This window comes from Limibacillus sp. MBR-115, assembly GCF_040549425.1.
In the GTDB taxonomy this organism is placed as follows: Bacteria; Pseudomonadota; Alphaproteobacteria; order Kiloniellales; family CECT-8803; genus Limibacillus; species Limibacillus halophilus.
In genome coordinates this window covers 57,111-171,594 of the sequence record NZ_JBEPTJ010000002.1, presented here as the reverse complement: position 1 = coordinate 171,594, position 114,484 = coordinate 57,111, and the positions used below count along the sequence as shown (strand labels likewise).

Sequence of the window (114,484 nt, the reverse complement as noted above, 5' to 3'; positions counted from 1 at the left end):
CGATGCCGGCGTGTCCTACACGACCGGTCCTTGGGGTGCGTCCTTCACCTACTTCCACGGCGAAGCAGAAGGGACTGTCGGTCTTGCCGGTGACGAAGAACAGGATGCATTCCAGTTCGCCGTCTCCTATGCGATGGGCCCGGGCGTGACGCTCGAAGGCAACATCACCCACGTCGAGTTCGACGACGATGACGGTGGCGCCGGCTTCGATGACCACGCGACTTACGGCATTCTCGGTGTGAAGCTGAGCTTCTAAGCTCAAGGCATCACGGCGTTTGCCGATATGAGAAGGGGGCGGTTTACCGCCCCCTTTTTGTCGCGAGGTCGGCTACCCCTTCAATCGGCTCGGCAAACAGGCTATTCATGCCTGCCATGAAGAAGAACCTCGTTTGGCTGGCCTCCTACATAAAATCCGGGAATACCTGGATGCGCTTCCTGCTGGTGAACTATCTGCTGGATAGGGAAGAGCCGCTGCCGATCAGCGAGATCGGCCGTTATACCTATGGCGATATGGCCGCGCGCGCGTTTCAGCGGGTTGCCGGGCGTCCCTTGACTGACCTCAGCTTGCGGGAGATCCATGACCTCCGCCCCGCGGTGCAGCGACTTTATGCTGAAGCCCGCGATGATATCGTGCTGGTGAAAACCCATTCGTTGGCGGGAACGATCTATGGAACGGCGACGGTGCAACCGGCGCTTACGCGCTGTTCCCTCTACATCGTCCGCAATCCTCTCGACGTCGCCGTGTCGCGGACTCACCATCTGGGTCAGGATACCGAGGAATCCGTCGCAGCCATGGGCGACCCCTCCAACATGTTCATGGGCGACAACAAGGCAACCGTGTTTCAACCGGCGGGCACCTGGAGCCAGCACGTGCTGAGTTGGATCGACTCCAAACCTTTGAAAACATTGATGGTGCGGTACGAGGACTTGTTGGAGGATGCAGAACGCGAGCTCACGCGCGCGTTGCAGCATATGGGCATGCCTGTGGATTCCGGGCGTGTGCGTAAGGCCGTGGCCTTCAGCAGTTTTGATGAGTTATCCCGGCAGGAAAAGGAAAGTGGATTTCAAGAGGCCTCGCCCAAGAGCGCAGCGTTTTTCCGACGCGGCAGCAGCGGCGAAGGCGGGACGCGCTTGACGCAAGAGTCCCTCGAGCGTCTATATCGGGACCACAAGGCTGTCATAGAGCGGTTGGGCTATGCTAAGAGCTTTCATGACCTTGGCCTGCGTTAGTAGGACCGGCCCAAAAGGCGGTAAAGCAGAAGAGGAATGAAATGACGACCGGATTGAGCTTTCGCGCACTTCTTGCGTCGGAGACCCCCGAGGAGTTCCTCGCCAAAACCTACACACGCAAGCCGCTCTTCATTAAGGGTGATGCGGCAAAGGCCGAAGCCGTGTTCTCCTGGGAACAGCTCAACGAGATGCTTCAGGTCGCCAACCTTTGGAGCGAGGCCTCGATGGACCTTGCACTGAACGGCAAGCTGATACCGCCGCAGAAGTTTTGCTATGCCTCGGTAGACCGGGAAGGCCGACCCTGCCAGCGACCTGACCCGCGCAGCGTGCAGCAGGCTTTGAAGCAGGGTGCCACCTTGGCGCTGGCTTTTGCGGACACACTCTCTCCAGGGGTCAGGGCGACCTCTTTGGCAGTTGGGGCCAACGTTTCGGCGCCGGTGAACACCTCGATTTTCGCCTCCCACAAAGGCATTCAGGGTTACAACGAGCACTTCGATACGCAGAATGTCTTCGCGCTCCAGATTTCCGGCGAGAAAACCTGGCGCGTCTATGAGAACAGGATACCCTCGGTTGCTGCAATACCGGGATTTGATAGCGAAAGCCTGACGCCCGACCAGGTGAAGGAACGGATGGGCAAGGTCCTGTTGGAAGTGACGGCCAAACCGGGCGACTTGCTCTACATTCCGCATGGTTTCGTCCATGCCGCGACAGCCTCTAGCGAGGATTGCCTGCACGTATCGTTCGGCGCCTGTCACTTTGTCCTGCAGGATTACATGAACCTGCTGATGCGCGAGTTGCCGCAGGAAGTGCTGTTCCGGCAGTATCTGCCGCACTTTGAGGACAAGAAGAGCTACGAGACACTGCTTCAAGAGGCGGCGGCAAAGCTCACGGAGATCATGAAGCGTCCGAACCAGGCGCAGGCGATGGCGGACTACGTGCGGCAGAAGACTTTTGAGATTTATGCTTCCTACAATCTGCCGCTCCGCGAATCCATGGACCTGTTCCGGGTTCGCAATCTAGGCGTGAAGCTGGTGCGGCGCGGTAGCGGCTTTCAGGTCAAGCGGGGTGACCAGAAGCTTGATTTGGATGAGACGCAGAGCCGCATTGCCGAATGGCTCCTGGATCGGGACTTCGCCGCACGCCACGAGATCGAAAGAGCGTTTCAGGATATCGAGAAGCCGAGAATGCACGGCGTATTGCAAGGATTGTTGGCCGCTGGCGTCCTGGAAGCACTCTAGGCGAGGAGGGACCGGTGCGCAGGAATCTCGTCTGGCTCGCGTCCTTCCCAAAATCGGGAAACACCTGGCTGCGATTTCTTTTGGTCAACTACCTGCTGAACCGTGACAAGCCGGTAGGGCTGGACGAAATCAGCCGCTACAGCTTTTCCGATACTGGCGTGCGCGCTTTCACCAAGGTCGCGGGACGGCCTGTCGGCACTCTAAGCGATGCCGAGATCATGGCTTTGAGGCCATCGGTTCAGCGCTTTTACGCGCAGAATCCGGCCGACGTCGTCTTCGTCAAGACCCATAGCATGGTGGCCGACGTCGAGGGCACGCCCACCATTGATTCTGCGGTTACCAGAAACACCTTGCATGTCGTGCGCAATCCGATGGATGTCGCGGTGTCCTTCGCCAATCATTACGGCTGTTCATTGGACAAGGCCGTCGAGTCACTCTGCCGCGATACGCTTGTGCTGCGCGGCAATCCCAAGCGAAACCTGCTCAGCGTGGTGGGAAGCTGGAGCGCGAACAATGCAAGCTGGATCAACAGCAAGGCGCTAAAGGTGCTGACTTTGCGATATGAGGATATGCAGGCCGACACGACAGCCGCACTGGACAAGGCCTTGGTTCATATCGGTCTCGAACCGGATGCGAGCCGTATCGCGGCTGCTGTAGGATTCTCCAGTTTTGAGCGGCTCTCCCGACAGGAGGCTGAGACAGGGTTCTCCGAGGCCGCGCGTGACGGCGGCCGTTTCTTTCGAGCAGGCAAAAGTGGCGAAGGCGCGCGCAAGCTGGGGCCGGACCTGATAGCCCGCCTGTGGGATAAACATGAAGCGATGATCACCCACTTTGGTTACAAACCAGATTTTGAGCGGGCCCTGAAAGCGGGCGTGAGAAGCGACCCCGAAGCGTCTGGAGTGCAACGTGGGTAAGAATCTGTTCTGGCTGGCCTCTTATCCTAAGTCCGGAAACACCTGGGTGCGGCTTTTCCTTGCCAACTATCTGGCCCGGACAGAGCAACCCTTTCCGATCAATCAGCTGGGAAAGATGGGATACGGCGACGTGATCGGCGAGGCTTATGGCAAGATCGCAGGAAGACCGCACACGACCTTGACCGAAGCCGCTGTGAATCGTTTGCGACCGGCGTTGCAACGCGCTCTGGCGCGCAATCCCTCCGATGTTCTGTTTGTTAAAACCCATAACGCCAACATCCGACGTGACGGCGAGAGGCTGATTTCGCCCGAAGTAACCCGCGGCGCGCTCTATATTGTGCGCAACCCTTTGGACATGGTTCCTTCCTATGCGGATCACTACGGAATTACGCCGGAAGCCGCTTCAATTGCCATCGGTCAAAAGACCAACCAGATTCTCGCCAATCAAACCAATGTCGCCCAGTACATCGGGAGCTGGAGCGACCACGTGCTCTCGTGGGCCGATGACCGCAAGCTCGGTGTGCTGGTTCTGCGCTATGAAGACCTGCAGGCCGACCCGCGGACGGCTTTTGTCAAACTGTTGCGGCACATCGGCCTGGAACCGGAGGACGGGCGGCTGAAGAAGGCCATAGAATTCTCCAGCTTCAAGGAAGCCCGCCGACAGGAAGACGAGCACACCTTTGTAGAGCGCTCGCGCAACTCGAAATCCTTCTTTCGTTCCGGCAAGGTCGGCGCGGGCCGCGCAGAGCTATCGCCGCTTATTCAGCAACGGATTACGGCCGACCATGGAGATGTCATGCGCCGCTTTGGTTATCTGGAGGACTGAAGCATGGGACGCATCATATGGCTGGCCTCTTATCCGAAGTCGGGGAACACTTGGCTCCGGGCTTTTCTGGCCAATCTGGTGCTTGATCGAAAGGAGCCCTTGCCGATCAACGATCTAAAAGCCTTCACCCTTTCAGATACGCGGCCGCGCTTTTATGCAGCGGCCTCGGGGCAGGCCCTTGAGGCCTTGGACCTCAACGATGCCGAGGTCGTTGCGTTGCGACCGAAGGTTCAGGAGATGATCGCCGCCGAACGTCCGCACGATCATTTCGTCAAAACCCATAGCATTTATGGAAAGGTCGGCGGCCATCCGCTTTTTGCACCGACGCTTTCCGCTGGCGTGGTTTACGTCGCACGCAATCCGCTGGATGTCATTCCTTCCTATGCGGCACATTTCAATCTGAGCTTGGACCAGGCGATCCTGGCGCTTGAAAGCCGTGAAAACTGCAGCCCGACAGCGGGAGCTTCGATCGGCTACGTCATGGGGCGCTGGTGTGACCACGTGGAAAGCTGGATGTCGAACAAGCAGATTCCCTGCATTGTCTTGCGTTACGAAGATCTGGCGACAAGGCCTTTGCAGGTTTTCGGGCATCTGGCCAAGACACTCGGCATTGCAGGCGATCCAGAGCGATTGCAGCGCGCGATCGATTTTTCTTCTTTCAAGGAGCTGTCGCGCCAGGAACGGGAATCGGATTTCAGCGAACGGCCGCCCCATGCGGATCGCTTTTTCCGATCCGGCAAGGTTGGCGCTGGAGCCGATCTCTTGAGCGCGGCCCAACGTGACCGGGTGATAAAAGTACAGGGACCAATGATGCGGCGATTGGGGTATCTCGACGACGCAGGAAAGTTGACCAAACAGGTGACGGCATGAGCAGAGAAGACAGTGTTGCCAAAACGGCATCCGAGCGTTTGCAGATGGTTCGGGACGCTATTGGTGTCGCGGCGCGGGAGGCCGGGCGGTCGCCGGATGCGGTGACGCTCGTGGCGGTCAGCAAGACCCATGACGCCGCTGCAGTGGTCGAACTTTTGGGCTGTGGTCATCGCGTGTTTGGAGAGAATCGGGTCCAGGAGGCTCAGGGAAAGTTTCCCGATCTGAAAGTTTCTTACGCCGACCTCGAACTGCATCTCATCGGGCCGCTGCAGACCAACAAGGCGGGTGACGCGGTCGCGCTGTTCGATGTCATCCAGACTGTGGATCGCCCCAAGCTGGCGCGCAGCCTTGCAAAGGAGATGGATAAGCAGGGTCGACGACCCCGCTGCTTCATACAGGTCAATACCGGTGAGGAGGCGCAAAAGGGAGGCGTGTTGCCGGCGGATCTCGAGGCGCTGGTGACGCTTGCCCGCGACCTCGACCTGCCGCTCGAGGGATTGATGTGCATACCGCCGGTCGAGGAAGATCCGGCGATTCACTTCGCCTTTCTACGGGAGTTGGCGCGCCGTCACGGTTTGTCGGAGCTCTCTATGGGAATGAGCGGGGACTTCGACGTGGCCGTCACGTTCGGAGCGACCTTCGTTCGCGTCGGCACCGCACTCTTTGGGGCACGCGACTACAGCCAACAGGGTTAAGCTGCGGGCCCGGGTGCCAGCACCTCGATAACGTCGCCCTGCCCGATCAGTGGCAGGAGCGCCAGAAGATCGGTCTTACTCAACGCGACACAGCCCTCGGTGGGGGCATAGTTTTCGCGCGCGACATGAAAGAAGATGGCGCTGCCTTTCCCGGCAACCGGAGGTGCGTCATTGTAGCCCATGGGGATGATGAGGTCATAAACGCCGTCGTCACGCCAAAGCGTTTCATGCCCGGCGGCGTAGGGCAGAAGCACCAGCTTGTTATAGGCTGAATCGGTTGGATCGTCGCACCACCCGTCATTCGACCGCAAGGCTCTGGCGGGAAGACCGCAGGCCGGCAAAGTCAGACGATCCGGTCGATAGAGCAGTTCTCGAAGGGGCCAAAGCCCGATGGGTGTGGCGCCGTCACCTTCCAGTTTGTCGTGCTTTAGACCGCCTCTGCCGACGGCGCAGCGCCAACGGCGACCGCCCAACCGCAACCAGAACTGCGGTCCGTCCTGTTCCACCAGGAAGCGTTTGCCGGTCATGGCATTCCTTTCCGGTCAGTTGCTTGCCCTTCCGGCCTCGTCGGGCTATAGCCGAGTCTGCAAGGTATTATGCAGTGAGTCGCGAAGGAAAGGTAAGTCGATGGCCGTCATTCTGTATCACAACCCGCGTTGTAGTAAATCCCGCCAGACGCTGGCGCTTTTGCAGGATAGGGGCGTTAAGCCCCAGGTCATCGAGTATTTGAAGACGCCGCCGGATGCAGCCACTCTGTCGGACATTCTGGATAAGTTGAGCATGGCGCCGCGCGATCTCATGCGCCGCAAAGAGGCCGTGTACGGCGAGTTGGGGTTGGATAATCCGGAACTCGATCGAGACGCCTTGATACAAGCAATGGTCGAGAACCCAATTCTCATCGAGCGTCCGATTCTCGTAGTAGATGGCCGAAAAGCCGCCCTTGGCCGTCCGCCGGAGCAAGTCCTCGGTATCCTTTGAACCGACGGACCGAATTCACTCGGTCCGTTTAGAAGAGGTGTCCGAACTTGCGGACCTTGGTATCAAGATAGGCTTCGTTGTGGCGGTTCGAGGGAAAGGCATGCGGCACACGGGAGATGACTTCGATCCCGCAACGCTCCAAGGCTTCGACTTTTTCCGGATTGTTTGTCAGCAGGTTGACCTGATGAAACCCGAGATCGCGTAACATCGCCGCCGCCGGCAAATAAACGCGCTCGTCGGCGTCAAACCCGAGCTGTTCGTTGGCTTCAAGAGTGTCGGCGCCGCGGTCCTGCAGGCTGTAAGCACGCAGCTTGTTGACCAAGCCAATGCCACGGCCTTCTTGCGCCAGATACAGCAGGACACCGGCGCCGAGCGCGCCGATCGCTTGGATGGCGCCCCGAAGCTGATCGCCGCAATCGCACCGCAAAGACCCTAGCAGGTCGCCGGTGAAGCACTCTGAATGTAAGCGGGCAAGGAGCGGGCTGTCGGCCTTTGGCTCGCCAATCACAATGGCTAGGTGCTCAACGCCACCATCGGGAGGGCGGTAAGCGATGACGCGCGCGTTTTCCGCGCCCTCCAAAGGCACCTTCGCTTCGCCGACCCGCGACAAGGTGCGCGATGCCGCAAGCCTGTAGGCCGTCACCTCCTCGGTTTCCAGAAGCAGCAAATCATCATTTTCAAGGAGCTTGGCACTTTCTCCATCGACCATCGCCAACAGTGCCGCTGGCAGCAACCGCGCCAGCTTCATCAAGTCGACGGACGCCGGAGCCAGATCGGCCGGCGCATCGGCGACAAGCGGGCGCTCCACACTGCGCGCACGTGGCAGGCTTGGGTCGGTCAGTTCAAGCACCCGCGTCGCGGAGCGGTCAAGCAGCCGGAGCGCCACGGGGTCGGCACCCTTGCGGGCGCTCTTGCCTTCTTCCAAGCCAAGCGCCATGGCCCGCCTGGCGGTGATGATCAGAAGGGGTTCTGCTTTGGCCTTCTTGCGCAGAATTGCCAAGCAGGGATCATCCACCGTCTCGGCACTGAGCACCAACGCGACACGTCCGTCCGGCGCCCGCAGGAGCACGGGCGTACCGCGCCGCAACTCACCGAGTACACGGTCAACGTGGCGCAGAGCGGGTTCCGCTTTCATTTCAACAGAGGCGAGTTTCTCGTGCATTCCAGTTCCCAGGCCGGGCCTTTCTTCTTGAGCGACCGTTCTTATGTAGGTTGGGGTGTCGTCGTTTTCATCTTCAAGGTCCCGACGCATGCCCTGCCAGCGGCAATAAAGCACGGGCTGCGGTCTCTTTCCAGTCTGCAGGTCTGCGGCTAATCTTGCAGCGTTGAAAGTAGAGGAGAATTCATGAGCGCCATCGTTCACCGTAGCTATACACGCGAGCAACTGGATGCCCAGCTAAACAACCGGCTGTTGGTTCCCGACCATCCGGAATACTTCCGACGCTGGTCGGAAGACAGCCAGGCCGCAGTGAAGACGTACGCATGTCGCCAAAATTTGGCCTATGGTTCGTCCCAGGGCGAGCGGTTGGACCTTTTTCCCATTTCTCATGGAGCCGCAGAGCGCGCGCCGCTTCTCGCGTTCATACATGGCGGTTGGTGGCAGTCACTCGACAAGTCTGACTTCAACTACCTAGCCCCACCGTATCTGGAGGCAGGCGTGGCTTTTGCCTCGATCAACTATGATCTTGCGCCCAAAGCCACGATCCCGCAGATCACGGATCAGGTGCGCCGGGCCATCGCCTGGTTGCATGACAACGCGCAACGCTACGGAATTGACGAACGCCAGATCTACGTTGCCGGGCATTCGGCAGGCGGGCATCTTGCCGCAATGTGTTTTGGGACCGATTGGTCAGCCTATGGAGTTGAGCAGAATCCCATCGCGGGTGGTGTTTCTGTTTCCGGTGTCTATGACTTGTCACCGCTGATACACAGCTATCAGCAGCCGGTCTTGCGCTTAACCGAGCAGGCAATCCAAAGCTACAGCCCTTTGGCACTACGGCCATTGAGCCAGCAACCGCTCATATGCGCGGTCGGTGCGGAAGAAAGTCAGGAATTCCTTGATCAGCAGGAGGATTTTCTGGCGGCCTGGATACCGCAAGGAGCAAACCTTAAGACGATTGATCTGCCGGGTTGCAACCATTTCTCGGCTGTAGATTGCCTTGGCAAGCCGGGTCATCCTCTTTTGCGGGCGACGCTTGATCTCATCAAGGCTGCGTGAACAGGAGCGCGAGGGGCTACTGTTGAGCGGATTAGTTATATATCTAGGCAGTGACGATCGTATAGGCTCTAGGGATAAGACCCACGGCTTTTGGGTAAGAGAGCGCGATCAGGGTGAAGTATTTCGGGAGAGGTCGCTTTCAGATCATGAATAAAAACGCCACGGGTAAGAAAGTATTGCTCGTCGACGACGACGAGGCTCTGCGCACATCCTTGAGCGAACAGCTTCAATTGCATGAGGAGTTTCTCACAGTCGAAGCCGGGAGCGCGAAGGAAGCGCTGGAGCTCGCCAAAGGCGAGTATTATGACGCCATACTGCTAGATGTCGGGCTTCCCGACGGCGATGGGCGTGACCTCTGCAGGGTCATGCGACGCAATGGCGTTAAGGCACCGATCATCATGCTGACGGCGCATGAATCCGACGCAGATCAGATTCTGGGCCTGGATGCAGGGGCAAATGACTATGTGGCCAAACCCTTCAAGCTCGGCGTGCTGCTGGCGCGCCTGCGGGCGCAGCTGCGTACTCACGAACAGAGTGAAGATGCAGTTTTTACCATTGGGCCCTACACCTTCCGTCCCAGTGCGAAGATGCTGATTCACAACGACAGTCAGCAAAAGGTCCGACTGACCGAGAAGGAGACTGCGATCCTGAAGTACCTCTACCGCAGCGGCGAAAAAACCATTGGCCGGGAAACGCTGTTGGGCGAGGTATGGGGCTATAACGCGGGGGTCACGACCCACACGCTGGAAACGCATGTTTACCGTCTGCGGCAGAAGATCGAACCCGACCCTGCCAACGTGCAAATTCTTGTCACGGAGCCGGGCGGTTACAAACTGGTCCCGTAGGATCAGCGAGCCGCACGCTCGCGGTTGCGCCGCATCAGCATTACGACAAGGAGGCCGAGCCCGAAGGCAACGATAACGATTGTGCCAAAGGCCGGCGCCGCCCCTTGCCAGTCCCCGGAGCGCGCCAGCAGCCAGGGCAGGAGCATCGGTCCGACGAGAACGCCGACATTACGGCCCGTCATGATGATTCCGAAAGCGTTGCCCGAAGCGCGCATCTGCCCGACCAGCAAGGCCGGCAGCGCCCACAGAACGGTGGGCACGACGCCGGCGGTGGCACCGTAGATGATCAGGGAAAGGACTCCTGTCCAGTCGGCCCCGATCCACGGCAGAGTCCACCAGCACAATGCCTGCAGCAGCAACCCCCCCAGAAACAGCGGCGGCAAGGGCACGCCTGCCTTGAGCAGGCTTCCCGTTACGGCATTGAAAACGATGAGCGTGACGACCGGGAGGGCATAACCGAGCATGGCATTGTCAAAAGATAGCCCCATTGCCTCTACCAGAAACTGCGGCAGCCAGGTCATGTAGGCGAAGTACTGGCCCGACCAAAGCAGAAAAATGGCGCTCACCAGCACGAGCGATGCTATCTCCATTTGGGCCAAAGGCGCGCCTTCGTCCACATGGCTGGAATGTCTTGGGCCCGGCAACAATCCCGGCCGTCTGCGCTCAAGTGTGAGCATCCAGATATACAGCACGACGGTCAGTGCGAGCGCCATGTACCAGAGCCAATGCCAGTCGCCATAACGAAGCGCCGGTTGCGCCGTGACGATGGCGACCAACTGCCCGATGGGCACCCAAGAGGCCATGGCGCCCGCGATCAGGGGCATGTGGCGCGCGCTTGCGTAACGGGTAGCGAGCATCTGACCGACAAGGGCGCAAGCGGCGAAGGCAATTCCCTCCAGGCCGCGACCGATCAGCACGACCAGACCGTCAGAGGGCCAAGCGAGAATCAATAGATTGCCCGCCAGAGAGACGAGAAGCGCCAAAGTCAGGGCACGGCGCACGCCCTGTCCATCCACCAACCGGCCGATTGCGAACGAGAGAAGCAAGCCGACGAAGGCGTAAACCGACATGAAACCGCCAGCCAACAGCTTCTCGTACGCGTACAAATCGAGCAACCGCGGCATGACCGGTGGCAGTTTAAACTGTTGATAAGCCGCGTAGGAAGAAAGACTGAGGCCGAATAGAACCGCAGCCCAGATGGTTTTTTCCCGCGCCGTCATGTGGCCAGTCTCTTTCTCATTGTCTATGTTCTGCCGTGAGGTGGTTATCACCACCGTTCGAGAAACAGCGGCGCAGCATGACGGGCAAGCGCGCCTGCGGCAACCTGAAACAAGTGCTAGATTTCTTTTGCTCCCGCGACCGCTGGCGTCCAACATAGGGCAAGAGCAATTCCTTGCCGGGGAGAAGTGCGCGTGGCGCAAGGTAAGCTGACGGTGAAGTTCTGGGGCGTGCGAGGCTCTATCGCCTGCTCGGGCCCACAGTACGTCAAGTATGGCGGTAACACCTCCTGTCTGGAGATTGAGTACGGCCAGGGCGGTTTGGCGATTCTGGACGCGGGCACCGGGCTTCGCGAGCTTGGCGCGCGGTTGTGTGAGCAGGGTTTACAAGATGCCGATATCTTTTTGACCCACACACATATGGATCACATAGCCGGCATCCCTTTCTTCCAGCCTTTCTTTCGTAAGGGCAGCACCTTTCGCCTGCATGCCGGGCACCTCTTGCCGGACCAAACCCTGGAAGCAGTCATCTGCCATTTCATGAAGGCCCCGTTGTTTCCCATACCGCCCGCCATTTTCAACGCCGATCTCGCCTTCGTCGATTTCAAGGCCGGGGAAACACTGAGGACGAAAGATGGACTTACGCTGAAGACCGCGCCATTGAACCATCCCAATGGGGCGACCGGTTACAGGATCGAGTATGCCGGAAAATCCATCTGCTACGTTACCGACACGGAACACACCCCGGGTAGGCGCGATCAAACGATCATCGATTTGGTTCGGGGTGCCGACATCATGATCTACGATTGCAGTTATACCGACGACGAGTATCCGCGGTTCAGTTCATGGGGGCATTCGACTTGGCAGGAAGGCGTGCGTCTTTGTGAGGCCGCTGATGTGGGGCAACTCGCGATCTTCCACCATGACCCCAGCCACGATGATGCCTTCATGGACAGGATCGCCAAGGAGGCGGAGGCCCTGCGCCCGGGGACGATCGTCGCTCGAGAAGGCATGGTGCTTACGCCGTGAGTGCCACGAGGGCGCGGTTGCGCCGCCTGGCCTTCGGTTTGCGGACACTCCTGGGCTTAGGTCGGCGTGGTTACTTCATTCCCTATCGGTATGCCGAAACGGTGCCGCAGTCTGGTGACTTGCCGACTTATGGCGCACTGGAGAAGCTTTTCGATCAGGCGCGCCCGGAGATGCTGGATGTACTGGCGCGCATTGCGGCACGGCTGCCCGCTTTGCAGGCGATTGACGTGGACGGCTTGCCACCGCAACCGCGCTGGAATCAAAGTTGGTACCCAGGCCTTGATGCCGCCGCCGCTTATACTCTGGTTTGCGAGACCAAACCGGCTCGTATTCTGGAAGTAGGGTCCGGCCATTCTACGCGTTTCCTGGCGCGCGCGGTTGCCGACAGCGGGTTGAATTGTCAGGTGACAGCCATTGATCCGGCGCCGCGCGCGGATTTGGGCAATCTTCCCGTGGAATTGCTCCGAATGACACTGCAAGAAGCAGGCACGGCACCCTTCGCTGCACTTCGAGGCGGCGATATCCTGCTAATCGACTCCAGCCACATTTTGATGCCCGGAAGCGACGTCGATTTTCTCCTTGGGCGCGTCTTGCCAGACCTGCCGATAGGAACCAGGGTCGCATTCCATGATATCTTTCTACCTGACGACTACCCGGCGTCATGGTCATGGCGCGGTTACAACGAGCAGCAGGGTCTCATGGGCCTGTTGCAGGGCGGCGGCTGGCGTATTCTGTTTTCCAGCCATTTTGCCAGAACCAGGTTAGCGGATAAGGTTTCCAAGAGCGCGGTGGATTCACTTATGTGTCCTGGCGAGGCTCACGAAACCGTGCTCTGGATACAACGCGTTTCACGGGAATATGACGTGGGGTGATTGGTTCTTCGCCTAATATGTGCGGGGACTTTTGCGGGCCACTCCGGGCTGCGCTTTAAGGAAGCGACGCGATGGAAAAGAAGCCGTTCCTACCTGATCTAAAGCAATGGATTGCCAAAGGCCCTTCGGAGGCGGAGCTGCCCCAGCGCGTTAGAAGCGCCATAAGCAAGCAGCAGGACCAGGCGGAAATGATGGTCGGTTGGATCCAGCTTTCCGTGGTGCTGATATTTGGCACGCTTTATCTAATATCCCCCAAGACCTTCAACGAGGATGCCAGCTTCGAGCCGGTTCCCTGGGCCTTGTCGATCTACTTCGTGCTTACGGTGATACGCTTGATCTGGGGGCATCTGCGACGGTTGCCGGACTGGTCGCTAGTCATATCGATTTGTTTCGATATGGGCTTGCTGATGGTGCTGATCTGGTCTTTCCATATTCAGTATGGGCAACCGCCTTCCTTCTACCTCAAGGCGCCCACTCTACTTTATGTGTTCATTTTCATCGCCATGCGGGCCTTGCGGTTTGAGTCCTGGTTGGTCATGGCGGCAGGAGGGATTGCTGCCGCGGGTTGGGGAACAATGATCCTCTACGTGATCACCGCCGATCCGTTGAACACCATGATCACCCGGGATTACGTGACCTACATGACCTCCAACGCCATTCTCCTCGGCGCGGAGTTCGACAAGATCATATCGATCCTGTTGGTAACGGGAATCATGGCCTTGGCATTGCGGCGCGGGCGCGCACTTTTGGTGCGCTCGGTTATCGAGCAACAGGCCGCCCAGCGGCTGTCTCGATTTTTTGATAAAGGGGTCGCGAGGCAGATCGCGGGCGGTGAGGAGCACCTCGTCGCCGGTCAGGGCCAATCGCGCGAAGCCGCGATACTCAATCTCGACATGCGGGGCTTCACGCGGTTGGCCGAACAGCGCGACCCCGACGAAGTGATGGAACTGCTTGCGGAATACCAGCAGCGGATGGTTCCAGTGCTGCAGCGCCACGGCGGTTCGATCGACAAATTCATGGGTGATGGAATTATGGCCACGTTCGGCGCGGCGCAACCTTCGCAAAGCTATGCTGCCGATGCTCTGGCGGCCTTGTGCGAAGCGTTAGGCGAAGCGGACGTCTGGAGCCGGGAACGGCAAGAGCGCGGTCTGGATACACCGCAGGTGAATGGCGCGGTTACCCATGGGCGCATTGTCTTCGGTGCTGTCGGCGATGAAAACCGCCTGGAGATCACCGTGATCGGCGATGCCGTCAATCTCTCGGCGAAGTTGGAGAAACACAACAAGAATGAAGGCGCCAGAGGCTTGGCGCTGGCTTCTACCTACGAGATAGCCTGTCAACAGGGCTTTGCACCCGAGGCCGAGATCGTCAAGTTGCAAAACCGACAGGTGGCAGGCGTCGCCGGAACGACCGACCTTGTAAAACTCGCCTGAAGAGTAGTCCTACTTGTAAGGGTCGGCGGCGTCGCGGAGCCCATCGCCCAGGAAGTTGAAGGCCAGCACCACCAGAATCACAGGAATGACTGGGACCATGAGCCAGGGATAAAGCTCTACCGCGTTGATGTTCTGCGCTTCCGATAGAAGTACGCCCCACGAGGTGATCGGGGGCCTGAGACCGAGTCCCAGGAAGGATAATGCCGTTTCTCCGAGGATCATCGTTGGGACGGCCAGCGTGATGGAGGCGATCAAGTGGCTTGCGAAGCTCGGCAAGAGGTGGCGGAAAATGATGCGCGGCGGAGACGCGCCCATCAACTGCGCCGCCACCGTGAAATCTTCCTCACGTAGGCTCAAGAGTTTCGAACGAACTGCACGGGCGAGGCCGGGCCAGTCTAGCAGCCCCAAGATGATCGTTATTCCGAAATAGACCCACAAGGGGCTCCAGGTAACCGGCAGGATCGCGGCCAGTGCCATCCACAAGGGCAATTCGGGGAAGGAGCGGAAGATCTCGATCAGACGCTGTACGGCGGCATCGACCCATCCGCCGTAGTATCCAGCAACGCCGCCGATCGAGACGCCGAGAAGAAACGATATCGCAATACCGATCAAACCGATGGTCAGGGAAATACGAGCGCCGTAGATCACGCGGCTGAATATGTCGCGCCCCAGGCGGTCGGTTCCAAGCAGAAAAAAGGTTCCGGACTCGGCTGGACAAACCAGATGCGCCCGCGCTTCAAAAGCACCCCAAAACCTGTACTTATCACCTTGGCAAAAGAACCGCAGTTTCTCGATCTTGGCCGGGTTGGGCGTGTACTCTCGCTTGAGGTTTTCCATGTTTAGCTTGTAGTCGTACCCATAGACGAAGGGCCCGACATAGCTGCCCTTGTCAAAGAAGTGCACGCTTTGCGGCGGCGCATAGATGTAGTCGGTATGCCGGGCATGCAGATCGTAGGGCGCGATAAGCTCGCTGACGAGGATCGAAAGGTAGAGCAGCAGCAGGAACAGGCCCGATATGACGGCAACCCGGTGGCGCCTGAATTTCATCCAGATGAGCTTCCACTGCGGCGCGCGATAGTAGGCTTCTTGCTCCGGCGTGAGTTGCTCGATCGAATAAGGATCGAAGGGTTCTTGATCGACGTAATGCTGGGTCATTTCGTGACCCCTCCACCGAGCCGTATCCGTGGGTCAAGCGCAGCCAACGCCAGATCGGACAGGAACATGCCGACGACAGTCAACATGGATAGGAACATGAGAAACGACCCGGCGAGATACATGTCCTGGGCCTGTAGAGCACGAATTAACATCGGTCCGGTGGTTGGCAATCCCAATACTATAGAAACGATCGCCGCGCCCGATACGATCTGGGGCAAAGTACTCCCAATATCGGCGATGAAGGGATTGAGGGCTATGCGCAAGGGGTACTTGACCAGCGCGCGCCCCGAGGACAATCCCTTCGCGCGGGCGGTGACCAGATACTGCTTTTGCAGCTCGTCGAGCAGGTTGGCCCGAAGACGGCGAATCATCCCGGCGGTGCCCGACGTGCCAATCACGACGACGGGGACCCAGAGATGTTCCAAGACATTGACGAACTTACCCAATGTCCAGGGCGCATCGATATAGTCGTCGTCCATCAAACCGCCGATCTGGGTGCCGAAGTAATTGTTCGCCAGATAGAGCAGAATCAAGGCCAGGAGAAAGTTCGGGGTCGCAAGGCCCAGAAAGCCGATGAAACTGGCGATGTAGTCTCCCGCACTATACTGCCGGACCGCGGAATACACGCCGATCGGAAAAGATACGATCCAAGTGAAGATGATAGTCGAAAACGAGACCAGCATTGTCAGGTAGAGCCGATCGCCCACCACGTCGCGCACGGGGAGCTGATACTCGAACGAGTAACCGTAGTCACCCTGTAACAAGCCCGCCGCCCAGACCACGTACTGTTCCATGAAGGGCCTGTCCAAGCCGTACTGCTGTCGCAGAAACTCTATTTTCTGCGGATCGATGGCTTCGCCCTGGGCTTGTAGTTCCGCGATGTAGGTCTCCAGGTAATCACCCGGTGGTAGCTGGATGATCACGAAGATTATGAAGGATATGACCGCGAGCGTGGGAACCATGATCATGATGCGGCGGGCAATATAGATCAGCATCGTTTCAAACCTCCGCCATCATACGCGTCGTCGACAGCAGTTGGGACGCGCTGGTCCGGTTTGGGTTTGCGCGTACCATATGGCCGTCCCCGAGATCGATCAGACTGGATGTTTCCCCCTCGGCAAGCTGAAATGCGTCCGGCCAGTCCTCGGGTCCGCTCGATTTGTTGGCGTGCAGATGTTCGAAGTCGAGGAGCCTGGAGAGGTCGGGCTCCGGTACGGCTTTTAGGAGCGTTTGCGTGTAAGGGTGCACCGGCCCCTCAAACAACCGGCGATTCGGGGCAAGCTCGACGATGCGACCGCGATACATGACCGCAATGCGATCGGCCACATAGTTGACCACCGCCAGATTATGACTGATGAACAAGTAGGTGAGACCCAATGCGGCGCGCAAATCGCGCAATAAGTTGAGCACCTGCGCCTGAATTGAGACATCGAGAGCGGACACCGGCTCGTCCAGGATCAACAATTCCGGGTCCAGCGCTAACGCACGCGCTATGCCGATACGCTGCCGTTGGCCGCCGGAAAAACTATGGGGATAACGCTGTAGGTGTCGCCGCCCCAACCCTACGAGCTCCAGCAGTTCTTCGACACGGGCGTTCCGCTCTTCCGGCTTGCCGATACGGTGAATGTCCAGGGGCTCGCAAAGAATCTCGCCGACGCGCATACGCGGATTCAAGGACGAAAAGGGATCTTGGAACACATACTGTACACGTCGCCGGAAGGCGTTGAGTTCGACCCCTTTGAGCCCAAGAATGTCGATGTTGCCGCCTTTGGCATGGTAATTGATTTGGCCGCTATCCGGTGTCACCGCGCGCATGATGACTTTAGACAGGGTAGATTTGCCACAGCCGCTTTCACCGACCAGGCCCAGGCATTCGCCGTGCCTGATTGACAGGGTGATACCGTCTAGCGCACGAACCTTGTCGCTTTTGGATCCGATCCAACCCGACTTGCGAATACGGAAGCTTTTTGAAACATCCATCATGGACAGTAGATGCTCGCCCGAGGCGGCATCGCCCTTGTGGCCCATTTTCTGGCTCAGGGCTTCGGCCTTTTCCTTGGCGCCGATCTCGCGCAAGGGTTCCAGGCGCTCTCCGGCATCCATGTTGAACCGGGGGACGGCGTGCAGAAGTGCTTTCAGGTATGGGTGCTGGGGATTATGGAATATTTCCTCCAGGTTCCCGCTTTCCATGATTTGGCCGTGGTACATGACGACGACGTCCTCGGCCACATTGGCGACGACACCGAGATCGTGTGTGATCATCAGGACGGCCATGCCCAACTCGGCCTGTAGGTCCTTGATAAGCTTTAAGATTTGGGCCTGAATTGTGACATCCAAGGCCGTCGTTGGTTCATCGGCAATCAAGAGGGCTGGTCGGCAAACCAGCGCCATGGCGATCATGGCGCGTTGACGCAGTCCGCCCGAAAGTTCGAAGGGATAGGTCTTTAGCGCTCGGGCAGGGTCCGGAAAACCCGTTAGCCGAAGCATTTCCTCGACCAAGCGAAGCCCCTCAGCCTTGCTTACCGGGCTGTGCAGCGCAAGCGCCTCGCCGACTTGATCTCCGACGGTATGCACGGGCGACAACGAGGTCATGGGTTCCTGGAAAATGATCGACATACGGCCGCCGCGCAGATCCCGGTAACGGCTGCTCTCGGGATTCAGTTGGGCCAGATTGATTGCCTGATCGGAATTCTTGGGGTCGCGGAACAGAATCTCTCCGCCACTGATCCGAGCGACACGGGGGAGAATTCCCATGATCGCCTGACTGATGACCGATTTTCCGGAGCCGCTCTCACCGACCAGCGCCACCGTGCCGCCCCGCGCAATCGAAAAGGAAGCGCCTCGGACCGCTTCAAGCACGCCCTCCGGAAGTTGGAAGGAAACCCGGAGATCCTTAATCTCCAGAAGTGGGTTGACGAGCGTACTCTGTTGCTGCGCTACCGTCATGATTCCTAATGTTCCTCTGCTTGAACGGCTGCGATTGGCTGGGCGGCCTCTATACCCAGATCAAGCAGGTACTCTTGCGAGGCGGCATCGATTTCAAGGTGCTTCGCCTGGGCGGCCGCAGCGGCACGTTCGACAATATCGCTGAACCCCTCGAGGCTGGATTCAAGGGCGATCTTACTTCCAGGGCCGGCCAGAGTGAGGACCATGAAACCGCCTTGTTTGTTGCGGTGCTCGCGGCGCGTTCCATAAAAGCGCAGCTTGAGCGATGCCAAATCGTCCCAGGAGATTCGCTTTTCGGTAATGTCCCTGCAGGCGATGCCATCCGATATCAACGCGATTTCCGTACGGCTGCGTCGAATGGTGCGCCAGAGGAACCAGCCGAACAAAACAATGAAAAACAGGCTGATCACAACAACGACGCTGGAAGACGGCGCCAGGACGAGTCCAGCCAACCCGGCGGCCAGCCCCCCGCCTGAGCGCAAAAAATCACCAATGAGGCTGTTTCGCGGATAGCGAAAAATCGGCATGTTTACGGCTCGTCTCCCCTTTTGGTTTCGCAGAATAGCGGTATTGCCCCCTTCCAGGAAACAACCTCGTGCTGTTTCAGGTGCGAAAAGAGAGATTTTAGGAACCGCCAACTCTCGGGATCATGCGCTTGATGATGCGTCAAGATGCCGCAAGGTTCTTCAGAGCCCGGTGTATCTTCCAGGCGTCGTGTCCTCAGGGCGGTCGTAAGTTGGGTGAGCAAGGCCGCCTCCCCAAGAAAGTGGACGGTCGGTTTCCATTGCAGGATGTCCAGATGACTGTTGACCACGGTCAGCCCCATGAAGGCGTCGCGTCTGCGCCCGTGGATCGAAAGCCCCTGAAATCCCAAAGCCGTTAAATGCGGAACGATCCGATCTTCGATTCGGTTCCACGGGGGCACTAGGACGGGAAGCCAACCTCGTCCGAACACGGCCTTTCCAATACTCTTGCCGGCCTCCAGAGCCGCTAGGATTTCTTCCGTGGAACGGGTGCCGCCCAATTCGATCTTCTTCATCCCGGGCGTTGCGTGGTTTTCATGCCGATACCCATGCTGCAACAGTGAAAGGCCTTGGCGATCGCCTAGGGCCTTTTCCAGGCTGTCTTCCACCAGGCCGGGTACCACAGCCAAGGAAAGCGGCAGATCCGATGCCGCGCGCAGTTCCAACAAAAGTGAGAGACCATCGCTTGCCCGCGCGGCATCGTCGTCGCGCCACCAGAGTACCGGCTGTCGGCCCGCTTCCTGCCAGGCTGCTAGTTCCTCGTCCAAATTACGCCAAGTTGTCATCGGTCGGGTTGCTGCCTTTTTGCGTCCAAAGCCTGCCGGATCACGCTGGCGCTATGGGCGGCGCCTTCCAAATCAAGATCGAAGGCTGTTTCGATTCGCGGGCGCCTTAACTCCATCTCGATACCGGCAGCCAGCGTGGTCCCGCTCAAGCCGCTCTCCTCCACGACTGTGAGCAGGCCCTGTTTCGCCAATAACGCGGCGCGCAGGCTCTGTTCACCCTCCTCCCCTGCCGCATAGGGGACAAGCACTGCCCGGGGCCCCGCGGCGAGAACCTCGAGCGTGGTGTTATAACCGGCCTGACTGATGGAGAGCAGACAGTTGGCCAGCAGTTGTTGAAAATCGGGTCTGGCGCGCTCCAGGATCACGCCGCCTGCGGTTTCCAACGCCTGCTTACGCAGTCTTTGAAATGATTCCTCTGGAAAATTGCGGCCCGCCAACAGCCGCCATGGCGCCGTGGCAAGGGAGGTCAGCGGTCGCGCCGCCAACGCGGCTTCTAGCAGCGGCCCGGCGACCGCGCCGCCGCCGGTCGAAACCAACACCTCGCCCCGCCCGGCTCCGGTTGCCGAGCCAGCCGCCGTCGTTGTTGTCACGTAGCCGGTATAGTGAAGCTTCGATTCCAGAAGGTGGGTTGCCGGGAAGGTCGCGTCGAAGGGAATAAAAGAGCGGTCGCCGTGCACGAGGACGCCGTCAAAGCACTTGCCGAGGACATCCACAATCCAGGCCTGCCGCTCAGGGCTGGGTATCTTCGAGAGGATGTCGCGGACCGAACAGAACACAAGGGGGGATGGGTCTTGTTCCCGGGCCGCTTCCAGCAGCGGCAACAGTTCAAAGCGCATCTGTCGGCGCCCAAAGGGGAAAAGCTCCACCAACAAGACGTCGGGCCGGGCTTCTTGCAGAATCGAAAGCAAATGATCGCGGCGGCGCTGCTGCCAGTCGGCGCTGACCGGCGTACCGGTTTCGTCGAGCAATTGGAAACTCTCGTCGCGCACATGACAGGGCGCAAGCTGTATTGGTTCCGCGGCTCCGAGATCCAGACCGCTGTGGGGCTCGCCACCAGAGACGAAGACAACGTGGAATCCCGCATCCGTCATGCCGCGGGCCAGCAGAGCGGCGCGCTTTAGGTGGCCGATGCCCAAAAGGTGCTGTACGTAAAGAAGGACCTTTGGTTTCATATTCTGGCCTCCCCGCCGCGCAGACTCTCATTCATGCGGACGACCGTTGGGATGCCTTCTTTGGAAATGGCAAAGCGATGCAAGCAGGCCTCTTTCAGCCGATCCGGCGGTTTGCCGGTCATGTCCCATCCGCTCGCTAAGGCGTAAAGGGCGCGGATCACGCCGCGATGGCAGACCGCCGCCGTGGGCCTGCGCTCTTGGCCGATCTCTTCTAACAGCGGCTTCAAGCGCTCTTGCAGATCACGCGGGCTCTCGCCGTCGGGGGGTCGAAAATCCAGACCCTTCGCTTCGTTCCGGGTCATAGCCGTTCCCAAGGCCAGCCTGAGGTCGGCGATGCGCTGCCCTTCCCACTCGCCCCAATTCATCTCGATCAGCCGCGGTTCGATCCGGGCCTGCTCCAACCCGAGTATCCTGGCCGTTTCTCGCGCGCGTTCCAGGGGGCTGACCAACCAATTGTAGTCTTGTAGGTCCGGCGGCAAGTGCCAGTTTGCAACCTCGGCGCGGCCCTTGCGCGACAGAGGGATATCGCTTCGTCCTTGTAAGCGGCGATCCCGGTTCCACTCCGTGGGACCGTGGCGCAGCAACACGAAGGGCGTCGCATATGATCCCGTTTCGGTCATGGCGTTCTGCACCGCTCCAGAAAGGTGGTGATCTTACGTGCCGAGACATCCAGATTCTGGGTTCGAGAAACCCGCTCGGCGGCTTTTCGGCCCATCTCCCCACGCAGATCGGGATCCGCAATAAGTCGCGACACCGCCGCGGCAAAGGCACGACAGTCGCCCGGCGGGGTCAGGAGGCCACTTGATTGGTCGTCGACCACGGCTGGGACACCTCCTTCGCGGCCGGCCACCACAGCAAGCCCGGCAGCTTGGGCTTCGAGCAAGGCCATACCATACGCTTCGCGAATGGCGGGCCAGACAAAAAGGTCGGCCGCGGCATAGATTGTCGGCAGCATTTCGCCCGGCAGCGCCCGGGCCCAGCGCAATGGCATTTGATCGTTCGCAAACCCCTGGAAAGCCTCACGCACTTCGCCTGACGCGGCACCGTCGCCGACCACCAATATTTCCCAATCTGTCGTGGCCAATGTTTTCAGGGCCTCTGCAAGCAGGCGATAGCTCGCCAGTTTGTCGCCCGGCCGCATCATGGCGACGGTAAGCAGCCAGGTTTTTTCGGGGTTCATGCCGAACCGTTCGGCCACGGTCTTGCGATGGGCCGATCGCATGCCGCGGGCGGCCTCGTAGGGCTGCGGATCTAGGAACGGCGGCAGCAACAATTGCGGCAAAGCAGGGTCGAGACAGCCAGCATCCGCCGGGTTGAGCGTGATTGCGCCCTTCGCTGCGCCTAGAGCGCTCAATACGGCTCTGTGCCCCAGGTCCCAAGGACCGCCAGCGCGCTTTGGGGCCACTGAGGCCTCGGCCACCATATAAGGAATACCCAAAGCCTTGGATACCTTGGGGCCAAGGTGGTCGGGCGCCTTATAGTAGAGATGATAGGTCAGCCAGAGTTCGGGCAGCTGGTCTCGCGGCGCCCGGGCATAGCGCCGCAAAAGGCGCTCTGCCAGTTCGCTTCCCAGTCGCTGCAGGCGCGCTTGCCGAAGGGCGTCTCCTCGACCGTCGCGACTAACCAGACGGCTTGCCAGGGTTACGTCGTGACCGCTTCGTTCGAGAGCGGAAATCAATAGGCGAGCCATATGGCGGTCGCCGGAAGGCACTGGGTGGTCAGGTGGCTTCATCGGTGCGTAGAAGGCGACCTTCATTACGCCGCCTCCCTCGCCTTCACACCCAGCAGGCCCAAGAGCGTTCCGATATTCTGCTCCAATCCAAACTCTGCCCGCAGTCGCGCTTCGCCAGCTTTGCCAAGCCGCAGCCGCTGCTGCGGATCACGGATCAGCCTTTCCAGTGCCTCTGTCAGGGCCGGGACGTCATCAGGGGGCACCAACAAGCCGGTTACCCCCGGCAAAATGAGCTCCGGTATGGCCGAAATTTCGGTTGAAATGCAGGCCAGTCTCTGACTTTGGGCCTCCATCAGTACGTTTGGCAAACCGTCTCGATCGCCGTTCTTGGTAATGCGGCTGGGCAATACGAAGATATCGGACTCCTTCAATGCCTTCAGTACCCGTTCTTGAGGCTCCGCACCGCGCCAATCGATGCGGTTCGCCAGACCCAAATCCCGCGCTTTTCCTGCCAAGGTATTCCTTGAATCGCCGCCGCCGATATGCGTGAACCGCCAATGGAGATCCGGTGGGAGTGCGGCAAGCGCGGCGATCAGAAGATCATACCCTTTCTTCTCGACGAGTCTGCCGACAGACAAAATTTCCACCGCGGCGGAGGCGCTGCGCCCATCGCCGGAAATCTGCCGGTCAGGCGGTGCGGGAAAACGCCGAAAGTCCAACCCATGGTAAACCAGATGCACGCGGGAAGGGTCCCCTGCCAGGGATCTCAGGTGATCGCGTCCGCTGCCGGTACAGGTGACCAACCAGTCGAGGTCCGCCAGTTTCTCGCGCTTTTCCCAATCCGGCGTCGTCCAGATGTCCTTGGCGTGCGCGGAGCAACTCCACGGCAGTGCGCGGATCAGGGCGGCATAGCGGGCAACGGATGCCGGGGTGTGAAGGAAATGGGCGTAAATGCGGGTGGTTTCCGGTGCCATCTCCGCCGCCAGGATGCAAGCCTGGCCAAAGCGCCTAATTCGATTGCGGGTTAGATCCCGCCGGAAGTCCCGCAGGAACGCAGCGAAGGCCGCTTTGTACCCCGGTAGCTGTCGGGCCCACCACCAAGCCTTGATAACTCTGGCTGGCTGATCGTGCAGATACTCAGGCAGGTAATTGACCGGTGCCGTAATCTCGCGGTGGATCGGGTGAATTTCACGGTCCGTGGGATGCCTGAGGGATTGCAAGGTGATGTTCATGCCACGCTGCTGCAGTGCCAGCAGTTCCTGGGCAATAAAAGTCTCCGAGAGGCGCGGGTAACCTTTCAGGACAATGGCCAGATGTTCGATTCCGGCGTCACTTGTGAGGGGTTCCTTCATGCTTGACCTTGACGCCTCAACCCAAGATTTCGCGGAACTTCTTTACCACGTTGCCGCATCGCGCGTCGCCGCCGCCAGTTTCACTGTTGTTGCTGGGAGGCGAGGGAAAGCTGCGGGCGGCCGGTTCTGGCAAACCACTGCCGGGCCAGCTTCGTGACGTTCTCCGGCCCATCGAGCAGGCCGGGGATGACGCTCTCTGACGGAAGCGGCTGCTGGGGCAAGTTTCGAATGGCCGTCGCCATATCTGCGGCATCGCGCGCGCCGTCGTCGAGCAGCATGCGTGACAAACCCAAATCCTGCGCTCGCTTGGCGCGGATGTACTGCTCAAGCCGTGGTTCTGTGCGTGGTACGATGACGGCGCGTTTATCAAAGGAAAGTAGTTCGCAAAAGGTATTGTAGCCGCCCATGCAAATTACGCCGGCAGCTTCGGCCATTAGACTTTCCATGTGCGCATCGAAGGTGATCACTTCGACCTTGTCCAAACGTCCCGCGCGCTGCTGAAACTCATTCTGGTGTTCGCCGCCCATGAAGGGCCCCAGCACCAGCAGCGAGGGGTAGGGGATCGTTGCATCCTGCTCGTAGGCGCGCAGCACCCAGTCGATGATCGCTTCGCCATCACCGCCGCCACCGACCGTCACCAGAATGTATGGAGAGGGTATCGCCTCGGGCAATGCACTGCTGGCGACCTGGGGCAAGGTCCGGCGGAGGTATCCGGTAAAGGTGATTCTCTTGACCACGGAATCCGGTAGATCAATTCCTTCCAGCGGGTTGCAGATCTGCGGCAGGCCGTAGACCCAAATTTGATCGTAGTAAGATTCGAGAGCAGGGACGGCTTGCTTTCGCAACCATTCCGCCGCAAGCAGTTCAGGGCCATCCATGACATCGCGCAGGCCCAGAATGCAAGGCACGCCCTTCTCGCTCAGATAACGCAAGGTACCTTCCACCTCGCCACGCAGCCCAAGCGGCTCCTTGTCGACCAGAAAGATGTCGGGTTCAAAAATCTCCGCAGTGTGCTCAATGATCGAGGCGCGGAGCGCTACCGTCTGCTCGACGGCGATCGGCAGGTTGAGTGACGTGTACTCACCATTGCGCAGCTTGATCACACCTGGAATGCGGATGAAATCCACGCGGCTCCGAAAATCGAAGGACCCTATAATAGGCGAGCCGGAGATTATAAGAACCGAAAGGTCGCTCTCCCCCTGCACCAAATGGTGCGCAATCTCTCGGCATCGACGTAAGTGACCCAGGCCAAAACTGTCATGGCTATAGATCAGAACGCGGGTGTCCCGCTGTCGTGCACCGGCCATCCTTTAGAGACTCCCCTGGCCGGCTCCCGTCTCTACCCTGCGGTCGAGCGGCCTCTTCCTGCAAGAACAGGGGGAACTGTGCCACAGCAATCAATCAACGGAAAGGCTTGAATAACCAACACGGTGACCAGTAGCCAAAGCAACCATGTTGAATTAAACACTTGGTCACTACAGAAAAATATACAGGCATGCAGCCTTTGTGCGACGTGATTGATGACGGCAGTCGCGGCGATGGTTACTCTGCAGCACTGGAAAGCCTTCCTGGGGGATGTGGCACAGCCGATGGATCAAAACCTGTTTCGCTATATCTGGCGGCACAGCAAGCACTATCAGATTAGGGTGCTTTGCCTCGTGCTGTTGTCGATGCCCTTCTATTACGTCTCGCTTGATCTTCCCAAGCAGATCGTGAACCAGGGCATCGAGGGTCAAGGCTTCACCGGCCCGGATGATACGCAGCCCTATTTCAGTATTCACATTCCATACAGCCAGGAGATCTTCGGCCAGACCGTCACGATGTTCGACGGGCTGGAACTGGGGCAGATGGACGCGCTGCTTGTGCTTTCGTTTGTTTTTCTGGGCCTTGTGATCGTCAACGGCTACTTCAAGTATGTCATCAACACCCGGAAGGGGCAGATGGGCGAGCGCATGCTGCGCCGTCTGCGTTACCAGTTAAGCGACCGCTTGTTGCGCTTCCCTTTGCCCTACATGCGCAAGGTCAAGCAGGCCGAAGTCGCCACCATGATCAAGGACGAGGTTGAGCCGCTCGGCGGCTTCATTGGCGAAGCCTTCGTGAACCCGGTGTTCCTGGGCGGACAGGCCTTGACAGCGATGGCCTTCATTTTGGCCCAAAGCTGGATTCTGGGCAGTGTCGCGGCGGGCGTTGTAATTTTCCAGGCGGCGCTGATTCCGAAGCTGCGTATTCCGATCCTCAGGCTCGGTCGTCAGCGTCAACTGACAGCTCGAGAGCTAGCGGGACGCCTGGGAGAGACCATTGCCGGTGCTACCGAGGTGCATGCTCATGATACCTCGAACTACGAGCGGGCCGAACTGGTTAGCCGTTTGGCGCGCATATACGATATCCGATACGAGATTTATCGCCGGAAGTTTTTTGTCAAATTTCTCAACAACTTCCTGGCTCAGGTCACACCTTTTATTTTCTATGTTGTGGGCGGCGTACTAGCGATAGCCGGTGAGCTCGACATCGGCGCGCTGGTGGCGGTAATCGCCGCCTACAAAGATTTGCCTTCGCCGATCAAGGAACTAATTGACTGGGATCAGCGCCGCCAGGATGTCCAGATCAAGTACGAGCAGGTGATCGAGCAGTTTGCACCGCCGGTGTTGATCGACCCGCAGCGCCAGGACCCCGACGCCGAGGGGCCGGCGAAACTGGAGGGCCAGATCGAGCTGCGTGGGGTGGCGGTGGTCGACGACAGCGACCGCAGGCTGCTCGATGCGATTTCCTTTACCGCTGCCCTTACCGAGCACGTGGCAGTCGTCGGTCCGGGTGGCGGCGGGAAGGAATATCTGCCGCTTGTTGTGGCAGGTTTGGAGCCGATCAGTACGGGCCATGCCTCGATTGGCGGCCACGAACTTGGTGCGTTACCGCAGGCGGTAACCGGGAGACGTTTGGGCTACGTGGCCGCCGATGCGCATTTCTTTGCAGGCTCGCTGCGCAAAAATCTGCTGTACGGCCTGTTGCACAAGCCCTTGCGCCCGCCTGAGCGTGAACCGGCCGCTCAGCGAGCCGCAGAGGCAGATCGTCTTGAAGCCCAACGCGCGGGTAATCCCTATTTTGACTTTGAGGCCGACTGGGTGGACTACGAGGCGGCGGGCGCGCGCGACGCACAAGAGCTCGATCACCGGCTGCTCGAGGCGATCCAGACGGTGGAATTGGAAGAAGACCTGTACCGTTTCGGTTTGTTGGCCAGGTTCAACCCCGAGGAGCATACCGACCTTGCCGATCAAATCCTCTCCGCACGGCAGGCGCTGGCCGAGAGTCTCCACGCGGATGGGCATGATGATTTGATTGTGCGTTTCGACCCCGGTTCCTTCAATCCGAACGCGTCGCTAGCCGAAAACCTGTTGTTCGGCTCGCCGCTCGATGCGCGCTTTGAACCGGATCAACTGCTCGCCCAAACGAGCATGAAAGAAGCGGTCGAGGCCGAGGCCTTGGAGGGTGATCTAGAGGCGGTTGGGTTGGAAATTGCCCGGACTATGGTGGAAATCTTCGCCGATTTGCCGCCGGGCCACCCGTTCTTCGAACAGTTCAGTTTCATTGATGCCGAGGAGTTGCCGGAGTTCCGCAGCTTGGTCGGGCGCCAGGAGAAAGGCGGCATGGGAGGCCTCACCCCTGAGGATCGTGGGCGATTGATGCGCATTGCTCTCGATTACGTAGAGGCGCGGCATCGCCTGGGGTTGATATCGCCGGAGCGGGCGGAACGAATCGTGCGCACGCGCAAGCGGTTTGCCGATTTGCTTGCGAAGGACAACGGCCTGGGCGTCGCATTCTATGACCCCAACACCTATAACCCGGCGGCAACGTTGCAGGACAATGTCCTGTTTGGACGCCTAGCCTTCGGACAGGCACAAGGCGAAGAGACTGTTCAGGATGCGATCATCAAAGTCCTTGATGATCAGGGTTTGCGCGAGCGCGTCATCGAACTGGGAATGACCTATGACGTCGGCGTCGCGGGCAAGCGCCTGAACAATGGGCAAAAACAGAAGGCCGCCTTGGCGCGTTCACTTGTCAAGCGCCCGGACTTGCTGGTTCTCAACGAGGCCCTGGCAGCCCTGGACAGCGCCTCGCAACGCCGAATTCTTGAACGCGTCTTGGAAACCCGGAAGGGCCAGGGTGTTTTCTGGAGCCTCTATCGACCGGATTTTGCTGATGCCTTTGATAAAATCCTGGTTCTGGAAGAGGGACGATTGGTTGAACAGGGGTCGTTCGCAGACTTGAACAAGGACGGACAAAAATTGCGCCTGCTCCTTGAAACATCGGGCGCAGCATAAGAAATCTAAGAGCAAGGAGAATGTCATGAGCCTGGATCAGGAAGTGGAGGCCCTTCGCAAGGTTCCCTTCTTTGCAAACATCGATCCCGCCCGGTTGAAGTTGATGGCTTTCGCGAGCGAGCGATTGACCTTTAAGCCCGGTCAAATGCTTTGCAAGCAAGGTGATGTCGGTGATTCCGCCTACATTATTCTCGAAGGTGATGCCGAGGTTTTCTTCAACGGCGGCGAGAAACGGGTCATAGCCAGACTTGGCGTCAATGACATCGTCGGTGAGATCGCCATCCTTTGCGACGTGCCGCGGACCGCCAATGTCGAGGCCGGTGCGAAAGGTGCCGTTGCCTTGAAGCTGACCAAGGAGTTGTTCTTACGCATGGCTCACGAATTCCCGGATATGGCGCTGGAGGTGATGCGTGTTCTGGCTCACCGCATGGAAGGAATGATTAAAGCCATGCGCGATGTCCAGGGCGCCAAGCAGTGAGCCGGCTTGATAGCGCGATTCGTCGACTTGAGGCCCAGCGGTCCTGTCTTGACGCAGCCGTCACTCTGATAGAGACCGAGTCCGTGGCCGGGCCGGTCATGGAACTCGGCCTGGGAAATGGCCGAACCTACGACCATATCCGTGAGGCTTTGCCGGAACGGGAGATTTTTGTGTTCGAGCGCAAGGTTGCGGCGCACCCGGATTGCATACCCGATCAAGAGCATCTTTTCTTGGGCGATGTGTTCGAGACGCTACCTCTGGCGTTGGCCAGATTCGACGGCATGGCCGCGCTTATTCACGCGGATATCGGTAGCGGTGATGAGGCCGCCAACGCCAAGCTCGCGGCCGGCTTGGCCCCTTACCTTGGACGGTTGCTGGCCCCCGGTGGAATTTTGGTATCAGACCAGAACATTCCAATAGCAGGCGCTATTGACCTTGCTTTGCCGGAATCCGTTCGCCCTGGTCGTTATCACATGCGGCGCCGTCCCCTTCTGTAGGAAGGCGCCGCACGTCATGGGTCAATCGGGCTTTCGGGCCACACCAACACGCGCGGGCCGCAGCAGACGGTCACCCAGCCGATAACCGACTTCTACGACCTGAACCACGGTCCCGACCTCTTGCGTTGGATCAGGAACCTCGAAGAGAGCTTCGTGCCAATGAGGATCAAGCTTCTGTCCCATCGGCTCAATAGCTTCTATGCCGTTTTTCCCAAAGGCCTGCATTAGCTCCTTTGCGGTCAGATCCAATCCCGAAATCAAACCTTCGGCGCGGGCGTCGCTGCGTAGGTCATCGGGAATGGCCTCCAGCGCGCGCCGCAGATTGTCCGCCACCGGCAATAGCGCCTTGGCCAGAGGTGCAGGGGCATAACGCACGGCATCTTCCTTCTCGCGCTGAGCGCGGCGGCGCAGGTTCTCGGTCTCAGCCACCGCACGGAGTAGCTGGTCCTTCAACTGTGCGACCTCGGCTTCGAGCACTGCGGCCGCATCAACGGCGGGCTCGGCAGCGTCAGCTTCAGCCTGCTCGGCGGCGTCTGTTGCAGCGGGCTCGGCTGCATCAGCTTCAGCGGGATTGGCTTCCTCGGGCGTTTCAGCCCTCTCGACGTCCTCAACCGCTATCTGCGGTTCGTCGATTGAGTCCTCAGCCTTCTTGGCTTTTTTGCGCTCCTCGGTGTTCATCACTGGGATGCTTCCTTCTGTATTTCGATTCAAGGGATCAAGCGCACTTTATGGGGAGGCGTGGGGCGGAATTCAACCGATCAAACGACCGATCACCTTTGCAGTGTAGTCCACCAAAGGGATGATGCGCCCATAGTCCATCCGCGATGGACCTATCACACCGATTGCGCCGACGATCTGTTGCTGACTGTTCTGATAGGGGGCCACAACCATCGAGCAACCAGCCACGCCGAAGAGTTCGTTCTCCGCACCGATAAAGATCTGTACGCCTTCGGCCATCTCCGTGAGATCGAGCAGCTTGAGCAGAGTTTCACGGGCCTCGAGAGCAGCAAAAAGCTGTCGAACCCGCTCCAGATCTTCGATCGCGGTGATCTCGTCGAGAAGCTGTGCCTGCCCGCGGACGATCAGGGCGCCACCACGCGCGTTAGGGCTCCAGGTGGCCAATCCCGCTTCAACCAAGCGCGTTGTGATTTCGTCCAGTTGTGCCTGTTGCTCTTCCAGTTCCTGCTTCACAGTTTTCTGCGCTTCGCCGAGCGTGCGGCCGACAAGTCGCGCAGTCAGGAAGTTTGAGGCCTGGACCAGCGACGACGGTGGCAGACCTATCGGCACGTCGATCACACGATTCTCGACCTTGCCGGAATTAGTGACCATGACCACCAAGGCTCGCCCCGGTCCCAAGGACACGAATTCGATATGTTTAAGCGCCTCATCGACTTTCGGTGCGACCACGAGACCCGCACAGCGTGATAGCTGCGATAGGGTGGCGCCCGCCTCCTCCAGCGCCTCGCTGTAGCTGCGCCCCTGCGCGTGGCATTGGGCCTCTATTCGCTGGCGTTCTTCGATCCCAATATTGCCGTGCTCAAGCAGCCCGTGGACGAACATACTCAGGCCAAGGTCGGTCGGCAGGCGCCCGGCCGACGTGTGAGGTGCAAACAGCAAGCCTAACTCTTCCAGGTCGGCCATTACGTTGCGGATGGTGGCTGGCGACAGGTCCAGTCCCAGGCGCCGGGACAAGGTGCGTGAACCGATCGGTGCGCCGGTTTCCACGTAAGCCTCGACGATATGACGGAATATCTCGCGTGATCGCTCGTTGAGATCATCGAGCAACGGGCGTTTCAATCCCTTGAATGAAAGTGGCTGCGCCATCCTTGTTTAGAATCCGCTCCTCTATGGGACCTTGAATCTAGTGAGGCCTGCCCTGCTGGTCAACGCCGGGCACTATTTCGTACCGGTCCTACTGACCAGCGGGGTCCGCCAAGAATCCGTGCTGTGGCTGGACCTGATTGCTGGCTTGCGTTAGCGTGCGCGCCGCGTCTGCGCCGTCGTTTGTCTTAAAGGCTTGCGATGCCGGGCGGAAGAACAAGCTTTGAACCGAGAAAAAGAAGGAAACCTCATGCGCCACTCAGGCCGTGCCGCCAATGAACTGCGCCCCATCACACTGGAAACCGACGTAAACCGTTACGCCGAGGGATCATGCCTTGCCAAGTTCGGGAACACCCACGTTCTCTGCACGGCGACCATCGAGGAGTCGGTGCCCGGTTGGATGAAGGGCAGCGGTCGCGGTTGGATCACGGCGGAGTATGGCATGTTGCCGCGGTCGACCCAAAGCCGGATCGGACGGGAAGCAGCCCGTGGAAAGCAATCGGGCAGGACTCAGGAAATTCAGCGTTTGATTGGCCGTTCGCTTCGCGCGGTGATCGACCTGCAAGGATTCGGCGAACGGCAGATACGCATAGACTGCGACGTTTTGCAGGCTGATGGGGGAACCCGCACAGCAGCTATTACGGGGTCCTATGTTGCGCTCTATCAGGCGTTTCAGTTGATGCAGGAAATGAAAGCCATCGAAACCATACCTTTTGTTCGGCAGGTGGCGGCCATATCCTGTGGTATTCATAAGGGGCAGGCGATCATTGATCTGGACTATGAAGAGGACTCGGCGGCTGAAACCGACGCCAACTTCGTTCTGACTGATGATGGCCAAGTGGTGGAAGTGCAGGCTACGGCCGAGGAAAAGCCCTTCTCCCGAGTTGAATTCGACGCGCTCATGGACCTTGCAATACAGGGTGTCAGCGAATTGGCGATTGCTCAGCGCAATGCACTGGGTTTGGAGGATTAGGACGAGGTATGTCACTGCCGCCTTTGGGGGACAAGATCGTTATCGCCAGCCACAATAATGGCAAGGTTGGTGAAATCGGGGCGTTGTTGGCGCCCTGGGGAATTATGGTCCGCTCCGCAGCTCAGCTAGGGCTTGTGGAACCCGAAGAAACCGCATCGACCTTTGCCGGGAACGCTGAATTGAAGGCGCGCGCGGCGGCGCGCGCGACCGGTTTGCCGGCACTGGCCGACGATTCAGGCTTGGCGGTGACGGCGCTGGGCGGCAATCCCGGAATTTACTCGGCGCGTTGGGCAGGACCCGAGAAAGACTTTGGCTTGGCGATGGAAAAGGTGAACGCCGCGCTGGGCAAGTCATCGGATCGGTCGGCGGTATTTATCTGCGTGCTGTGTCTTGCCTGGCCCGACGGCAACACCGCCTGTTTCGAGGGTCTCGTGGCGGGTAATCTTGTGTGGCCGCCACGTGGGAAACGAGGTTTCGGCTACGACCCCATGTTCGTGCCGAAAGGCCATGAGTTGAGCTTTGGGGAGATGGAACCCGCGCGTAAGCACGCGATGAGTCACCGGGCCCAAGCGTTCTCTAAATTGGTCGCCGCGATTGCGCCGAACGGGGGGAAGGCGAAGAGAGAGGAAACGGATGATGCTATCCGCCGCACCCATCCCGAGCGATGATTCCGCGGCGCTGACGCAGGATCCGGGATTTGGTCTCTATGTTCACTGGCCCTTTTGTCTGGCTAAGTGTCCTTACTGCGATTTCAACAGCCATGTCCGCGAAGCGGTTGACCAGAATCGCTGGCGCAAGGCCCTGCTTGCCGAGATGGAGCACTATGCGGCGCAAACTGCAGGGCGGCATCTGACCTCCATATTTTTGGGCGGCGGAACGCCTTCTCTCATGGCGCCGGAGACTGTCTCAGCGGTTGTTGGGCAGGCCAAGCGCCTATGGCTGACTGATTCTGATCTTGAGGTGACGTTGGAGGCCAACCCAACCTCGTCTGAAGGCGCAAAGTTCGAAGCTTTCGCCGCGGCGGGCGTCAACCGCTTGTCGATCGGTGTGCAGTCACTGGACGACACGGCGCTGGCATTCCTGGGGCGCAAGCACAGTGCGGCGGAAGCCTTGACGGCGATCGATCTTGCGCGACGTTGCCTGCCGCGCTTTTCGTTCGATCTTATCTATGCGCGACCGGACCAGAAGCTCTCCGATTGGGAGCGTGAATTGGCGCAGGCACTGGGTGAAGGACCTGAACACATCTCGCTCTATCAGCTGACGATCGAGGAAAACACGGTCTTCCACGGTGCCTGGCGGCGGGGTGAGTTGCGTGTTCCGGACGAGAATACGGCAGGGCGGTTCTACGAGCGAACCCAGGAAATCCTCACGGAGAACGGCCTCCCGGCGTATGAGATATCAAACCACGCTCGGCCTGGATCGGCTTGCCGGCACAACCTCACCTACTGGCGTTACGGCGATTACATCGGCATCGGTCCGGGCGCGCATGGTCGCCTGACCCTGGGGGGCACCAAGTTAGCGACCCGCCAGCACCGGGCGCCGGAAGCCTGGTTGGCTGCGGTCGAGAGTGCGGGGCACGCAACGCGAACCCGCACGGAGTTGAGCGGGCAAGAGCGCCTGGAAGAGATGCTCATGATGGGTTTGCGCCTGACGGAAGGGATAACCCGCGCCGCCTTTAGGCGCGAATTGGGGGCCGAGCCGGAAAGCTTGCTCTCGCTGGCACGGCTTGAGGCGGCCGGCCGTGAAGGCTTGGTGATTCTAAACGGCGAACGCATCTGCGCCACCGACGAAGGCCGTCAGCGGTTGAATGCTTTACTCGGCTATCTCCTTACCTGAAATCAGCGATCTCAGAAGGTTGCAATCTGGAAGGATTGCGGCGCGGCCTCGATTATCTGGAACCCTTCCGGCGAAACCTCAATAATCGCAAGGCCGCGTTCGACGCTGCCATCCTCTCGCAAACGGAAGATACCGTTCACGCCAAAGAAACCCTGAGCCTGCGTCAGAGCTGCAGGGCCGAATGCCTCCGCCTGTTGAAACGCTTGCGGTTGCAGATCGCGGGCCAGGACCGTTGCGACGGCTGCCGCGTCATATCCAAGCGACGCAACGCGCGGGGGTTGCTTGCCGAAGAGCCCGGTGTAGCGTTTGTTGAAGTCCTCCCAGATCGCTGGGTCCGGCGCTGCGAACCAGCCGCCCTTGAGGGTGTCTTCTCGCAACAGGCTGGCATCGGCCCAAAGTGCGGTGCCCAGGAACCGAACATCGGGCAGTGCAATGTCGTAATAGGGTAAATAGGGCGCCACGCCCAGCAGCCGCTGGCCGCCGTCCGGCAACAACACGGCATCGATCGAATCGGGGCCGATTGATGCGAAGGCCTTTGCAGACTCGTTCAAAGAGCGCGCCGTTTGATCGTAGTAAGCCACACGTTCCACGCTGAGCGGCCCGCGCGTTGCGGCTTGTTGGAGAGCAACCACTGCGACGCGGCCGTAGGGTGTATCCGGCGCAAAAGCCGCGAAGCGAAGCAGCCCCTGGCGCGACGAGAATTCGACGATACGGTCAACTTCGCTGGCAGGGTCAAATCCCAGTGTATAAACACCTTGGCCCGCGATCGAGCGGTCATTCGAGAAGGTCAGCAGTGGGACGCCCGCCGCGGCCAAAACAGGGGCGGCGGCCCGTGCAGAAGCCGAAAAGAGTGGGCCAACAACGATCCCGGCGCCCTGATCCAGCAAGCGTTGCGCGGCTGCCGCCGCCCCTTGCGGATTGCCGCCAGTATCCTCCACCAACAGGGCCAGATCGGCCCCGGCATTGTCGAGGAAAGCAATCTGCGCGGCCTGCAACAAGGCTTGACCGACCGCGGCCTCCGATCCGGTAAGCGGCGCCAGGAACCCGATGCCGATCTTGCCGTCGTCAGTTAACCCTACGGGCCTAAGGGCCGTCGTATCGGGCGCTTCCACAGTTGGTTGTATCGGTTGTATAGTTGTTCTTGTATCATCGGTACGCGGGCTGCCACAGGCAGCCAGCAGCAGGATGAACAACATTGACGCCAGACGAAAAGCGGTTCGCTTGAAGGCCCTTGAAGGCTGTTGAGCCGCTCCCGATTCAATGGAACGGCGTTCTTGACGTGCAGTCATCTGCTTCTCCCTCGCTAGGGGTGTGTCGCCCGACCCCTAATCCGGTCAAGATAGCGGGGCCGGCGAATGCCGTAAACCGGGCTGAATCACGATGGGAGGAATGCATGCCCGGCAAGACAAAGAAGCGGGGTCCCGGCACCGCTCCGATAGCGCAAAGCGCCCGCCGCCGGGCTTGGCGTTCAGGGCGTCGTGCCGAATGGTGGGCGCTGCTCTGGCTGCGTTTGCGCGGGTATCGCCTCTTGCGACACGGTTACCGTTGCGCCCAGGGCGAGGTGGATCTGATCTTGCGTCGCGGTGGGTTGCTCGCTTTTGTCGAGGTAAAGCGCCGTGCGACCTTAAGCGCTGCAGCGGAGGCTATTCGTCCTGCACAGCAACGCCGTATTGCTGCCGCCGCAGCGCATTTCCTGCAGCGTCACGAGCGTTACGCGTCCTTTGCGTTGCGCTATGACGCTTTGTTGCTGGCGCCCGGCCGCTTGCCTTGCCACATAACTGGGGCTTGGCGTGACTCCAAGTAAAACGTTATGAGAATCATAGGATCGACACGGGAGAGATGGCTTCCCGGGGGTCGCCCCATCATCTGACTGGGAACCTGAAAGGTAAGGATGCAGAAGTACAGTCAACTCCTTTCGATGGAATGGACAGGGTTTCGCGGCGGCATTTCAGGCGCGTTGCTGGCTTTGCTATTGGTTATGACCGCTTGTTCTCCTGCGGGAACTGCGGTCGGTGTCGGCGCCGGCGTCGGCGTCATGGCGTCCCAGGAACGTGGCCTGGGTCAAGGGGTCGAGGATCAGAGAATACGCCTCGAGATCAATAGCAAGTGGTTACAGCATGATGAAAAGATGTACCGGCTTTTGTCGCTACAGGTGCAAGAAGCGCGTGTGTTGCTGACGGGTGCGCTGCCGAGCCAGGAAATGCGGCTCGCCGCGGTGCGCCTGGCTTGGGAAGTCGATGGCGTCAAGGAGGTCATCAACGAGATCACGATTACGGACGAAGGCGGGTTGGGGACCTATGCGCGCGATACCTGGATATCCACGCAGATCAAAACCAAGCTGATCTTCGATGTGGAGGTTTCCTCGATCAACTACTCCATCGAAACCGTGCATGGCGTGGTCTATTTGATGGGTATTGCCAAGGACGATATCGAGCTGTCCAGAGTGATCAACCACGCGCGCAATGTATCCTATGTCGAGCGCGTTGTGAGTTATGTGCGACGGCTTGATGATCAGGGGCCCGGCAAACCGCAGGTACAGGGATAAGCTGGATTGAGTGATCGCTGGCAGAGTGCCCTGGCCGTTCCCGCGCGAAGTGAACTTGAAGCGCGTTTGAGACAGCTGACGTCAGGTCAAATGCCGATTGATCGCATTGCCGAGGCGGCGCTGCTAATGGCGGGCCTCGATAGGCCTGGCAAGGCGATGGTGCACTACCTGGATCATTTGGAGGAGTTGGCACGCGACACGGCCGCTGCCGCCGCCGACTTGGGGGCCAATCGGACCGACATTTGGACTCCCGACCTGCGCTTGGAAGCGTTACGCGGCGTATTTGCGGTGCGGCATGGCTATTGCGGTGATCATGAATCTTACGACGATCCGCAGAATGCCAATCTTATGTCGGTAATCGAACGTCGTCGGGGTTTGCCGGTCTCGCTGGGCATTCTGACCTTGCAGGTTGCGCGCGCTCAGGGCTGGCATATGAACGGTGTCAGTTTTCCGGGCCATTTTCTCATCAGCATGGATACCGGCGGTGCGAGAGTCATCATCGACCCCTTCAACGGTTGGCGCCAACTTGCAGCTAGCGACATTCGCGAACTGCTTAAAGCCATCACGGGATTGGGCGCGGAGCTATCGCCTGCCCATTACGCGGCGGTTGATGACCGTCACGTGCTTTTGCGGTTGCAGAACAACGTCAAGCTGCGGGCGGTTCAGGCGGGCCGCCTGAGTGACGGATTGGCTAGCCTGGAAATTATGCTGATGATTGCGCCCGACAGCGCTGAGCTCTGGCGCGAGGCGGCGCTTCTTCATATCAACACCGACAACCTGCGTGCTGCGATACCGGCGCTTGAGCGGTTTATCAAATTAGCCCCGAGTGATCCGCGAGCCGATGAGGCCTTTGCGCTGATACGCGATCTACGGCATCGATTGAACTGAGATACACGGAACCGCGCCCGCTTGCAGGCGGCGATCCTGTCGTTATAGTGCCGTTTTGAGTAGCAACGGCACTGTCCGGGTACCCCCGGGCACCATCGCCTGTGCAGTAACCCGGCTGGAGAAGAAACAAGATGAGCCTGGCTGTAGCCATCCAGATGGACCCGATCGATGTGGTAGACATCGACGCCGATAGCTCTTTCGCCTTGGCGTTGGAGGCCCAGAATCGCGGCCACAGGTTGTTTCATTACCTGCCGCGGGACCTGACCTTTCGCCACCATCGTGTGATGGCGCGCGCGCGGTCTTTGTCTGTGCGACGCAAGGCCGGCGACCATTTCACACTTGGCGATCCTGAAATAGTTGACTTGCAGATCATGGACGTTGTCTTGATGCGTCAAGATCCGCCCTTTGATATGTCTTACATCACCGCGACCCATCTTCTGGAACACATCCACCCGCGTACATTGGTGGTGAATGACCCCGCCGCCGTGCGCAATGCGCCGGAGAAGCTGTTCGTAACGCACTTTCCGGACCTGATGCCGCCGACCTTGATTTCCTCGAACAAGGAGGAGATCAAGGCTTTCCGCAAGGAGCATGGAGATATTATCGTCAAGCCGCTGTTTGGGAACGGCGGGGCCGACGTTTTCCATATCCGGCCCGAGGACGACAATCTAAATGCGCTGCTTGAGATGTTCACCCGTATTTACCGTGAGCCAATCATGGTGCAGCGCTACATTCCCGAGGTACGCAAGGGCGACAAACGGATTATTCTGGTGGATGGCGAGCCGTTGGGCGCACTCAATCGGGTGCCGCCAGAAGGTGAGTCGCGCGCCAACCTGCACGTGGGCGGCAGGGCGGAAAAGGTTGGACTTACCGACCGGGAGCGCGAAATCTGTGCGGCCATAGGGCCGACGTTGCGCGATCAAGGGCTGATCTTCGTCGGCATCGACGTGATCGGTGACTACCTGACCGAGATCAACGTGACCTCACCGACCGGGTTGCAGGAGATTGGCCGCTTCGACGGCATTAATCTTGAAGGCCGCATCTGGGACGTGATCGAAGCGCGGGTCGCCCGGCGCCGGGACGCCTGAGGCGAATGACCTGGGGCGCAGCCTTGCTACTGGCTTTGGTTGTGGCCGGTATAAGCTGGGCAGCCGTCGGGATGCTGCAAAAGGGTTTGCACCGGGCAGGCTTGCTCGATCATCCAAACGCGCGTTCCAGCCATCTTGTGCCGACGCCGCGCGGTGCGGGCATTGTTCTGATCCCAATCGTTCTCCTGGCCTGGGCTTTTGCGGGCCAACTCGGGCCCGCCACTCTGCCGGTTGCTGTGGTGCTGGGTGCGCTTTTGCTTGCCGCAGTATCCTGGGTCGACGACCTGCGCGGGCTTGGCGCCTTGCCGCGCCTGCTGGCGCAGTTTCTTGCCATCGGCCTGGGCCTATACGCGCTTGGTCCCGAGGGCAGCGTTTCCGGAGGTTTTCTGCCATTCTGGCTTGATCGCTTGCTTCTGGGTTTGGCCTGGCTCTGGTTCGTCAACCTATTCAACTTCATGGACGGTATCGACGGCATATCTGCCGTTGAGGGACTTTGCCTGTGCGCCGGTCTTCTGCTCTTGTCTTTTGTTTCGAGCCTGCCTTTTTCACCGGAGCCCCTGTTACTTGCCGCGGCTCTGCTGGGTTTTGCTTACTGGAATCGCCCACCGGCGAGGATTTTTCTGGGTGACGTGGGGAGCGTGCCTCTCGGATTCCTTTTCGGCTTTCTTCTCGCGGAGGCGGCTTTGGCCGGGTATGCCTACGCGGCCATAATCATTCCGGCATATTATTGGGCGGATTCGACACTGACATTGCTACGCCGGCTCTATCGGCGGCAGGTGATCTGGCAAGGCCACAGAGAACACTGGTATCAGCGCGCCGCCGCGCGGCTGGGGCATGGTCCGGTCGTTCTGCGCATTCTATGTTTCAATATCTTTCTGCTTCTGCTGCTGGTTCCAGTCGCCCTTGCTGAACCCTGGCTCGATCCCTGGGTTGCAGTGTCGCTGGCAGGTTTTACGACGCTGGTCTTCCTGACCGTCATTGGGCGCCCATTTGATGCCTGACGCGGCGCTGTCGATCTGCAACCGCTTGTGGTAAGTCTTTGACCTGAAAGGGGCTGTCGAAGATGCGCTATTTGCGGTTTTTCCTGCGGGCGGGCATGGCGTTCGTGCACGACACGGGCATGGCGGCCCTGTCGTTCGTCCTGTCGCTTTATCTGCGCCTTGGAGAAAGCTTCGCCGCACGCTTCGATGATGCCCTTTTGCTGGCTACCGGCGTCTTTACGTTGGTCGCCGCCGCCAGTTTCTATGCGGTCGGTCTTTATCGCGGCATCTGGCGGTATGCGTCACTCAGCGATCTAACGGCCATTACCAGAGCCGTGACACTGGCCTTGCTCGTGTTTCTGGCCGTGACCTTCTTCCTGACCCGCCTTGAGGCTGTACCGCGCGGCGCCTTGATCATCAACTGGTTTGTGCTGATCGCGCTGCTTGGCGCTCCGAGGATGATTTACCGCGTACTCAAGGACAAGGGCTTCGAGCACCTGCTTGAGCGCCGTAGGCCCGGCATCCCGGTACTTTTGGTCGGCGCGAACGATGCGGCGGAACTGTTCTTGCGCGAATACAAGCGAAACCCGAACTTCGCCTATGAACCCCTGTCCATGGTCGGCATTACCGGCAAACGCACCGGGCGAATGATCCACGGTTTGAAGGTCGAGGGTGCGGTTGACGACATCCCGCGCATAATCGAGCGCTTGTCGGATAACGGGAGACCGCCGCAGCGGCTTATATTGACGCGTGACGTGGACCGGCCCGTGCTGGAGAAATTGCTGGAGATCGCCGACAGCAATGGAATCAGTCTAGCGCGCTTGCCCAAGCTATCGCAGTTACGGGCGGGCAGCACGCCGGATGGCTCCGGTTCGGGCGTGGAGATCCAGCCAATCCCCCTTGAGGATTTGTTGGGCCGTAAGGCAGTGCGCTTGGATCGTGGAGCTATGGACCGCCTCGTCCGTGCTAAACGTGTCCTTGTGACCGGCGCGGGCGGTTCCATCGGGGCAGAGTTAGTGCGCCAACTTCTTGCCTTCGAGCCCAGCGAGTTGTTGCTGTTCGATATCAGCGAATACAACCTCTATAGCCTGACCCAAGAGCTTTCCGGCAGCCAGGTGAAGACGCCCTGGCGCTCTTTCCTGGGCGATGTGCGTAATCATGAAAAACTCAACCGGCTGCTGGGCGAACTGCGTCCGGAAATTGTTTTCCATGCGGCCGCGTTGAAGCACGTGCCTCTGGCGGAAGACAATGTCGGCGAGGCGATCCTGACCAACGTCGTGGGGACCAAGAACCTGGCGGATGCGGCGCGCGCCGCCGGGGCCGCCGCGGTCGTTATGGTGTCGACGGACAAGGCCGTCCACCCAGTCAACGTCATGGGTGCCACTAAGCGCTTGGCTGAGAGCTATTGCCAGGCGCTTGACCTTGAGAGTGACGGAACCCGGTTCATAACGGTCCGTTTCGGCAACGTCCTGGGTTCTACGGGGTCCGTGGTCCCGTTGTTCCAGCGCCAACTTTCCGAAGGGGGACCGTTGACCGTTACCGATCCTCACATGGTGCGTTACTTCATGTCCGTGGAAGAAGCCGTCCAGTTGATCCTCCAGGCCGCAGCCATGGAATTGGGTTCGGAAGAACACGAGAACAGCGGCCGGATTTACGTGTTGGAAATGGGAGAGCCCATCGCCATCGTCGATCTTGCGCGCCAGATGATCCGTCTTGCCGGTCTGCGTCCCGACAAGGACGTTCAGATTGTCTTCACGGGCCCACGGCCTGGCGAGAAGCTTCGCGAACGTTTGTTTCATGAAGCCGAAGAGATGTTGCCTACCGATCATCCCTCCTTGCACCTCGCTTCTCCACGAACGACCGATCTTCGCTTGCTGATGCGTGGCATAGATGACCTAGAGGCCCTGAGTCGCCGAGGCGAGGACGTTGACGCCCAAACATTGCTGGGCCGGTTGGTTCCAGAGTATGGCCAAACCGCAATGACGGAATCCGCCGCCAAGGCCTAGGTTTGTTTTCTCACCGCTACTCGGCGCGCTGCCGCTTGACCCTTGTCGCCTCGGCCTCTATTCAAAGGCGAGCGCCTTCCCGCCCCCGGAATTGAGACGGAGTGAGCCCCATGACCGACGACCGCAGGACGCCGATACGGCGTGCTTTGCTTTCCGTTTCCGACAAGAGCGGCCTTGTCGAACTGGGTCATGCCTTGATCGCCGCAGGTGCGGAGATTCTGTCGACTGGCGGTTCAGCGCGGGCGCTGGCCGATGCCGGCATTGCGGTTACCGAAGTCTCGTCACATACCGGATTCCCGGAAATCATGGATGGCCGCGTCAAAACACTGCACCCCAAAGTTCACGGGGGCATTTTGGCGCGCCGGGATTTGGAAGACCACACGGCGGCCATGACCGAGCACGGCATCGCTCCTATCGATTTGGTGGCGGTCAACCTCTATCCCTTCCGGGAAACGGTCTTGAGCGGCGCGGATGCCGAGACCTGCGTGGAGAACATCGACATTGGTGGCCCTGCCATGGTCCGTGCGGCGGCCAAGAACCACGCCGACGTCACGATTCTCACCGATCCTGGCGACTATGAACTCGTTATTGCTTCTCTGACGTTGGGTGGACCCGACTTGGCATTGCGGCGGCGTCTTGCTGCCAAGGCCTATGCCCATACCGGAGCCTATGACGCAGCGATTGCCGGGTGGATGAGCGAACAACAGGGCGATGCGTTTCCGGTTGAAGGCAGCCTGCCCGGCCGCTTGAAGCAAGTTCTACGCTACGGCGAGAACCCCCATCAAATCGCGGCTCTCTACCTGGATAGTTCTGCGCGACCGACGCGTCCGGGTATTGCCTCGGCTCAGCAGCTGCAGGGCAAGGAACTGAGCTACAACAACCTTAACGATACCGACGCGGCATTTGAGTTGGTGGCGGAGTTCGATGAAACCCCGGCGGTCGCCATCATCAAGCATGCCAATCCTTGCGGCGTTGCTCAGGGGACGGATCTACGGACCGCCTATCTACAGGCACAAGCGTGCGATCCCACCAGCGCATTTGGTGGTATCGTCGCCTTCAACCGCCCCCTGAACGCTGCTGTGGCGGAGGAGCTGGTGAAGACTTTCCTGGAGGTTATCATCGCTCCGGAGGTTGATGCCGAGGCTAGGGAAGTTCTCTCGAAAAAACAGAACCTGCGAGTCTTGGTTACGGGCGGGCTCCCCGATCCGTTGGAAGCCGGTATGACCTTTAAGTCTATTGCCGGAGGGTTCTTGCTACAGAGTCGTGACGCCGGAAGGATCGGGCGGGCTGACCTGAAGCTCGTCACTCGTCGTGCGCCCAGCGAAGCGGAGTTGGCCGATCTCCTGTTTGCCTTCAGGGTCGGCAAGCACGTCAAATCCAACACTATCGTTTATGCCAAGGAAGGCCGGACGGTTGGCATTGGCGCTGGTCAAATGAGTCGCGTCGATGCCGCCAGAATCGCGGCAGTCAAGGCGCGTGAGGCGGGCGAGGCGGAAGGAGAGAAGACCTTACGGACGGCGGGTTGCGTCGTTGCCTCTGACGCCTTTTTCCCTTTTGCTGATGGATTGATGACAGCGGTCGAGGCTGGGGCGACAGCGGTTATTCAACCGGGCGGGTCGATGCGCGATGACGAAGTCATCAAGGCCGCCGACGCCGCCGGGATCGCCATGGTGTTTACGGGAATGCGGCACTTCCGCCACTAGACCTCGGCCACGGACCACCATTCCTGACCATGGGCGAAGCGGTCAACCAGAAGATCAAGGAATGTTCTTACCTTTGGCGAGAGATGCCTAGAGTGGGGGTAAAGCGCAAAAATCTCACCTTCCGGCGCGTGCAGATGCGGTAGGAGTTGTTCCAGCCTGCCGGCTTCCAACTCCGATGCGACGAGCCAGACCGGTAGCTGCGCAACACCGAGGCCCGATCGAGCCGCGGCCATGACCGCCTCCACGTCATTAACCTCGAACCGCCCCGAGACGGTGACGGCGGTTTCGTTCTCGTTTTCATCCAGAAAGCGCCAGTAGTAGCGATCACTGCGTACGGTATGGACGATGCAGTCGTGGTCAACCAATTCCTCGGGTCTCGTTGGACGGCCATATTTCTCAAGGTAGGCGGGGCTCGCAACGACCAACCTGCGATTGGTTGAAAGCCGCCTGGCCACCAGCGAGGAATCACGCATCGTGCCGGTGCGGACGACAAGGTCGACGCCCTCCGCCACAAGGTCGACAATGCGGTCGTTGAGCCGCAAGTCGAGAGTCACGTCCGGATTCTGCTTCAGGAACTTCTCGCACAGCGGCACGATCCAGCGCCGCCCGAATATCACAGGGACTTCGACGGTCAAGCGACCGCTCGGGCGCTTTCTAAGGTCGCGAACGGCGTCCTCGGCTTCGGCGAGATCGGCCACCAACTGCCGGGCGCGCTGATGAAAAGCGCGCCCCTCATCGGTCAAGGACAATCGCCGTGTCGTACGATGGAACAGGCGTGCGCCCAAACGATCCTCAAGATGTGCGATCTGCTTGCTGACCGCAGAGGGGGTGACGTTCAGCTTCCGCGCGGCGGCAGAGAGCGAACCCGCGTCGGCGACTTCAACAAACAATGCAAGCTGCGCGAAGGAATCCATTTATGCCTACAAGGAATAAATCATGTTCTTAAAAGCGATATTATAATTCATATGGAAAGTCTACATCTTTACCTGCAAGGCGTGACGGCTGTCGCCGACACCGTGATTTGCAAGTGAGAGGAAAGATGATGGACTGGCATGTAGAAAGGCGCACCGCGCGGATTTCTGAGGCCATGCTCGCTGAGGCGCAGCTCTCTGGCGGGGCCATAACCCGGACGTTGAACGAAGCCCAGCAAAGGCGAGCCGAGAGCCTGCTGGCATTGGTACGGCGCCTTGGTGGCGTCTTGCGTTCAGTTGGCCGAATGCCGCGTCCGGCAGCCCGCTTTACCACAAGAACGATCGGCGATGGCGACTGCCCGGCCTGCGGTTAAACGGGAGCCTGTTTCAGGACTCGCTCTTTAGAGGTGCGAGGATCAGGAAACCGACGACGAAGAATGCGACGATCGATGCCATCCCGGCACGCTGGCTGTCGAAAGCCAAGGTCAACCAACCGACCAGGAATGGCCCCATGAATGCCGTCGCTTTACCGGATAAAGCGTAGAGACCGAACATCTCTGTACGTTCATCAGGCTTTGCCAGTCGCGCCATCAGGCTACGGCTCGCGGCTTGGGCCGGGCCAATGAAAATACCTATCGCGCAGCCCAGGACGTAAAACATGAGCTTGTCGCTCACCAGGAGCACCGCCCCGCTGAGAAGTGTGAGTGCGCCCAAAGCAATCAGGATCGTAGGTTTTGGCCCAATCCAGTCGTCGACCCAGGCAAAGCCAAGCGCGCCCAGGCCGGATGTGACATTCAACAGGATCGCGAAAACCAGGATCTCTTGAAAACTCATGCCGAAAGTGCCCGCGGCGTAGATTCCGCCGAAGGCGAACAATGTGTTCAGTCCATCGGTGTAAAGCATGTGGGCTATCAAGAAACGACTGATCCGGCGGCGCCGAGGGAGGCGCTTGAGGCTATGTTTGAGGGAGACGAAGCCGCGCCGAACCGCCTGGACAACGCCGATCTGACTGGCCGGGCGGTCCGGAACCAGAAAGAAGAGCGGTAAGCCGAACAGCAAGAACCAAAGGCCAATCAGCGGACCGCTCATTCGAACGGGTTCGGCCTTACTTGCATCCAGGCCAAAGGGCGGCGTTTCGGGCTGAATGAAAACCACCAGGCAAACCACGAGCGCCGCCAAGCCTCCCGCATAGCCGATGCCCCAGGCCCAGCCGGATATGCGCCCCAGTTTCTCCGGCGGCGCCACCTCGGGCAGCATTGCGTTGTAGAACACCGTTCCGAGTTCGAAACTCGCAGATCCGGCACCAGCTAGAAGAAGGGCCAGAAGCAGGAACGAAGGGTTCGGCTCCACGAACCATAAGCCGAAAGCCGTGGCGATGGTGATTGCGCTGAGCACGCCAAGCCAGGGTTTGCGCGGTCCTCCCTGATCGGCGATGGCGCCCAGGATGGGCGCCAGGACCGCCACCGACAGCCCGGACAGGCTCATGGCGTTTCCCCAGGCGGCGGTGCCGCTCTCCGGATCGGTCGCTACGCCCGTCGTTACGTAGGCCGCGACAATGAAGGTGACGACCACCGTGGGATAGGCCGAATTGGCCCAATCGAAGAGGCACCACGCCCAAAGGCTGCGTTTGTGCTTGGGGTTGCTGTGATCTCCTGTCGAAAGGGTCGCGTTTTCCCCAGAGGCAGCCGGTCCGGTCATCAGAGTTCCTGGCAATGCGTAATAAAATTTTGCAAAAAGATCGCTAGCAGCTTTGTCGCGCGCGAGCAAGCAGGTCGCTGATATTCAAGAGTCTTTCGGCAATATGTGGATAATTCTGTGTAAAGAACGTGCAAGATATGTGCGAGAAATCCGCTTTTTTGCACAGATTTTTGCGTTTGGGCGGTTCTGTAATGCTTGTCAGCGAGCCGCTTTGGCGTAACCCTTGAGTCACGTGAAAGCGTCGGGTTCGAAGATCCGGCGGCCCGGCCAGAGGATCACGGTTCAGGCTTCAAGCCCACCGCCTTATGGCAGCGGCGTCGCGATCATAGAACCTTCCCGGTAAAGTCGGCCTTTCGGGGTCGAAGGTGCCGGGCGGTTGGAAGACGGGTCCTTCGGGACAGGTTTTCCGATTGGGGAGCCTCGGTGGACCGGTAACCACTTGCTTCCTTTGCCGCCTCTCAGTCCATCCCTGCGCGGGCTGATTGGCGGATTGCCCACCCCCTCTTCGGGGGTGTGCCAGGGCTCTTCGGGGACCAGGTGCCGGGCGGCTTCCTCCGGGAACCGCACGCGGTGGGCGCGGAAGTAGGAAAGGTGCCGCGAAGATTTGAGGTTTCCGATGTGGGGCCGTGGACCCGGTTCGCCGGGGAAGCCGTTCTCGCCGCTGCCGCTGACGGGGTCGCCAGGTCCGATCGACGGCGCGCGATGAAACGAAAAAAACCTCCCGCTTTTACGCGGGTTCCCCCTAAAAAGGGTTCCCGAGGCGCCGGGCCAACGGTTCACCCCGTGGCCCGGCGCTTCTCGTTTGTGCGGCGTATGCCGCGCTGTTTGGAAGCCGCGCGGCTTAGCGGCGCGGCATCAAGACCCAGTAATCCAGCTCCAGCACCGTTGCCGGGTCGATGCGGCCTTCGCTATCGGCGAAGGGATGGTCTTGGCAGGGTCTGTTTTTCGTGGCCACGGTCCGCAGACGCAGTGCACCGATATCATTGCGACCCGGAATCGCAGCTGAATCCAGCACTTCGCTCCAGGCATAAATCGTGTCCCCGCCAAAGGTCGGGTTGCAGTGACGGCCGCCGTTGATGGCCGCGACGTTCAACGCATTGGCCAGTCCGTTGAAACTGAGCGCACGGGCTATCGAAATGACGTGACCGCCATAAACAATGCGCTTGCCGAAACGGCCGCCGCTTTCGGCGTGCTGATTGAAATGTACCCGGGCGGTGTTGTGATAGAGGCGGGTCGCGAGCTGGTGCTCCGCTTCTTCAATCGTCATCCCGTCGACGTGGTCTATTTTTTCGCCAGCGCTGTAGTCTTCCCAGAGATGCGGCGAGCCGGAAAGCGTCGTGTCGTAGTCTTTGCCCACCATGTTCTCCGGCACGATAAGCTGGTCCGCAGAGATCGCGTCGGGAAGGCTGGGGACGACCGGTTCGGGCGCGGCGCTGCCCGCATCTCGTTTGTGCACCATGACCCAACGGGTATAGCGCAGAACTGCTTCTCCACGCTGATTGTGTCCGGTCGTCTCGACATAGACGGTGCCCGTCTTACCGCTGGAGTTTTCCTTGCGGCCTATGACTTTAGAGACGGCGGTCAGGCTGTCGCCCGGAAAGACCGGCAAGAGGAAGCGCCCATCGGCGTAGCCTAGATTGGCAACCGCATTGAGGGAGATATCCGGTACCGATTTTCCGAAAACCAGATGAAAGACCAATAGGTCATCCAGTGGCGCGCGCGCCAACCCCAAACCCTGTGCGAAGCTGTCGGCGCTGTTGAGTGCGAAGCGGCTGCCATAGAGTGCCGTATAGAGCGCCTGGTCGCCGCTAGTCGCTGTTCGCGGCGTCGCGTGAACCAGGGTTTCTCCAGGGCGAAAACCCTCGAAGAAGCGGCCGGAATTGGTTTTGCAGCCGGTATCGGTTTTTGCCATTGCAGCTTGTCTCCTCGCTTCCTGGGTCGATCAGTTATCCGCGGGCGTCAGTGCAGCAATGGCCTGTGAGAGCGCGACCAGACGTTTTGCGCTTTCGACGTGAAGGTTCTCGATCAACTTTCCGTCGATTACCACCACGCCCTGACCGTCCGCTACCGCCTGTGCATGAGCGGCGATAATCTTACGTGACCATGCGATCTCCGCTTCATCCGGGGTAAAGGTTTCGTTCGCGGCTGCTATCGTCTTGGGATGGATCAAGGTTTTGCCGTCAAATCCCAGGTCTCGTCCCTGTTGGCAGGCGGCGCGGAATCCAGCGTCGTCCGACAGGTCCAGATGAACACCATCGACAATAGCCTTGTTGTGTGCCCTCGCGGCTAGCACGCATAGGCTCAAGGCGGTCAACACCGGGAGGCGATCCGGTGTGTGCGCTGCCTGCAGGTCCTTGACGAGATCGGAGGTTCCCATGACGAGACAGGAAAGACGGGGCGTCGCACCGGCTATTTCTGGGGCGTTAAGAATGCCCAACGGTGTTTCCATCATGACTTGGATCGCCATTTTCTCCGGCGCACCGGCGGAATTCATGCGCGCTTCGAGTTCTTGCACCATCGTCGCGGTCGAAACCTTGGGCAGCAGGATGGCATCCGCCGAAGTCTTGGCGATGGCGGCGATATCCTCGGCGGCCCAAGGCGAGTCAAGACTGTTGATCCGCACCGCGATTTCACGGTTGCCGTAGCCGCCTTCGGCAAGGGCTGCGACGATTTGCGCGCGCGCGGCGGTCTTGGCTTCCGGCGCAACAGCATCCTCTAGATCCAGGATCAAGGCGTCAGCCGGCAGAGCGCAGCCTTTCTCCAGGGCGCGTGGGTTCGAGCCGGGCATGTAGAGAACGCTGCGGCGTGGGCGGACGGTGTGAGTCATCGCGGTTTCTGTTCCCCCTGGAATATTGCAGTGCGGTATAGCCTCGTTCAGGGATCGCTACAATGCAAGACGAAGCTGTGCCAAACTGCGATTCGAGGGCAGTCGCAGGAGATTCACGGGTCATGTCGGTCTTATCGATTCAGTCGCACGTTGTCTTTGGGCACGTTGGGAATGCGGTGGCCGCGTTTGCGCTGCAACGGCTGGGTATCGAGGTCTGGCCGGCGATGACCGTGCAGCTCGCTCATCATACCGGACACGGCCCGGCAAAGGGTGGACCCCTGACGTTGGATAACCTTGAAGCGGTTACCCAGGGGTTGGATGACCTGGGCGTTCTTTCCAAATGCCAAGCCGTGCTGTCGGGTTATCTTGGCTCGGCGGAGCTCGGCCAGGCGGTTTTGAACGCCGTCGCGTTGGTAAAGGAGGCAAACCCAGACGCCTTTTACGTATGCGACCCGGTGATGGGCGATGACGGCGAGCTTTACGTCAGCCCGGAAATCCCCAGGTTCTTCCGAGAAGAAGCCTTGCCTCAAGCCGATGTGTTGACGCCGAACCTCTTTGAGCTGAGCTTGCTCACCGGTTGGCATATTGAGCGGCGTCTGGACCTGTTGAGCGCTTCCGAATGGCTGCTTGAAGGCGGGTTGGACTGCCTCTTGGTAACCTCGGTCGATCTTGTGGATAGTCCGCCCGATAGCATCGAGATGCTGGTCGCCGGGCCCAAGGGCATTTGGCGGCTGGTCACGCCGCGATTGACGCTCACGCACAAGGCCGGCGGGGCCGGAGACCTCACGGCGGCACTGTTCATCGGTCACCTGCTACAGGGTCGGGGCATGGGCGAGGCCTTGGCATTGGCCGGCTCATCGGTTCATGCGCTGCTCAGGGCGAAGGCGGAGGATGCGCTCGACTTGCCGCTGGTGGCTGCTCAGGAATTCCTGGTCAAGCCGCCGACGCTCTACGAGGTCGAACAGGTCGTCTGAGAAGGGTTTCCAGGCGTCCCTATAGGCCCAGGACATCACGCATGGAGTAGAGGCCGGGCTTGCGGCCCTTCGTCCAGAGGGCGGCCTTTACCGCGCCAGAGGCGAAGACGCTGCGATTGGTGGCTTTGTGCGTGACCTCGATGCGTTCGCCGTTTCCGGCAAAAATCACCGTATGGTCGCCGACCACGTCGCCGCCGCGCAGCGATTGGAATCCGATGGTGCCGCGCTGGCGGACGCCGGTATGACCGTCGCGCACTCTGACCGCCGCCGTTTCCAACGCGACCTCGCGGCCCTTAGCCGCCGCCTCGCCCAGCATTAATGCCGTGCCCGAGGGGGCATCGACCTTGTGTTTGTGGTGCATCTCCACAATCTCGATATCGAAATCAGGATCCAGCGCCTTGGCTACCTGCTCCACGAGATTGACCAGCAGGTTGACGCCCAGGCTCATGTTGCCTGCCTTGACAATTGGGGTGTGCGTCGCCGCCGCGGCGATCTCGGCCTCTTCCTCTGCCGAGATACCGGTGGTGCCGATGACGTAGGCGACCTGCCGTTCGCTTGCAAGCTTGGCCGTGGCGGTGGTGGAAGCCGGGCTGGTGAAGTCGATCAGGACATCGCTGACGGCGATTAGGGCGGTGGGGTCGTCGCCTACTTGCAAGTTCAAGGGTCCGAGCCCTGCCAGTTCGCCCAGGTCGCGGCCGACAGCTTCGCTGCCCGGCCGCTCAATACCGCCGGACAAAACGGCGCCGCTGGTTGCGGCCACGGTCTGAATCAACATCCGGCCCATGCGACCGCCCGCGCCGACTATTCCTATTCTGGTATCCGCCATCTTCCGTTTCCCCCAATCACCGCAGCTTGCTTTAGCATGTAGGCGTTGCGGGGAAAAGGCGCGTTACTCGGTGAGGCCATCCCAGAATTCCTTGACCTTGGCGAAGAAGCCGTCGGACTGGGGTGAGGTCTTCTGGCCCTTGCTCTCGGTTTGGAATTCCTCCAACAGCTCTTTCTGGCGCTTGGTAAGGTTTACCGGCGTTTCCACCTGAACCTGGATATAGAGATCGCCGCGCGCCGAAGAGCGCAGCACGCTCATGCCCTTGCCGCGCAGCCTGAAGGAGTGGCCGTTCTGGGTGCCTTCGGGAATCTGCAGTCTTGCGCGCTTGCCGTCGATCACCGGTACTTCCAGGGCGCCGCCCAGGGCAGCCGTAGTCATGGGGATCGGCACGTTGCAGAAGAGATGCGCGCCTTCGCGCTTGAAGAAGCGATGCGCCTTGACGGAAATGAACACGTAGAGGTCGCCGGGACCGCCGCCACGCAGACCCGCCTCTCCCTTGCCCGATAGCCGGATCGGCGTGCCGTCCTCGACACCGGCCGGAATCTGGATTGCCAGGGTTTGATTCTTCTCGATCCGGCCTTGCCCGTGGCAGCTATGGCAGGGGTCTTCGATGACCCGGCCTTGTCCCTGACAGCGCGGACAGGTTCGCTCGATGGTGAAAAAGCCCGACTGCTGGCGTACGCGTCCGCGACCCGCGCAAGTACCGCAGGTCGTCGGTTGGGAGCCTGGTTCGGCGCCGGTGCCGTTACAAGGTTCGCAGGCAATGGATGTCGGAACGTGGACTTGGGCCTTCTTGCCCTCGAAGGCTTCCTCCAGGGTGATTTCCAGATTGATCCGAATATCGGAACCGCGAGTCCCTGCCGACTGGCGTCTCTGTCCGCCGCCGCCGCCCATGAAGTCGCCGAACATCTCGTCGAAAATATCGGCAAAGCCGCCGCCGAAATCGCCGCCGCCGCCGCCCCTCGGACCCCCGCCCATGTTGCCGTCGAAGGCGGCATGTCCGAAGCGGTCGTAAGCGGCACGCTTCTGCTCGTCCTTCAGAACGTCATAAGCGTCATTTGCCTCGCGAAACTTCTCTTCGGCTTCCTTGCTGTCCGGATTGCGGTCCGGATGATACTTCATGGCGAGCTTCCGGTAAGCCTTCTTGATCTCGTCGATCGAGGCCCCTTTGGGTACGCCCAGCGTTTCGTAAAAATCCCGTTTAGCCATCGATGTGGATGCCCTCTCCGCCGCGTCGTCCGGATCCCGCCCCGGATACGGCCGCGTGATGCGGCCGATCCGGCAGCGGTCGAACCGGGTTCGTTACGAGTTTTTCTTCGACTCGTCGTCGTCGACTTCTTCGAAGTCGGCATCCACGACGCCTTCGTCCGCGGCAGCGCCGCTTCCACTCTGGCCGCCTTCGCCCTGGGTCGCGTCACCCTGGGCTTCCTCGCTCTGCTTATAGAGCGCTTCGCCGACTTTCATGGAAGCCTGTGCCAGTGCTTCCGTCTTGGCTTTGATGGCCTCAAGGTCGTCGCCGTCCTTGACGCTTTTCAGGTCGTCGATGGCTGCCTGAACTTCTTGCTTCTCTGCGTCGCCAAGCTTGTCGCCGACTTCGCTGAGCGACTTCTCGGACTGATGGATCAGGGCATCGGCCTGGTTGCGCAGTTCGGCAACTTCGCGCCGCTTCTTGTCTTCTTCCGCGTGCGCTTCGGCGTCCCGGACCATCTTCTCGACCTCGTCGTCGGCAAGACCCCCGGAAGCTTGGATGCGAATCTGCTGTTCCTTGCCCGTGGCCTTGTCTTTCGCCGAGACCTGAACGATGCCGTTGGCATCGATATCGAAGGTCACTTCGATCTGCGGCATGCCACGCTGCGCCGGAGGCAGTCCGACCAGATCGAACTGGCCGAGCAACTTGTTGTCGGCCGCCATTTCCCGCTCACCCTGGAAAACGCGGATGGTCACCGCCGTCTGGTTGTCCTCGGCGGTCGAGAAAACCTGACTCTTCTTGGTCGGAATGGTGGTGTTGCGGTCGATCAGTCGGGTAAAGACACCACCCAGGGTTTCAATACCCAAAGACAGCGGCGTCACGTCCAGCAGTAGGACGTCCTTGACGTCACCCTGCAACACGCCGCCCTGGATAGCAGCACCAATGGCCACGACCTCGTCGGGGTTGACGCCCTTGTGGGGCTCCTTGCCGAAGAAGGTTTTCACCGTCTCCTGAATCTTGGGCATGCGGGTCATGCCGCCGACGAGAATAACCTCGTCGATATCACCCGCAGTCAAGCCAGCGTCCTTGAGGGCGGTCTTGCAAGGCTTGACGGTTCGTTGCACCAGATCGTCCACCAAGCTTTCCAGCTTGGCCCGCGAAAGCTTGATGTTGAGGTGCTTGGGGCCGGACTGGTCGGCGGTGATGAAGGGCAGGTTGACTTCCGTCTGCGTGCTGGCGCTGAGTTCAATCTTTGCCTTCTCCGCGGCTTCTTTAAGGCGCTGCAAAGCCAGCTTGTCCTCGCGCAGGTCGATGCCCTGCTCTTTCTTGAACTCGTCGGCCAGGTACTCGATGATCCGATTGTCGAAGTCTTCACCACCCAGGAAAGTGTCGCCATTGGTGGCCTTAACCTCGAAGACACCATCGCCGATCTCCAGGATGGAAACGTCGAACGTGCCGCCGCCAAGGTCGTAGACCGCGACGGTGCCGCTCTTGTTCTTTTCAAGACCATAGGCCAGGGCAGCGGCGGTCGGCTCGTTGATAATGCGCAGCACTTCCAAGCCGGCAATCTTGCCAGCGTCCTTGGTAGCCTGGCGCTGTGAATCATTAAAATAAGCCGGAACCGTGATGACGGCCTTTTCGACCTTCTCGCCCAGGTACCCTTCAGCCGTTTCCTTCATTTTCTGCAGGATGAAGGCTGAAATCTGGCTAGGACTGTACTTCTCGTCGTGCGCCTGAACCCAGGCGTCGCCGTTGTCGGCCTTGACGATCTGGTAGGGCACCAGCTCCTGGTCCTTCTTCGCGGTCGGGTCGTCGAAGCGACGACCGATCAAGCGCTTAATGGCAAACAGCGTATTGCTGGGGTTGGTGACCGCCTGGCGTTTCGCAGGCTGACCCACAAGGCGCTCGCCGTCCTTGGTAAAGGCGACCATGGAGGGGGTCGTGCGTGCACCCTCGGCGTTCTCAATGACCTTAGCCTGCTTACCATCCATGATGGCGATACAGGAGTTTGTGGTTCCCAGGTCGATTCCGATGACTTTGCTCATGTGTTTCCTCTTTTCCAGCAGACCTCTCGGGTGGCCTTCCAGCAGAAGCGCCACCGCTTCGGTCCCCAAAAGGTTTTCGTCTACATTCGGCTCATTGCGACGGCTTTGATGATCACGTCGCTCCAACGCGCTATATAGTCAAGACTGGCGCGCCTGCAAGCATTGAAACCGTTTGACATGCAGGGTTTTTATGTCGCGGCGCGCCGAAACGCCAGTCTAGAAAGTCACAAAACCTAAGGAGCCGACCCGCGGTGGACAACGAGAAGAAAGAGCAAGCAGACGCGCCACGACAGCGCACAGCCTTGTTGTTGGTTGCAATAGCGGTGATAGGCGTCTTGATGATGTTGGCCGGCGAACTGCTGCTCGACAGTGTGATTCTGTCTCGTTTGGGCAGCTATGTCGCGCTTGCGGGCGGGGTAGTTTATTTTTTGTTGCGGCGTCGCGGCCGCTCCCGAAAGGGAGAGGAAACAGGGTGATCGGGGGTGTTGGCTATTTCCCGGAGTTTCTTTGCGGTGAGCAGCAGCGGACTTTGGTCGCCGCTATAGCGTCCGTGCTGCAGGAAGCGCCGTTTTTTACACCGGTGATGCCCCGCAGCGGCAAGAGCTTCTCGGTCTGCATGACCAACACAGGCCCCCTGGGCTGGTTATCGGACCGCCAAGGCGGCTATCGTTATCAGGCTTGTCACCCGAACACCGGACGGCGCTGGCCGCCAATCCCGCAAACGGTGCTGGATGTCTGGTCTTCGGTCGCAGAATATTCTCATCCGCCGGAGGCCTGCCTCATCAACTACTATCGGCCCGGCGCGCGCATGGGGTTGCATCAGGACCGGGACGAGGAAGAGCTTGCCGCGCCCGTCGTTTCGATCTCTTTGGGGGATACCGGCCTGTTTCGGATCGCAGCGGATCGGCAAGGGCCTTCGAGCGTCGTTAAGCTGCGCTCAGGCGATGTGTTGGTGATGGCGGGGCCTGCGCGGCTGTCCTACCATGGTATAGACCGTATTCTGGGGGGCTCCAGCCGGTTGTTGACCGGGCCACTGTTTCCCGACGGCGGCCGGATCAACCTCACACTGCGTCGCGTTACGCGACCTTGACGATGACCGGTACGTGGTCCGAGGGTTTCTCCCAGGTGCGGGTATCCCGGAAGACCTCATAGCCGGCGATCGCCGCGTTTCCTGCCGCGTTGGCAAGGACATGGTCCAAGCGCCATCCATAGTCCTTCTCAAAAGACTGAGCGAAGCGGTAACCCCACCAGCTGTAAAGCGGCTTATCCTCGGGGACAAAGCGCCGACCCACATCGGTGAGCGCGCCTGAGGCCAACAATTGCTGGAAGCGTTCGGTTTCCGTCGGTGTATGGCCGACGCTGCGCAGTAACTTTTTGTGGTTCCAAACGTCATTTTCCCACGGCGCGATGTTCAAGTCGCCAACCAGGATCATGGGTCGATCGTCGTTTTTCCGATCTGCCGCCCACTGCGCCATCTCGTCATAGAACCCTAGCTTGTGCGCAAACTTCTCATTCTTTTCCGGGTCGGGCGTCGGGCCGCCCGAAGGAGCGTAAAAGTTATGAATCTCAAGGCCGCCATCCAACTCAACGGATGCATGGCGGCAGTCGTCCTTGCCCCACCACGCACGCCGCTCTCCCACGGCCTTGAACGGGCGGCGAGAAAGAACCGCAACGCCGTTGTAGCTTTTCTGTCCAATGATAACCTGATGCGTGAAACCCATCGCCTTGATTTCTTCGGCGGGAAACTCCTCGTCACGAACCTTGGTCTCCTGCAGGCACAGAACATCGGGGCCCTTTTCTTCCACAAGCCGCGCCAGACCGTCCAGGCGTTGGCGCAGGGAATTGACGTTCCAGGTGGCAAGGGTAAGGGCGCTCATGCTGTATCCTCTCCGGTGCGCGGGTCGGCAGGACGAATCCAAGCCCGTCAAACGTTGGGCGCGCAGTCTGCCGCCCTAGGTGGGGTCCGGGCAAGCCGAACCTTGTGACGATGCTTCGCGATCAAGGTGGGGGCGGATTTCAGGCAAAAAAGAACGCCCGGCTCGGGGGGAGGAGATCCGGGCGTTCTCGTTTGAGCTCCTAAGAGCTGGGAGTTCCGGCAGGGGAACACGGAACTTCCCTCTTATGCGTTACTCACCGTTGCGGCTTTCACTCATGAGTATGAATCTAGGTCGCAGAATGTATCTTGCAATAGGGTGCGGCGCACAATCGTATGCATCTCACGAATAGCTGCCTTGGCGGGCATGCAGAGCCGAAACGACGAACCAAAGCTCAGACGGCCAAGGCCAGGCGGCCCTGCGCCCTGGCTTCCGCACGTTGCCGGGCGGCGTCGCCGAAGGCCTCGAACATTTTCAGTGAAGCGGGGTTCTCCCGGACCTTGTATTCCGGATGCCACTGCACGCCGAGCGCAAAAGGGCTGGCGCCCTTGACGCTCACCGCCTCGTACGTGCCGTCTGGCGCGATCGCCTCAATGGCCAAACGGTCCGCGACCTGATCGATGGCCTGCCAGTGAAGCGAATTGATCTCAATCCTTCGGACACCAAGTATTTTCTCAAGTTCGCCGCCGGGTGTCAGATCAACGGAATGGCGCGGCCCATACTTGACATCCATATCCTCGACCTTGGGCGCCCGGTGATCCAGACGGCCTTCAAGCTCATGAACCCTTGGATAGAGTGTCCCACCAAGGGCGACATTAAGCTCCTGATAACCGCGGCAGATTGCAAACAGGGGTACGCCATGCTCCAGCGCCAGCTCGATCAGGGGTAGCGTCGTTTCGTCGCGCCACTCGTCATGGGGCTCGGCTTCCGGTGTAGGGGTCTGGCCATAACGCGTAGGGTGAACATTTGATGGGCTGCCGGTCAGCATTATGCCGTCCAGACGATCAATCATCTCAGCGAGTGGAATAAGGTCACCCAGCGCTGGGAAGACGACGGGAATCCCCTTTGCACCAAGACTGACGGCGCGCACGTACTTGTCGCCCACCACATGGAACGGCATTTGATCCATGGACCGGACGCAGGCCGGAACGCCAATGAGGGGGTGCTTTTCTGTCATACCCGATAGCTAGCGCTGAACCTGACAAAGCGCAAGAGCGTTAGCATCCGGTAGAGTTTATGAGCGACCCCTAGCACGGGCTTGTGTATTGCCTTCGCCTTCAAGGCGCGGCATATCACGCGCTATGGAAAACGCGATCGAAGAACTTCTGACATACAAGGGACTGATCGTCGCACTTTGGCTGGGGGCTTTTTTCGTGGCCGAACGGCTCTATCCTGCAGCGCCTCTGCCGCCGGAACTGGGGGCGGCAACGGCACGATCCAGTTGGCTGCGGTTGGCGCGCAATGCGTCTCTCTGGCTGGTCAATGTCGGACTGTCGCCCCTGATCGTCCTGCCGCTTTCACTTTGGGCAAGCGGCCAGATACTCAATTGGAGACCGGATTGGTGGAGCGGCGCCTTAGGTCTGGCTTTCGATCTTATCCTGCTCGATTTCCTGATCTACTGGTGGCACCGGGCCAATCACGTCGTGGGGTTCCTCTGGCGGTTCCACGAGGTGCATCACCTGGATCGCTTTTTGGACACCACTTCGGCGTTGCGTTTCCATTTCGGCGAGGTTGTGCTGTCGGCGCTGGCCCGTGCGGGCGTCATCATTCTGCTCGGCATGCCTTTTACATCCGTGGTCGTGTTCGAGGTGGTGGTGCTTTGCGCCGCGATATTTCACCACTCCAACCTCCGCCTGCCGGCGGCAGTCGAGAAGCCGTTGTCCAAGGTGTTCGTAACGCCTTCAATTCACTGGGTGCATCACCATGCGGTGCGCAAGGACACCGATTCGAACTACGGTACGCTCTTTAGCTTCTGGGATCGTCTATTTGCGTCCTTCAGCCGCAATCATCGACAAACCGACATGGTAATCGGCGTCGAAGCACGGCCCGAGCGATCTTTGCTGGGTCTTTTGGCGCGGCCGTTTACGGGATGATCGTGAGACCGGTCAACGGTCCGACGCGCTGCCGCTGAGCGGCAGCGTGTACTCGCTGAAATCGAACGCCTTGTCGGGAATCGGGTCGTTGAAGCGCGGATCCAAGAGCGTGATCTGAATAATCATTCCCTGTGCGTCAACGATCTGCCAGCGTTGAAGACTGAGTGGATTCTCATTGAACTGCAGGGTCACGGTTCCCTGATCAAGCTTATCTTCTTCAACGAGCGACACCAGAACCGTGCCGCCGCGCCGCTTCAATTCGACGATACGTAAGGGTTGATCGAAGGATACCTGTTCCCGCAGCAAGAACCAGATAGGAGTTTGCTCGACATCGATGCGTGTCGCTTCTTCCAAGTCCCGGTCGTAGTAAAAAAGTACATCACCGTCGGATATCATGACGATGGGGTGCGGCGCATCATACTCAAAGCGCATCTTGCCTGGCCGATCCAGGTGCAGCATGCCCTCCGCGTAGGCGCCGTTGGACGCGAGCTGGGCATAACGCGCCGTGATCGTGTCGATCCCGTTGAGATATGCTTCGATTTTCCCGAGCAGCCGCGCGGCCTCCGATCCCTTGTCGGCGCCGTCGATACCACTGGTCTTGAAATCACCCAGGTTGGGCGAAGCGTTCTGCGCTTTCGCCGGGAGGCCGGCGGCCAGCAGCGCGCCTAACAGCAGTAGAGGCAATAGACGCAGTCGGGTGATCTGAAATCTTTTCATGTTTGCCTTCGCCATGTTTTGCATGATTTGAGGGTGAAAGCCGCGGCAGTGGTCGTGCCAAGACAATGGTGTTGCTTATCTTGCCTGACAAGGCCGGTACGCCAGATCGCCGTTACTAGGCGACAAGCATGGCAATTCTATGACGGGTTTCTTGGCTGCCGGTCTGGCGTGTGTCGCTCAGCCGTCTCCACCAACCAGAATTTCACGCTTACCAACATGGTTGGCCTTGCTGACCAAGCCTTCCTGTTCCATGCGTTCAATCAAACGTGCAGCCCGGTTGTAGCCGATCTGCAGGTGGCGCTGGACGAAGGAAGTTGAAGCCTTACGTTCGCGCAACACCAAGGCTACCGCCTGATCGTAAAGCTCGTCGCCGCTGCCGCCTCCGTTGATGCCTCCACCATCGCCACCGGGCATCAGGATGTCGCCGCCGACCTCCGATTCATCGGTGACCGATTCGAGGTACTCCGGCTCACCCAGATCGCGGAGGTGATTGACGACGCGCTCGACCTCCTCGTCGGTGACAAGCGGTCCATGAACGCGCGTGATGCGGCCACCGTGCGCCATGTAGAGCATATCGCCCTGGCCCAGCAACTGCTCCGCACCCATCTCGCCCAAGATCGTACGGCTGTCGATCTTGGAGGTGACGTGGAACGAGATGCGTGTAGGGAAGTTGGCCTTGATCGTGCCGGTGATGACATCGACCGACGGGCGCTGCGTTGCCATGATGAGGTGGATGCCCGCCGCACGCGCCATCTGCGCCAAGCGCTGGATCGCACCCTCCACATCTTTGCCGGCGACCAGCATCAGGTCGGCCATTTCGTCGACGATCACCACGATGAAAGGCAGTGCCGTCAGATCGAACGGTTGTTCCTCGTAGATCGGCTGGCCAGTGTCCGGATCGAAGCCGGTTTGCACCTTGCGCGTCAGCACCTCACCCTTCCGTTGGGCTTCGTCGACCCGCTGGTTGTAACCCTCGATAGAGCGCACACCGAGCCTCGACATGGCTTGATAACGCTGCTCCATTTCGCGAACGGCCCATTTCAAGGCGACGACCGCCTTGCGCGGATCGGTGACTACCGGCGAGAGCAAGTGCGGGATTCCGTCATAGACCGACAATTCGAGCATCTTCGGGTCGACCATGATGAAACGGCATTGCTCGGGCGATAGGCGGTAGAGCAGGCTGAGGATCATCGCATTGACCGAGACCGACTTGCCCGATCCGGTGGTGCCTGCGACCAGCAAGTGCGGCATGCGGGCCAGATCGGCGACGAGCGGCTGTCCGCCAATGTCCTTGCCAAGCACCAATGGCAGCTTTGCCCGCGTATCCTGGTAAATGTCGGAGGCCAGCACCTCGCGGAGCCAAACGGTGTCGCGCTTTTTGTTGGGGAGCTCGATGCCGATCACGCTGGAGCCCGGGACGACCGCCACACGCACCGACAAGGCGCTCATCGAACGGGCGATGTCATCCGCCAGACCGATGACCCGGCTTGTCTTGGTTCCAGGCGCAGGCTCCAGTTCATATCGCGTAACCACGGGTCCTGGCCGCACCTTCACGATCTCGCCTTTGACGCCGAAGTCCTGCAGCACGCCTTCCAGCAGGCGGGCGTTCTTTTCCAGGGCGTCGTTGCTATGCTCGGCGTTGACAACCTCTGGCGGCGGCGTTCGCAACAGCTCCAAGTCAGGTCCCGCGTAGTCGCCAGGGTTGCCGAGTTTTAGGCTGCCCTGTTTCTGCGCCGCGGTTTGCCGCGGGGCTTTCTTCTCCTCAGGCTTGCTCGGGATATCCGTCGGGCCCTTGGCGGCACTACCGCGGGCAGCGGGTTTTCGGGGGCCGTCATCGCCACGCTTGCCGGTATCCAGTCGCGGCTCCACGCGATCGCTACGCGGCGATGCATCCTCCTCGTCCTCGCCGTCAGATCCCGTAAGCGGCTTGAAGCGCGCCCAGAAACCGGCAAGAGACGGCAGCCGCGGCATGGAGGGACGTTCGGTCAGGAAAGAGGGGAAAGAAAGACCGCCCGCGCTTTCACTGGCCTTGTTTCCGGCGCTGGCTCTAGCTTCAGATTTACGGGCAGATTTTGGCTCCGGACGGGACTTCTTGCCCTTAGCATCCACCTGCCGGCGTGGGAACAGCCAGGTGGCGCCGCGCCCCAGTGCGCGCCAGTCACGACCTGTCAGCGCCAAACAAAAGCCCAGCAGACACAGACCCAATACAAGGCCGATCAACCCCAACAGCCAAAGCGCCAGTCCGAAGGTGCCTTTGAGAGCGCTGGCCAACAGCGCGCCCGAGAACCCACCCAAATTCGAGGGGAAAGGCCAACCTTCGGGCCGAGGCAGCGTCTCCATCGCCATGGCAATGCACAATAGACCGATAGGCAGCAACGTCAGCCGCAGCCACATCCGTTCGAGCGTGTGATCGCGCAGAATCCGATAACCCCAGGTCATGAAGATGACCGCCAGAACCAAAGTGGCGAGCCCCAGGCTTTGCAGCAGAAGATCGGCAGCATAGGCACCCGGCAGGCCCAGCAGGTTTGTAGCTTCGGTCGTCGTTGCGCGGTTGAGAGACGGGTCGTTGGGGTTGTAACTGATGCTGGCGGCGATCAGGGCCGGTCCGAGGGCAAACAAAAGCACCCCGAGCAACTCGATTGCGCGGTTGCGCAGAAATGCGCTCGCATTCTCCGGTAACAGGCGGCTCGCACCGCGTCCGGCTGTAGAATCTCTCACCGACATGCCTCCTCCCCCAGCATGGTTGGAGCTTCGTTGCCCTGCAAGGCACTATCTGCGTGGCGGTTGTGTCTCATACTTCCAAGGTGTCCAGCAATAGGCGTAGAGCGGCTTCGTTGAAGGCCGCATCGTAGACCAGGGCCACGCGGATGTACGGCGCTCCGGGGTTATCTCCCCGTTCGTCCTCCGCACTCATGTAGGCGCCGGGAAGGACCCGAATACCGGCCTCCTTCCAAAGCTTCACCGTTGCGGCTTCTCCGTCCCCGACGTCGAGCCAAAGAAAAAAACCGCCTCCTGGGCGCCGATAACCCAATCGATTGCCGAGCAAACGCTCGGCCATAACGAAGCTCTCGCGGTAATAGTCACGATTGTGCTCCACGTGCACCTCGTCGCGCCACAGGCTGGCCCCGGCCGCCAGTGCCGGTAAGGGGACGCCTGCACCGCCAAAGCGCATTGCACCATCCACCCGGTCAATCCAGCGGGCATCTCCTGCGACGAAACCGCACCGCAGACCCGGCGCGCTGGAACGCTTCGAAAGGGAGTGGAACACCACCAGATTGTCGAGTGAGCCAAACTCGGCAGCCGATTGGAGCGCGCCTGGCGGCGGTTGGTCCAGATAAATCTCGGAGTAGCACTCGTCGAATATGGCGAGGAAATCATGCTGCCGGGCCAGGGTGACGACGGCGCGCATCTGCGCTGCATCGGCAATCGCGCCTTGTGGGTTGGACGGTGAGCAAAGGATCGCCAGCGCCGCCTTCTCCAACACCTCCTTGGGCAAGGCGGCGTAGTCGGGCATGAACCCGGTTTCAGCCCGCGCAGGGACAAAAACAGGCTCGCCTCCAGCCGCCGCCGTGGCGCCGGCGTAGACGTGAAAGAAGGGACTGGGCAAAAGAACCTTTCGCTTTTCGCCTTCGCCGGGGCCGGGAATGGCCATCATGATCGTGAAAAACAGGCCTTCGCGGGTGCCCGGTACAGGCAGGATGTTGCGGTCCGGATCGATGAAATTGGCCGGCAGGGCAAAGCGGTTGGTCAGCCAGTCCGCTGCAGCTTCCCTATAGTCGGCCGTACCGCGCGGCGGCGGATAGGAGCCCCAGCCCGCCGCGTTTTTTTGCAAGCACTCCTGCAGGAATGCCGGCGGCGCATTCTTGGGGTCGCCGACTTGTAGCTGTATCGGTCCCTTGACGCCCGGGAGCCCGTGGTCGCCGGCAGGGTGGTCGCGCAACAGGCGTTCCAACCGCAAGAACGGATGGAAGCTGCCGAGGGCGCTCCTACCTGCAGCCGCAAAAGATGTCATCGTTGGCAGTTCCCTTTAACCCCGCGCCATATTCATCAAGCCTGAACAGCCAAAGCCCAGCGGTTCGGTCGGAAATAGGCTAAAACAAGAACAATCTTAACGTTATGTCTTAAGACGGACAAGCAGCTTCGATTGATAAGCAGTTTGGACGGCTGGAAGAAAATCCGCAAGATGTAGTGGGCTTGTGAATTCATGGCCGCAATACTTGTCTTACCAGAGTGAAATGGCGTCTGCCAATCTGCCCTTTGCAACTCGAAAACGACTCGGGCGCGACTCGGGAGGCGAATCGAATCTCGAAATCAGAACATAGTGGGAACTTAATAAAAAAAGCCCGGAAGCCGAAGCTTCCGGGCCGAGGTTAGCGGAGGAACATCCGCCGGGAACGGTTTGAGGACTGCTCTGTCCTTAGAAGGTTTGGGAGCCGCGCCCGAACTCGGGGTAGGCCTCCATGCCCAGTTCGGCCTTGTCGAGCCCCATGTCTTCTTCTTCTTCGCTCACGCGCAGACCAATGAAGGCTTTGATAAGGAGCCAGAAGATTGCGCTAGCAACCGAGACGAAGATGCCGATGGCCAGAATGCCGATGATCTGGGCGCTGAATGAAGCATCACCATTGGTGAGAGGAACCGCCAACGTGCCCCAGATACCGGCGCAGAGGTGCACCGGGATCGCACCGACGACATCGTCAATCCGGATCTTGTCGAGAAGGGGGACAACGAACACCACGATGACGCCGCCCACCGCGCCAATCATCATGGATTCGACCAGCGTTGGAGTCAGCGGTTCCGCGGTGATCGAAACCAAGCCAGCAAGCGCCCCGTTCAGGACCATCGTCAGATCCGCCTTCTTGTAGATGACTTGGGTCAGGATCAACGCTGTGATCGCGCCGCCGGCGGCCGCAGTGTTGGTGTTGGCGAAGATGCGCGCTACGTCGGAGGCGTCACCCAGGGATCCCAGGGCAAGCTGTGAAGCGCCATTGAACCCGAACCAGCCGAGCCAGAGGATGAAGGTACCCAAGGTCGCCAGAGTCAGGTTGGAGCCCGGCATCGGGTGTATGCGCCCATCGGCGCCGTATTTGCCCTTGCGCGCACCCAAGATCACGGCGCCGATCAGGGCCGCCCAGCCGCCGGCGGAGTGCACGATGGTTGAGCCCGCGAAATCGTTGAAGCCCAGCGCATCGAGCCAACCGCCGCCCCATTTCCAGGAACCCTGGATCGGGTAGATAAAGGCGGTCAGCAGCACCGTGAAGGCTAGGAAAGGCCACAGCTTGATGCGCTCGGCCAGCGTGCCGGAAACAATGGAGGCCGTGGTTGCGCAGAAAACCAACTGGAAGAAGAAATCCGAGCCGACGGAAGCATAAGTGATGTCTTCGCCTTCGTGGCCCGGCAGCGACGTGACACTAAAGGCGCCCAGCCAGCCCTGACTCATCCAGGCGTCGCCCGGATACATGAGGTTGTAGCCGATCAGCATGTAGGTCAGGCAAGCTATGGAGTAGAGCGTGATGTTCTTCAGGCTCTGCATGGCCACGTTCTTCGTGCGGACCAGGCCCGCTTCCAGCATGGCGAAGCCGGCAGCCATCCACATAACCAGGAAGCCGCCGATCAGAAACAGTGTGGTGTTGAAAACGTAGGTGACTTCCTCGGAAACCTCGGCGGCGGCCGGAGATACGAGCAAGACCCCACCCAAGGCAGCAAGACCTGCGATGGAGAGGGATTTCCTGATTAAGGTGCGTGTCATGTTCCAAGTCCTCCTCAAAGAGCCGCGCTATCGGTTTCGCCGGTGCGAATGCGCACGGCGTGATTCAGATCCAGAACGAAGATTTTGCCGTCACCAATGCGCCCGGTATTGGCGGCAACTTGGATTGTCTCGACGACCTTCTCGACGAGCGGGTCATCAACCGCGATCTCGATTTTCACTTTCGGCAAGAAATTGACGGCGTATTCGGCGCCGCGGTAAATTTCAGTTTGCCCCTTCTGACGGCCGTATCCCTTGACCTCGCTGACGGTCAGACCCTCGACACCGACGCCTGTCAACGCTTCTCGGACTTCGTCGAGTTTGAAGGGTTTTATGATGGCCATTACCAGCTTCATGGCTGGGTACCCCCGTGTTGTTGGTAGCAAGAGTTCATTCTCCCCAAGACCGGCGACAGCCGGGCCCTGTCAAATAACAAGCAAGTTTCATGCCAAAATTGCGGACTTCTCGAATCAGGACGGCGAATCAAACAGCTACTTCGCAGGTGCAGCATGAATGGTTCATCAAACACAAAGAGCTTTATGGGCTATATGCCTAAATAATAATCAATAACAAAATACTGCATAAAAATTATGCAGATATAGAATCTAAGCCGCGTCGCCCCATGGAGTGATCCGGGGGCTGATCCGGGGGCTGGACAGCGCGCGCTCGGCGGTCGATCTTTACGGAATGAAGAAGAACCCAAATCTTGAGTGTGATGTGTTGATCATCGGCGGCGGGTTGGTCGGCCTGACACTTGGTCATGCTTTGGCGGGTGCAGGATTATCCGCAGTTGTGTTGGACCGCGCCGATCCGGCGAAAATGCAGGACAACACCTTTGACGGTCGGGCTAGTGCCATTGCCAGGGGCACGAAGCAGATGCTGCAGGTGTTGGATCTTTGGGGCGCGATGGCGCCGGCGGCGGCGCCCATTCTGGATATTCGGGTTTCCGATGCGCGGGTGGGAGAGCAGCCGTCGCCGCTTTTCCTGCACTATGATCATCGGGAGGTTGGCGATCAGCCGCTTGGCTACATCGTCGAAAATAGAGCGATCCGTCGCGGGCTTTTCGGCGCGTTGCCGCGCGAAGGGATGACACTGCTTGCTCCCTGCACGCTGGAAAGCCTGGAGCGTGGTGCACATGCCGTGGAGGCGACGCTGGGTGACGGCCGTCGGGTCACCGCTCGTCTGGCGGTTTCAGCCGAAGGCCGCAATGCGCGTTTGCGCGACGAGGCGCGTATCGAGGTAACACGCTGGGATTATCCCCAGAGCGGCATCGTCTGTACGGTTGAGCACAGCCTGCCGCACGAGGGCGTGGCGCACGAAAATTTCCTGCCTTCCGGTCCTTTTGCGATGCTGCCGTTGACAGACGACGCCGAGGGCAACCACCGCTCCTCCATCGTCTGGACGGAGAAGCGCAGTCTGGTCGATCATCTGATGGCTTTACCCGAAGCCGACTTTTCAAAAGAGATCGCCCGTCGTTTCGGTGATAGCCTGGGGACCCTCAAGGCGGTCGGCCCGCGCTGGTCTTATCCACTCTCTCTGCTGCTGGCGGACCGATACATCGATAATCGACTGGCTTTGGTTGGTGACGCCGCCCACGGGATTCACCCGATTGCCGGACAGGGACTCAATCTGGGGCTGCGTGATGTCGCGGCCTTGTCTGAGGTGCTGGTGGATGCGGCGCGCCTTGGACTTGACGTCGGTGCGGCAACTGTTCTGGAACGCTACCCGCAATGGCGGCACTTCGATGGTCTGGCGCTGGTTGCCGTCACCGATGCGCTCAATCGTTTATTTTCCAACGATATTGCCCCGGTTCGCCTTGCCCGTGATCTGGGGCTGGCGGCGGTTCAACGAATTCCGCCGCTCAAACGTCTCTTCATGCGTCACGCCATGGGCCTGGAAGGCGATTTGCCGCGATTGATCAAGGGCCAACCCTTGTAGCGGCGCTAGGCCAGGAAATCCGAAAACTCGGGAAAGGCTTTGACCTTTTCGATCAGGTAGTCGCCATAGACGACTGCCGGATAGGCTACGCTTCCGGTGCCGGGCAAGGGTTCGATCACGGCATCGACCGCTGGTTCGAAGAAGAAGGGCAACGAGTAACGAGAACCGCCTTGAAGCGCCAGGACCCGATGGCGGGTAGCGCGGTAGCGGCCGGCGCTCCAGCGTTCCATCAGGTCACCCAGGTTGATCGCCAGGCTGTCCGGCAAACAGGGGACATCAATCCACTGGCCCGCGCCATTCTCCGCCTGCAGTCCCGGTTGGTCCAATTGGGCCAACAGGGTCAAGCAACCGGAATCACTGTGCTCCCGTGTCATGATGGGATAGCGGGCGCCCTGATGGTCGCGGTAGGGCCGGTCTAGTCCGATGTAGGATTCCGCACTGCGCGGCGGATAGTGCAACAGACGCAAGGTCCCGTTTCCTTGGTCGAAGGCCTGGGCGAAGTGGTCCTCGGCCAGACCCAAAGCCCGGGCGAGGGACTGCAGCAGGGCTGTCCCGACCCCTTCCATGGCCTTGCGATAGGCGAGAACATCGGCGCGCCAGCCCGGTAGGTCGTCCTCGGTCGGCCAGGGGTTTTCCTCAATCAAGGGGTGTCGCTTAGCGGGTGCCGGGTCAGGACCGAGGTCGATTCCCTCCTTGTAGGCGGCAACGCCTTTCTGCAACGGGAAGTACCCTCTATAGAGCGTTCGGGCCTCGGGCGCGAACTTGCGTCGCCAGAGTCGCCGTTGCGCGTCCGGCGGGATCGAAAAGAGCCGCAGCAGGGACGCCCGGCGTTCCGGGGAAAGCAGGGCCTCGTCCGGCAAACCCGTAACAACAAGAAACCCGATCTCCCGGCAGGCCCGGTCGATGGCCCGGTCAACGACATCGCGCGCGGCGCTTAGGCGCCCAAAGAGTGGCGAAATGTCCACTTGGGGAATCGTGTCGAAGGCTGCGGCTGACATGGGATCGGCGTCCTTGCGCTAAATCTCCCGGCCCAGCAAGGCTTCCTCATACGGGAAGGTGGAGAGACGCTCGACGCCGCTTGCCGTTATCAGGACCTGATCTTCCAGCTTTACGCCCTCGTTGCCGCCCTCAGCACCGATGTAGCTTTCCACGCAGATGGTCATGCCGGCCTCCAGGACGCCGTCGTAACCGTGGGCGTCGATATCCTCCAGATAGGCACAGTGCGGGTACTCGTCACAGAAGCCGACGCCATGAAAGATCACGGAGTAGCGACCTGGCAGATAACGATCCGGCAGCTTGAAGGCGGTCTCGGCTAGTTCACGAAACGAAATACCGGGCCGGATGAGCTGCATGTTCGTCTCAATCTGTTCATGGGCTAGGCGGTATAGCTCTTGCTGTTCGCCGCTTGGCTTGCCGTGGCCGCAGTAGTAGGTGCGCGATAGGTCGGAGCAGTAACCGAAGGGGCCGATCAAATCAGTGTCGAAAGCGACCAGCTCACCTGCGCGAATGATCCGGTCGGAGCACTCGTGGAACCAGGGGTTGGTCCGGCCTCCCGAGGCCAGAAGACGGGTCTCGATCCACTCTCCGCCGCGCGCGATATTGACGTGATGCAGATGTGCCCAAAGCTCGTTCTCGGTCATGCCGGGCTTGAGTTCCTCGCGCATCTTCGCCATCCCGGCCTCGCAGACCGAAATAGAATGGTTCATCAACGCGATTTCATCCGCCGACTTGATGCAGCGCGCCAGTTCGCAAATTGCCTGGCCATCACAGATTTCGATGCCGTGAACTTCCAGCGCGCGGATACCCGCGATGTCGCAGTGGTCTGCCGCCAAACGTCTGTTGCCGCCGCCGGTCGCCTTCACCAGATCGGCAATCTCGGTGGCCCAGATGGCGGCCTTCTCGTTCATGCGGGGGCCGGCGCCAAAGAAGTACCAGGCTTGGGCGGGACGCACTTCGGCAATGGTTTCCAGGCCTTCCGACAGATGCTCGCCGTTGTGGAACTCGAACAGCACGATCGGACCTTCGGTAGGCACGAAGCAGTAGCGCGACGCATTGTGCAGGGTCCAGACCGCCATGTTGCGGCTGCCGGTGGCATAGCGGATGTTGATCGGGTCATAGAGCACGATGCCCGCCACGTCGTGGGCCCGAAGCTGCGCCCTCAAACGGTCGAGGCGATAGGCGCGCAGGCGCTTCATGTCGACCTGCCCTTCGCAGTCGCTGAGGGTTGGCGGCGCCGTGCGGGCGGCCAGATGCGTAGAGATGCTACGAGATGAAAGACTGCGGGCCGCACCCGCCGGTATGATCGTATCTGGCGCCATGACGATCGTTCTCCCTGCCATAGCTATTCCCATCAATATCCGGGAAAGCCTGACAGGATGTAAGCCGCTGTCTTGCTAGAAACCGACTCGCATACCGCAAATTCGACAGTTGCGTCACTTAACGTGGCATCAAGTTATCAAGGGTCGCGGCTGAGGCCCTTCTTCTCCAGGTCGGCCAGGTAGGCCTGCCAGATCTCGTCTTGCCGCTCGCCAAGGTCATAGAGGTACTTCCATGAAAAGATGCCGGTGTCGTGCAGGTCGTCAAAGCGCAGACGCACCGCATAGTTGCCGACCGGCTCGATCGCCATGATGCCGACGTGGCGGCGGCCGGGGACGGTCTTCTTCTGCGAGGGGCCGTGGCCCTGGACCTCCGCCGACGGGCTTTCGACGCGCAGCAATTCGGCCGGGTAGTCGAACGTCACGCCGTTATCGAAGGTGATCTTCAGGTGTTTGGTTGCCTTGGCGTAGGAAATCTCCGTCGGCCAGTGGTTGCTCTCCCAGGTTCCGTCGCTGGACGCCGCGTCGTTGCTCATGAGGCTCAAGTCTCCTTATCCAGCGACCGGGCTTCGTCCGGTAGCATGATGGGAATGCCGTTGCGAATCGGATAAGCGAGCCCCGCCTGACGGCTGACCAGTTCATTGGCTGCTGCGTCGTAGTCGAGGGGACCCTTGGTTACCGGGCAAACCAGAAGCTCCAAAAGCTTTGGATCGACCTTTGTCATGACCTTGCTGCCTTTCTTCTTCGCGGAAACCGGCCCGCTCAATGCCTTGGTTTGGCGCCGCCTTGCGTCTCTTGGGCGCTGGAGGCATCCAGCTCCAATAGTTTTATCAAGGTCTCGGCCCGTGTCGAGAGGTTGGGCGCCATCAGCAGCGCCTGCTTCTCCAATGCCTCGAAAGGACAAGCCATGGCGAGCGAGGTGATCAAACGCTCGCCCGGCGCCTGTTCGATGGCTTCCCAGTCCGCTCGGATTCGTTTGACGCTAAAATAGGCGCGCAGGGCCGTCAGCAAGCGATCCCGGTCAAAAAAGTCCTCCAGGACTTCCGGCCTTTCAAGGTCGTCGCGGAACTCGGAGTAATCCGGCCGCACGCGGCGGAAACCCTTCTCCAAGGACAACTCCTCGCCGACCTTGAAGCGGAGCATGCCCTTCAAGGTTATGAGATAGCGGCCGTCCTCTGTTTCCGCGAAGGACACGATACGACCGACGCAGCCCAAGGGAAAGCAGGGGGCCGATCCCATTTGCAGTCCCTTTGTTTCCAAACTGGGCTGGATCATCCCGATCAAGCGCCGACCGGCCAAGGCCTGATCGACCATGGCCAGGTAGCGCGGCTCGAAGATGTTCAGCGGCAATTCAGCGCGGGGCAACAGCAGAACCCCGGTCAACGGAAAGATCGGCAGAATTTCCGGCAACTCGTCGAAGGTCGGATCGAAAGGATTTTCGCTCATACCTATGAGAGATAGGGCCGGTTGATCACGAGAAAAGCAGCGACGACAGTTTTTTACGAGCCTGAACGGTCACCGGGTCGGTCGGACCCCAGGCCTCGAAGAACTGCACCAGCTGCTTGCGGGCTGCTTCGTCGTTCCAGGCGCGTTGGCGCCGGATGACTTCCAACAGCGCGTCCGCGGCTTCTTCACGCTGACCCGTGGCGTTCAGGGCCATGGCCAGATCGAAGCGCGCCTGATGATCGTTCGCATCCTGTGCGATCTTGGCCTGGAGATCAGCCAGATTGGCGGCGGCACCGTCGGCCTGCTCGGCAAGTTCGAGCGCGGCCAAAGCGCCCTGAATATCGCTCTGCAACTTCAAGGCCTCGCTGAGCTCGTCGAAGACCGCCCTAGCCGCCTCCATCTCGCCGGCGCCGATGTAGGCGCGGATAACACCGGATAACGCCTTGGCGTTCTCCGCGTCCTGTTCCAGCACCTGGGCGTAGAGTGAAGCGGCGGCTTCCGGTTGGCCCTGTCGCATCAACTCGTCGGCCTGTTCCAGGAGCGCCTCGATGGAGTTTTCGTCATCCCCGCCGCCGGCGGCCTCGAGGACCTGCTGGATGAACTGGCGAAGCTGGCTTTCAGGCAGGGCGCCTTGGAATCCATCTAGGGGGCGGCCCTGGTAGAAGGCATAGACCGTCGGGATCGACTGGACTCGGAGCTGTTGGGCAATGCCCTGGTTCTCATCAACATTGACCTTGGCAAGCATGACCTTGCCACCGGCTTGCGTAACCAGCTTCTCCAGCGCGGGGGTTAGCTGTTTGCAAGGACCGCACCACGGGGCCCAGAAATCAACGATGATTGGCCGCTGCATCGATGCTTCGATGACTTCGGCCATGAAATCCTTTTCGCTGATGTCCTTGATGACATTGCCTGGACCCGTTCCATTGGCCGCAGGACCGGCGCTGCCGATAATCTCTTCCATTGTGGCGATACCCTTTTCCCGACTTTCTGATCCGGGCGTTGTGCTGTTCATCAACGCCTCGCGTTTCGTTCCCAAGTTACATGGCCGTTCCGATCAACCATGGCAAGCCCGGCTTTAGCAGGCCCGCTCTTGGCTTTCGTCTATTCCGTCGCTGACCCTTCAAAATCCAGGAGCTGGGGCGGGTGCCCCACGGCTTCCAGAAACCGCAACAAATCCTGTGGCGCTATCGCGGTCGTCATATGATTGACCAGCGGGTGCGCATTGACAATTTCCCCTTCAAGAACCGCTCGATCCAACACCATGGTGACGGCAGAGGTTCGATCATTGATCACCGCCAACGGCGTCACGGCGCCGGGACGCACCCCGAGGAACCGCATCAGGCGTTCCGCGCTGCCGAAGGAAAAACGACCCGCTTGGAGTCGTTCGCCCAAGGCCTTCAGGTCGATGGTTCGATCTTCCAGGCAGGTAACCAGCCACATCGCGCCTTTCTTGTTGCGCAGGAACAAATTTTTGATATGCGCGCCCGGCAGGTTGCCGCGCAGCGCTTGGGCTTCCTCGACGGTGAATACCGGGGCATGCTCGACGGTCGTTTGCGCGACGTTCATGGCAGCCAAGCGCTCCAGCAACTGTTCAGGCGTTAGCGGCGGATGGCCGTCTTCAAGTATTGCGTCAATCTCGCTCATGGAATATCTGCCGTTCCTGGGAAGGTTCATGCGAGTTGCGAAGCTAACTTCCAGGCGGCTGCCTCTCAAGAGGAAACCCCTCTGCGACCGCTGAGATGAACGACCGTGATCCCGAAAAAGGGATTTTACCCCTTGCCAAACCCCCTGAAAGGTTTTATCTCCCCCACCGCGAAACTGATACGCGGGCGTAGCTCAGGGGTAGAGCACAACCTTGCCAAGGTTGGGGTCGTGAGTTCAAATCTCATCGCCCGCTCCAGTTTCCCAAATGAGCCGCCTCCGGGCGGCTTTTTTGATGCCTCCTCATCGGCCTTTTCAGTCAGATTTGCTATGTTGAGTCGGGTCGCAGTTGGATGGCAGGAGGCAGGGGACGCATGAAAGAGAAGGGCGTAGTGGAGCAGACGGTTGTCTCCCTAAACGGTCGCATCGAGCAGCCGGGCGCCGCTTCTGTTGCGATCTCCTCGCCGGCGGTCGCCTTCGGTCTGTCGGTCTTCGAGACATTGCGTGGCTACCGACAAACGGCCGCCGGATCGGAGAGCATCGCGTTGTTTCGGGTTGGTGACCATCTGAAACGCCTTGCTCGCTCGGCGGAGATGATGCGCTTTCCGCCATTGCCACCGGAATCGCAGATGTCGCGATGGTTGGTCGAGGCAGCCCAGGCGCTTGGTGGAAACGAGGACTGCCATCTGCGGATCACGGCCCTCTTGTCCGGCGAGCATGGGCGCCTTCTTGATGACAGTCCGGTAGCGATCGCCATCGTCGCTGCCCGCCGTCCCGAGCCCGACCTCGGTTCTCGGGTGCGGCGCTGCCACCTGAGCCCTTGGGTCCGTATCTCGCGCCAAGTCATGCCGCCGCTGATCAAGTGCGCTCCCAACTATCACAATAGCCGCCTGGCTCTTCTCACGGCCCGCGAGTCTGGCTTCGACAGTGCGGTGATGTTGAATGCGGCAGGCAATGTTGCCGAAGGGCCGGTTGCCAATCTCTTCCTGATCCGGGAAGGTCGTTTGGTGACGCCCGATCTGGAGAGCGACATCCTTGACGGCATCACCCGCGACAGCTTGCTGTCCATCGCGGCGAGGGACCTGAATTTAGCCTGCGAAGAGCGCCCGGTCGACGTCGCGACGTTACGCACGGCCGACGAAGCTTTTTTCAGCAGTACCGGCGCGGGTATCGAGCCCATCAGCAGTCTTGACGGAAAACCACTCTCGGCAGGCGCGCCGGGTCCGGTGACGAGGTTGCTGGCGGATCGCTACGGTGATGTTTGCCGCGGCGCCGTTCAGGATTGGGGTTGCTGGCTGATGTCGGTCAATTCACCGGGGGCCTGATCACCGGGGACCTGAACGAAGCGTTCGACTTTGCCGCCTTCAATCGTCAAACGACGTAATACGCGTGACTGGGAAGTTTCGAACTCGGCCCGTCCGTGCTGTAGGCGCAGATTGTCCCACACCAGAAGGTCGCCTTGCCGCCAATGGTGATCGTAACGAAAGCGCGGTTGCTCCAAGTGGGAAAAAAGCTCTGCCAATAAGGCATTGCTATCTTCTTCCGGCAAACCGACGAAAGAGCGGGTCATCAAGCGGTTGACGAACAGCAACGCATGGCCGCTGACAGGGTGTTTGATCACGCTGGGATGACGCCATGTAGCGGTATTGGCTTCCAGAGTCGCCGTACGGGTCGTTTCACTGCCGCCATAAGCTTGAAGCACATCAAGCCCCGATAACAGCGCCTGAGTCTCTTGCGGTAATGCAGCATAGGCGGCAACGGCATCGGCAAAACGCGTAGCGCCGCCCTTGGAAGGTATCTCCAAACCATAAAGTAGCGTCGCCTTGTTGGGGTGCTCGGCGAAACACTGATCAACATGCAAATCCATCGCACCCTTCGGCAGGATCGCGACGGCATCGTCAACCGGACGGTTGCTGACATAGCGAATGCGCGGTGTCGCACCCTCGCAGCGAACCTTTCCCAGGCAGGCGGCAAAAGCTGCTTGTGTCGCCTCGTCAAGCGTTTGGCCGGGGAAGAGAAGGAATCCATACTCGGCAAGAAGGGCATTCAGTGTTTCTGTCGAAAGGGAACGGACGGCCTCGTTAAGCGCCTGCCCGGTGATTTCCAGTCCAAGCGTCGGCGACAGCCGGCGTAGTGCTAGCGGCCCAACTGACTGGGACAAACCCGTCATACCCTTGCCGTCATCAAGCAAACCCTTCCCCAAGGCTTCCGTCAAAACCGCTCCTTTGCCCGACCCAAACTGAGAACCAACCGTTGTGGTGCAGCAATCTAAAAGTGGCGGGTTTCCTCTTGGTCCATAACACTCTTTTTTATTTTGATAAAATGTTACGTTCTTTAGCGAACACGGGAACAAACGAACCAATGGGGTGGCCGAAGGTATGTTGGGGTGGCAATGATTCTTGAATTTCTGCTCCCCCAACCGGGGCCCCAACGTCAATTGCGGAACTTCCCGGCGGTCGTTGTGCATCTGATGGGCTGGGCCACGGTCGCCTGGGTTGTTCATGCGGTACTAATGGCGCGAAGCGATCCTCTGGTTGCGACCATCGTGTTCTTAACCCTAATCATGGTCGTGGTGTTTTTGAGCGTCGGCGCAACCAGCCGTTCCGATCCAGACGAACCCAGCGCCCTGGATTGGTCCCTGGCGACTTCCAGCTTGCTTGTTGGCCTCTACTTTGCCGGGACTGCCGACAGCTTCATATACCGTATCAATTTGTTGGATCCACTCTCGCGGATCGAGGTCCTGGCGGGCAGTCTCGTCGTGGGGTTGGCCCTTGAGGTAACCCGGCGCACGGTGGGTCCGGTTCTGGTCCTGCTCTGCCTGGTTCTTATCCTCTACAACGTGTTTGGGCATCATCTGGCGCCGCCGTTCAATCACGGCGTTATTTCCTACAGCGATTGGTTGGACCTGACGGTCTTCACAACCGATGGACTCTTCGGTGCGCCCCTGCGGGTGGCTACCAGTTACGTCTTTGCGCTGATTTTTTTTGGCCTGCTTTTCAGCCGGGCGCGCGGCGGCGAGTTTTTTTGCGATCTTGCCGCCATGGTCGCCGGTCGCGGAAAGGGAGGGTTGGCCAAGGTTTCGGTCATAGCCTCCGGGTTGTTCGGCACGGTATCGGGAAGCCCCACATCGGATGTGGTGACCACCGGCTCGATCACGATCCCGGAGATGATGCGTCGAGGCTATCCTGCAAAGCTGGCCGGCGCGGTGGAGGTGGCCGGCTCCACCGGCGGCGGCTTGCTTCCGCCGGTGATGGGATCGGCGGCGTTTCTGATGGCCGAGATCACGGGCATCTCGTATGTCGAGATCGTAGTGGCGGCGGCTGTCCCCGCGCTTCTCTACTATGGCGCGGTTTATTTTCAACTCCATCTGCGCGCGATCAAACTCGATCTGCCCCGGTTGTCACCGGATGAGCTGCCGGGTTTGGTCGGCACCCTGCGTCGCGGCTGGCCTCTGCTATTCCCAATGCTGGCCATTACTTGGCTACTGCTTTCAGGTTACACCCCTGCTTTGGCGGGCGCAGGAGCGTCGGTAATTTTGCTACTCGTGGGAATTCGCATGGTGGGATGGTCGTCCTGGTTGCGGGTTCTTGCTGAAATTCCGGGTGAGGCGGTGCGCCGCGCCGCGCCGGTGGCGGGTGCCTGCGCGGCGGCCGGTCTGATTGTTGGTGGGCTGACCATTACCGGCCTCGCAGCCAAATTATCGGGCATGGTCTTACAGTTTCACGGCGACTCACTTCTGATCGCGCTGGCTGCCAGCGCCGTCATCACCTTGTTACTGGGCATGGGTATGCCGGTTCCAAGCGCCTATCTTCTGGCCGCGGCGGTCGCGGGTCCCGTGCTTGCGCAGCTGGCGATCGGCGAGCTGGCCGGGCACCTCTTCTTGCTATACTTCGCGGTCATGTCGGCCATGACGCCGCCCATCGCGGTTGCCGCGTTTGCCGCTGCCTCGATTGCCGGTGTGCGGCCATTCGGCATAGCTGGCGGCGCCGTTCGTCTGGCTATCTCGGCTTACGTGATCCCGTTCTTGTTCGTGTTACTGCCCGGCTTGTTGCTTCGGACAACCCTACAGGACAGTCTGGTCGCGGTGACGATCAGTCTGTGCGTAGTCGGATTGCTGGCGATGGCCGTGGAGGGCTATGCGGCCAAGCCCTTGCTGCGATGGCAACAGGCCTGTTGCTTTATTGCGGCAGGGTTGCTGCTTCTTGTCCTGTAATGCCATTTTTCACAATGGGGGTCTCCGTGAGGGGACTGGAGCGGTTTTTGGAGGGGAGAGAGTAGATGAGACGTAGGGTTTTCATAATGGCAGCTTTGGTCGCCATGATCCCGGCACTCGGGAGTGCGGCTGTCAGCTACAACCTTGTCTTGGCGGGCGCCAGTGCGGGGGGGCTTTGGTCCTTGATCGGTGTCGGCGTCGACAACGCCATGAAAACCGCATATCCGGGTTCGACGGTGACCTACCAGACCTCCGGCGGCGGCTACGCGAATGTTTCATTGCTGGCGGATGATAAGGTGGACATCGCAATTCTGCATGACGCCGAGGCACGCCAGGCGGTCGAAGGAGCGGCCCCGTTCAGTCAGCCCTCGGAGCACCTGCGCGCCTTGGCGGTGCTCTATGATTTTTCGGCGTTGCAACCGATTCTCGTGAAGGCTTTCGCGGAAGAACACGGGATCACCTCCTTTGAGGACTTGAAGGCCAAGCGCCCGCCGTTGCGCCTGGTGCTCAACAAACCGGGCAACATTACACACGATCTGGCTGTCAACGTCCTGCAGGCCTATGGCATTGCGCCGGAAGACATCGAATCTTGGGGCGGGCGGGTTATGATTGCCGGGTCCCGTGAATCGGCCGAGCTTTTGCGCAATGGTCAGGCTGACATGGCTATGAATGCGCCCTTTGTCGGGCACTCTTCCATTCTGGAGGTTGCCAGCGCGCGTGAGCTTATCCTGCTGGCGCCTTCCGCCTCGGTGATCGACTCCGTCGGCGAAAAGATGGGGATCGGATCGGTAACCATCCCGGCCAGTGCCTATGACTGGTTGGACAAGGATACGCCGACCTTGGCGCTGGCTGCGATGATCGCCGCGGATGCCTCGATGGATGACGTGACGGCCAAGGCGATCACGGCGGCCTTGATTGAACATATTGATTCCCTGCGGGATGTGCATAAGGCGATGCAGGGACTGGACCGGCCGATGTTGCTGCGGCAGCGTTCCATCCCCTTTCACCCAGGCAGCATCGCGGCTTTCAAGGAAGCGGGTTTGATGTAACGGCTACAACACTGGCAGGCGGGTGCCGGCTATCAGGCGCGCGCAGCCCGTCGGAGCAGCAGACCCTCAATCGCTTCGATTGTGCGGTCTGCTGCGGGCCAGAAGTGCGGAAACCCGACCCGGTACCACCAGAGCAGCATGTTGGGATTGATCTCGAAGATCAACGGGCGTCCGTCCTCGGTCAAGCCGAAGTCCATACCGCAGATATCGACGCCGACACCCTCGCAGGCGGCCATCAGCGCATCGCTATTTGCCTTGCCCAGATAGCCGCGGACATCGGCCATGAAGGCGGCTTCTTCCGCATGGAATGCCGGATCGTTGATCAAGGTGCTGGCGCGTAGCTGGCTCGAGCGTTGCTGATCATTCTCGCCGTGCGTGTTCCAATGGTTGTTGAAGAAGCAGTTGACCGGAAGCAGTTCCCCGTCGATCCAGGCGCAGCGGTATACCTTGTAGTGCCCCTTTTCGTTCCTCTGGGCGTCGTGGAACTCGATCGCGAAAATCTCCGGTGAGATCCTGCGCTTTGCCAAGGTTGCAAGGGCCTGGTCCAGCGCCTCGTGACCCTCGCATAGGTGCATGCCGCCGCCATACTGCGATGTGGTGGGGCGAACGAGCAGCGGGAAGGCGAAGTCGGATAGGATTCTCGTCTTCAATGCCTTTAAGTCAGCATCAGCAATGTTATAACGTAATGTTTTTGGAAACAACAGATCGCTGCGATCCTTCAGGCGCCGATAGTTTTCGTCCCGGCGCAGGTTGCGAACCGATGCAGGGGCGTTGACCAAAGGAATGCCGACCTGATCGCAAAGCTCTTTTGCCTGGCGGGCGATATCTTCATCCACTTCCGCCATGGCGTTGCCCAGAACGACTTCTATTTTTCTGTCGCGGAGCAGGTCGGGTTTGTCGTGGAGCGATTCGATCAGACCGTAGTTGATCGCCAACTTTCTGCCCGGAACAAGAGCCGCGAAATTCGCGCCGCCAAAAATCTGCTGGATCGTATACTGCTTGCCGACGTGCACACTCTGGCGCGGCCGATTTGCCATCACCAGTGCTTGGGTCATCCTTGGTCTTGTGCGCTTCAAGGGCCAGAGGGGATGTTGATCCATCAGTTTTTCAAGGTGCTCAACGCCTTTGGGGAGGCGGTGCTTGGCGAGAACCCATGCGGCAGCCGCATCGAATTGCGGCCACGCGCAGCCCGCCTTGGTCGCGGTTGCCACATGGTCGACCGCTTCTTGGCCGCGACCGAGGTAGGTCAAGGTTAAAGGAAGCGCCATGGCACGTGGCCAGACGCCTGGTTTCAACCCAAGCGCGTTGTCTATCTGTTCAACCGGCCACGAGCTTCCACCAATAGCTTTCAGGGCGGCACCGAACTCCACCAGAACGTCCGGCAGTCGACCGTGCTGATAAGCGGCCCCCAGGGCCGCAACCGCCCGCTTGTTGTGGCCGAGCTTGAGATGAGCGATGCCGATTGCGCGATAAATGCTCGCCTCATCGCGCTTGGCGGCAAGGAGGATTCTGCCGATCAACACGGTTGTGTGCGAGCAACCCAGGTCCTGAGCCGATTGAAACAGCTTGCGGAGTAAGGCCAACCGCTTATCGGCGGTAAGATTGGCTTCTTTCAACTTCTCGGAAAGGGCGTTACGCGCGGCCACCAGCCCCTTAGCGGCCGCGAACTTCTCGATGTTCTGGACAGGTAACCCCAGAACTTGCTTATCCCCCATACCCGACGCTCCCTCTTTGTCGTCATCGTTAACGCCGCAAAATCACGCCGCTTTAAAGCGTAGACCTTTGGTTAGGCCAAAGCCTGACGACACTCCAGTATCACCTCTAGTTAGAGCCAATAAAATTCCTCGGCAAGGTTATCGGCTTTATAAGCACAGAATCCGGGCTAGTTGTATGAAGTACAGGCACGAAAGCAGGGCAGAAACTACAATAAAACCATTAAGTTGCCCTGAATAACCCCACAACACTGACATAGCAATTCAAACATAGGGCGTTGCGCATGTTTTCTAACGAATCCGGGGCAAAATTGAAATAACGCTTCGGATGGATCAATCGATACAGAATTTAATTCCATAAAGCGGTCAAAATTCGCAAGCAAGTGGTTGCTCTGAATGTAAATTTTCATTAAACAGAACGCAGCCATTTTATTGAGGGGGAGTTTGTCATGTCCGCACGGTCGCAATTTTTATCCGGGTATTTGCTGTCTTCAACTGCGCTGGTCGGTGTAACAGCCGGTGCGTTGGCGCTCTGGACAGCCCAGGTGAACCCGGCTTCTGCGGCCTGTGACATCAGCCTCCCGACAGAGGGTCAGACCGTCACCTGCATTGATGCGGATGTGACGGGTGTCTATGCGGCGGACGACGAGCGCAACATCACGGTGGTGCTTTCCCCCAGCGCCTCCATTGATGCACCTGCGGACGACGGCATCGACCTGAATGGCTCCAGCAATGTGACCCTCAACAGCGGTAGCTCAGTGAATGGCCTGGGCAGCTATGACGCCATCCGCTTCAGCGACGGTGACATCGCGTACAGCGGCTCCTCGACCGTCACCCTGAACGACGCCAGCGCAACCGCACAATACGGCAACGTGCTGGATGTTCAGCTCGGCGCCGGGGTCGGATACACCAAGGGCAGCTACACGGGCGACTCCTTCACCCTGAGCGCCAGCAAGTCGAACCTCTCGAACAATTACTATCCTGGCGGCTACAGCACGGCAGACGCCGTGAAAGTCGATACCGGTGTGTACATCGGTTTTGGTGTGGGCAGCACCACCGAAGCAACCGCAGGCGATATCACCGTCGATTTTTCTGAAACCAAACTCAATAGCTACGGCAATGGCCTGAACCTAAAGAGCATCGGCTATGCCAAGGGTCTGTACGACGCATCGGCTAACGGCGGCACGGTCAGTGTCGAGTTGAGCCAGAACAGCAGCATCAACACCAAATTCTATGGCGCCGGCAAAAATGGCGGCGGAACGGGCATCCTCGTCACCACAGGCGGTGTGGCCAAAACCAAGTACGGTGAGTACGACGACAATTACGCCGGCAGTTACGGCGGGATGATCTCGATCGGATTGGATGCGAGCAGCGTCAGTGCCGAGGATAATGGTATTGCGGCGCAAAGCATCGCCTACGCTAAGGCTGGTGGCGTTGGCAACGATGCGATGGCGGACGGCGGTACGATCGACATCACACTTGCCAACGGCAGTTCGGTTGACGGGCTCGACAGTGGAATCATCGCCGGCAAATATGGCAAGGGTGGCGCGACAGCCTTTTCCAAGGGTGGCGGCGCGACCGCAATCGGAACGGACATTTCGATCGATCTCAGCAATTCATACGCAAGCGGTGCGGACGGAGTCGGAATCGGGGCAGTCAGTGGCGCCTTCGCTTTTAGTTTGGGCGGCGGAATTGTCGACAAGTATTACGGCACCTCCGGCAGCGACGCCGACGCCACGACCGGCAACATAACCATCGGGCTGGACGGCAGCCAGGTGAAGGGGGCCTATGACGGCATCGTGGCAGCCTCCAAAGGGCTTGCGCTGGGTTACTACGCCGATGCAAGCGCCCAGGGCGGCGATATATTGGTCTCGCTCACCAACGAATCGACGGCTACCGGGTATAACGGCAATGGAATTTCCGTTTATTCGAAGAATTACGCGATCAGCAAGGGGTATGCCTATTACGGCCTCTACACCAGCGCGAGCGCGGCCGGCGGCACCATCGATGTTTCACTGACTAATAGCGCTGTTTACGGATCGCAGTCGGGCATCGCGGTCCAAGACTCCGCTTACGCCGTCAACGTTATCGGCGGCGTGTTGGTTGCCCGCGAGGAACCGGGCGGTGGGTCAAGCAGCACAGAATACTCCAGTGCTACGGCAGTAGCTTCGGACGTGACGATCTCGCTGAGTGGCGCGGACGTTGAAGGGTATTACGGCAACGGCATCTCGATCGGCGGCAAGTACGGACCGTCGGCTGTAGCGAAGGTTGAATACGGCAAGGGCGGCGGGATCGGTTCTCGCGCGCCGATCATTGGAAGTTATGGGCCTGTCGCCTATGCCAACGGCGGCAGCGCTACGCTGAATCTGGCGGACGGGACCTCTGTCTATTCGGTGTTCGGTAGCGCTGCGTACCTGGAGCGAGCTGCTTACGCTTACGGATTCTTTGGCACCGCAACCGCACAGGGCGGCGACATCACGGTAAACCTTTCGGGCGGATCCAGCCTCTACTCGATTTATGGCAAAGGACTTGAGACGAAGGCCTACGGCTATGCAAAAGGCAAATATGCCAACGGCCTGGGTGGAAACCTGACGGTAACTCTGACCGAGGGTTCCTCCATCGGCAGCTATTACAGCAGCGGCATTACCGGCGATCTAACGGCCAAATCGCAGGGCAAGTACTCAACCGCCAATGGCGGCAGCTTCACTCTGACCATGGATGATTCATCAATTTACGGAGGCGGCGGCGCGGGAGTTTCGATCAAAGGCGCGGCGAGTGCTGTAAAGAGCTTCGACGCCTACGCGACCGGCGGTACCGTGGACATCTCCCTGGCAAATAAATCTGCAGTCTATGCGCAGTATGACGGGATCGCGGTCGACTTCGATGCTGCTGCTGATGGCTTTGTCTATGCCAATGCCATGGGCGCTTCGGTCACCCTTTCCATGGCTGATAGCGCCGTATACAGCAAGTACGGCAACGGCCTTGAGCTAAAGGCCCAAGCCTATGCCTTCGCTGATTCCAATAAGAAAGGGTCTATCGGCAACGCCTACGCAACGGGTGGGATGCTTGATATCACTCTAACCAACTCCAAGATCGACGCCTATTATGAAGGCGTCTTTGCCGACTTCGATGTGACGGCGAAGTCGGAATACGGCTCGGCCGAGGCCAATGGGCAGACGGTCACCATCGCGGTTAGTGGCAGCAGCATTTATTCTAAATATGCCGACGGCTTCGATATCGAGGGTGATACCGATGCCTATGGCAAGTACGCCATGGCAACGGGCGGTACTTTCGACATTTCGCTGACCAACGGCACCTTTATCGGCGCGCAATATGAGGGCGTCGAGATTGATGCGGATGTTGAAGCGAGCCACGAGTACGGCGCCAGCCAGACAGCCTCGGCGACGGGCGCCACAATCACCCTGTCGATGGATGATTCCACGATCTACGCTTACAACGGAGACGGTCTGCAATTGGAATCCGACGCCGATGCGGACGGCAGTTATGCCTACGCGACCGGCGCCACTGTCAACGTGTCCTTGACCAACGGCTCATACATAAAAGCCAAGTACGACGGCATAGAGTTGGACTTCGATGCAGACGCGAATGGGGAAGGCGACGATGTTGCTGAGGCGACGGGTGCCAACATCATGCTCTCCCTGTTGGATAGCGGCATTTACGCAGGCGAGTACGGCATTCACATCGACGCGGACGCAGACGCCAAGAACGCGGAATATTCGACCGCGACGGGTCCCACGGTTGATATCTCGCTAACTAACTCTTTCATTGGCGCTTACGACGACGACGGTATCTACGCGCAGGTCGGCGCGGATGCAGATAGTAAGAAGAACTCCTATGCCTATGGCGCGACGGTGACGCTTGCTTTGGACGATAGCGGCATTTACTCGTACTACGGTGACGGCATTAATATGAAGGGGAAGACTAAGGCGAGTGGTAGTTATGCCTTGGGCGCGACGGTCGATATTTCCCTGGTGAACGAGTCGAAGGTTAAGGGTTACGGCGACGGCATCGATCTGTCTTTCGAGACGGAGGCCGACGGAACCGTCGCGACGGCAATCGGTGCGACCTTCAACTTCTCAATGGACATGAGCGCGGTTAAGGGCAAGTACAATGACGGCGTTGCCTTCTTTGGTGACGTGACCGCGTCAGGCAAGAACGCCTATGCGACGGGTGCCACGGTAGACCTTACCCTGGCCAACAAATCATTCGTCTATGGCTACGAAGGCGGCATCGAGATTGAAGCCCATGCCTATGCCAAGGCCGGTTACGCCATTGCGACGGGTGGCACCATCACCCTGTCGGCGGCGGATTCAAAGATTGGTGGCAAGTACAACGATGCCATTGAGCTTCATGCCAACGCCGACGCATACGCCAATGGCGCCTATCCCAGCGGCAAGCTTCCGAGCCTGTCCTATGCGCAGGGTGGCTCAGTTGGTATCGATCTGAACAATGCCTTTGTCTTTAGCAAGTACGGCGACGGTATCGATGCCGAGGCCGAGGCTCGCGCCGACGCATCTTACTATTATGGCGGTGCGAACGAGTATGCTGTTGCAAAGGGTGGCACGGTAACCCTGTCGGCAACGAATTCGGTTATCGTCGGTTATTTTGATGCCTTGGATCTAGAAGCCGATGCCGACGCTGGAAACAACTACTATGGCGCAGTCCCAGCCTTCTCGGAAGCGGTCGGCGGCACCGTTACCGCTGATCTGCAGGGCACCTATGTCTTCGGTAAATACGATGGCATCGACCTGGAAGCCGACGCGGATGCATTTGGTGAAAACTATGCACACGCTCAGGGCGGCACGATCGCGCTGACGATGAACAGTAAATCCGTCGCCTACTCCAAAAAGGGTGGGTACTTCGGGGTTAACGCCATCGAGGCCGAAGCCAGTGCGAATGCCGTCAGCGGCAGTAACTATTATTATCCGTACTTCAATTTGGCGAACAAGGTCACCTTGCCTGGCGGGGATGAGTCGGCGCCAGCCGATGCCATCGCCATCGCCGGCACAGTCGATATCAGCCTTGATCAATCGGCGGCTATTGCGAAGGATGGTGGCGGTATCTATGCCGACGTCAGCGCTTATGCCAAGAACAAAGGTTATTATGGCCACACAGCCTTCGCACAAGGCGGCACGGCCACCATCAGCCTGGTAAACGGCTCGGTTGCCAAGGGCGGCTACTATGGCGCGGCCATTGGCGCGAATGCCGATGCCTATGCCGACGGCAAGAGTGGCGGTGTGGCGGAAGGCGGCACCATCTCGCTCGGGGTCACCGACTCCGACGTTTATGGTTACACCGGTATCGATACAACAGCCTTTGCCAGCGCCTTCGCCAGTAAGAGTGGCGGCGTGGCAGAAGCCATGGGCGGGACGATCACGATTGATCTGACCAACAGTTTCGTAGACACCAAATACACGGCAGTTTACGCCAATGCCTCGGCCTATGCTTATGGTGACGGTATTGCACCGGCCAAGGGCGCTTACACCTTGGCCCAGGGTGGCACGGTGACGGTTTCGCTGATTGGCAGCACGGTCAGGACCAATTACGCCGGTGGCCATGGTGTTCATACGCAAAATAATGCCAACGCGGGTGGATACAGTGGTTCCTACTCCGCCTACCTCGGCACCGTGACGGTGAATCTCGACAGTAGCAGCTTGATCCTAGCCTACGGTGCAGGTTCCTATGGTGTCTTCTTCGGAAGCACCTACGGGAATGGGGTGCCAGGCGCAGATTGCGACACCAGTTACAACGCCACCTGCAACACGCTCAATAACCAGGGCACGGTGTACTCAGCCGCGTCCACGGCGGTTGTCGGCAGTGATAATGGGGACCGGGTCAACAACTACGGCACGCTTTCCGGCAGCACGGCTTCGCTCAACATGATGGGCGGCGACGACGTTGTATGGCTGGGAACCGGCACAAGTGTTACCGGCATCATGCTGGGTGGGGATCAGGATACCCTGCCAGGCGACATCGATATCCGTGCGCTGGATGACTCGGCGCTGGGTGATGCGCTCTTCCTGTCCGGCATGGGCAGCCTGGGTGCGGACTCCGATGAGTTCGAAGTCCTCCGCATGGTTGGCGATGTCTGGGAACTGCAGGCCGGTACCAACCAGAACCTGACGGTGGGCGCCACGGTCGAGAGCGGTACGCTCTTCGTCAATGGCACGCTGACCGCGCCGGATACCATTGTCCACCATGGGGCGACCCTTGGCGGCATCGGTACTGTGATGGGCTTCCTGGAGAACAGCGGCACGGTTGCGCCGGGTAACTCCATCGGCACCCTGACCAACGATGGCGATTTCCTCCAGAACAGCGACGGTGTCCTCGAGATCGAATTCACCAGCGCCATCGCGCCGGGACAGGAGGGCGTGGAAAGCGACCTGTTGGTCGTGACCGGCTCCGCTGAGATCAACGGCACGGTCAAGTTCATCAACCTGAGTGGCATGGATGTCGCGGTTGATACAGGTGGCACCCCGATTGTCATCGTCGACAGCGGTGTGAACCCGATTGTCTTCAACGGCACGGTAACAGGCGCACAGTTCGCCCAGGTCATTCCGGGTCAGGAAGACGACTTCGGCTTCGTGTCCTTCGCCAGCACGCCGAACGGTGTCGCCCAGGCCTACATTCCGACCACGTTTGAGGCCTCCGACCTCTTTATTCAGGCTTTGGGTAGCGAGACCAACTCAAACCGCCGAGGTGGCAGCAGCCAGTCGGCAGCCTTGACGGCCAACCAGACGGCCTCACTGGGACTCTCTCCATCGCGGGTCGTGGTGGCGGAAGAAGGCGAAGGCGACTTCTGGGTGCGTCCGCTGGGCCGCTTCGGTGACCGGGATACCCGCGACGGTATCTTCGGCTACGACTACAAGATCGGTGGCGTCGCGGCTGGTGCGAGCACCTTCGTGTCGAAGGACCTGGTGATCGGCGGCGCGCTCGGCTTCACCCACAGTGAAACCGATAAGAACGTGGTCGGTGGGACAGACGACATGGATGCCTTCTACCTTGGCTTCTATGCCGACTACACCATGGACAACAACGCCTTCTTGAACTTCTCGACAGCGATTGCCTACAACGACTACTCGCTGGAGCGTATGGTTCTGGTCAACAACGTGGCGACCAAGGGCGAGGGCGATCCCTACGGTATCTCCTTCGACGCCCGTGTCGGGGTTGGCATGGAGTATGACCTGGGCGGCGGTCTGTTGGTGCGTCCCACCGCATCGACGACCTACTTGATGGCCTACGTTGACGACTACACTGAATCGGGCCTCGGCCAGTTCAACATGGATGTCGACAGCGAAACCTATCAGGAGCTGCGTAACGCCATCGGCGTCGAGTTCGAGAAGGGTATCGATACCCGCCTCGGCGGCGAGCAAGCCACGATTATTCCCTCCTTCAAGGTCGGTGTGACGCACACCATTCCTCTGGATGATCGGGAAGGCACGGCAAGCTTCGTCGGCTTCGGCAACAGCTTTGCGGTTACCGGCGACGACCAGGACGACGTCTATCTGTCCGTCGGCACCGGCTTCAGCATGGCCATTGGCGAAAACACAACCGCCTTCATCGGATATGATGGTGACTTTAACGAGGACAACAGACGGCATACGGTTAACGGTGGCTTCCGCATCACTTGGTAACCGGATTTACAGGATTGGCGCCGGGGCTTTCGTAGTCCCGGCGTTTCCTGTCTCTGGCCTCGCGTGCGTTCCGCGTTCTTCTGGCCGTCTGTCTGGCCCCGATCACAGCGACCAAGCGACCCCTCAATTCAATATCAGCAATGGTGACACTCGATGCGCACGCGCCTAGCCGGACTATTTGCAATCCTTGCCCTTCCAATCCTGTTGGGGGGCATTTCTTTTAAGGCCGAGGCGCAGAATGCCGACGCAACCGTAGAGACCTCCCGTTTCGACGATTGGATATTGCGTTGCGTCAAGACAGAAACGGTTTCTTGCCAATTGTCTCAGCAGGGTTACATGGAACAGAATGGCAAGAAGGTGAAGGTCCTCACCATCACGGCCGATCCCGAGCGTCTGCGGATCGGTACGCCGTTGGGATTTGACCTGACCAAGGGCATGATGCTCCGTGCCGGTAATTTCGAACGCGTGGTGGCTTACCGTGTGTGCACAAAAACCGGCTGTGCCGGCGGGACGCCTCTTGATGAGGAATTGGTGAGGGCCTTTCGCAAGGCGGAGAATGCTGAGATCATTCTGACGAGCTTGGAGGAGAAGACCGTTACCATGACGGTGTCCCTGAGCGGCTTTACCAACGCCCATCGCGAGATGATGACCGCCCATCAATGAACCGGCATAGAAACTAGAGAAAAGGCAGATCGACCAACTATGCAGCACATGCAGTTTCCAAGACCGGCATTCGCTCTGGGACTAGCCGCATCGTTTCTTGCCACGCGCCGCCCTTTTTCGGTTCAGCCGACGCAGCAATTCATCGGAACGCTTCTGGGGCAAATCGAACGTAAGCATTACCTGATCAGCCTGGAAGACCAGAAAGTGGTCGGATTTCTTGGCTGGGGCCTCTGCTCTATGGAGGTCGCCGAAGCCTGGGCAAATGCGGAGAAAACCCCAACCTTTGCAGAATGCAACGGTGGGGACACAGTTCTTTTGTTCAGCGTGGCGGCCGCGAGCGCCAAGGTGGTTCGAGCCCAACGCAAGGCGCTGAAGGAACGTTACCCTGATTACCCCTTGATCGGCCGCAGGGTAAAGAACGGCAAGGCACGCCCGCTGCGGGTCAAGGTTTGATTACGGGAGCAGGCGTTTCGGTCGTCCACTAAACGCAACGGTAGAGCACCCGCCCCCCAACTGAGAGCGAGATAAGCAGATGGATGAGAAGACTGAAGACACCTACACCAAACTGTTCACGCAGCCTTCTCCAGATCGTCCCTTTCGGTTTGAAACAAAGCGCTTCATCGTACGGCCGATGCGACCGGCCGATGTCAACGCGCGCTATGTAAGTTGGTGGAACGACGAGGAAACCCAGCTCGGCAACAACCGCAAGCCGCAGAGTTGGACGCACGAGCGCGCGGTCAAGCATATCCACTGGTTCGACAACAAGAACAACTTTCATTTCGGCATCTTCGTCAAGGAGTCCAAAGAGCTCATCGGCTTCATGAGTTTGCTGACGAACAAGGAATCAGCCATCGCCAAATCCAATGTCGTTCTGGACCGCAGCTATTGGGGTAAGAACGTCGTCCCGGAAGTTCGGGCGGTCCTGGTGGAGTTGGCGTTCAAACGGATGAAGATGGTGAAGTTCAAAGGCCTCGTGATCGGCCGCAACTATCCCTCCATTTTCAACTATCTGACGATGGGTTTTACCTGCGAGGGCGTGCAGCGGAGCGACGTCCCCTTTGTTGGCGGCGGCCGGGCCGATGTCTACCATTTCGCGTTGTTTCCCGAAGAATGGGAAGCTCGAAAGAAGAAGGGGAGCGCGGCGCAGAAGAAAACGCCCGGTGTTAGCAAGAAGAAGGCATGACACCTGCTTTTCTCCGTTTGTCTTGTCTCCAAAATACCAAAGTCGAGGTTCGGTAACCCATGCTGCTCAGTCGTTCCCTAGGTGAGATCAAAGACGTACGCAGTGGTGAAGTCTGGACAGCCGATGACTTGCGTGCCGGCATGGCTCGATGCCGCGCGGTGTTCCAGGCCGCCGGGGTGGGCGCTGGCGACAACGTTGTAATCGGACACGGTGGCACGGCGCGGTTTTTTTCGGAGCTTTTCGCGGTCTGGTCACTCCGCGCCACGGCGGTCTGTACGAACCCTTCCTTGACGCGCAATGAAGTAGAGCACGTGCTTGCTTTCGTGGAGCCAAAGGTAATGAGCCGCACGCCGTTGGAGGAGGGCTCTAGCGAGATCGGCGGCGTGCCACTGCTGGACCTATGGGGTGATACAGAGATCACAGCGGACCCCGTGGCGGAGACGGATCTTTTGCCCGATGAGGATTGGCCGGCCCTGATTCTCTTTACTTCCGGTACAACGGGTACACCCAAGGGTGTCGTCCATAGCGCGGCGACCCTGCGCGCACGGCTTCGCCTCAACCTCGAGCATCTGAGCGTCGACGAGCTAAAGCACAGCCTTTGCGTTTTGCCGACGCACTTCGGGCATGGCCTGATCGGTAACTGCCTGACGCCCTTGGCGGCGGGATGTCGGCTGCTTTTGTATTGTAATCCCGGCGTTGACGGCGCAGCGCGCCTTGCGTCCCACATCGATGCCGAGGCGGTGACCTTCATGAGTTCGGTTCCGTCCTTCTGGAAGGTTGCCCTGCGGGCCGGGCCGCCACCCGTGAAGGCAAGCTTGAAACGCGTACACGTCGGTTCGGCGCCGCTCGCAGCCGATCTGTGGCAAGCCATCGAAGCCTGGACCGGCGGCGCCGCGGTCTGGAACCTCTATGGCCTGACTGAAACAGCCAACTGGACGGCGGGCGCGGGACCGGAGGCCGGACAGCGTCAAGATGGCTTGGTTGGTAGCATGTGGGGCGGAGAAGCCGCCGTCTTGAGCGCCGAGGGAGAGGTCTTGAAGGTCGGGGAAGGTGAGGTCTTGTTGAAGACGCCATCCTTGATGGTGGGGTACTACAAGCGTCCGGACCTGACTGCCGAGGTAATCCAGGATGGGTGGTACCGAACGGGCGATCATGGTCGGATCGACGAAGATGGTGTCGTTCAATTGGTTGGCCGGCGTAAGAACGAGATCAACCGCGCGGGCATGAAAGTGCTGCCAGAGGAGATAGACCTGTTGTTGGAACGGCACCCGGACGTTCTGGAGGCCTGTGCGTTTGGCCTGCCGGACCCTATCAGCGGCGAGACGGTTGCGGTGGCCGTGCGTCTGGGTGACGCGGCGGAGGCCACGCCCCAGACTCTCAAGCGCTGGTGCACCGATTACATCCGTCAGGAATGCATCCCGGAGCGGTGGTTCGTTGTCGGAGAGATCCCGAAAACAGACCGGGGTAAGATCAATCGCGATATCGTGCGGGAAGCCTGCCTTGCCTCAAAGGGGTAGCACAGGAGTGACCGAGGCTGCGGCAAGAGGAGAACGATGCCTTGAAGAGTAAAAATCAGATAGTGGCCGCCAAAGCCTTTTTGGCAGAAGCGCTCAACGTGGCACCAGAAGAGCTGGCGGATGATATCCAGGTCGGTGAAACCCAGGAATGGGATAGCCTCGGGCATATGCGGCTGCTCCTGGCCATCGAAGAACGTCTTGGCAAGCAGCTACCCGCAGCCTGGGTCGTGGCCATTCGGAATCTTGAAGATATCGCAGCGCTGCTTAAGGACGGGACGCTGCCGGAAGGTCGCATTCCTAGCTGGTAAGCCTACTCGCGCCGCCTATCGGCGGGTCATGGTGATGTCATCCCAGCCCGTTGGCCGCAGCGTCAATGCATAATCGAAGGGCGGGTCGCGGTCGGGCATCTCCAGGCGAAGCTGCTCCAGCATCACCTTCGTTGCCTCCTCAACTTCCAACATGGCCAGGCGCGCGCCGCCGCATTTTCGGGGTCCCGCGAAAAAGGGGATGAACGCCTTTCGGTTCACGGTTTTCTCGGTGAACTCCGGTCGGTCCGGCCAAAACCGCAGCGGGTCGGTCCAATAGCGTTCTTTTCGATGAAGACCGGCAATCGAAAATACGATCGTGTGACCCGGATCGATCGCCATTCCACCAAGGTCTACTTGCCTGGACGTGGCGCGGGTGACGAACGGTAGGGGCGGCCTCATGCGCATTGTTTCATGGGCGAAAGCCAAGGCTCTATCGTCACCCTTTTCACTGCCCAGGCCGTTGGCAAGTTCCTCCTGCAATGCCGGTCGGCGGGCCAGCTCATGGGCAACCCACGAGAGGCTGGATACCGTGGTCTCGATTCCAGCGAGGAAGGCCATGAAGAACTCATGGCGTCCGACGAAGTTGGCAATGCTATCGCCAACCTGCTCTTCGAACGCGCTCATCAGGAGCGTCACGCCGGGCGCCGCTTCGGCAATCATGCGTACATTGTTGTCGAGTTGTCTGGCCGCGGCCTCCAGCGCCGCCGGGTTTTCCAGGCGGTCGGGTCGCCATGAAAAATACTGTAGATATCGTGAGAGGCTGCGAAAGCTCGACATCAACCTCCGCGAGCCTGCCATATCCATCTCCACGTTCAACGATTTGAAGAAAATGTCGATGGCGCCGGTCTGAAGGGCGTCGAACAGGCTCCAGGGCCGGTCCGGATCCACGATTTCCTCAAGGCGGCGTGCATAGGTTCTGTGAACGCGCGCGCGATTGCTGCTGCGCCCGGCCTGGGAGAAGAACTTCTGAGTCAGCCCGCGCCGAATCTCCCACTCCCGACCGTTCGTATTGAAGCGATTGCGCCCAAGAAGCTTGAGGAGGTTGTACTCCTTGATAAAGGCGTCGGAATTCATGGCTGCTTCGTGAATGAGCTCCGCATCGTCGAGTGTGATCAAGGATCTCAAGTTGCAAAGGTCCTGCGCCCCCGATTGCTTGTCCGCCAGGTCAAATATTTCGGACGTGAGCCCGTTGAGGAACGCAAGCGCCTCCTCGGATTTGTCCGTCTTTTGCTGGCGTATACTTTGCATGATGGATCCAAAAAAGTTCGCGGGTGGCCAGAATTTCCTGATTAAAAGACCATAGGCTGAGATTGGCCTTCAAGGCTTGATTGTTCTAGATTACAACTTGGTGCAGTAATTGAACGTGAAATCGAAGAATCGGGGGGCTTATGGCCGACGGCGCGACAACGGATAAGGTGGTTGATTCAAAGGCTGACGAGAACAAATCAAGCAACGAGTCCGTGTTGCTGGTTGGCGATAGTTCCAACAAGGAGCCGGTCAAGCCCTGGCATCTCACGACCTCCGCGCATTTGCATCAATGGTTGAGCCGTGTCGGCGCTTCCATTGCTTTCACGACCTACGAGGCCGGGAAGCTTGTGTTGCTGGCCCCGGGACGGGAAGGCAAGTTGGTCGTCTCGGATCGCGACTTCGGTCAGGCCATGGCGCTCAACCTAACCAACGACGGGTTCCTGCTGTCCAGTGCGGCGCAGGTGTGGCGGTTCCAGAATGGGTTGGAACGGGGCGCCATTTACGAGGGATGGGACCATGTTTTCCTGCCGCGCAAATCCCACGTGACCGGCGCGGTCGATGTGCATGACGTCGCGATCGACAACCAGGGGCGATTGTTGGCGGTCGTCACCGGGTACAACTGCGTTGCCGAGCTGGAGAACAGCGGCAATTTCGCCCCGATTTGGAAGCCCCCCTTCATCGACAAGATTGTTGGCGAGGATCGCTGCCACCTGAACGGCTTCTGCCTTGAGAAGGGTGAGCTTGCCTATGTCACGGTCATCGCGCCGACCAATAAGCAGGGCGCGTGGCGCGAGCATCGCGCCGATGGCGGCCAGGTCATCGATGTGCGGACCAACGAGGTCATCGCCAAGGGGTTGGCGATGCCGCATTCGCCGCGCCTGCATGAAGGACGCCTTTGGATAACCGAGGCCGGCACCGGCTGGATGGGCTGGATTGATCGCAAGAACGGTGAGTTCAAGCGCATGGTTTGGTGCCCGGGCTTTGTTCGCGGGCTTCGCCTTGCCAACAACGTGGCACTGGTCGGTGTCTCCAAGCCGCGCAACAAGGTCTTCACCGGATTACCGCTCGATGACGAGTTGAAAAAGCGCGCCTGTGACCCGGAGTGCGCGGTCTACGTCATCAATATCGCGACCAAGGAAGTGGTCCACAAACTCCAGATCACCGGGTCGGTGGAAGAGCTTTACGACGTGGCCTTCCTGCCCGGCGTGCGGCAGCCGCTGCTTGTCGGATTACAGGGTAAGGAGATCGCACGCCTCGTGCGTGTTGGCAAAAACACAACCGGCTAACCTCCAATGGTTACTACGAGGGAGTGCGCGCCATCCGGTGCGTAGATTCAGAGGGTGTTTCGCTGATTCGTGTCTAGCTACTTTGCTTCAGGCCGAACAGCGCGCATCCGATTCCAGCGTATAACCTGAACCCACGTGTCAAGAATCCTCCGGAATGTCTTAATATTGTAATATTAAATCAATTTTAATATTAATTTTCGTAATAAAGCGTCTCCTTCTTTATAATTCTACAAAGAAAAATACAAAGGGAGGCGGATATGCGTTTTGGATTTTTTCTCACTGTAGCTCTTGTCGTCAGTCTCGGTGTTGGCCTAGCAGCCGTGGATCGGGCGCAAGCCCAACTGGCCACGGATCTGGTTTGCAACGGCTGCGTGGATTCGACGGACGTTCAAGATGGCTCGCTGGGTCCGCAGGACCTGATCCCCGGTTCGATCAACACCACGACCATCGCCAATACCTCGATCACCGGCAATAAGATCTCCGGCGGGGCCGTCACCGGCGCCAAGATCGCGAACGGTACCATCAGCCCGTTGAAACTCATACCGGGTTCGATCAACACCTCGACGCTGGCCACCAACTCGATCACCAGCAACAAGATCAACAACGGCGCCGTTTTGCTGGAGGATTTGAACGCGGAGGTCGTGGGCAAGCTGGAACCGGTCAACGTCGTCGTCGTGGGCGCCGATGGCACGGCGACGGAGAACTGCACGGCGCTGCGTAACGCAATTGCGGGAATCTCCGATGCGTCGGTCAGCAATGGCTATCTGGTCAGGGTGGGCCCTGGAGACTTCGACTGCGGTGGCAACGAAGTGGTGATGAAGCCCTTCGTCGATGTCGAGGGCTCGGGTCAGAACGTGACCTTGATCCGTGGCGTGAATACCCTTGATGCCGCCGCGATCGTTTTCCTTGCGGACAACAGCGAGCTTCGGCATGCGACTGTCCAGAACAACGGTGGGTCCAGCTTTCCACATGCGATCCGTAAAAGCACGGGTATTGGGCGGGTTTCCGATTTGCAGTTGATAGGATTTGCTGCGGAACTGATAAGCTGTCTCGGAGGCGGGCGCGTTATCGTTCGGGATTCACATCTAATCACCCCGGGTAACGCCACAGCCTATTGCGCATCTGCCGTTACAATTATCGGCGGTGAGGTAGATGTTACGGGCACTTTCGAAGGCTTCAATTCATCCGGGTCACTCTGCACCGCGACCGTGGACGAAGCGGGCGCTCTGCTCAGCAATAGCTGTGGTCCTCTACTCTGAGCCTTTGGTCCAGAAAGGGTAGGTCCTAGAATCTACAACCACCCCCGTCCGACGGCGGGGGTGGTTCTCGTTGCTTCAATCGCATAGACGAACCGGCCCTATTTTGGCCCCATACGGGCCTTTTTGCTGACGGATTCCCATAAGACCCTCTTCTTGTCGCAACAGGAGTTGCGGTGCCGGGGGAGTTTCAGGGAGACGCCGTCATGCAGACCACCAGGATTTTCAGCGCCGCATTTTTCATGGCCGTGGCAACGCCCTTCGTGGCGGATGCCAAGATGGCCGTTGAACTCAGCCAGGCCCCCATCGATTCGGTCACGGTTTATCCGCAGGGTGCGCGTATCGAGCGCCGCCTGGCGCTGGCCATGTCGGTCGGATCGGATACGTTGGAGCTATCGGGCCTGACCGCCGCCCTCGACCCCGGCAGCATCCGTGTCGCCACGACGAACGGCGGGCTGCGGATCGCCTCGGTCGAGAGCCGCCTTGCCTACAGCACGCTTGCGCCGCGCGCCGAGGTGCGCCGCCTGGAGGCCGATATCGAGGCGCTGCAGGACGAAAGAACGATGCTGGAGGACCGCTTGCGGGTCGCCGACCGGCAGCTCGATCTGGTCGGCGCGTTGATCGATGCTGCCGCCAGCAGCGAGGATGCAGAAACCACCGTGCCGCGTTCGGCGGATCATTGGCGGCAGATGCTGACCCTGATCGGCGAGGGGTCCGAGGCGGCCTACGCCCGCCAGCGCGAGGCCCGCAAGGCTCTGCGCGGCTTGATCCGTCGGCTGGAGACGACGCAACAGGAACTGGCGGCCCTGCAAACGCCGGGCCGGGAGACCTACAGTCTGGTCCTGGCGCTGGAGGCCAGTGAGGCCGGATCGGCCGAGATCAACCTTTCCTATCAGGTACAGGCGGCCCAGTGGCGGCCGCTCTATGATGCGCGCCTCGACACCAGCGAGGGTAAGTTGGCGCTGACCCAGCTTGCTGAAGTGACCCAGAACAGCGGTGAGGATTGGTCGCAGGTGGCGCTGACGCTTTCGACCACGCGGCCCCGCCAGATGGGCGCTTTGCCGAATCTGGGCCCCTGGTTCCTCGACCTATACGATCCACGCCGCCGCGCGTCCATGGCACAGGATAAATTGGCCGAGGCCCCGGCGGCGGAGTCGGAATCTTTGCGTAAGAATGAGCTGGCGGATGCCGCCGGCGCTGGCTGGGAAGCACAGATTGTCGCCAGCGAGTTCGCCGCCGAATGGCGGGTGCCGGGCCGGGCCAATCTGCCCGCCGACGGCGCGGCCCACAAGCTGCGCCTGGAGGAACGGGGCTTCGAGGTGGCGCTTAGCGCCAAGATCATGCCGAAGGTCTCGCCGGTTGCCTATCTGGTGGGCGAACTGGACTACGACGGCGAAGCGCCGTTGCTTCCGGGTGAAGTCTCGATCTACCGGGACGGCGCCTTCGTCGGGCGCCAGAGTTTCGGGCTGTTACGCCCTTCCGAAACCCGCGAGATCGCCTTCGGGCTGGATGATCGCATCGCCGTCGAGTACCGGCTGGTGACCGGCGAGGTTGCGAGCGCCGGGATCATCGCCAATGACCGCAAGGAAAGCAGGCTCTACGCAATAAAGGTGCAGAACCATCACGCCCGGCCCATTGCGATATCGGTGCTCGATCAGTTGCCGGTTTCCCGCCACGAGGAAATCGAGGTGGCGTTGTTGGACGAAAGCACCACGCCCAGCGAATTCGATGTGGAAGAGCGCAAGGGCGTGCTTGCCTGGCGCTGGAATGCGGAACCCGGCGAAGTGAAGGACCTGCGATTCGGTTACAGCATCCGCTTCCCTGAAAACATGGCGGTCGTCGGTCTCTAGGCGTTGCCCGCCGAATGGGCGGCTCGGTCCAGGTTCCGGGCCGCCGCGGTGTAACCGCCGTCAATGCCGTCCAGAAAGTGGAAATGGCGGTTGGTGTAAATAGAGGGAACGATGCAGGTCATGATCGCCGCATCCTGCGTATGTTGTCCGAATTGCAGGATGCCTCGGTCACGCTCCCGGCCAAGCAGCACGTCAATCTCTGCCTGGGTTTCCCGGCTGCAGTCCAGGGTCATGCGCAGCCCGTCCTCGAACTTCCGATAATCGGAGTTCATCATGGTGTAGCGGCGATAGACGGTCGGGTCGAATTCACCGAGATTCCATCCGGTGCGCCCTAGTATCCACGCGAGGCAGCCGACGAGCCACAGTCGGATTTTTCGCGCCGCGAGACTGCCTTCCTCCGAGGTCAGCGCCTCCAAGGTCACACCGCGGGGCGGCCAGGCGAACTGCGCGCCTGTCGCCGGAATAGGGTGGCCGTCGCGCTCAAGCTTGTTCACCAGAGCCAGCAGCCTGTCCACGGCGACCGAGAACTCCTCCCAAGCGGTTTCGGGTTGCTTTTTGACGATCAACGAGAGGATCACACCCTTGCGGCTGGGCGATGGCGCCCAACGACAGGAAAGGCCAGTCAAATCCGCAAAGGTTGGATCGTCTTCCCGGCTCAGATGAAAACGGCCGACCTTCATTGCCTCGGCCGCCCAGTCCGCGCCGCCACCCGAAAACATGGCATAACTGACGGCATCAGAGGGGGCGAAGCGGGCGACCGCGACCTGGTGCCCGCTCAGGCGGACCTCCGATACAGGCACCAGAGCGGCGCGCAGTTCCAGACCCAGTTTCTGTTCTACCCAATGGCGCGTACCCCGCAGGGCGGCAGCCAAGGCCTCGGCGTCGTCTCCCGGCACCGCGATCAGAGCGCCATCACCGCCAAAGGAATAGGGAAAACTTTTCCCCGACAGGGCGTTCATGGCCGCCGATATGGCGGCCGCACCAGCCATGTTGACGGCTTTATAGCGCCCTGCCGCAATGGCGCCGGTCGAATCGACCACATCCGTCAGACCGAGCACCCAGTCGTCGGGCAGAGCGGTATAAACCTTTCCGTCGCAAAGCTGCCGGAAGTCGGTGAAGGGCTTGATCTCCTCGAAGCTGAACATGGAACCTCCCGCTATCGTCCCGCAGTATGCACGGCTTCTCCCTAGGTAAGATGGTGCGAATTTTGACGATGGCAAAACCACGTTGCCACTTGACGGTTTTTGAGTCACAAGATTATACTTACATGTAAGTCAGTATTGCCACTAGAACCACATTAGCCGCCTTTTGAAAGGATCCGCCATGCCGGGACGCTTGCAGGACAAAATTGCCATTATTACCGGTGCAGGCTCTGGAATCGGCCATCGCACGGCCTTGACCTTTGCACGCGAGGGCGCGGTGGTGATTGCGGCGGACAAGAACGCCGAAGCCGCCGAAACAGTGGCAGCCGAAGTGCGCGCGGCTGGCGGAACGGCGGAATCCTGTAGTGTGAATGTCGCCAAGTCCGATGAAGTCAGGGCCATGATAGACGGTGTCGTGCAGCGGCACGGACGTCTGGACATCCTGGTAAACAACGCCGGTTACGGGATCGCGGGCAACGTGGTGGAAACCAGCGAGGAAGATTGGGACGCGATCATGGCGGTGAACGTCAAGGGCGTCTTCCTCGGCTGTAAGTATGCCGTGCCGGTGATGGAGAAACAGGGCGGCGGCGTGATTGTCAACACAGCCTCGACCACGGCCAAGGTTGGCATTCCCGACCGTGCGGCCTACTGCGCCACGAAGGGCGCGGTAGCCTCCTTGACCCGAGCCATGGCGATCGACCATGTCGCTGCTGGCATCCGGGTGAACTGTGTTGCGCCGGGCACCATTGAGTCGCCCTACTTCAACGAGATTTTTGCCAAGAGCCCGGATGCGGCACAGCTGCGCGCCAAACTGGAGGCTCGCCAAGTGATGAACCGCCTCGGCCAGCCGCAGGAGATCGCCAACGCGATTCTGTTCCTGGCCAGCGACGAGGCCTCGTTCTGCACGGGTTCCACCATGCTGGTGGACGGTGGCTGGACGGCGAAGTAAGGCCAACATCATGCCAAAAAACACCTTCGATGTGGTCGTTGTGGGCGGCGGTGGTTCCGGACTCACGGCGGCATTGACGGCGGGCCGCCTGGGCCGCGAGGTCGTGCTGTTGGAAAAAAACCCCGCGCTTGGCGGGACTACCGGCTTGTCGGTGGGCTCGATCTCTTGCAACTCCACGCCACAGCAAAAAGCGGCGGGCATCAGTGATTCGCCCGATGAGCATTTCGAGGACATGGGTAAGTTCGCCGGGGCGCTTGAGCCGCGCGACAATCTTGATTTGCGGCGGCTTTACGTTGAGAACGTACCCGAAGCCTTCCGTTTTTTGATGGACCTCGGCATTGAATTCATGGGGCCGGTTCCAGAGCCGCCCCATCGCTATCCGCGGCTCCACAATATTGTCCCGCATTCGCGCGGTTATATTTACCGGCTGGTCAAGCACTGCCGTCGGGAAGGGGTGGAGATAAGAACCAACGCCCCGGTCGTTGAACTGCTGCGCGATGGAGATCGTGTCACGGGTGTTCGGCTGGCTGACGGAACGGAGATCAAAGCGCGCCGCGGGGTTGTGTTAGCCAGCGGCGACTACAGTTCGGCGGATGGTGCGCTGAAATCGGAGTTCCTGCCGGAAGCGCTGTGCGATGTTGAGGGAATCAATACCACCAGTACCGGTGACGGACAGCGTCTGGGACGTGACGCCGGCAGCGAAGTGCTCAATCCCGATCTGGCCTGGGGCCCGGAGATGCGCTTCATCGCGCCGCCGAAGCCCAGCATCATCACGCGAATTCCGCCGATCCGCCCCTTTGCACGCCTTGTGAACTGGGCGATCAAGAATTTGCCGCAACCTATTCTGCGTCCCTTCCTGATGTCTTTCGTGACAACCTTTCTGGCGCCCTCGCACGGGCTATTCAAGGAAGGCGCACTGCTGGTCAATAGCGAGGGGAAACGTTTCTGTGACGAGCGGGACGGACCGCAACACACGGTCTCCGCCCAGCCCGGCAGAACGGCCTATATCCTGATGGACGACGCGATGGCGCGCAAGTTCACGGCCTGGCCGCATTACATCTCGACGGCGCCAGGCGTGGCCTACGCTTACCTGCCTGACTATCAGCGCAACCGAAAGGACATCTGCTTCAAGGCGGCAACCGTTGCAGCGCTTGCGGCGAAGGTAAATCTGCCCGCAAAAGCTCTCCAGGAAACCCTGGACCAGGCCAACGCGGAAGCAAGAGACAGCGGACGGGCACCGCTCTCGGAGGGTCCATTCTATCTATTGGGGCCCCTGAAGTCCTGGATCTGCTTCACGGAAGGCGGATTGAAGGTCGACAAAACACTGCAGGTACTGCGTGGCGACGGCTCTCCCATAACGGGACTTTTTGCGGCCGGATCCACGGGGCAGGGCGGTCTGCTGCTCGAAGGTCACGGGCATCATCTTGGGTGGGCTGTAACCTCGGGTCGCATCGCAGGGCGCTCCGCCGCATTCCAGACTGTCGTTTGACAAGCACTAGCTGGCCGGAAAGGCCGATGAGGGAGAAAGAAGGCTCATGTACGAACTGAAAGGCAAGAAGGTCGTTATCACGGGCGGCGCGGCGGGCATCGGACGTTCCATCGCGTTGCGGATGGGCCAGGAGGGCTGTGATGTCGGGCTTTTCGACGTCGATGGCACGGGTGCGGAGGCAACCGCCGCCAAAATCCGGGACTTGGGATGCAAGGCGGCCGCGGTGACCGGCGATGTCGGTGACAAGACCTCGGTCGAGGCAGGCATGAAAACACTGGTCGAGACGCTGGGCGGCGTTGATCTGTTGGTCAATAATGCCGGTATCCTGCGCATGGGCCAGTTGCTTGAGATGAGTGAGAAAGACTGGGCTGACACTTGGCGTATCAACGTCGATGGCATTTTCCACTGCACGCGTGCCGTGGTTCCGCATATGGTCGCTCAGGGGCACGGCAATGTCGTTAACATGTCGTCTTGGATGGGCAAAAAGGGTGTGGCCAGCTACGGGGCCTACTGCGCCAGCAAGTTTGCCGTTGTTGCCCTGACACAGAGCCTGGCCCACGAGTTAGCCGGTAAGGGAATCCGGGTCAACTCCGTTTGCCCGGGGTTGATCGTCGACACCAAGATGCGTGAAGAGGCCGAGGAAGATCTGGCGCGTCGCGGCCTGCCGCTCGCCAACCAGCGCCTGCACACCATCCCCTTGGGACGTACGGGCCTGCCCGATGATATTGCGCGGGTCGTCGCTTTCCTTGCTTCGGATGAAGCCGCCTATATGACGGGGCAAGCCATCAACGTGACGGGCGGTCTTTGGATGAATTGATCGGGTCGATGACCCATGCCACTCGGGCTGCACGCGCGAGTATGCGATAATGAGGTACGAAAGGAGATTGCACGATGGGACGCTTCAAGGACTTTGAACCCAAGGGGGTGATTCCGGCGACTTTGTTGGCGCTCAACGAAGACTACTCGATCGATGAGAAGAGCACGCGCCGTCATCTGGCGGACTGTGCCCTGGTCGAGGGTGTCGCCGCCGCAACGGTCAACGGCCATGCATCGGAAGTACATGCCTGCACCTTCGAAGAGCAGAAGCGAATTCTCGAGATTTCGCTCGAGGAGGTCGGGGATAAGGTGCCGCTGGTGAATGGTGTATATGCGGACGGCAGCCATGAGGCGGCGCGAATCGCCAAGATGTCCGATGCCGCCGGCGCTTCCTGTTTGCTGGTGTTCCCGCCGCAGAGCCTGGGCATGGGCGGCGTGGAGCGTCCGGAATCGATCCTGACACACTTCAAGATGATTGCCGAGGTGACCGATCTCCCGATCATCGCCTTCCGTTATCCGGTGTCCTCGGGGCTAGCCTACCCCTATGAGTCCTTATTGCAGTTGTTCGAGGAGGTGCCGACGGTCCGCGCCATCAAGGACTGGTGCAACGATCCCATGTTGCACGAGCGGCATATCCGGACCTTCCAGTCGTTGGATCGGCCGGTCAACGTCCTGACGACGCACAGCGCTTGGTTGATGGCGTCGTTGACCATGGGCGCGAACGGACTGCTGTCCGGTGCGGGAAGTGTCATCGCCGACCTGCAGGTCGCGCTCTTCCGGGCGATCAAGGGGGGCGACTTGCCGGCGGCACAAGCACTCAACGACCGCATCTATCCGTTGGTTCAGGCTTTCTACGCGGCGCCTTTCGTGGATATGCACAATCGCATGAAGGAATGCCTCGTGATGCTCGGGCGTCTGGAGCAGGCCGTCATGCGGCCGCCCCTGATGAAGCTGCATCAGCAAGAACTGGATCGCCTTCGGGCGGCTCTGGAAGAGTCCGGCCTGTTGAACCGCGGCGCTGCGCGCAGCGTCGCAGAATAAAAGCTGCGGAAAAATTAGCTTGAACGGAGAGCCAGCAGTGCTCCTGCAAGGTGACAAAAAGGCGGGTCGGGCTTTGCTGTTCGAGCCCGGTCGGATCGGTGGCGTTCGGTTGCCCAATCGTGTGGTGATGCCCTCGATGACAACGCGTGCGGCCGATCCGGATGGTTTTGTCACGGAAGGCAGCCTCGCCTATTACCGCGCCCGGGCAGTCGGCGGTGTCGGTCTCGTCACCGTGGAGATGGCGTCGCCCGAAAAAGCCGGGCGGCACCGTTTCAATGAATTGGGCATCCATGACGACCGGTTTCTGCCGGGTCTCAAGCGCCTGGCCACGGCAATCCACGATGCGGGTGCCAAGGCCGCCATTCAGCTCGGCCACGGCGGCGGCCACACGCGGCGTGATATCTGCGGTGAGGACCCGGTTGCGCCATCGGCGATCCCTCACCCGGTTTTCGAGGGACACCTGGAAACCATTATCCCGCAGCAAATGAGCCCGGCGCGGATTACCGAATGCGTATCCGCTTTTGCGGCCGCCTTCGCACGTGCCGCGGATGCAGGATTCGATGCAGCAGAGATCCATGCCGCGCACGGCTACCTTGTTTCGCAGTTTCTTTGCCCGGCGGAGAACAGGCGAGACGATGACTATGGGGGCTCCCTGGAGAACAGAGCCCGCTTCGCGCTTGAGATCATTCGCGCCTGCAAGGAGCGCCGACCGGAGATGGCGCTGATTTTCCGTCTGAACGGCGACGACTATTTCCCAGCGGGCATGCCTGCGGATGAAGCTCTGCAGGTATCGGTCTGGGCGGCGGCAGCGGGCGCAGATGCCATCCACGTCACCGGCGGACACTACCGATCGCAACCTTCGGCCGCTGTCATGATCCCGCCGATGGACATGGGGTATGGACCCTTTCTCAAGTTTGCCAAGATGATTCGGGAGGCCGTGCCGGTGCCGGTTATCGCGGTTGGAAGGCTGGGCGATCCCGAAGTGGCAGCAAGGGCGCTGGAAGAAGGGTGTGCGGATTTCGTGGCGCTGGGGCGCCCACTGTTGGCCGATCCGGATTGGGTAGCGAAGGTCGGTTCAGGCAAGCCGATCCGGACCTGCCTGGGTTGCAACACCTGCGTTGACGAAATGCGGGCCGGACACCCCTTGCACTGTCTGGTCAACCCGACAACCGGTCGTGAGCAGGGTTACCAGGACGACGGTGGCCCCAGAAATGAAAGGATCGCGGTTATAGGCGCCGGACCGGCAGGTTTGACCTATGCCGGACTGGCTGGAACGAGAAACCAGGTGACGTTGTTCGAGAGGACGCCAAGCGCAGGTGGCTCCTTCAATCGGGTAAGCGCCGCACCGCTGTTCCAGAACGTGCGACCGGAAGCCTACAGCTTTGCAGCCTTCATTCGTTCGCTGGAGGAAATCTGCGATCAGTCGGGCGTTGAGAGGCGCTACGGCGTGAACCCTCTGAAGGACCTGGCGCAGCTTGCCGGTTATGACCGCATCGTGGTGGCGTCCGGGGCTACCTATCGCTGGGGCTTGGGCGGATTGGTGTCCGGTCTGCTTGCATCCGGTTTGCTGCGAAAGACCCCGCTTCGGCAGCTGGCGGAGAGCGAACGCTTCCGTCATTGGTTCTATTATAAGGCACGGCGTCGTCAGGAGAGCCTGTTGTCGACCGTACACAAGCTAGGGGCGACTGTGGAAGTCATTGGCGATGCGAAGTCCCCCGGTAAAAGCAAAGAGGCTATTCGCAACGCTTTCGAGGCTGCCCTGGGGGTGAGCGCCTGACGCCAGGGAGTCAAGAATTTGCATAAGGCGCATATGTTAGACTAGACTACTTACATGTAAGTAAGTATTCTCTCGGATCGCTCAAAGCGGGATAACACCGTTTGATCGAGGGGAATGTGGGAAAATTTAGGGAGATCAATATGCTTTCCAACTTCAAGAAGTCCATCAAGGCCGTTGCGTTGGGCACGGCCTTTGCATTTGGCGTTGCGATGCTACCGGCCGTCAGCAAGGCCGAACCCGTCGAATGGAGCATGGCGACACCTTGGTCCGGCGGTCACTGGATCGATGTCGGCGCCAAGCAGTTTGCAGAATTGGTTGAAACGCTGACCGAAGGTCGCGTCAAGATCAATGTCTTCCCCGCGGGTACGCTGGGCAGTGCATTGAAAGTCACCGAGTCGGTGCAGACGGGTGTAGCCGAGGTTGGTCACAACTGGCCCGCATATGACTGGGGTATTGATCGCACCGGCGTCATCTTCGGCGGTTGGGCCGGCGGTTTGACCCCGGAAGAATATCTGTTGTGGCTCTACAACGAAGGTGGCGCGGAACTCTGGAAAGAGTGGCGCATGGAGCTGTCGGACGTTGTCGCTATTCCGTGCGGCGTTCTTGAAACCGAAATTTTCCTGCACTCGCATAAGCCGGTCCGCACCCTTGAGGATTATCAGGGCATGAAGGTGCGTACCTCCGGCGCTTGGGCGGAGATCGCTGCCAACATGGGCGCTTCTACGGTCATCATGCCGGGTTCGGAAGTGTTCAGCGCCTTGGAGCGTAAGGTCGTTGACGGCATTGAGTGGGGTGGCCCCGGTATCAACACCTCCGCAGGTTTCCACAAGGTTGCCAAGTACATCGTGACTCCCGGCGTGCACCAGCCCTCCGGCGCGCACGAATGCATGTTCAACAAGGACGCCTGGGCCAAGTTGTCCGAGCATGACCAGAACATGATCGAGGTCGCGGGCCGTCTGATGACGCTCAACACCTTCCTGGCCTATGCCAAGGATGACATCGACGGATTTGCCTTCTTCCAGCAGGCAGGTGAGAACGAGATGGTCGTGCTCGACCCCTCCTTCATCTCTGCGGCGAAAGAGGCTTCCGACGCTTGGGCTGCTCAGCAGGCCAAGGAGAACGATTGGTTCAAGCGCGCTTACGAACATCAGAGCGCTTTCCAGAAGAAGGTTGGCGACTGGCAGAAATTCCGTCTGCCGATCGGCAACAACTAAGCAATCCGGCACGGGGCGGCTTCACGAGAGCCGCCCCGTTTCGCTATAATCAATGAACCTCTCTGTTGGGCCGGGGTTTGCTATGTATTGGATCCGTAAAATAGAAGCCGTGACGGATGTCGCTGCTGCCGTGGGCGCGTTTTTGCTTTTGCCCTTGGTTGGGTCGATGGTCTATGAGGTCTTGAGCCGCTACCTGTTCTCGGCGCCGACCTTCTGGGCCTATGAATTGGCCTACATGATGATGGGCTCGATCTTTATGCTGGGTATGGCCTACGCCTTGAAGGAAAAGGCGCATGTCTCGGTCGATCTTTTCTATCTGAGCATGGGGGTTCGCGCGAAGGCCATTGTCAATCTGCTTGGCTTCCTGCTGCTTATACCCTGCCTGCTTTGGCTCACTTATGCGTTGTTCGGCTACATGGTGAAAGCCTACGAGGGGCATGAGCTATCAGGCCAGTCTGCCTGGAACCCGGTGATCTGGCCCTACCGAACCCTGTTTGTCGCCGGTTTCGTGATCTTGACGCTGCAAAGCTTTGCCGAGATCGGGAAATCCATCTGTGCGCTCCTTCGGGGCGAAGAATTCGGAACCGACGTATGACTGAGTATCTTGGACTTATGATGTTCCCAGCACTGATGGTGCTGGTCCTGACGGGATTCCCGATTGCTTTTTGCCTCATGTCGGTAGCCTTGGTCTTTGGCTTGATCCGGTTTGGCGATGCGGCGGTCTTCCAATTCATTTCGAAAGTCGATGATGTCGCGTCGAACTACGTTCTGGGCGCAGTACCCCTGTTCATTTTCATGGGCGCGCTGTTGGAACGGTCTGGTATCGCCGACCGTTTGTTCGATGCCATCCATATATGGACCAAGCGGCTGCCCGGTGGTCTATCAGTCGGCGCAATCATCATGTGTACGGTGTTCGCCGCAGCCAGCGGCGTTGCCGGAGCAACCGAAACGGTCGTCGGCATGCTGGCGGTGCCGCCAATGCTCAAGTACGCCTATGACAAGCGTCTGATCTCGGGCACGATTTGCGCTGGCGGATCGCTTGGCACGGTGATCCCGCCTTCCATCACGGTTGTCGTTCTGGCCCCGGTGGCGGACCTGCCGGTCGGCGACCTTTTTGCAGGGATTTTATTTCCGGGCCTTATCATGTCCGGCCTGTTCTTCACCTATGTGATCGTACTTTGCTGGTTGAAGCCAGAGATGGCGCCGCGCGAGCCAGAATCCGAAGACACGATGTCGCTCCTTGAGAAACTGCGTATCACCGCAGTTGCGCTTTTGCCGCCGGTGGTTCTGATCTTCTCGGTTCTGGGAACGATTCTCTTGGGCTGGGCGACGCCGACGGAGGCCGCTGCATGCGGTGCCTTTGGAAGTTTGGTCATGGGCATCTGTTATCGCCGGATTACGCTTTCGGTGCTTATCCAGGCGCTCTACAGAACCTTATCAATCACGGCGATGATTCTGCTGATCGTCTTGGGCGGCAGCATGTTCGCCGGGGTGTTCTTCGCATCCGGCGGTATGGTGACAGTCCAGAAACTGCTGGCCGAGTATGGCCTGCACGGTTGGCCGGCGGTATCGCTGATCTTTGTGTTGACCTTCTTGGCGGGATTTGTCCTGGAATTGATCTCGGTGGTGCTAATCATAATACCGATCGCAGTTCCCTTGGTGATTTCCTATGGAATAGACCCGCTCTGGTTCAGCATCATGTTCCTGGTCGTGTTACAGACCAGCTACCTGACGCCACCCATGGCTCCTGCCATCTTCTACCTGCGGGCAATAGCGCCTCCGGAAATCACCTTGATGCATATGTATCGAGGGGTTATCCCATTCATTTTATTGCAACTGGTGACCTTGGGATTTGTTATAGCGTTTCCCGAGCTCGCAACGTGGCTGCCCGAGCAGCTCTATGGTTTCAGATAGAAAATGGGACATTCCGGCCACCTTGCGCTATATAGCCCCGGGGGGTGGAAATCGGGGGACATAGATGCGTGATAGGATAAAGGACGTCGCGACTGAACTGCTGGTGCTGCATGGCTACCGCGGCTTTAGGTTTGGGCATATCGCGGAGCGGCTCAGTCGAACCCGGGCCAACATCCACTACCACTTCCGTACCAAGGAGCAGTTGGTCGAAGAGGTTGTTTGCGATTACGTTGCCGGTACCGAGGAGCAGTTCCGCGACATTTGGTTGAATGAGAATGCCTCGCTCAACGAAAAGATTCGCCAAACCATGGGGTACAACCACCAACGCTACATCCATTACAACCCAACTGGGAAAACCGGGCATCCATGGAGCTTGATTGCGCGCATGCGCAGTGATCAGGACCTCTTGACGGCCAAGGCGCGCGAAGCGCTGCAGGATTTTGGGCCCGCCATTGAGTCGCATGTGCGCGCGGCGATCATTCTGGCGAAGAAGAAGGGTGAATTAAAAGCCGATGCGCCCGTCGATGACTTGGCCTTGCAGATAGTCAGCATCGCAAACAGCGCCGGACCGATTACGCAAGACGCGGGCAGCTTTGCGCGGCTGGAAGAACTCTATCTTGCCTTCGCGCGGATCGTGAACCACGCTTACGGCATCAATCCAGAAGCCAATGACCCGGAGCGGACGCTGAAGCTCAGCAACAATTAATCGCCAAGCGGATCAAATGACGATGCGCGACCAGCGGTTACGCACCGTGCGTTCCAGGCTGAGGATCGTCAGAAAGGAAGTCTTGGGGTTGTCCGGGCTGGGGAAGTTTGCAAGGCGCAAGGCGAGCGTTCCAAAAGCGCCCTCGGCCTCCACTTCATGGCAGTTTCTATCCACCTTTGGATCGGCGATCACCTTTATGCGGGTATCGTCCAGTCCAAGACCGGCAAGTGCAACCGTTGCGGCCACATTGGCGTTCTTGGGAAACAGGCGGCTACCTTCTCGCGCAGTCCCCTCAAACAGCAGAGTCTCTTCTTCAAGGCTGTCGAGATCGCAGAGTGTCTCGGCGTGCGTCCCCTTCCAAGCCTTTGGCGGCTTGCGCGATACGTAGGTCACTTGGGTAAGGCCCGCCAGTTTGGCGGCGGTCAGGCCATCGATTCCTGCGACCGCCCCGGCCGGCAGGAACAATCGCGCCGCGCCTTTCCGTGCGGCTGACTCAAGGCGCTGCTCGAACCCCGGTTGGGAAAGAGCGCCGATCGATGCGGCGACAAGATCAACGCCCGCCGTCAGCACGGCCGGTCCATGCTGCGCCAGCGCTTCCTGGCTGGCGCATTCGACAACCAGCTCAGGCTTGCTCCGGAGCAGCGCCTCAACGTCTGTTACGAAAGTAAGGTTGGAAAGGCCCTGTGATTCAGGCGCGTGGCGAACCAATGCCGTGATGGTGAGGTCAAGCCCGTCCGTGTCTTTGTTCAGACGATCCACGAGGCTACGGCCTATTGCGCCGAACCCGATCATGCCGAGTGAGAAGCTTTTCATGGCCTAGGTCTGTCCCATACTCGGTGTGTCGGTCAATGCCGCAGAAACGGCAGGCTTGCGTCCAGGAAGGCGGCGGGAACGACGAGGGGAGTGAAGTGCCCCCCATAGCTCAACTCGATGAAGTTTGCGCCATCGATCCCCGCAACGATCTCCTGCGATAGGGCCGGTGGCGTCACCATGTCGTCACGGGCGCAAATCGCAAGTGTCGGCTGGGTGATCGTACCAAGCTGGCTCCGGCGATCAAAAGCGATGAGTGCATCGAGCCGTGCCGCCAGGATCTCCACCTCCACAGCATCATGAGTCGCGTTTGCTCCCAGGGCGTCGAGTTCTGGCCCATGGTCGTGCCAGTAACCAGGGGGGCGCAGGAAAAACGCGCTTGTCTTCTGATAAAGGCCGAGACCGCCAGCCATCAAGACAGCTTTGCGGTTGCCGAACAGGTTGGTGACATAAGCTTCCGGGCCGCACCAGGTAGCGCTAAGGACCATGCGTTCCACCAACCCCGGTTGCGTGATCGCCAGGGTTTGGGCGATGGCGCCGCCGGTCGAATGGCCCAAAAAGGCAGCGCGCTCGATACCCAGAAATTGGAGCAATTGGTGAAGGTCGTCCGCCATCTGGTCCACGGAGAATTGGCCCGGGACATGACTGCTTCGCCCACAGCCACGGTGATCATGCAAGATAACGGTGAATTGCTGTGCCAGCGTCGGCGCAACTTTGTCCCAGAAACCGGCCACGCCGCCAAGGCCAGGTACGAGAACGAGGGGCGGGCCTTCGCCTCTCGTCTCGTAATAAAGCTCCTGGCCGTCGGATAGCGTGAACAGCGGCATTGTTCGTTGCGGCCGGCTACTTGCGGATCGGCGCAAAAATGGAATCTACCTCGATCTTCTCGACATCTTCCGGACGAGCGAATGGTTCGGGGGCCGGTTCACCGGGCGTACGGGGGCGTCCGATCTGCTCGAAGAAGTCCTCCAACCCGCCGGGCATGATGGTCCAGAACATCTTCAGATCGCTCGTGCCGGTGTTCATGATCTTATGGCGACGGTAGGACGTCAGGTAAAAGGTCGTACCCGGCTGTACCGGATGCGGCTCCCCGTCCAGTTCAACGACGCCCGTGCCCTCGTAGAAGAAAAGAATTTCTTGGTGATCGGGGTGCTGATGATCGCGGATGAAACCGCCCGGCGCGATTACTTGAACGCCGGAAGCAAGGTTCAGTCCGGGAACGTTGCGGCGCGAGATGCGCACTTCGCCGTAGCCGTTGGCCGGTTCCGGCTGCCACCAGCTTTGGCCCTCGTCCGGCTGCACGCAGATTGCCGGGCCTTTGGTTGGATCCGCTTTCTGAGGATTGCTCATATCTTACTCCTTCGCGAGTTTACTTGCCCGGGTCGTTGTCCTCTGCGGCCGTCTCCCGGAAATAGTTTGAGTCTGATCAGGCGCTCTTCTGCTCCTCGAGCAACGCCACGAGGCTATCGAAGGCGCGCATATAGGTCTGGATGCCCATGCCCATGAACACCCCTTTGGTTGCTTGGGCGGTCACGGAAAAGATCTGCCGGGTATAGTGGTTGGTCATGTGAACCTCGACAGTAGGCACTTTGATGCCCCGGATACAATCGCGCAGCGCATAACCAGCATAGCAGAAGCCGCCGGGATTGATCACACAGCCGTCCAGCTTGCGATTGTGAGCATCGAACATCTTGTCGATCGCCTCACCTTCAATGTTGGTGTAGTAGATCTCTACTTCGAAGCCTTTTTCCGCCGCATAGGCGCGAACCATTTCGTCCAACTCCGGCGCCGTTGTGCGTCCGTAGACTTCTGGTTCACGAATGCCCAAAAAATTCATGTTGCCGCCTTGCAGCAGAAGGAATTTCGGCATGGTAATCTCCCTTGCGAGGTGCCGCATCGGGGCACTATTGGATATTTAGATGCGCCGTCGTCGGCTGGCTAGCTATAGCCCTGCCGATGCTGCCGGAAATATGCGCCAAAGCGGTCTGCGAGTCCATACTAACTTTCATGCAAGTCAGTTTTTGATCTAGGTAACTGACAGGACGTTTCGATGCCGGAATTGACTTGCGGCGGCACTGCGCCGGACGTCATTCTGAGAGTGGTATCAATCGCGCGCCGAACAGCCGAGAATCCTGCAGTATGACGGTCATCAGCGATGCTTCTCCCGTGACTTTCTCCGGCGTATTGCCGGAGGCTGTGGATGTCGTGATCATTGGCGGCGGAATCCTTGGGGTCTCGACCGCTTGGTTCTTGGCCGGGCAGGGCGTCTCGGTTTTGCTATGCGAGAAAGGCCGGATAGCTGGGGAGCAAAGCAGCCGGAACTGGGGCTGGGTCCGCCAGCAAGGACGTGATCCGGCGGAGCTTTCAATCATGCAGGAAAGCCTCCGGATATGGGATCGGCTGTCTGCCGACACGGGCGCGGACTATGGCTTTGCCAAGCAGGGCGTTCTCTATCTGGCTGAAAGTGAAGAGCGGCTGGGGGAATTCGAAAATTGGTTGACGCTGGTCGAGGATCACAAGCTCGACAGCCGGATGTTGAGCGCCGCCGACGTTACGGCGCTGCTGCCGGATTGTCGCGGAGCATTCAAGGGAGGACTGTTCACGCCCAGCGACGGACGAGCGGAGCCCGAGGTGGCCGTGCCGAATCTGGCGCGCGCTGCCCAGGCGCAGGGGGCGGTGATCCTGGAGTGTTGCGCGGCGCGCACCCTGGACGCAGTAAATGGCGCCGTCACAGCGGTGATTACGGAGAAAGGACCGGTGCGCTGCGGTGCCGTCTTGCTGGCCGGTGGCGCGTGGTCGTCGCTGTTCTTGCGCAATCAAGGGATTTCCCTCCCGCAATTGAGCGTAAAGGCGACGGTTTCCCGGACGGCGCCGGGACCAAGCGTGTTCGAGGGCAACGCCTCCACCTCGGAGTTCGCTTTCCGCCGCCGCCAGGATGGCGGCTATACGATAGCCCTTTCCGGATATCACGAGCATTACCTATCGGCGGAAACTTTCCGGCATTTCTTCAGCTTCCTACCCAGCTACAAGGCTTCGTGGCGAGAAACCAAGTTGCGAGTATTGGGAAGCGGCATCGAGCGTGGATTGACGACGACCGAGCGTTGGAATGCCGGGCAAACCAGCCCGTTCGAACGCACGCGGGTCATGAACCCACTGCCTGACCGGCAGGTGTTGCGTCGGCTGCGCCAGCACCTGGCCGCGCGGTTGCCGCGTCTGGCAGACCAGCCGTTCGTAGAGTCCTGGTCCGGTATGATCGATAGCACGCCGGATTTACTGCCGATCATGGACTCGGTCGCGCCGATCCAGGGTTTATTTCTGGCCACGGGCTTCTCCGGCCATGGTTTCGGCATCGGTCCTGGCGCCGGCCGGGTCATGGCCGATTTGATCCGAGGCCGTGACTGCGGGCATGACCTCAAGCCTTTCCGCTTGGCCCGCTTTGAGGACGGCAGCCCAGTTCGGCTTGGCCCGGCACTATAGAGCTACGGGGAGGGAATTTTGCAAAAGCACGAATGGGCGGTTTTGGTATTCACGGCCAGTTACGTGGTGGGGTTCGGGATATATTTCATTTCCATCGGCAACAATGAGTTTCTCTGGTACATCGCAACGTTGATCGGCTTCATGCTGCTGATCGCCTACGGCGCTAGGCGGGCGCGGTTCCCTGCCATGCTGCTCTGGCTGCTGAGTATTTGGGGACTGGCCCACATGGCCGGTGGCGGGGTCGTCATCGATGGCGCTGTGCTTTACGCCTATCGTTTGCTGGATATTGTCGGGACCGGTGAACTGTCGATCCTGAAATACGATCAGGTCGTGCACTTCTATGGATTTGGCGTCACCGCTCTGGTGCTGCGCCACTTGCTGCGGCGGAACTTCCCAGTGCTGGCTGGCACCGCGACGCTTTTCTGCTACCCAATTCTGGGGAGCATGGGGCTCGGCGGCCTCAATGAAATCATCGAATTCGCTGCGGTCATGGCTTTGCCGAACACCAACGTCGGCGGATACTACAACACGGCGCTCGACCTGCTGTTCAATACGGCGGGAGCGATCACCGCCGTTGCGCTGGTTACCAAGCTGGAGCGCAGTGCCTAGCTGGAAGCCTTGGCCGCCAGCCAATCCAAAGCCCGGGTCGGCAAGAGGCGCCGCGCCCAACCCATGATATAGGTCGGTGTGGTCACGTAATAACGTGGGCGTGGCCGTGCCGATTCCAGCGCATGCACCAGCTTGCGAACCACCGCCTCCGGTTGCAGTTCAAATGGTGTCGGCAGGGTCTCCGCTTCCAGTCGGGGGATCAGGGCGGTCTCGTAAAGATGGCGATTGGGGGAGTTGCGCCAATCGATCCAGCGCTTGAAGTTTGGATAGGCGTTGATGCGTATCTTCGTGTTGATCGGCCCTGGCTCGATCAGGATTACCTCGATCGGCAGACCACGAAGCTCCAGCCGGAGGGTGTCGGTTAGACCTTCTACGGCGAACTTGGTTGCATTGTAGGCGCCGCGAAAGGTCAGGGCGGCAATCCCCAGCACCGAGGAATTCTGGACGATGCGGCCAGACCCTTGCGCCCGCATGACCGGCAGCGCCAATCGGATCAGACTGTGCCAGCCGAAGAAATTCGCTTCGAAAATCTGTTTCAATGCAGCGGTTGGCAAGTCTTCGACCGCGCCTGGAATCGCATAGGCACCGTTGTTGAAGACCGCGTCCAGGCGGCCTCCGCTCTCGTCGAGTGTCTGTCGGAACGCGCTTTCGATCGTCTCCGGTACTTCGTAATCCAAACGAAACGAGCGCAGGCCTTCGGCCTCCAGCCGGTCGCAATCCTCTTGTTTGCGGCAGGTGGCAAAGACCTTCCATCCTCGTTCGTTCAGGCCTCGGGCGGCGGCGAGGCCGATGCCGGACGAGCAGCCGGTGATCAGGATGACGCGCTGATTTTCTTTTGTTGCCATGTTTTCAGACCCGCGCGGCGACGACGGCCACGACGTCGCCCATCTGGATCGTGCCCGGGTAGTGGCGGCCCGCAAGGACACCGTCTCGGAAAGCGCGATACTCGATTGGTGCGCGACCCGTGCGCTCGTAATCATGAACCCTTGCGATCAAGTCTCCCTTGACCACCTCGCCACCCAGATCGACCGAGTACTCAATCAATCCGGTCGAGCCGCTGGTGATGTAGCAATCCTCGCCGGGCATATCGAGCAGCACCGACTCGCAACGCTCTTCGACGCCTTCGACAATACCTGCGTGGATCAGCAAATTGCGCACACCGCGTTTGGCGATACCGACGCTTTTTGCTGTCGTGGAGCCACCGCCGCCAAGCTCGGTCGATACGAACACCTTGCCCATCTCTTCAGCCGCGGTGTCGTACATGCCCACGGCGTCAATCTCCAGCAACAACATGGAATAGGGGGCCGAAAAGGCCTCCATGGCTGCCTTACAGCGCGCCTGCTGGTCCTTGTCCTCCAATAGATGAGTGGCGGCAAAAGGTATGAAATCCAAGGTCTTGCCGCCAGAATGGATATCCAGCACATAATCGGCCATGGGCAGCAATGTGCGCTGGAAGAAATCCGCTATCTTCTCCGTCACCGTACCGTCGGGCCGGCCTGGGAACGTGCGGTTGAGATTGCCGTTGTCGATCGGCGACGTGCGGCGATTGGAGCGAAAGGCCGGATAATTCATGGCAGGCACGATGATGATCCGGCCCGAAACCTCGTCCAAGTCCAACGAATGGGACAGATTGAAGAGCGCCACCGGCCCCTCGTACTCGTCACCATGGTTGCCGCCGGTCAGCAGCGCCGTTGGACCCTCGCCATTTTTGATCACCGTGATTGGAATCATGATGCTGCCCCAAGCCGAATCGTCGCGGCTGTAAGGGAGCTTCAGATGGCCGTGAAATATCCCATCTTTCTCGAACTCGACAGTCGGAACGATGGGGTTGCGCCGAAGCATGCCACTGACTGAGGTCATGGCCTTCTCCTACTCCTTGACGAATAGTTGGCGTGGCGTGCTGCAGAAGCACTCGTAGCCGGATTCAGTGATGCGTAAGGGCTCGGTAATTTCGATACCGCCATCGTCCAACCAGAGGGCGGGCATAAAGTGAAAGCACATGTTCGGCTTCAGCTCCGTGCGATCGCCCGCGCGTAGAGACATTGTCCGCTCGCCCCAGTCGGGCGGATAGGAAAGCCCGATCGAATAGCCGGTGCGATTGTTCTTTTCAAATCCGAAGCGCCGCAAGGTGGAAAAGAAAGCCTCGGCGATGTCTTCGCAGGTGTTGCCGGGCTTGGCTTTCTCCAGTCCGGCCTCCACGCCCTCCAGCACCGCCTTTTCGGCGTCCAGGTACTTTTGCGGCGGCTTTCCCAAAAAGAGCGTCCGCGACTGCGGGCAGTGATAGCGCCGGTGGCAGCCGGATATCTCAAAAAAAGTGCCCTCGCCCGTCTTCATGGGCTTGTCGTCCCAAGTCAAATGCGGCGCTGTCGCGTCCATTCCGGACGGCGCCATTGGGACGATAGCCGGGTAATCGCCCCAGTGCCCGTCGGCACCCATGATGCTGGTATGGTAAATTTCGGCGACCAACTCGTTCTTGCGCAGGCCGGGCTCCGCAACTTCGAGGATACGCTGATGCATGGCCTCCACGATGCGCGCGGCGCGGCGCATGTACTCGATCTCCCGGTCGCTCTTGACCGCCCGCCGCCAGTTGACGAGGCTCGTGGCATCCCGGAATCGGGCGTTGGGCAGGCCCTTCCGCAAAGCAGCGAAGGCGGCAGCCGTGAAGTAGTAATTCTCCATCTCAACGCCGATCACCAGCGTGTCCCAGCCCCTCTCCGCCAACACCGTAGACAGCTGGTCCATGGGATGGCGTTCGTCTGATTGCACGTAGTGGTCCGGGTAACCGATGATGTGGTCATGGCTCATGTAAACCGTGCGCCGTGCACCCAGCGCGTCAATCCCGCGGCCCCACCATAGGGGGTCGCCATCCGGTCCTACGAGCACGGCCTGATGCGTGTAAAATGACCAGCCGTCATAGCCGGTAAGCCAAGCCTGGTTGGAAGGATCGGTCACGATGAGCAACTCGATCTCGGCATCCGCCATTGCCTTGCGGGTCGCTGCGAGGCGGTCTGCGTATTCGTTCCGGGTAAAATTCAGCGCGATATCCGACATTCCCGTGATCCCTGTAAAATTCACAAAGCTATCTACGATTCGAAAATAACCCCTGCATTGGCCGCCTGGGCCTTGGCCCGGGCGAGGGTGGCGATGGCGGTGTCCTGAACGCCGGTACCGGTGAGATCCGCCAAAGTAACCTGGGTCCGATCAAGGCGGCCAGGCTTTTGGGCGGCTAGAATCTCTCCAAGTTCCGGCGCTTCGAAATCG

General features: G+C 59.5%; 104 protein-coding genes and 1 tRNA gene (2 of these 105 only partly in view). 56 read left to right on the top strand and 49 right to left on the bottom strand.

The genetic code is table 11. The annotated features are described in order from the left end of the window. From ABIE63_RS04410 to ABIE63_RS04380, 7 genes are all read left to right on the top strand, one after another. Window positions 1-256, top strand: the 3' end of a protein-coding gene (locus tag ABIE63_RS04410) for a porin (protein ID WP_183414734.1). It extends 839 nt beyond the left edge of the window; 256 of the gene's 1,095 nt are visible here — the last part of the coding sequence; its start codon lies beyond the left edge, outside the window; it ends in the stop codon at window positions 254-256. A gap of 116 nt (window positions 257-372) precedes the next feature. After that, window positions 373-1,230: a sulfotransferase domain-containing protein gene (locus ABIE63_RS04405; protein WP_354503153.1), complete on the top strand. Its 858-nt coding sequence runs from the start codon at window positions 373-375 to the stop codon at window positions 1,228-1,230. 41 nt (window positions 1,231-1,271) lie between these two features. Further along, window positions 1,272-2,468, top strand: a complete 1,197-nt coding sequence (locus tag ABIE63_RS04400) for a cupin domain-containing protein (RefSeq protein ID WP_354503150.1) — start codon at window positions 1,272-1,274, stop codon at window positions 2,466-2,468. A gap of 14 nt (window positions 2,469-2,482) precedes the next feature. Then, the gene (locus ABIE63_RS04395) at window positions 2,483-3,382 is read left to right on the top strand and encodes a sulfotransferase domain-containing protein (protein ID WP_354503148.1); all 900 of its coding nucleotides are present in this window, start codon (window positions 2,483-2,485) and stop codon (window positions 3,380-3,382) included. Continuing rightward, window positions 3,375-4,208 carry a sulfotransferase domain-containing protein gene (locus ABIE63_RS04390; RefSeq protein ID WP_183414730.1) on the top strand — a complete coding sequence of 278 codons (834 nt, stop codon included), beginning with the start codon at window positions 3,375-3,377 and terminating at the stop codon, window positions 4,206-4,208. Before ABIE63_RS04395 ends, ABIE63_RS04390 begins: the two co-directional genes overlap by 8 nt. Window positions 4,209-4,211: 3 nt before the next feature. Beyond that, window positions 4,212-5,078, top strand: a complete 867-nt coding sequence (locus tag ABIE63_RS04385) for a sulfotransferase domain-containing protein (protein WP_183414729.1) — start codon at window positions 4,212-4,214, stop codon at window positions 5,076-5,078. After that, on the top strand, window positions 5,075-5,773 hold the full coding sequence (locus ABIE63_RS04380; RefSeq protein WP_183414728.1) for a YggS family pyridoxal phosphate-dependent enzyme: 699 nt from the start codon (window positions 5,075-5,077) through the stop codon (window positions 5,771-5,773). Before ABIE63_RS04385 ends, ABIE63_RS04380 begins: the two co-directional genes overlap by 4 nt. On the opposite strand, the gene ABIE63_RS04375 is transcribed toward ABIE63_RS04380, so the two are convergent. Beyond that, a complete protein-coding gene (locus tag ABIE63_RS04375) occupies window positions 5,770-6,300 on the bottom strand; it encodes a L,D-transpeptidase family protein (protein WP_354503145.1) in 531 nt (176 codons plus the stop codon). The genes ABIE63_RS04380 and ABIE63_RS04375 overlap by 4 nt on opposite strands. A 100-nt stretch (window positions 6,301-6,400) precedes the next feature. On the opposite strand from ABIE63_RS04375, the gene arsC reads away from it, so the two are divergent. Further along, the gene (gene arsC / locus ABIE63_RS04370; RefSeq protein ID WP_354503143.1) at window positions 6,401-6,751 is read left to right on the top strand and encodes an arsenate reductase (glutaredoxin); all 351 of its coding nucleotides are present in this window, start codon (window positions 6,401-6,403) and stop codon (window positions 6,749-6,751) included. 28 nt (window positions 6,752-6,779) lie between these two features. Here arsC and ribA read toward each other — a convergent pair whose 3' ends face one another. Next, window positions 6,780-7,913: a GTP cyclohydrolase II gene (gene ribA / locus ABIE63_RS04365; protein ID WP_354503141.1), complete on the bottom strand. Its 1,134-nt coding sequence runs from the start codon at window positions 7,911-7,913 to the stop codon at window positions 6,780-6,782. 183 nt (window positions 7,914-8,096) lie between these two features. Here ribA and ABIE63_RS04360 point away from each other — a divergent pair, with 183 nt between their 5' ends. Both ABIE63_RS04360 and ABIE63_RS04355 read left to right on the top strand, forming a co-directional pair. Then, the gene (locus tag ABIE63_RS04360; RefSeq protein WP_354503139.1) at window positions 8,097-8,969 is read left to right on the top strand and encodes an alpha/beta hydrolase; all 873 of its coding nucleotides are present in this window, start codon (window positions 8,097-8,099) and stop codon (window positions 8,967-8,969) included. A gap of 146 nt (window positions 8,970-9,115) precedes the next feature. Next, complete coding sequence (locus ABIE63_RS04355) at window positions 9,116-9,814, top strand: response regulator transcription factor (RefSeq protein WP_183414722.1); 699 nt, start codon at window positions 9,116-9,118, stop codon at window positions 9,812-9,814. A 2-nt stretch (window positions 9,815-9,816) separates the two neighbouring features. On the opposite strand, the gene ABIE63_RS04350 is transcribed toward ABIE63_RS04355, so the two are convergent. Beyond that, the gene (locus ABIE63_RS04350) at window positions 9,817-11,034 is read right to left on the bottom strand and encodes an MFS transporter (RefSeq protein ID WP_354503137.1); all 1,218 of its coding nucleotides are present in this window, start codon (window positions 11,032-11,034) and stop codon (window positions 9,817-9,819) included. Between the two features lie 192 nt (window positions 11,035-11,226). Here ABIE63_RS04350 and ABIE63_RS04345 point away from each other — a divergent pair, with 192 nt between their 5' ends. The 3 genes from ABIE63_RS04345 (at window position 11,227) to ABIE63_RS04335 (ending at window position 14,365) form a co-directional block, all read left to right on the top strand. Next, entirely contained in the window at window positions 11,227-12,060 is an 834-nt protein-coding gene (locus ABIE63_RS04345; RefSeq protein WP_322091197.1) for an MBL fold metallo-hydrolase, read from the top strand. Continuing rightward, window positions 12,057-12,932 (top strand): class I SAM-dependent methyltransferase, encoded by an 876-nt coding sequence (locus ABIE63_RS04340; protein ID WP_354503135.1) that lies wholly within the window; start codon window positions 12,057-12,059, stop codon window positions 12,930-12,932. Before ABIE63_RS04345 ends, ABIE63_RS04340 begins: the two co-directional genes overlap by 4 nt. 71 nt (window positions 12,933-13,003) lie before the next feature. Then, complete coding sequence (locus tag ABIE63_RS04335; protein ID WP_183414719.1) at window positions 13,004-14,365, top strand: adenylate/guanylate cyclase domain-containing protein; 1,362 nt, start codon at window positions 13,004-13,006, stop codon at window positions 14,363-14,365. Between the two features lie 9 nt (window positions 14,366-14,374). Here ABIE63_RS04335 and ABIE63_RS04330 read toward each other — a convergent pair whose 3' ends face one another. The 10 genes from ABIE63_RS04330 to ABIE63_RS04285 all read right to left on the bottom strand — a co-directional run bounded on the left by ABIE63_RS04330 (window position 14,375) and on the right by ABIE63_RS04285 (window position 25,278). Then, window positions 14,375-15,520 (bottom strand): ABC transporter permease, encoded by a 1,146-nt coding sequence (locus ABIE63_RS04330; RefSeq protein ID WP_354503134.1) that lies wholly within the window; start codon window positions 15,518-15,520, stop codon window positions 14,375-14,377. Beyond that, complete coding sequence (locus ABIE63_RS04325; RefSeq protein WP_183414717.1) at window positions 15,517-16,515, bottom strand: ABC transporter permease; 999 nt, start codon at window positions 16,513-16,515, stop codon at window positions 15,517-15,519. The genes ABIE63_RS04330 and ABIE63_RS04325 overlap by 4 nt, the downstream gene beginning before the upstream one ends. Window positions 16,516-16,519: 4 nt before the next feature. Continuing rightward, window positions 16,520-18,466 carry an ABC transporter ATP-binding protein gene (locus ABIE63_RS04320; protein WP_183414716.1) on the bottom strand — a complete coding sequence of 649 codons (1,947 nt, stop codon included), beginning with the start codon at window positions 18,464-18,466 and terminating at the stop codon, window positions 16,520-16,522. 5 nt (window positions 18,467-18,471) lie between these two features. Beyond that, on the bottom strand, window positions 18,472-18,993 hold the full coding sequence (locus ABIE63_RS04315; protein ID WP_354503132.1) for a hypothetical protein: 522 nt from the start codon (window positions 18,991-18,993) through the stop codon (window positions 18,472-18,474). Window positions 18,994-18,995: 2 nt separating this feature from the next. Beyond that, entirely contained in the window at window positions 18,996-19,775 is a 780-nt protein-coding gene (locus tag ABIE63_RS04310) for a polysaccharide deacetylase family protein (protein ID WP_354503130.1), read from the bottom strand. Next, window positions 19,772-20,947 (bottom strand): glycosyltransferase, encoded by a 1,176-nt coding sequence (locus ABIE63_RS04305; RefSeq protein WP_354503127.1) that lies wholly within the window; start codon window positions 20,945-20,947, stop codon window positions 19,772-19,774. The genes ABIE63_RS04310 and ABIE63_RS04305 overlap by 4 nt, the downstream gene beginning before the upstream one ends. Next, window positions 20,944-21,567 (bottom strand): histidine phosphatase family protein, encoded by a 624-nt coding sequence (locus ABIE63_RS04300; protein ID WP_354503125.1) that lies wholly within the window; start codon window positions 21,565-21,567, stop codon window positions 20,944-20,946. Before ABIE63_RS04300 ends, ABIE63_RS04305 begins: the two co-directional genes overlap by 4 nt. After that, window positions 21,564-22,703: a glycosyltransferase gene (locus tag ABIE63_RS04295; RefSeq protein WP_354503123.1), complete on the bottom strand. Its 1,140-nt coding sequence runs from the start codon at window positions 22,701-22,703 to the stop codon at window positions 21,564-21,566. Before ABIE63_RS04295 ends, ABIE63_RS04300 begins: the two co-directional genes overlap by 4 nt. Further along, a complete protein-coding gene (locus ABIE63_RS04290) occupies window positions 22,703-23,971 on the bottom strand; it encodes a glycosyltransferase family 4 protein (RefSeq protein WP_354503121.1) in 1,269 nt (422 codons plus the stop codon). Before ABIE63_RS04290 ends, ABIE63_RS04295 begins: the two co-directional genes overlap by 1 nt. 80 nt (window positions 23,972-24,051) lie before the next feature. After that, on the bottom strand, window positions 24,052-25,278 hold the full coding sequence (locus tag ABIE63_RS04285; RefSeq protein WP_354503120.1) for a glycosyltransferase: 1,227 nt from the start codon (window positions 25,276-25,278) through the stop codon (window positions 24,052-24,054). A 213-nt stretch (window positions 25,279-25,491) separates the two neighbouring features. Between ABIE63_RS04285 and ABIE63_RS04280 the strand changes: the two genes are divergently transcribed. Genes ABIE63_RS04280 through ABIE63_RS04270 form a run of 3 tightly spaced genes read left to right on the top strand, consistent with a single transcriptional unit; the run spans window position 25,492 to window position 29,262 of the window. Continuing rightward, a complete protein-coding gene (locus ABIE63_RS04280) occupies window positions 25,492-28,287 on the top strand; it encodes an ABC transporter ATP-binding protein (RefSeq protein ID WP_354503118.1) in 2,796 nt (931 codons plus the stop codon). A 25-nt stretch (window positions 28,288-28,312) separates the two neighbouring features. Then, window positions 28,313-28,765: a Crp/Fnr family transcriptional regulator gene (locus tag ABIE63_RS04275; RefSeq protein WP_183414707.1), complete on the top strand. Its 453-nt coding sequence runs from the start codon at window positions 28,313-28,315 to the stop codon at window positions 28,763-28,765. Next, window positions 28,762-29,262, top strand: coding sequence for a class I SAM-dependent methyltransferase (locus ABIE63_RS04270; RefSeq protein WP_354503116.1), 501 nt, complete (start codon window positions 28,762-28,764; stop codon window positions 29,260-29,262). Before ABIE63_RS04275 ends, ABIE63_RS04270 begins: the two co-directional genes overlap by 4 nt. A gap of 21 nt (window positions 29,263-29,283) precedes the next feature. On the opposite strand, the gene grpE is transcribed toward ABIE63_RS04270, so the two are convergent. Further along, a complete protein-coding gene (gene grpE, locus ABIE63_RS04265; protein WP_354503114.1) occupies window positions 29,284-29,940 on the bottom strand; it encodes a nucleotide exchange factor GrpE in 657 nt (218 codons plus the stop codon). Between the two features lie 72 nt (window positions 29,941-30,012). Continuing rightward, window positions 30,013-31,086 (bottom strand): heat-inducible transcriptional repressor HrcA, encoded by a 1,074-nt coding sequence (hrcA, locus tag ABIE63_RS04260; RefSeq protein ID WP_183414704.1) that lies wholly within the window; start codon window positions 31,084-31,086, stop codon window positions 30,013-30,015. A 247-nt stretch (window positions 31,087-31,333) separates the two neighbouring features. Between hrcA and rph the strand changes: the two genes are divergently transcribed. Genes rph through hemW form a run of 3 tightly spaced genes read left to right on the top strand, consistent with a single transcriptional unit; the run spans window position 31,334 to window position 33,892 of the window. Then, the gene (rph, locus tag ABIE63_RS04255) at window positions 31,334-32,056 is read left to right on the top strand and encodes a ribonuclease PH (RefSeq protein WP_354503111.1); all 723 of its coding nucleotides are present in this window, start codon (window positions 31,334-31,336) and stop codon (window positions 32,054-32,056) included. Between the two features lie 8 nt (window positions 32,057-32,064). Next, the gene (gene rdgB, locus ABIE63_RS04250) at window positions 32,065-32,724 is read left to right on the top strand and encodes an RdgB/HAM1 family non-canonical purine NTP pyrophosphatase (protein WP_354503108.1); all 660 of its coding nucleotides are present in this window, start codon (window positions 32,065-32,067) and stop codon (window positions 32,722-32,724) included. Next, the gene (gene hemW / locus ABIE63_RS04245; protein ID WP_354503105.1) at window positions 32,690-33,892 is read left to right on the top strand and encodes a radical SAM family heme chaperone HemW; all 1,203 of its coding nucleotides are present in this window, start codon (window positions 32,690-32,692) and stop codon (window positions 33,890-33,892) included. Before rdgB ends, hemW begins: the two co-directional genes overlap by 35 nt. An 11-nt stretch (window positions 33,893-33,903) precedes the next feature. On the opposite strand, the gene ABIE63_RS04240 is transcribed toward hemW, so the two are convergent. Beyond that, on the bottom strand, window positions 33,904-35,181 hold the full coding sequence (locus ABIE63_RS04240) for a penicillin-binding protein activator (RefSeq protein WP_354503103.1): 1,278 nt from the start codon (window positions 35,179-35,181) through the stop codon (window positions 33,904-33,906). A 104-nt stretch (window positions 35,182-35,285) separates the two neighbouring features. On the opposite strand from ABIE63_RS04240, the gene ABIE63_RS04235 reads away from it, so the two are divergent. The 7 genes from ABIE63_RS04235 to purH all read left to right on the top strand — a co-directional run bounded on the left by ABIE63_RS04235 (window position 35,286) and on the right by purH (window position 43,102). Next, window positions 35,286-35,696, top strand: a complete 411-nt coding sequence (locus ABIE63_RS04235; RefSeq protein WP_354503101.1) for a YraN family protein — start codon at window positions 35,286-35,288, stop codon at window positions 35,694-35,696. An 87-nt stretch (window positions 35,697-35,783) separates the two neighbouring features. Continuing rightward, window positions 35,784-36,437, top strand: coding sequence for a BON domain-containing protein (locus tag ABIE63_RS04230; protein WP_354503098.1), 654 nt, complete (start codon window positions 35,784-35,786; stop codon window positions 36,435-36,437). A gap of 6 nt (window positions 36,438-36,443) precedes the next feature. Continuing rightward, window positions 36,444-37,325, top strand: a complete 882-nt coding sequence (locus ABIE63_RS04225; RefSeq protein WP_354503096.1) for a transglutaminase-like domain-containing protein — start codon at window positions 36,444-36,446, stop codon at window positions 37,323-37,325. Window positions 37,326-37,456: 131 nt separating this feature from the next. Next, the gene (gene gshB / locus ABIE63_RS04220) at window positions 37,457-38,413 is read left to right on the top strand and encodes a glutathione synthase (RefSeq protein WP_183414698.1); all 957 of its coding nucleotides are present in this window, start codon (window positions 37,457-37,459) and stop codon (window positions 38,411-38,413) included. 5 nt (window positions 38,414-38,418) lie between these two features. Continuing rightward, window positions 38,419-39,414 (top strand): glycosyltransferase family 4 protein, encoded by a 996-nt coding sequence (locus ABIE63_RS04215; protein WP_354503094.1) that lies wholly within the window; start codon window positions 38,419-38,421, stop codon window positions 39,412-39,414. 62 nt (window positions 39,415-39,476) lie between these two features. Next, the gene (locus ABIE63_RS04210; protein ID WP_354503091.1) at window positions 39,477-41,399 is read left to right on the top strand and encodes a nucleoside-diphosphate sugar epimerase/dehydratase; all 1,923 of its coding nucleotides are present in this window, start codon (window positions 39,477-39,479) and stop codon (window positions 41,397-41,399) included. Window positions 41,400-41,509: 110 nt separating this feature from the next. Continuing rightward, entirely contained in the window at window positions 41,510-43,102 is a 1,593-nt protein-coding gene (purH, locus tag ABIE63_RS04205; protein ID WP_354503089.1) for a bifunctional phosphoribosylaminoimidazolecarboxamide formyltransferase/IMP cyclohydrolase, read from the top strand. Here purH and ABIE63_RS04200 read toward each other — a convergent pair. Continuing rightward, window positions 43,099-44,016: a LysR family transcriptional regulator gene (locus ABIE63_RS04200; protein WP_183414694.1), complete on the bottom strand. Its 918-nt coding sequence runs from the start codon at window positions 44,014-44,016 to the stop codon at window positions 43,099-43,101. The two genes, purH and ABIE63_RS04200, sit on opposite strands and share 4 nt — an antisense overlap. A gap of 125 nt (window positions 44,017-44,141) precedes the next feature. Here ABIE63_RS04200 and ABIE63_RS04195 point away from each other — a divergent pair, with 125 nt between their 5' ends. Further along, the gene (locus tag ABIE63_RS04195; RefSeq protein WP_354503087.1) at window positions 44,142-44,387 is read left to right on the top strand and encodes a hypothetical protein; all 246 of its coding nucleotides are present in this window, start codon (window positions 44,142-44,144) and stop codon (window positions 44,385-44,387) included. A gap of 13 nt (window positions 44,388-44,400) precedes the next feature. Here ABIE63_RS04195 and ABIE63_RS04190 read toward each other — a convergent pair whose 3' ends face one another. The 3 genes from ABIE63_RS04190 to ABIE63_RS04180 all read right to left on the bottom strand — a co-directional run bounded on the left by ABIE63_RS04190 (window position 44,401) and on the right by ABIE63_RS04180 (window position 48,538). Beyond that, window positions 44,401-45,711, bottom strand: coding sequence for an MFS transporter (locus ABIE63_RS04190; protein ID WP_354503085.1), 1,311 nt, complete (start codon window positions 45,709-45,711; stop codon window positions 44,401-44,403). 841 nt (window positions 45,712-46,552) lie between these two features. After that, the gene (locus ABIE63_RS04185) at window positions 46,553-47,623 is read right to left on the bottom strand and encodes a MaoC family dehydratase (protein WP_354503084.1); all 1,071 of its coding nucleotides are present in this window, start codon (window positions 47,621-47,623) and stop codon (window positions 46,553-46,555) included. A gap of 30 nt (window positions 47,624-47,653) precedes the next feature. Then, the gene (locus ABIE63_RS04180; protein WP_354503082.1) at window positions 47,654-48,538 is read right to left on the bottom strand and encodes a CoA ester lyase; all 885 of its coding nucleotides are present in this window, start codon (window positions 48,536-48,538) and stop codon (window positions 47,654-47,656) included. 122 nt (window positions 48,539-48,660) lie between these two features. Here ABIE63_RS04180 and pdxY point away from each other — a divergent pair, with 122 nt between their 5' ends. Continuing rightward, window positions 48,661-49,512, top strand: coding sequence for a pyridoxal kinase PdxY (gene pdxY / locus ABIE63_RS04175; protein ID WP_354503079.1), 852 nt, complete (start codon window positions 48,661-48,663; stop codon window positions 49,510-49,512). A gap of 19 nt (window positions 49,513-49,531) precedes the next feature. On the opposite strand, the gene dapB is transcribed toward pdxY, so the two are convergent. The 3 genes from dapB to dnaK form a co-directional block, all read right to left on the bottom strand. Next, the gene (gene dapB, locus ABIE63_RS04170) at window positions 49,532-50,338 is read right to left on the bottom strand and encodes a 4-hydroxy-tetrahydrodipicolinate reductase (protein ID WP_354503076.1); all 807 of its coding nucleotides are present in this window, start codon (window positions 50,336-50,338) and stop codon (window positions 49,532-49,534) included. A 63-nt stretch (window positions 50,339-50,401) separates the two neighbouring features. Further along, a complete protein-coding gene (gene dnaJ, locus ABIE63_RS04165) occupies window positions 50,402-51,547 on the bottom strand; it encodes a molecular chaperone DnaJ (protein ID WP_354503074.1) in 1,146 nt (381 codons plus the stop codon). A 93-nt stretch (window positions 51,548-51,640) separates the two neighbouring features. Beyond that, window positions 51,641-53,572 carry a molecular chaperone DnaK gene (gene dnaK, locus ABIE63_RS04160; protein WP_354503071.1) on the bottom strand — a complete coding sequence of 644 codons (1,932 nt, stop codon included), beginning with the start codon at window positions 53,570-53,572 and terminating at the stop codon, window positions 51,641-51,643. A gap of 251 nt (window positions 53,573-53,823) precedes the next feature. On the opposite strand from dnaK, the gene ABIE63_RS04155 reads away from it, so the two are divergent. Then, window positions 53,824-54,048, top strand: coding sequence for a DUF3040 domain-containing protein (locus ABIE63_RS04155; RefSeq protein WP_354503069.1), 225 nt, complete (start codon window positions 53,824-53,826; stop codon window positions 54,046-54,048). After that, complete coding sequence (locus tag ABIE63_RS04150; protein ID WP_354503067.1) at window positions 54,045-54,662, top strand: alpha-ketoglutarate-dependent dioxygenase AlkB; 618 nt, start codon at window positions 54,045-54,047, stop codon at window positions 54,660-54,662. Before ABIE63_RS04155 ends, ABIE63_RS04150 begins: the two co-directional genes overlap by 4 nt. On the opposite strand, the gene xth is transcribed toward ABIE63_RS04150, so the two are convergent. Together xth and ABIE63_RS04140 are read right to left on the bottom strand one after the other, a co-directional pair. Beyond that, window positions 54,649-55,449: an exodeoxyribonuclease III gene (gene xth / locus ABIE63_RS04145; RefSeq protein ID WP_354503065.1), complete on the bottom strand. Its 801-nt coding sequence runs from the start codon at window positions 55,447-55,449 to the stop codon at window positions 54,649-54,651. The two genes, ABIE63_RS04150 and xth, sit on opposite strands and share 14 nt — an antisense overlap. Before the next feature lie 391 nt (window positions 55,450-55,840). Next, window positions 55,841-56,623 carry a gamma-glutamyl-gamma-aminobutyrate hydrolase family protein gene (locus tag ABIE63_RS04140; RefSeq protein ID WP_354503063.1) on the bottom strand — a complete coding sequence of 261 codons (783 nt, stop codon included), beginning with the start codon at window positions 56,621-56,623 and terminating at the stop codon, window positions 55,841-55,843. A 124-nt stretch (window positions 56,624-56,747) separates the two neighbouring features. Between ABIE63_RS04140 and ABIE63_RS04135 the strand changes: the two genes are divergently transcribed. Next, window positions 56,748-57,539 carry a sterol desaturase family protein gene (locus ABIE63_RS04135; RefSeq protein WP_354503060.1) on the top strand — a complete coding sequence of 264 codons (792 nt, stop codon included), beginning with the start codon at window positions 56,748-56,750 and terminating at the stop codon, window positions 57,537-57,539. Between the two features lie 12 nt (window positions 57,540-57,551). Here ABIE63_RS04135 and ABIE63_RS04130 read toward each other — a convergent pair whose 3' ends face one another. From ABIE63_RS04130 to ABIE63_RS04110, 5 genes are all read right to left on the bottom strand, one after another. After that, window positions 57,552-58,256 (bottom strand): outer membrane lipoprotein carrier protein LolA, encoded by a 705-nt coding sequence (locus ABIE63_RS04130; RefSeq protein WP_183414681.1) that lies wholly within the window; start codon window positions 58,254-58,256, stop codon window positions 57,552-57,554. A gap of 177 nt (window positions 58,257-58,433) precedes the next feature. Next, complete coding sequence (locus ABIE63_RS04125; protein WP_354503057.1) at window positions 58,434-60,974, bottom strand: DNA translocase FtsK 4TM domain-containing protein; 2,541 nt, start codon at window positions 60,972-60,974, stop codon at window positions 58,434-58,436. Window positions 60,975-61,047: 73 nt separating this feature from the next. Further along, window positions 61,048-62,268, bottom strand: a complete 1,221-nt coding sequence (locus tag ABIE63_RS04120; protein WP_354503055.1) for an aminotransferase class I/II-fold pyridoxal phosphate-dependent enzyme — start codon at window positions 62,266-62,268, stop codon at window positions 61,048-61,050. Window positions 62,269-62,673: 405 nt separating this feature from the next. Next, window positions 62,674-64,002, bottom strand: a complete 1,329-nt coding sequence (locus ABIE63_RS04115) for an ammonium transporter (protein WP_354503053.1) — start codon at window positions 64,000-64,002, stop codon at window positions 62,674-62,676. A 14-nt stretch (window positions 64,003-64,016) separates the two neighbouring features. Next, on the bottom strand, window positions 64,017-64,355 hold the full coding sequence (locus tag ABIE63_RS04110; RefSeq protein WP_183414677.1) for a P-II family nitrogen regulator: 339 nt from the start codon (window positions 64,353-64,355) through the stop codon (window positions 64,017-64,019). A gap of 331 nt (window positions 64,356-64,686) precedes the next feature. Between ABIE63_RS04110 and ABIE63_RS04105 the strand changes: the two genes are divergently transcribed. Beyond that, entirely contained in the window at window positions 64,687-65,937 is a 1,251-nt protein-coding gene (locus tag ABIE63_RS04105; protein ID WP_354503051.1) for a UbiH/UbiF/VisC/COQ6 family ubiquinone biosynthesis hydroxylase, read from the top strand. A 5-nt stretch (window positions 65,938-65,942) separates the two neighbouring features. On the opposite strand, the gene ABIE63_RS04100 is transcribed toward ABIE63_RS04105, so the two are convergent. The 7 genes from ABIE63_RS04100 to ABIE63_RS04070 all read right to left on the bottom strand — a co-directional run bounded on the left by ABIE63_RS04100 (window position 65,943) and on the right by ABIE63_RS04070 (window position 71,342). After that, entirely contained in the window at window positions 65,943-66,935 is a 993-nt protein-coding gene (locus tag ABIE63_RS04100) for a 2OG-Fe(II) oxygenase family protein (protein ID WP_354503049.1), read from the bottom strand. Between the two features lie 18 nt (window positions 66,936-66,953). Next, on the bottom strand, window positions 66,954-68,255 hold the full coding sequence (locus tag ABIE63_RS04095; RefSeq protein WP_354503046.1) for a Xaa-Pro peptidase family protein: 1,302 nt from the start codon (window positions 68,253-68,255) through the stop codon (window positions 66,954-66,956). Between the two features lie 137 nt (window positions 68,256-68,392). Further along, window positions 68,393-68,788, bottom strand: coding sequence for a gamma-butyrobetaine hydroxylase-like domain-containing protein (locus ABIE63_RS04090; RefSeq protein WP_183414673.1), 396 nt, complete (start codon window positions 68,786-68,788; stop codon window positions 68,393-68,395). 5 nt (window positions 68,789-68,793) lie between these two features. Further along, window positions 68,794-68,976 carry a Trm112 family protein gene (locus tag ABIE63_RS04085; protein WP_183414672.1) on the bottom strand — a complete coding sequence of 61 codons (183 nt, stop codon included), beginning with the start codon at window positions 68,974-68,976 and terminating at the stop codon, window positions 68,794-68,796. Window positions 68,977-69,014: 38 nt separating this feature from the next. Further along, on the bottom strand, window positions 69,015-69,698 hold the full coding sequence (locus ABIE63_RS04080; RefSeq protein ID WP_354503043.1) for an LON peptidase substrate-binding domain-containing protein: 684 nt from the start codon (window positions 69,696-69,698) through the stop codon (window positions 69,015-69,017). A gap of 25 nt (window positions 69,699-69,723) precedes the next feature. Further along, window positions 69,724-70,710, bottom strand: a complete 987-nt coding sequence (gene trxA, locus ABIE63_RS04075; protein WP_354503041.1) for a thioredoxin — start codon at window positions 70,708-70,710, stop codon at window positions 69,724-69,726. Between the two features lie 89 nt (window positions 70,711-70,799). Continuing rightward, the gene (locus ABIE63_RS04070) at window positions 70,800-71,342 is read right to left on the bottom strand and encodes a prolyl-tRNA synthetase associated domain-containing protein (protein WP_183414670.1); all 543 of its coding nucleotides are present in this window, start codon (window positions 71,340-71,342) and stop codon (window positions 70,800-70,802) included. 181 nt (window positions 71,343-71,523) lie between these two features. Between ABIE63_RS04070 and ABIE63_RS04065 the strand changes: the two genes are divergently transcribed. Then, window positions 71,524-71,598 (top strand) — tRNA-Gly (locus ABIE63_RS04065). Between the two features lie 115 nt (window positions 71,599-71,713). Beyond that, the gene (locus tag ABIE63_RS04060; protein WP_354503039.1) at window positions 71,714-72,664 is read left to right on the top strand and encodes an aminotransferase class IV; all 951 of its coding nucleotides are present in this window, start codon (window positions 71,714-71,716) and stop codon (window positions 72,662-72,664) included. Here the strand turns inward: ABIE63_RS04060 and ABIE63_RS04055 are convergent. Continuing rightward, window positions 72,616-73,554, bottom strand: a complete 939-nt coding sequence (locus ABIE63_RS04055; RefSeq protein ID WP_354503036.1) for a TauD/TfdA family dioxygenase — start codon at window positions 73,552-73,554, stop codon at window positions 72,616-72,618. The two genes, ABIE63_RS04060 and ABIE63_RS04055, sit on opposite strands and share 49 nt — an antisense overlap. Window positions 73,555-73,731: 177 nt before the next feature. Here ABIE63_RS04055 and ABIE63_RS04050 point away from each other — a divergent pair, with 177 nt between their 5' ends. Further along, entirely contained in the window at window positions 73,732-75,552 is a 1,821-nt protein-coding gene (locus ABIE63_RS04050; protein ID WP_354503034.1) for a TRAP transporter fused permease subunit, read from the top strand. Between the two features lie 65 nt (window positions 75,553-75,617). After that, window positions 75,618-76,601: a TAXI family TRAP transporter solute-binding subunit gene (locus tag ABIE63_RS04045; protein WP_354503031.1), complete on the top strand. Its 984-nt coding sequence runs from the start codon at window positions 75,618-75,620 to the stop codon at window positions 76,599-76,601. A 32-nt stretch (window positions 76,602-76,633) separates the two neighbouring features. Here the strand turns inward: ABIE63_RS04045 and ABIE63_RS04040 are convergent, their stop codons facing one another. Then, window positions 76,634-78,316, bottom strand: a complete 1,683-nt coding sequence (locus ABIE63_RS04040) for a hypothetical protein (RefSeq protein WP_354503029.1) — start codon at window positions 78,314-78,316, stop codon at window positions 76,634-76,636. A gap of 446 nt (window positions 78,317-78,762) precedes the next feature. Between ABIE63_RS04040 and ABIE63_RS04035 the strand changes: the two genes are divergently transcribed. From ABIE63_RS04035 to ABIE63_RS04010, 6 genes are all read left to right on the top strand, one after another. Next, the gene (locus ABIE63_RS04035) at window positions 78,763-85,968 is read left to right on the top strand and encodes an autotransporter outer membrane beta-barrel domain-containing protein (protein ID WP_354503027.1); all 7,206 of its coding nucleotides are present in this window, start codon (window positions 78,763-78,765) and stop codon (window positions 85,966-85,968) included. A 153-nt stretch (window positions 85,969-86,121) separates the two neighbouring features. Further along, window positions 86,122-86,631 carry an invasion associated locus B family protein gene (locus tag ABIE63_RS04030; RefSeq protein WP_354503025.1) on the top strand — a complete coding sequence of 170 codons (510 nt, stop codon included), beginning with the start codon at window positions 86,122-86,124 and terminating at the stop codon, window positions 86,629-86,631. A gap of 39 nt (window positions 86,632-86,670) precedes the next feature. After that, complete coding sequence (locus ABIE63_RS04025; RefSeq protein WP_183414662.1) at window positions 86,671-87,084, top strand: hypothetical protein; 414 nt, start codon at window positions 86,671-86,673, stop codon at window positions 87,082-87,084. A gap of 79 nt (window positions 87,085-87,163) precedes the next feature. Then, window positions 87,164-87,814 (top strand): GNAT family protein, encoded by a 651-nt coding sequence (locus ABIE63_RS04020; protein WP_354503022.1) that lies wholly within the window; start codon window positions 87,164-87,166, stop codon window positions 87,812-87,814. Between the two features lie 59 nt (window positions 87,815-87,873). Continuing rightward, window positions 87,874-89,331 carry a class I adenylate-forming enzyme family protein gene (locus ABIE63_RS04015; protein WP_354503020.1) on the top strand — a complete coding sequence of 486 codons (1,458 nt, stop codon included), beginning with the start codon at window positions 87,874-87,876 and terminating at the stop codon, window positions 89,329-89,331. Between the two features lie 41 nt (window positions 89,332-89,372). Beyond that, entirely contained in the window at window positions 89,373-89,639 is a 267-nt protein-coding gene (locus ABIE63_RS04010; RefSeq protein WP_183414659.1) for an acyl carrier protein, read from the top strand. A gap of 15 nt (window positions 89,640-89,654) precedes the next feature. On the opposite strand, the gene ABIE63_RS04005 is transcribed toward ABIE63_RS04010, so the two are convergent. Further along, a complete protein-coding gene (locus ABIE63_RS04005) occupies window positions 89,655-90,887 on the bottom strand; it encodes a cytochrome P450 (protein ID WP_354503018.1) in 1,233 nt (410 codons plus the stop codon). Between the two features lie 140 nt (window positions 90,888-91,027). On the opposite strand from ABIE63_RS04005, the gene ABIE63_RS04000 reads away from it, so the two are divergent. The 3 genes from ABIE63_RS04000 to ABIE63_RS03990 all read left to right on the top strand — a co-directional run bounded on the left by ABIE63_RS04000 (window position 91,028) and on the right by ABIE63_RS03990 (window position 95,279). Further along, window positions 91,028-92,173 (top strand): TIGR03032 family protein, encoded by a 1,146-nt coding sequence (locus ABIE63_RS04000; protein WP_183414657.1) that lies wholly within the window; start codon window positions 91,028-91,030, stop codon window positions 92,171-92,173. 257 nt (window positions 92,174-92,430) lie between these two features. Next, a complete protein-coding gene (locus ABIE63_RS03995; protein WP_354503015.1) occupies window positions 92,431-93,432 on the top strand; it encodes a hypothetical protein in 1,002 nt (333 codons plus the stop codon). 203 nt (window positions 93,433-93,635) lie between these two features. Further along, the gene (locus ABIE63_RS03990) at window positions 93,636-95,279 is read left to right on the top strand and encodes a mucoidy inhibitor MuiA family protein (protein WP_354503014.1); all 1,644 of its coding nucleotides are present in this window, start codon (window positions 93,636-93,638) and stop codon (window positions 95,277-95,279) included. Here ABIE63_RS03990 and ABIE63_RS03985 read toward each other — a convergent pair. Then, the gene (locus ABIE63_RS03985; RefSeq protein ID WP_354503012.1) at window positions 95,276-96,424 is read right to left on the bottom strand and encodes a DUF3095 domain-containing protein; all 1,149 of its coding nucleotides are present in this window, start codon (window positions 96,422-96,424) and stop codon (window positions 95,276-95,278) included. The genes ABIE63_RS03990 and ABIE63_RS03985 overlap by 4 nt on opposite strands. A gap of 178 nt (window positions 96,425-96,602) precedes the next feature. Between ABIE63_RS03985 and ABIE63_RS03980 the strand changes: the two genes are divergently transcribed. The 9 genes from ABIE63_RS03980 (at window position 96,603) to ABIE63_RS03940 (ending at window position 106,327) form a co-directional block, all read left to right on the top strand. After that, a complete protein-coding gene (locus tag ABIE63_RS03980) occupies window positions 96,603-97,370 on the top strand; it encodes an SDR family oxidoreductase (RefSeq protein ID WP_354503010.1) in 768 nt (255 codons plus the stop codon). A 10-nt stretch (window positions 97,371-97,380) separates the two neighbouring features. After that, window positions 97,381-98,859 (top strand): FAD-dependent oxidoreductase, encoded by a 1,479-nt coding sequence (locus tag ABIE63_RS03975; RefSeq protein WP_354503008.1) that lies wholly within the window; start codon window positions 97,381-97,383, stop codon window positions 98,857-98,859. Between the two features lie 46 nt (window positions 98,860-98,905). Continuing rightward, window positions 98,906-99,676 (top strand): SDR family NAD(P)-dependent oxidoreductase, encoded by a 771-nt coding sequence (locus tag ABIE63_RS03970; protein WP_354503006.1) that lies wholly within the window; start codon window positions 98,906-98,908, stop codon window positions 99,674-99,676. A 74-nt stretch (window positions 99,677-99,750) separates the two neighbouring features. After that, window positions 99,751-100,716, top strand: coding sequence for a dihydrodipicolinate synthase family protein (locus tag ABIE63_RS03965; RefSeq protein ID WP_354503004.1), 966 nt, complete (start codon window positions 99,751-99,753; stop codon window positions 100,714-100,716). A 19-nt stretch (window positions 100,717-100,735) separates the two neighbouring features. Next, window positions 100,736-102,493 carry a hypothetical protein gene (locus ABIE63_RS03960; protein ID WP_354503001.1) on the top strand — a complete coding sequence of 586 codons (1,758 nt, stop codon included), beginning with the start codon at window positions 100,736-100,738 and terminating at the stop codon, window positions 102,491-102,493. A gap of 140 nt (window positions 102,494-102,633) precedes the next feature. Then, window positions 102,634-103,707, top strand: coding sequence for a TRAP transporter substrate-binding protein DctP (dctP, locus tag ABIE63_RS03955; RefSeq protein ID WP_183414648.1), 1,074 nt, complete (start codon window positions 102,634-102,636; stop codon window positions 103,705-103,707). Between the two features lie 82 nt (window positions 103,708-103,789). Then, the gene (locus ABIE63_RS03950) at window positions 103,790-104,302 is read left to right on the top strand and encodes a TRAP transporter small permease subunit (RefSeq protein ID WP_183414647.1); all 513 of its coding nucleotides are present in this window, start codon (window positions 103,790-103,792) and stop codon (window positions 104,300-104,302) included. Beyond that, a complete protein-coding gene (locus tag ABIE63_RS03945; protein WP_354502999.1) occupies window positions 104,299-105,621 on the top strand; it encodes a TRAP transporter large permease subunit in 1,323 nt (440 codons plus the stop codon). Before ABIE63_RS03950 ends, ABIE63_RS03945 begins: the two co-directional genes overlap by 4 nt. Window positions 105,622-105,685: 64 nt before the next feature. Then, window positions 105,686-106,327, top strand: a complete 642-nt coding sequence (locus ABIE63_RS03940) for a TetR/AcrR family transcriptional regulator (protein WP_354502997.1) — start codon at window positions 105,686-105,688, stop codon at window positions 106,325-106,327. A 12-nt stretch (window positions 106,328-106,339) separates the two neighbouring features. Here ABIE63_RS03940 and ABIE63_RS03935 read toward each other — a convergent pair whose 3' ends face one another. The 4 genes from ABIE63_RS03935 to ABIE63_RS03920 form a co-directional block, all read right to left on the bottom strand. After that, entirely contained in the window at window positions 106,340-107,140 is an 801-nt protein-coding gene (locus ABIE63_RS03935) for an aspartate dehydrogenase (RefSeq protein WP_354502995.1), read from the bottom strand. A gap of 32 nt (window positions 107,141-107,172) precedes the next feature. Beyond that, entirely contained in the window at window positions 107,173-107,964 is a 792-nt protein-coding gene (locus ABIE63_RS03930; protein WP_354502993.1) for an alpha/beta fold hydrolase, read from the bottom strand. 16 nt (window positions 107,965-107,980) lie between these two features. Further along, window positions 107,981-108,487 (bottom strand): cupin domain-containing protein, encoded by a 507-nt coding sequence (locus ABIE63_RS03925; protein ID WP_354502991.1) that lies wholly within the window; start codon window positions 108,485-108,487, stop codon window positions 107,981-107,983. Between the two features lie 76 nt (window positions 108,488-108,563). After that, window positions 108,564-109,007, bottom strand: a complete 444-nt coding sequence (locus ABIE63_RS03920; protein WP_354502989.1) for a type II 3-dehydroquinate dehydratase — start codon at window positions 109,005-109,007, stop codon at window positions 108,564-108,566. Window positions 109,008-109,276: 269 nt separating this feature from the next. Between ABIE63_RS03920 and ABIE63_RS03915 the strand changes: the two genes are divergently transcribed. Next, window positions 109,277-110,614 carry an FAD-binding oxidoreductase gene (locus tag ABIE63_RS03915; RefSeq protein ID WP_354502987.1) on the top strand — a complete coding sequence of 446 codons (1,338 nt, stop codon included), beginning with the start codon at window positions 109,277-109,279 and terminating at the stop codon, window positions 110,612-110,614. A gap of 18 nt (window positions 110,615-110,632) precedes the next feature. Next, window positions 110,633-111,223, top strand: a complete 591-nt coding sequence (locus tag ABIE63_RS03910) for a DUF2238 domain-containing protein (protein ID WP_354502985.1) — start codon at window positions 110,633-110,635, stop codon at window positions 111,221-111,223. Here ABIE63_RS03910 and ABIE63_RS03905 read toward each other — a convergent pair. The 4 genes in view from ABIE63_RS03905 to ABIE63_RS03890 are tightly spaced (at most 32 nt apart) and all read right to left on the bottom strand, a layout consistent with a single transcriptional unit that may run on beyond the window. After that, the gene (locus tag ABIE63_RS03905; protein ID WP_183414640.1) at window positions 111,220-112,068 is read right to left on the bottom strand and encodes an SDR family NAD(P)-dependent oxidoreductase; all 849 of its coding nucleotides are present in this window, start codon (window positions 112,066-112,068) and stop codon (window positions 111,220-111,222) included. The two genes, ABIE63_RS03910 and ABIE63_RS03905, sit on opposite strands and share 4 nt — an antisense overlap. Before the next feature lie 4 nt (window positions 112,069-112,072). After that, entirely contained in the window at window positions 112,073-113,083 is a 1,011-nt protein-coding gene (gene doeB, locus ABIE63_RS03900) for a N(2)-acetyl-L-2,4-diaminobutanoate deacetylase DoeB (RefSeq protein ID WP_354502983.1), read from the bottom strand. 9 nt (window positions 113,084-113,092) lie between these two features. Further along, complete coding sequence (gene doeA / locus ABIE63_RS03895) at window positions 113,093-114,274, bottom strand: ectoine hydrolase DoeA (protein WP_354502981.1); 1,182 nt, start codon at window positions 114,272-114,274, stop codon at window positions 113,093-113,095. A gap of 32 nt (window positions 114,275-114,306) precedes the next feature. Then, window positions 114,307-114,484, bottom strand: the final stretch of a protein-coding gene (locus tag ABIE63_RS03890; RefSeq protein WP_354502979.1) for a cyclodeaminase. The gene runs 815 nt beyond the window's last position; the window shows 178 of its 993 coding nt (coding positions 816-993); its start codon lies off the right edge, out of view; it ends in the stop codon at window positions 114,307-114,309.

Coding starts and splice junctions, on each gene's coding strand:
- pdxY (WP_354503079.1), top strand. CDS start 48,661: ATGTCGGTCTTATCGATTCAGTCGCACGTTGTCTTTGGGCACGTTGGG.
- ABIE63_RS03980 (WP_354503010.1), top strand. CDS start 96,603: ATGCCGGGACGCTTGCAGGACAAAATTGCCATTATTACCGGTGCAGGC.
- ABIE63_RS04020 (WP_354503022.1), top strand. CDS start 87,164: ATGGATGAGAAGACTGAAGACACCTACACCAAACTGTTCACGCAGCCT.
- ABIE63_RS03935 (WP_354502995.1), bottom strand. CDS start 107,140: ATGAAAAGCTTCTCACTCGGCATGATCGGGTTCGGCGCAATAGGCCGT.
- arsC (WP_354503143.1), top strand. CDS start 6,401: ATGGCCGTCATTCTGTATCACAACCCGCGTTGTAGTAAATCCCGCCAG.
- ABIE63_RS04360 (WP_354503139.1), top strand. CDS start 8,097: ATGAGCGCCATCGTTCACCGTAGCTATACACGCGAGCAACTGGATGCC.
- ABIE63_RS04405 (WP_354503153.1), top strand. CDS start 373: ATGAAGAAGAACCTCGTTTGGCTGGCCTCCTACATAAAATCCGGGAAT.
- ABIE63_RS04030 (WP_354503025.1), top strand. CDS start 86,122: ATGCGCACGCGCCTAGCCGGACTATTTGCAATCCTTGCCCTTCCAATC.
- ABIE63_RS04355 (WP_183414722.1), top strand. CDS start 9,116: ATGAATAAAAACGCCACGGGTAAGAAAGTATTGCTCGTCGACGACGAC.
- ABIE63_RS04115 (WP_354503053.1), bottom strand. CDS start 64,002: ATGACACGCACCTTAATCAGGAAATCCCTCTCCATCGCAGGTCTTGCT.
- ABIE63_RS03925 (WP_354502991.1), bottom strand. CDS start 108,487: ATGAGCAATCCTCAGAAAGCGGATCCAACCAAAGGCCCGGCAATCTGC.
- ABIE63_RS03930 (WP_354502993.1), bottom strand. CDS start 107,964: ATGCCGCTGTTCACGCTATCCGACGGCCAGGAGCTTTATTACGAGACG.
- ABIE63_RS03970 (WP_354503006.1), top strand. CDS start 98,906: ATGTACGAACTGAAAGGCAAGAAGGTCGTTATCACGGGCGGCGCGGCG.
- trxA (WP_354503041.1), bottom strand. CDS start 70,710: ATGAACAGCACAACGCCCGGATCAGAAAGTCGGGAAAAGGGTATCGCC.
- ABIE63_RS04190 (WP_354503085.1), bottom strand. CDS start 45,711: ATGACCGGACCGGCTGCCTCTGGGGAAAACGCGACCCTTTCGACAGGA.
- ABIE63_RS04025 (WP_183414662.1), top strand. CDS start 86,671: ATGCAGCACATGCAGTTTCCAAGACCGGCATTCGCTCTGGGACTAGCC.
- ABIE63_RS04060 (WP_354503039.1), top strand. CDS start 71,714: ATGAAAGAGAAGGGCGTAGTGGAGCAGACGGTTGTCTCCCTAAACGGT.
- ABIE63_RS04275 (WP_183414707.1), top strand. CDS start 28,313: ATGAGCCTGGATCAGGAAGTGGAGGCCCTTCGCAAGGTTCCCTTCTTT.
- ABIE63_RS04070 (WP_183414670.1), bottom strand. CDS start 71,342: ATGAGCGAGATTGACGCAATACTTGAAGACGGCCATCCGCCGCTAACG.
- grpE (WP_354503114.1), bottom strand. CDS start 29,940: ATGAACACCGAGGAGCGCAAAAAAGCCAAGAAGGCTGAGGACTCAATC.
- ABIE63_RS04280 (WP_354503118.1), top strand. CDS start 25,492: ATGACGGCAGTCGCGGCGATGGTTACTCTGCAGCACTGGAAAGCCTTC.
- ribA (WP_354503141.1), bottom strand. CDS start 7,913: ATGCACGAGAAACTCGCCTCTGTTGAAATGAAAGCGGAACCCGCTCTG.
- dnaK (WP_354503071.1), bottom strand. CDS start 53,572: ATGAGCAAAGTCATCGGAATCGACCTGGGAACCACAAACTCCTGTATC.
- ABIE63_RS04375 (WP_354503145.1), bottom strand. CDS start 6,300: ATGACCGGCAAACGCTTCCTGGTGGAACAGGACGGACCGCAGTTCTGG.
- ABIE63_RS04350 (WP_354503137.1), bottom strand. CDS start 11,034: ATGACGGCGCGGGAAAAAACCATCTGGGCTGCGGTTCTATTCGGCCTC.
- rph (WP_354503111.1), top strand. CDS start 31,334: ATGCGCCACTCAGGCCGTGCCGCCAATGAACTGCGCCCCATCACACTG.
- ABIE63_RS04085 (WP_183414672.1), bottom strand. CDS start 68,976: ATGACAAAGGTCGATCCAAAGCTTTTGGAGCTTCTGGTTTGCCCGGTA.
- ABIE63_RS03920 (WP_354502989.1), bottom strand. CDS start 109,007: ATGCCGAAATTCCTTCTGCTGCAAGGCGGCAACATGAATTTTTTGGGC.
- ABIE63_RS04315 (WP_354503132.1), bottom strand. CDS start 18,993: ATGCCGATTTTTCGCTATCCGCGAAACAGCCTCATTGGTGATTTTTTG.
- ABIE63_RS04045 (WP_354503031.1), top strand. CDS start 75,618: ATGAGACGTAGGGTTTTCATAATGGCAGCTTTGGTCGCCATGATCCCG.
- ABIE63_RS04040 (WP_354503029.1), bottom strand. CDS start 78,316: ATGGGGGATAAGCAAGTTCTGGGGTTACCTGTCCAGAACATCGAGAAG.
- ABIE63_RS04230 (WP_354503098.1), top strand. CDS start 35,784: ATGCAGAAGTACAGTCAACTCCTTTCGATGGAATGGACAGGGTTTCGC.
- ABIE63_RS04005 (WP_354503018.1), bottom strand. CDS start 90,887: ATGCAAAGTATACGCCAGCAAAAGACGGACAAATCCGAGGAGGCGCTT.
- ABIE63_RS04300 (WP_354503125.1), bottom strand. CDS start 21,567: ATGACCGAAACGGGATCATATGCGACGCCCTTCGTGTTGCTGCGCCAC.
- ABIE63_RS04000 (WP_183414657.1), top strand. CDS start 91,028: ATGGCCGACGGCGCGACAACGGATAAGGTGGTTGATTCAAAGGCTGAC.
- doeA (WP_354502981.1), bottom strand. CDS start 114,274: ATGTCGGATATCGCGCTGAATTTTACCCGGAACGAATACGCAGACCGC.
- ABIE63_RS04305 (WP_354503127.1), bottom strand. CDS start 20,947: ATGAAACCAAAGGTCCTTCTTTACGTACAGCACCTTTTGGGCATCGGC.
- ABIE63_RS04015 (WP_354503020.1), top strand. CDS start 87,874: ATGCTGCTCAGTCGTTCCCTAGGTGAGATCAAAGACGTACGCAGTGGT.
- ABIE63_RS04120 (WP_354503055.1), bottom strand. CDS start 62,268: ATGACATCTTTTGCGGCTGCAGGTAGGAGCGCCCTCGGCAGCTTCCAT.
- ABIE63_RS04320 (WP_183414716.1), bottom strand. CDS start 18,466: ATGACGGTAGCGCAGCAACAGAGTACGCTCGTCAACCCACTTCTGGAG.
- ABIE63_RS03905 (WP_183414640.1), bottom strand. CDS start 112,068: ATGGCAACAAAAGAAAATCAGCGCGTCATCCTGATCACCGGCTGCTCG.
- ABIE63_RS04135 (WP_354503060.1), top strand. CDS start 56,748: ATGGAAAACGCGATCGAAGAACTTCTGACATACAAGGGACTGATCGTC.
- hemW (WP_354503105.1), top strand. CDS start 32,690: ATGATGCTATCCGCCGCACCCATCCCGAGCGATGATTCCGCGGCGCTG.
- hrcA (WP_183414704.1), bottom strand. CDS start 31,086: ATGGCGCAGCCACTTTCATTCAAGGGATTGAAACGCCCGTTGCTCGAT.
- ABIE63_RS04385 (WP_183414729.1), top strand. CDS start 4,212: ATGGGACGCATCATATGGCTGGCCTCTTATCCGAAGTCGGGGAACACT.
- ABIE63_RS04105 (WP_354503051.1), top strand. CDS start 64,687: ATGAAGAAGAACCCAAATCTTGAGTGTGATGTGTTGATCATCGGCGGC.
- ABIE63_RS03985 (WP_354503012.1), bottom strand. CDS start 96,424: ATGTTCAGCTTCGAGGAGATCAAGCCCTTCACCGACTTCCGGCAGCTT.
- ABIE63_RS04235 (WP_354503101.1), top strand. CDS start 35,286: ATGCCCGGCAAGACAAAGAAGCGGGGTCCCGGCACCGCTCCGATAGCG.
- ABIE63_RS04050 (WP_354503034.1), top strand. CDS start 73,732: ATGATTCTTGAATTTCTGCTCCCCCAACCGGGGCCCCAACGTCAATTG.
- ABIE63_RS03915 (WP_354502987.1), top strand. CDS start 109,277: ATGACGGTCATCAGCGATGCTTCTCCCGTGACTTTCTCCGGCGTATTG.
- ABIE63_RS04035 (WP_354503027.1), top strand. CDS start 78,763: ATGTCCGCACGGTCGCAATTTTTATCCGGGTATTTGCTGTCTTCAACT.
- ABIE63_RS04285 (WP_354503120.1), bottom strand. CDS start 25,278: ATGGCCGGTGCACGACAGCGGGACACCCGCGTTCTGATCTATAGCCAT.
- ABIE63_RS03965 (WP_354503004.1), top strand. CDS start 99,751: ATGGGACGCTTCAAGGACTTTGAACCCAAGGGGGTGATTCCGGCGACT.
- ABIE63_RS04330 (WP_354503134.1), bottom strand. CDS start 15,520: ATGACCCAGCATTACGTCGATCAAGAACCCTTCGATCCTTATTCGATC.
- ABIE63_RS03950 (WP_183414647.1), top strand. CDS start 103,790: ATGTATTGGATCCGTAAAATAGAAGCCGTGACGGATGTCGCTGCTGCC.
- purH (WP_354503089.1), top strand. CDS start 41,510: ATGACCGACGACCGCAGGACGCCGATACGGCGTGCTTTGCTTTCCGTT.
- ABIE63_RS04140 (WP_354503063.1), bottom strand. CDS start 56,623: ATGACAGAAAAGCACCCCCTCATTGGCGTTCCGGCCTGCGTCCGGTCC.
- ABIE63_RS04130 (WP_183414681.1), bottom strand. CDS start 58,256: ATGAAAAGATTTCAGATCACCCGACTGCGTCTATTGCCTCTACTGCTG.
- ABIE63_RS04080 (WP_354503043.1), bottom strand. CDS start 69,698: ATGAGCGAAAATCCTTTCGATCCGACCTTCGACGAGTTGCCGGAAATT.
- ABIE63_RS04200 (WP_183414694.1), bottom strand. CDS start 44,016: ATGGATTCCTTCGCGCAGCTTGCATTGTTTGTTGAAGTCGCCGACGCG.
- ABIE63_RS03940 (WP_354502997.1), top strand. CDS start 105,686: ATGCGTGATAGGATAAAGGACGTCGCGACTGAACTGCTGGTGCTGCAT.
- ABIE63_RS04215 (WP_354503094.1), top strand. CDS start 38,419: ATGACCTGGGGCGCAGCCTTGCTACTGGCTTTGGTTGTGGCCGGTATA.
- ABIE63_RS04325 (WP_183414717.1), bottom strand. CDS start 16,515: ATGCTGATCTATATTGCCCGCCGCATCATGATCATGGTTCCCACGCTC.
- gshB (WP_183414698.1), top strand. CDS start 37,457: ATGAGCCTGGCTGTAGCCATCCAGATGGACCCGATCGATGTGGTAGAC.
- ABIE63_RS04380 (WP_183414728.1), top strand. CDS start 5,075: ATGAGCAGAGAAGACAGTGTTGCCAAAACGGCATCCGAGCGTTTGCAG.
- ABIE63_RS03945 (WP_354502999.1), top strand. CDS start 104,299: ATGACTGAGTATCTTGGACTTATGATGTTCCCAGCACTGATGGTGCTG.
- ABIE63_RS04210 (WP_354503091.1), top strand. CDS start 39,477: ATGCGCTATTTGCGGTTTTTCCTGCGGGCGGGCATGGCGTTCGTGCAC.
- ABIE63_RS04335 (WP_183414719.1), top strand. CDS start 13,004: ATGGAAAAGAAGCCGTTCCTACCTGATCTAAAGCAATGGATTGCCAAA.
- ABIE63_RS04310 (WP_354503130.1), bottom strand. CDS start 19,775: ATGACAACTTGGCGTAATTTGGACGAGGAACTAGCAGCCTGGCAGGAA.
- ABIE63_RS04100 (WP_354503049.1), bottom strand. CDS start 66,935: ATGTCAGCCGCAGCCTTCGACACGATTCCCCAAGTGGACATTTCGCCA.
- dapB (WP_354503076.1), bottom strand. CDS start 50,338: ATGGCGGATACCAGAATAGGAATAGTCGGCGCGGGCGGTCGCATGGGC.
- ABIE63_RS04095 (WP_354503046.1), bottom strand. CDS start 68,255: ATGGCGCCAGATACGATCATACCGGCGGGTGCGGCCCGCAGTCTTTCA.
- ABIE63_RS04185 (WP_354503084.1), bottom strand. CDS start 47,623: ATGGCAAAAACCGATACCGGCTGCAAAACCAATTCCGGCCGCTTCTTC.
- dnaJ (WP_354503074.1), bottom strand. CDS start 51,547: ATGGCTAAACGGGATTTTTACGAAACGCTGGGCGTACCCAAAGGGGCC.
- ABIE63_RS03990 (WP_354503014.1), top strand. CDS start 93,636: ATGCAGACCACCAGGATTTTCAGCGCCGCATTTTTCATGGCCGTGGCA.
- ABIE63_RS04090 (WP_183414673.1), bottom strand. CDS start 68,788: ATGAGCAACGACGCGGCGTCCAGCGACGGAACCTGGGAGAGCAACCAC.
- ABIE63_RS04110 (WP_183414677.1), bottom strand. CDS start 64,355: ATGAAGCTGGTAATGGCCATCATAAAACCCTTCAAACTCGACGAAGTC.
- ABIE63_RS04240 (WP_354503103.1), bottom strand. CDS start 35,181: ATGACTGCACGTCAAGAACGCCGTTCCATTGAATCGGGAGCGGCTCAA.
- ABIE63_RS04195 (WP_354503087.1), top strand. CDS start 44,142: ATGATGGACTGGCATGTAGAAAGGCGCACCGCGCGGATTTCTGAGGCC.
- ABIE63_RS04290 (WP_354503121.1), bottom strand. CDS start 23,971: ATGAAGGAACCCCTCACAAGTGACGCCGGAATCGAACATCTGGCCATT.
- dctP (WP_183414648.1), top strand. CDS start 102,634: ATGCTTTCCAACTTCAAGAAGTCCATCAAGGCCGTTGCGTTGGGCACG.
- ABIE63_RS04180 (WP_354503082.1), bottom strand. CDS start 48,538: ATGACTCACACCGTCCGCCCACGCCGCAGCGTTCTCTACATGCCCGGC.
- xth (WP_354503065.1), bottom strand. CDS start 55,449: ATGAGCGCCCTTACCCTTGCCACCTGGAACGTCAATTCCCTGCGCCAA.
- ABIE63_RS03975 (WP_354503008.1), top strand. CDS start 97,381: ATGCCAAAAAACACCTTCGATGTGGTCGTTGTGGGCGGCGGTGGTTCC.
- ABIE63_RS03995 (WP_354503015.1), top strand. CDS start 92,431: ATGCGTTTTGGATTTTTTCTCACTGTAGCTCTTGTCGTCAGTCTCGGT.
- ABIE63_RS04295 (WP_354503123.1), bottom strand. CDS start 22,703: ATGAAGGTCGCCTTCTACGCACCGATGAAGCCACCTGACCACCCAGTG.
- ABIE63_RS04400 (WP_354503150.1), top strand. CDS start 1,272: ATGACGACCGGATTGAGCTTTCGCGCACTTCTTGCGTCGGAGACCCCC.
- doeB (WP_354502983.1), bottom strand. CDS start 113,083: ATGACCTCAGTCAGTGGCATGCTTCGGCGCAACCCCATCGTTCCGACT.
- rdgB (WP_354503108.1), top strand. CDS start 32,065: ATGTCACTGCCGCCTTTGGGGGACAAGATCGTTATCGCCAGCCACAAT.